This window comes from Rhodococcus sp. 14-1411-2a (assembly GCF_002259485.1).
GTDB lineage: Bacteria > Actinomycetota > Actinomycetes > Mycobacteriales > Mycobacteriaceae > Rhodococcoides.
The window spans coordinates 57,672-173,014 of sequence record NZ_NPGA01000019.1 but is presented as its reverse complement, the minus strand read 5'-3'; the positions used below and the strand labels follow the sequence as shown (position 1 = coordinate 173,014).

The following is a 115,343-nucleotide window of genomic DNA, read 5'->3' as shown; positions in this document are numbered from 1 at the left end:
CGTACGACGCGGGACGTTACGAGCGTCTCGAACAGGCCAGGGACCGCGAACAGCAGGCCATGATCGACTACCAGGGCACCGACGGCTGCCGGATGGAGTTCCTGCGGAGGCAACTCGACGACCCGGATCTGGGCGCACCCGGTAGCGAGTCCGACAGGTGCGGACGGTGCGACAACTGCACCGGTGAGCACTTGTCGGCGTCGGTGGATGCGGCTGCGGTCGACTCGGCACGGGCACGATTGGACCGGCCGGGCATCGACCTGCAGCCGAGAAAGCAGTGGCCCAGCGGCATGAAGAAGCTGGGTGTCTCGCTCTCGGGCAAGATCGCCGACCCACACGAACCCGGGCGCGTGCTGGGTCGACTCACCGACCTCGGCTGGGGCAGCCGGCTGCGTGCCCTGCTCGATGCACCCGATGCTCCGGCCACCGACGCATTGGAGAAGGCGTGCATCACCGTGCTCGCCAACTGGGACTGGAAGCAGCGCCCGACTGCCGTTCTGGCTCTCGACTCCCCCACCCATCCGGTGCTGGTGCGATCGATCGCCGAGCGATTGGCCGCCGTCGGAAAATTGGACGATCTCGGTGTCATGCAGGTCAGGGCTGGTCATCCGCCGGTCTCGGCGGCCAATTCGGCGTTCAGGGTCGCCGGGCTGGTGGACTCGTGGGACGTTCCGGACGTATCGTCCGTGACAGGGCCGATTCTGTTGATCGACCTGCTGACCGACACCGGGTGGACGTTCACCTGCGCCACGTCGGCTCTGCGAACTGCGGGTGCCGAAGCGGTGCTTCCGTTCGCTTTGGCGACACCGAAGTAGCGGTCCGTCGGAAGCGGGTGGTTTGAATTCCGTCGTTGCGGGTACAGCCAGCCGGGCGCCGATGAAGTGACCAGCATCACATTGACGGGTTAACCTGGGGAAGCATGTCCGATTCCGGGGTCGATTTCCCGGCGCACTCGATATGCCTCGGCGACCTTGTTACGTTTGTATTTCCCATGAAGCCCGCATTGCTGAGAGGTACCCCGCTCACTGCGCCGGACGCAGTGAAGTTTCGTAAGCCACAGATCTCCGACGGAGTCCGGCTCTGGGAGATCGCAAGAGATTCGCGAGTTCTGGATCTCAATTCCAGCTACTCGTACGTGTTGTGGTGCCGTGATTTCGCGGCCACCACCGTCGTATCCGACATCGACGGCCGCGCAGTCGGTTTCGTCACCGGATACATCCGCCAGGACGCCCCGCGCACACTGTTCGTGTGGCAGGTCGCCGTGGATGCGGATCAGCGTGGCAAGGGACTTGCCGGTCGCATGCTGATGGAGCTGCTCGACCGCCTCGAGCCACAGGGCATCACGCATCTGGAAACGACGATCAGCCCGGACAACGAAGCGTCGATCGCAACCTTCACGAGCCTCGCACGCAAGCGAGGCACCGATATCGTCAGGTCGGATTTGTTCGCGCCCAACGATTTCCCTGATAGCCACGAAGCCGAGGAGCTCTACACAGTAGGCCCCGACGCGTCGCGGATTTACGAAAGGAACAAGCAGAACATGACCGAAAAGAACACCGTGACAACAGAGAAGCCCGATGTATTCGAGACCGTCGAGTCCGGCGTGCGTAGCTACAGCCGCCAGTGGCCCGCCGTGTTCACCACCGCGAAGAACTCGGTCATCACCGACGAGAACGGCAACGACTACCTCGACTTCTTCGGTGGCGCAGGCGCTCTCAACTACGGCCACAACAACGACTTGATCAAGAGCGCTTTGGTCGACTACATCACCAGCGATGGCATCACGCACGGACTCGACATGTCCACCGTCGCCAAGCGGGAGTTCCTCGAGTCGTTCAAGAAGAACATCCTCGATCCCCGCGGCCTGGACTACAAGGTTCAGTTCCCCGGGCCGACGGGCACCAACACCGTCGAGGCCGCACTCAAGCTCGCTCGCAAGGTCACCGGCCGCGAGGCGATCATCAACTTCACCAACGCATTCCACGGCATGACCCTCGGCGCGCTGTCGGTCACCGGCAACTCGATGAAGCGAGCGGGAGCCGGAATTCCGTTGGTGCACACCACTCCGATGCCGTACGACAACTACTTCGGCGGCGTCACCGAGGACTTCCAGTGGTTCGAGCGCGTGCTCGACGATTCCGGCAGCGGATTCAACCGCCCGGCCGCAGTGATCGTGGAGACCATCCAGGGTGAGGGCGGCATCAACGTCGCGCGCCCCGAGTGGCTGCGCGCCCTGGCCGAGCTGTGCTCGCGCCGTGAGATCCTGCTGATCGTCGACGACGTGCAGATGGGCTGCGGACGCACCGGCCAGTTCTTCTCGTTCGAGGAAGCAGGCATCACCCCGGACATCGTCACGCTGTCCAAGTCCATCGGTGGCTACGGCATGCCGCTGGCGCTGACTCTCTTCAAGCCCGAGCTGGACGTGTGGTCGCCGGGCGAGCACAACGGCACCTTCCGCGGCTTCAATCCCTCGTTCGTCACGGCGAAGGCCGCCATCGACCACTACTGGTCCGATGACAAGTTCGAGAAGGAAACCCTGGTCAAGGGCGAGCACATCCAGGACCGGTTCATGAAGCTGTGCGCCAAGTTCGACGGCATCTCCACCCGCGGCCGCGGCATGGTTCAGGCCCTGGTGTTCGACGACGCAGAACTCGCAGGCAAGGTGTCTCAGCTGTGCTACGACGAGCGTCTGCTCGTCGAGACCGCCGGCCCCAAGGACGAGGTCGTCAAGCTGCTTCCCCCGCTGACCACGACGATCGACGAGCTCGATCGCGGCCTGGACATCATCGAAAGTGCCGTCGCGAAGGTCCTCTCCTAGAGACCCGTTCGCACGCACCGAAATCGAAGGAGGACATCGACATGATCGTTCGCACCACGCAGGAAATCACCGGTACCGACCGCGACATCTCGAGCGAAGACGGCAACTGGCGCAGCAAGAGAATCATCCTCGGCGGCGACAAGGTCGGATTCTCGTTCCACGAGACGACGATCCAGGCCGGTACGGTGAACAACTTCCACTACGCCAACCACGTCGAGGCCGTCTGGCTCATCGAGGGCGAGGGAACGCTCACGGACCGCGAGACCGGCGAGACCTACGAGCTCGGTGCGGGATCGATGTACCTGCTCAACGGACACGAGCGCCATACTGTCGAGCCGCGTACCCAGATGCGCATGCTCTGCGTGTTCAATCCTCCCGTCGTCGGCAACGAGACGCACGACGAGAACGGTGTGTACCCCCTCGTCGAGGTACCCGCGTAACACCGGCACGTCCTCACGGCCCGCACCGACGCTATCCAGGTCGGTGCGGGCCGTTGGCGTATCCACGGTGCCCATCCGGCGAGGGATCGCTATCCTGGACGAAGTGAATGCAACCCCTGTGTCCGCGGCACCGTACGAGCAGCTGACTTCCCTGCTCGACGGGAAGACCGTCACCGTCGTCAGCGGCGCGGGCATGTCCACCGACTCCGGGATTCCCGATTACCGCGGTCCGCAGTCACCGCCTCGAAACCCGATGACGTTCCAGCAGTTCATCGGTGACGCCGAATTCCGCCGGCACTACTGGGCCCGCAACCATGTCGGGTGGCGACACATGGACGCCGCCGTGCCCAACGACGGCCACCGAGCGCTCGCCCGACTCGAACGGGCAGGCGTCGTCACCGGGATCATCACCCAGAACGTCGACATGTTGCACACCAAGGCGGGCAGCCGACGCGTCATCGACCTGCACGGCGTCTACGCCCGAGTTCGCTGCCTGAACTGCGAGCGGTTGATCTCGCGCTTCGAGTTGGCCCGCCGACTCGATCGTGCCAATCCCGGTTTCCTCGAGTCCGTTGCGCCAGCGGACGGCGTCGAGATCGCCCCCGATGCCGACGCCATCATTTCCTCGACCGCACACTTCCGCATGGTCGACTGCGAATCATGTTCGGGCATACTCAAACCCGACATCGTCTACTTCGGTGAGAGCGTACCGAAACCGCGCGTGGCCGAGGCATACGATCTCGTCGACCGAAGCGACGCGCTGCTGGTGCTCGGATCCTCGCTGACCGTGATGTCGGGCCTGCGGTTCGTCAGACACGCGTCCAAGACGTCGAAGCCCATCGTCATCGTCAACCGCGGCACCACTCGGGGCGACGAATTCGCTTCTCTCACACTGCACGCCGGGTGTTCCGAGGTAGCGACCGCGTTGGCCGACGACGTCGATCAGGCAGGAACCAGATCGTCGGCATGAACCACCGGGCGCTGAAGCTCTGCGGCCAACTCCCCTGTCGACCTCCCGAGCATCCCGGCGAGTTCCCCCGAGTCGTACGCGACGACCCCGCGAGCCACCAGTACACCCGCGTGGTCGACCAACGAGACCACGTCTCCGCCGTGGAAAGCTCCCGTCACCGACGTGATACCAGCGGACAACAACGATCGTCGCCGCTCCACCACGGCACGCACGGCCCCGGCGTCGAGGTGCAGTTCTCCCGCAGCATCGGCAGCGTGACGGACCCAGAACTTGCGCGCCGACAATCGCGTCGGCCGGGCAGCGAAAGCGGTACCCACCGCGGACGTCGTCAGCGCATGGGCAGCATCGGATGCCGCGGCCAGTAGCACCGGAACGCCGGCGTCGGCCGCGAGACGCGCAGCGGACAGCTTGGAGGCCATTCCGCCGGTGCCGAGCGCTCCCCCCGAACCGGCGACGACACCGTCGAGATCCTCGGGGCTGGTCACTTCCGGGATCAGTGTCGCTCTGCCCTTGCGGGGATCACCGTCGTACAACCCGTCCACGTCCGAGAGCAGGAACAGTGCGTCCGCACCGACGAGGTGGGCGACCAGAGCAGCCAGGCGATCGTTGTCACCGAACCGGATCTCTGCGGTGGCGACCGTGTCGTTCTCGTTGACGATGGCCACGGCACCGAGTGAGCGCAACCGATCCAGGGTGCGCTGAGCGTTGCGGTGGTTGGTTCGCCGCGCGATGTCCTCGGCGGTCAGCAGAACCTGTCCGACCGTGCGCCCGTACCGGTGGAACGACGAGCTCCACGCATGAACCAGAGCGAGTTGACCGACGCTCGCAGCAGCCTGCTTGGTGGCCAGGTCCCGTGGACGCTTGGTCAGGCCCAACGGTGCCATCCCTGCGCCGATCGCACCGGAGGACACGACCACCACATCGGTACCGCTGCGCATCCGAGACTCGATGGCGTCGGCGAGCAGATCGAGTCGAGTCAGATCCAGACCGGTGTCGAGGCTGGTGAGCGCCGAGGAACCGATCTTGACCACGATGCGCTTGGCATCGGCGATCGTGCGACGGGTATCGGTGAGAGCCTCTGCGAGCGAATCGGATTCACGCACCGCCGCCACGTCTACTCCTGTTCGGTATCGAGCCCGCGACGTACCTGGCGGGCATGCTTGCGTTCGGATGCGCCGATGCGCTCGACCTGATCGAGACGGGCATCGGTGCCACGGCCTGTCATCGTGATCTCGACACCGGCCGGAGTCTGCGGCTCCCAGTCGAACGACACGTCGCCGATGGTGACCGAAGCACCGGGCTGAGCGCCGGCCTTGATGAGTGCGTCCTCGACTCCGAGCCGCGCGAGGCGGTCGGCGAGGTAGCCGACGGCCTCGTCGTTGGTGAACTGCGTCTGACGCACCCAACGCTCGGGTCGGGTACCGCGAACGATGAAGCCGTCCGGGATGTCCGGATCCTTGACGACCTTGAAGCTGTCGTCGTTCCGAGCGACCGGGCGCAGCACCTGACGCCGCGGCTCGGGAGCCGGATGCGCGGTGCGGTACTCCTCGACGAGCTTGGCCAATGCGAACGTCAGCGGCTTGAGACCGGCACGCGTCACCGCGGAAATGGTGTACACGGGCCAGCCACGGGACTCGAACTCGGCGGTGACCATCTCGGCCAGCTCGGCACCCTCTGGAATGTCGGCCTTGTTCAACACCACGATGCGGGGCCGATCGGCCAGATCGCCGAGGCTGGCGTCCCCGGACAGCGCCGGCTTGTATGCGGCCAACTCGGCTTCGAGGGCGTCGACGTCGGAGATCGGGTCGCGGCCGGGATCCAGTGTGGCGCAGTCGACGACGTGCGCGAGAACGGCACACCGTTCGAGGTGACGCAGGAAGTCGAGACCGAGACCTCGGCCCTGACTCGCGCCGGGGATCAGCCCGGGAACGTCTGCGACGGTGAAGGTGGTGTCTCCGCTGGAGACCACGCCGAGGTTGGGCACCAATGTGGTGAAGGGGTAATCGGCGATCTTCGGCTTCGCTGCGGACAGCACCGAGACCAGCGACGACTTACCGGCCGACGGAAAACCGACGAGGCCCACGTCTGCGACGGACTTGAGTTCGAGGACGAGCTCGCGTTCGATGCCCTCTTCGCCGAGCAGCGCGAATCCGGGTGCGCGCCGAGCCTTCGAGGCCAGAGCTGCGTTGCCCAGGCCGCCGCGGCCGCCGGGTGCGGCGTCGAAACGTGTTCCCTCGCCGATCATGTCGGCGAGCACATTGCCCTTCTTGTCGAGCACGACGGTGCCGTCGGGAACCTTGAGAATCAGGTCCTCGCCGTTGGCACCCTCACGGTTGCCACCCATGCCCTGAGTTCCGTTGCCTGCCTTGGCATGGCTGGAGAAGTGGAAGTCGAGCAGAGTGTGGACGTTGCTGTCGACGACGAACACGACTCCGCCGCCCTGCCCTCCGTTACCGCCGTCCGGGCCGCCGAGAGGCTTGAACTTCTCGCGGTGAACCGAAGAGCAGCCGTTGCCACCTTTGCCGGCGCTGACGTGCAGCACCACGCGGTCGATGAATCGTGACATAGCTGTCTTCGATCCTTTCGTGAAAGAGAAAGCGGGAGAAAAAAGCGATAGGGGCGGACCGGTCTCATGACCCTGGTCCGCCCCTATCGGGAGCTGTGAACGTACGCCGTGGATGGTCGACACGAGCAGTTGCCCGGTCGCGTCGGCCATCGTGAGCGCCAGCGCTGCAGAAGGACTAGGCCTCTACAGCAACCGGAACGATGTTCACGGTCTTGCGACCGCGCTTGGCACCGAACTCGACTGCGCCGGGGGCGAGTGCGAACAGGGTGTCGTCGCCGCCACGGCCGACGTTGACGCCGGGGTGGAAGTGCGTGCCACGCTGACGAACCAGGATCTCGCCTGCGCCTACGGTCTGGCCGCCGAAACGCTTGACGCCGAGGCGCTGAGCATTCGAGTCGCGACCGTTACGGGAGCTTGATGCGCCCTTCTTGTGTGCCATGTTGCATACCCTCCTCGGGGTGAATCAGCTTGGGAGAACTCAGGTCCTGCCGGGGACCTGGTTACTTGATGCCGGTGACCTTGAGGACAGTGAGCTTCTGCCTGTGTCCCTGACGCTTGTGGTATCCGGTCTTGTTCTTGAACTTGTGGATGCGGATCTTCGGGCCCTTGGTGTGCTCGACGATCTCACCGGCGACCGAGATCTTCGCCAGCTTGTCTGCATCTGTGGTCAGGTCGGATCCGTCTACGACGAGGACCGGAGCAAGCGAGACAGCAGTGCCGGGCGCTCCCTCGATCTTCTCGACCTTGACGAGGTCACCAACAGCGACCTTGTACTGCTTTCCGCCGGTCTTGACGATCGCGTACGTTGCCATCGGAGGGCTACCCCTTGCTTCTTCGAACTTGCTCGCGTTGCACATGGCAACACGACTGGTCTGGTAAAACGTGTTTGCTTGCTCCCTATCGGCCGGCCACGGCGATGTTCACCTAGGCCCGCTCGAGAACCGTTGCTTCCTGCAAGGCCACTACGGCACAGCAGAACGGTGTCACCGGGAGCGACCTATCAAGGTTACGGCAGAGAGACGGCCAGGGTCAAACTGCCCCGCGATGCTAGGCATCGATGTCCACCGGAGGCCCTGCAGGCCGCGCTGCTGCGCGCCGTCTGCGAGGACGTGCCGCCGGCACCTCCACCGGCTCCACGGACTGTTCGGCCGCCGCCGTGAGCGGAGCCGCCACCTCGTCGGGTGCCGTCCCTGCCTGGTCGGAGGTCGTGGCGTCCGCGGAGTCGTCCGCGGCAGGAACGACGATCACCATGCCCGCGTCGGGCGCTGTGCCGGTCGGCGCGGCTGCTTTGCGCGCCACCCGCCGTCCGCGTCGAGCCCTCGGTGCCACCGGCTCGGCTGAAGGCCGGTCGGCCTCTGTCTCGGTGGCCGCATCGGCTGCCGTGACGTTCGTCTCCGCGTCGGCCGCCGCAGCAGCCGCAACCTCCACATCGTCGGCGGAGACCACGGTCACCTCGGCGTCGCCGCCGGGAGCTTCCGGGGCAGGTGTCTCGACATCGGCGGGGCTGACGTCGGCCACCACGTCGTCGTGGTGCGCCGCCATGGCCAGCGCCACCGGATGCGCCCGCTTGATCGACGGATCGACCACGGGGTGGTCCTGACCGTCTGCCGCACCGGCCCGATCGTTCGAGGAGGCCCGCTCGTTGCCGTCGGACCGATCGTTGCCGTCGGCCTTGTTGTCCTTGCCACGACGACGCCTGCTGCTCGTTCCCGAGTTGCCCGATTCCGAACGCGACGAGTTCGACCGACCGCCGTCGTTGTCCGGCTTGGCGTCGATGGGGAACGGGTGCACGACGATGCCACGACCCTGGCAGTGCTCACACGTGGTGGAGAACGCCTCGACGAGCCCCGTGCCGAGCTTCTTGCGGGTCATCTGCACCAGACCGAGCGAGGTCACCTCGGAGACCTGGTGGCGAGTCCGGTCGCGTCCGAGGGACTCGGTGAGTCGTCGGAGTACGAGATCGCGGTTGGACTCGAGCACCATGTCGATGAAGTCGACGACGATCATGCCGCCGATGTCTCGCAGCCGCATCTGGCGCACGACTTCCTCGGCGGCCTCGATGTTGTTGCGAGTGACCGTCTCTTCTAGATTGCCACCCGAGCCGGTGAACTTGCCGGTGTTGACGTCGACGACGGTCATCGCCTCGGTGCGATCGATCACCAGGGTGCCGCCGGACGGCAGCCAGACCTTGCGATCGAGGGCCTTGGCCAGCTGCTCGTCGATGCGGTGCGCGGCGAAGACGTCGACGGAACTGCCGTCGGCCTCGTATCGGTGCAGCCGCTCCATCATGTCCGGGGCCACGGTCTCGACGTAGTTCGACGTCGTCGTCCACGCCTTGTCGCCCTCGATGACGAGCTTGGAGAAGTCCTCGTTGAACAGGTCACGGATGACCTTGACGAGCATGTCGGGCTCTTCGTACAGCGTCTGTGGTTGCACGCCCTTGCCGGTTTCGGCGTTGGCCGAGCGTTCTTCGATGCTGGCCCACTGCGCCTGCAGGCGAGTCACGTCGCGTGCGAGCTCTTCTTCGCTGACGCCCTCCGCTGCGGTACGGATGATGACGCCGGCCTCGGGAGGCACGATGTCGCGGAGGATCTCCTTCAGACGCTTGCGCTCGGTGTCGGGCAGCTTGCGGCTGATGCCGGTGGAACTTCCACCGGGCACGTAGACGAGGAAACGACCCGCGAGCGACAGCTGCGTGGTCAGGCGAGCACCCTTGTGCCCCACCGGGTCCTTGCTGACCTGGACCAGAACCTGATCGCCTGGCTTGAGAGCCTGCTCGATCTTCCGTGAGTTTCCGCCCAAGCCCGCAGCGTCCCAGTTGACCTCGCCCGCGTACAGCACGCCGTTGCGGCCACGCCCGATGTCGATGAAGGCTGCTTCCATGCTGGGCAGCACGTTCTGTACGCGGCCCAGGTAGACGTTGCCGACCATGGACGCGGTGGCACTGCTGGTGACGAAGTGCTCGACGAGCACACCGTCTTCGAGCACGGCAACCTGAGTGGTCAGCGGGTGATCCGGAGTCGCTTTCTCACGCACGACCATGACGCGGTCGACGGATTCGCGGCGAGCCAGGAACTCGGACTCGGTGAGGATCGGCGGCCGACGACGACCGGCATCGCGCCCGTCGCGGCGGCGCTGACGCTTGGCCTCGAGACGCGTCGAGCCCGTGATTCCCTGGACCTCGTCCCGGGGTGCCCGACTCTTGTTGCGCGGCTCGCGCTCGTGCACGACGGTGTTGGGCGGATCGTCCTCGGACGAGGTGCCCTCGGCAGCGGCCTCTGCTCCGGTCTTGCGCCGGCGACGGCGTCGACGACGACGGCTGGAGCCGTCTCCGTCCGAACCGCCGTTGTCGGAGTCGTCGTAATTGTCCTGGGCACCCGAATCGGACTCGTCGTCGCCGTCCTCGGCCGAGGAGTCCGCGGTGCGCGTTTCGTCGGAGGAATCGGTCGAATCGGAGTTCTGCCGGTCCGAGGTGCGGCTGCGAGTGCGCGATCGACGCGAGCGTCGTCCCGAGTTCGACTGCTGCTCGTCACTCGACGAGGACTCGTCCGAGTCGGAATCGGTCGGTTCTGCGTCGGCCGAATCAGTGGTCTCCGAGTCGCCGTCGGAATCGTCGTCGGAATTGTCGTCGTTCGACTCGTCCGAAGACTGCTCGCCGCGACCACGGCCGCGTCCACGGCGGCCACGGCGGCGGCGTCGAGGCTGAGATTGATCGTCGTCCCCGTCACCGTCGGTCGATCCCTCGGCGGCGGTCGACTCGTCGGTCTCAGAAGAGGACCGGTCGGTCGAGACTGCAGACGTCTCGAGTGCAGCAGTCTCGGGTGCAGCGGTCTCCGGCGTCACCGCGGACTCACTGCCATCGGTGTCCGTGCTGCTGCCGGTGCTGGCGACCTCGTCCTTGGGCGCTGCCTTGCGGCTGCGGCGACGGCGCACCGGGGGCTCCGCCGGTGACTCCGCCGATTCCGTCGCTGGGGCGTCCACGGCTGCGGGCTGCAGAAACAGCGGGGTGGTGAACGTCGTCGCGGTGGGCTGGTCGGTCGTTGCCGCGGACCGATCGGTCTCCGGCTCCGGAGCGGGCGCGCTGGTGAAAAGCTGCGGCTCGGACCACGGGGCCTCGACGGCGGGTGCCTCGACAGGTTCCTCCACAACCGGCTCCGGCTGCGCGGCAGTCGACGACTCGACTGTCTGCCCGGTGGGCGCTGTGGGCGCGTTGACCGAGTCACGAACGGACTCCGCGACGTCACGGCTCAGGCTCGACTGTGCACTGCGCGCTTCGATGCCGAGCTCACCGAGGGTGACGAGCAACTGCTTGCTGGTGACGCCCAGAATCTTTGCCAGAGCGTGCACGCGCAGCCTGGTCGGCAGCTCGATCGTGTCGGGTTGCGCCGACGACGCCGCGTCGGTTTCCACAGACGACACCGCGCCGGGAGGCTCCGTACGACCTGCGTTTGCGTTCTGTACATCTTCGGGCGGGCTTTGATCGGCCACGTAGTCTCCTCGGGCCCCCGGGCGCGTCCATCCGACTTCGGGTGTGACGCGGCCACGCGAGGGCAATCCTTGTGTACTCACGTCGGGTTGGACGTCAGCTGTTCGGTCTCGCTCCGCACCCGAGCCGATGACCACTTCGTAGTTCTCGGTGGTCGACGACAGCGTGTGCGGTGCCTGGCTGGATGGTGGTGTACCGGCGATCCGAGCGCCTGATCATCAAGCAAGAACGCGAACGAGCCTGTCTCTCGTTCGAGCATCTGCGATGACGGGCCGCGGATAGACGACAGTCATCCGATCGAATACACCACACCGGTCTAGCGAACTTCGGTGAAGCCTGGGCTTCGGGTGGAGCGTGAAACCTGTACGTACTGGTGCAGTGAAGTCGATCTGTCGTCGAGTATCCCACACGCTGTGATGCGTACTCGCCACGCCGCACCGTTCGGGTTCCGAGCGGATGCGGCGTGGCCGGAAGGAGGCGGTGCTTTTCGTGTCGAAGGCGGAACGGTCAGGCGAGGCCGGGGAACCAGAGTGCGATCTCGCGCTCGGCCGATTCCACGGAATCCGATCCGTGCACCAGATTCTGCTGACCGTCGAGGGCGAGGTCACCACGGATGGTGCCGGGAACCGCCTTGGCCACGGGGTCGGTGCCGCCTGCGATCTGACGGAATGCAGCGATGGCGCGCGGGCCTTCGAGAACTGCGGCCACCACCGGTCCGGACGTGATGAACTCGAGCAGCTCGGGGAAGAACGGCTTGCTCTCGTGCTCCGCGTAGTGAGCCGAGGCCAGTTCGCGGGAGACGGTCTTGAGCTCGAGTGCGACGATGCTCAGACCCTTCTTCTCCACGCGGCCGAGGATCTCTCCTACGTAACGCCGGGCAACTCCGTCGGGCTTGATCAGTACAAGGGTGCGGTCGGTCACGTCGAGAACAGTAATGGAACACAGCGATGCGGCGCGCGCCGCATCGCCGAAACCGACAGGTTTCCCCTGTCAGTCGCGCTGCCCCGGCAGCATCCCCCGTCGGATTCGCTCGGTGATGTCACGGCGCAGGTACAGCAGATACAGCCACACGGCGATGAAGATCAGGCCGACGATGCCGATGGACAGATGGAACACCGTTCCGAACAGAACGAACACTTGCAGAATCAGATTGAACTTCATCGCCCAGGGCTCACCCTGCTTGCCGGCGCCTGCGATCATCGCGACCGCGAGGAGAACGATGTACGTGGTCGAAAACCACGTTGCACCGCCGCCCACGACGGCGACCACAGGCAGCGAGAGCAGAACGACGATGGCTTCGAGTACCAACGTTCCTGCACAGACACCGCGGAACCCCTTCCACGGATCGTTCGTGGGTGGTCTGAACTCTGTCTCGCTCACGCGGGGTCCTTTCCGAACAGAGTGCGAGCTGCACCGACGGTCACCACGGATCCGGTCACCACGACTCCGGCACCGGACACGGCCTCACCCGGCTCGGCGACTTCCTCGGCCAACCCGATCGCCGTTTCCAGCGCATCGGGCAGGGTCGACGCCACCACGACGCGTTCGTCGCCGAATTTGGCCACCGCGATGTCGGCCAACGCGTCCACGTCCATCGCCCGCGCGGACCCGTTGTGGGTGACGACGATGTCGTCGAACACCGGCTCCAGCGCGTCGAGGATTGCTCCGACATCCTTGTCCGCCATGACGCTGACGACGCCGACGAGTTTGCGGAAATCGAATTCGTCGGTGAGGGCAGCGGCGAGCGCTGCTGCCCCATGTGGGTTGTGCGCGGCGTCGAGAAACACTGTCGGGGCGTTGCGCACCCGCTCGAGCCGACCCGGATTGACGATCGTGGCGAACGCACCGCGCACGGTGTCCTGATCGAGTTGACGATCCGGACCCGCACCGAAGAAAGCCTCGACCGCCGCGAGTGCGAGCGAGGCATTGTGCGCCTGATGCTCGCCGTGCAAGGGAAGAAAGACGTCGGTGTACACCCCGCCGAGCCCCTGCAGTTCCAGTTGCTGGCCTCCCACGGCGATCTGCCTGCCGAGGACGGTGAATTCCGACCCGGCTCGGGCCACCGCCGCGTCCGCCTGCACCGCCGCCCGCAGCAGGACCTCGGACACCTCGGGCTGCTGCTTCGCCAGAATCGCGACGGTATCGCGCGGCACCAGCGATTCCGGTGCCTTCTTGATGATCCCCGCCTTCTCTCCCGCGATCGTCGCGAGATCGTCGCCGAGGAACTCGACGTGATCGAGGCCGATCGGGGTGATGACGGCAACGTCGCCGTCGACGACGTTGGTGGCGTCCCAACGCCCGCCGAGTCCGACCTCGATGACGGCAACCTCGACCGGGGCCTCGGCGAACGCCGCGAACGCCATGGCCGTGACCACCTCGAACTTGCTCATGCGGGGTCCGCCCGCTGCCTCGGACTGCGCGTCGATCATGTCCACGAACGGAGCGATCTCGTTGTAGGTGTCGACGTAGAGCCGCGGCGAGATGGGCCTGCCGTCGATGCTGATCCGCTCGGTCGCCATCTGCAGGTGCGGACTGGTGGTGCGGCCTGTGCGCCGGTGGAACGCGGTGAGGAGCGCATCGATCATGCGGGTCACCGAGGTCTTGCCGTTCGTGCCCGCGACGTGAATCGACGGATACGCCCTCTGCGGCGAGCCGAGCAGGTCCATCAGCGCCGAGATCCGAGCCGTCGACGGCTCGATCTTCGTTTCGGGCCAACGCTTGTCGAGCTCGGCCTCCACGAGTGCGAGCTCGGCCAGATCGACCGGGCTCGGCGGAGGCAGGGGCAGGGCCTCGTCGGATTCGGTCACTTAGGTTCCCATCGATTCGAGCCGCGCCGTGATGCGTGCGATCTCTTCGCCGGCGATCGTCTGGCGTGTTCTGATCTTGTCCACCACCGCATCCGGTGCCTTCGCGAGAAACGCTTCGTTGCCGAGCTTGCCGGTGGTCTGCGCGAGTTCCTTCTCCGCAGCCGCGAGATCCTTCACCAGTCGGGCCCGCTCGGCGACCAGGTCGACGGTGCCCGAGGTGTCGAGTTCGACGACCACGGTGGCCTTGCTCAGACGCACCTCGACCGACGCCGTCGCCGCGAAGTCCTCGGCGGGCTCGGTCAGTCGAGCCAGTGCGGTGACCGCCGAAATCTGCCCGTCCAGATCCGATTCGGAGACTCCGACGATGCGGGCCGCCACCTTCTGGGACGGCTTGAGTCCCTGATCGCTGCGGAACCGACGGATTTCGGTGATGAGTCGCTGCATGTCTTCGATGCGCTGTGCCGCAACAGAATCCAGCGAATCGGTGGAGGCGGTGGGCCACGCGGCGATGACCAGCGACTCGCCGCCGGTGAGCACCTTCCACAGCGTTTCGGTGACGAACGGAATCACCGGATGCAGCAGTCGCAGCAGGGCGTCGAGAACGTTGCCGAGAACCCCGCGCGTGGTGACGGCGATGGCGTCGTCGGCGAACTGCACCTTGGCGATCTCGAGGTACCAGTCGCAGACCTCGTCCCAGGCGAAGTGATAGAGCGCCTCGCAGGCCTTGCTGAACTCGTAACGGTCGAACGCCGAATCCACCTCTGCCCGAACCTGTTCAAGCCTGTCGAGGATCCATCGGTCGGCGTCGGTCAGCTCGGACCGCGACGGGAGATCGGCCGGTGCCGCGCCGTTCATCAACGCGAACTTCGTTGCGTTGAACAGCTTGTTGGCGAAGTTGCGCGAGGACTGCGCGTGATCCTCGCCGACGGACATGTCGGCACCGGGGTTCGCGCCGCGGGCGAGCGTGAAGCGCAGCGCGTCGGCACCGAAACGATCGACCCAGTCGAGAGGATCGATGCCGTTACCGCGCGACTTCGACATCTTCTTGCCGAACTGGTCTCGAATCAGGCCGTGCAGAAACACATCTCGGAACGGAACCTGCGGCCCCTGCTTTCCCGCGGTGATCGCGTCGTCCGCTCCGACGTAGGTGCCGAACATCATCATGCGGGCGACCCAGAAGAACAGGATGTCGTATCCGGTGACGAGAACGCCGGTGGGATAGAACTTCTCGAGATCGGCGGTGGCGTCGGGCCACCCCATCGTCGAGAAGGGCCACAGCCCGGACGAGAACCAGGTGTCGAGGACGTCGGGATCCTGCTCCCAGCCCTCGGGCGGCGTCTCCCCCGGTCCGAGGCAGACGGTCTCGCCGTCGGGTCCGTACCAGATCGGAATCCGATGACCCCACCACAGCTGACGCGAGATGCACCAGTCGTGCATGTTGTCGACCCAGGCGAACCAGCGCGGTTCCTGACTCTTGGGATGAATGACGGTGTCGCCGTTACGCACTGCGTCACCGGCCGCCTTCGCCAAGGTGTCGACCTTGACCCACCACTGCAGCGACAGACGTGGCTCGATCGGCTCACCGCTACGCTCGGAGTGGCCGACGCTGTGCAGGTAGGGGCGCTTCTCGGCGACGACGCGGCCCTGCTCGGCGAGTGCTTCACGAACCTTCACGCGCGCCTCGAAGCGATCCATACCGTCGAATTGCGTTCCGGTATCGGCGATCCGGCCTGCCTTGTCCATGATCGAGGGCATCGGCAACGAGTGCCGCACGCCCATCTCGAAGTCGTTGGGGTCGTGTGCCGGGGTGATCTTCACTGCGCCGGTGCCGAATTCGGGGTCCACGTAGTCGTCGGCGATGATCGGGATCTGTCGTCCGGTGAACGGGTGCTCGAGGGTGGTGCCGACGAGAGCCTTGTACCGTTCGTCGTCGGGGTGGACCGCGACTGCGGTGTCGCCGAGCATCGTTTCGACTCGGGTGGTCGCGACGATGACATGTGGCTCGGAATCGTCGAGCGAGCCGTATCGCAGCGACACCAGTTCGCCGTCGACGTCCTCGAACTTGACCTCGATGTCGGAAATGGCGGTCTGCAGCACCGGCGACCAGTTGACCAGTCGCTCGGCGCGGTAGATCAAACCGTCGTCGAACATCCGCTTGAACATGGTCTGGACGGCCTCGGACAGGCCGTCGTCCATGGTGAACCGCTCTCGGCTCCAGTCGACACCGTCGCCGATGCGTCGCATCTGCCCACCGATGGTTCCGCCGGATTCACGCTTCCAGTCCCAGACCTTGTCGATGAACGCCTCGCGGCCGAACTCTTCCTTGGTCTTTCCGTCGGCGGCGAGCTGCTTCTCCACGACGGTCTGCGTGGCGATGCCCGCATGGTCCATGCCCGGCAACCACAGCACCTCGTACCCGAGCATCCGCTTGCGACGACTGAGCGCGTCCATCAGCGTGTGGTCGAGGGCGTGGCCCATGTGCAGGCTGCCGGTGACGTTGGGCGGGGGCAACACTATGGAATAGGGCGGCTTGCCGCTGGTCGCGTCGGCTTCGAAGTACCCGGCGTCGACCCAGGACCGGTACAGCTCCGCCTCGACCGCACTGGGATCCCAGCTCTTGGGCAGGTCGATCGAATCGGCGGGGTTCTCTGAGTGCTCTGGCGCTGAACTGGTCACCGGTCGATTCTAGTGGCCGAGGATTCGGGGCATCGACACCCTCTCGCCCAGCACGTGCTGGGCCAGGAACGCCAGCACCACCTCGTACCAGACCTTGGCGTGTTGAGGACTCAGAATCCAATGGTTCTCGGCCGGGAAGTAGAGAAAACGGTGCGAGGTGTTGCCCTCGTCGTCGGCGGGCAGGCCGGATTCGCTGAGCAGTTCGTACCACAGCCGTAGGCCCTCGCCGATGGGCACGCGATAGTCCTTGTCGCCGTGGATCACCAGCATCGGCGTCGCGATGTCCGCGACGAACAGGTGCGGGGAGTTCTCGACCGCCATCTCCGGAGACATTTCCCGCGCCCAGTACCACGGTGCATCGGTCGTCGGGCCGAATTGATCGAGCGCCCACAGGCTCGCATGGGTGACGATGGCGTCGAACCGATCGGTGTGTCCGGCGATCCAGTTGGCCATGTAACCGCCGAAAGATCCGCCCATCGCCGCGGTGCGGGTCTCGTCGATCTCGGGTAGCGCGACCGCGACGTCGGTCAAGGCCATCAGATCGGTGAACGGAGCCTTGCCCCACGCTCCCCAGCCTCGCTGTACGAACTCTTGGCCGTACCCGGTGGACAGCGCCGGATCCGGCAGCAGCACGGCGTACCCGCGGGCGACCATCAGCCATGGATTCCACCGCCACGACCAGGTGTTCCACGAGCCGAGCGGGCCACCGTGCACCCACAGCAGCAGCGGTGCGGGTGTCGCGTCCGAGGCACCCTCGGGCAGCGCCAGCCAGCCGCGCACCCGGGCACCGTCGTCGACGACGGTGTCGATCTCGGTGAGAGTTCCGGGCACCGGGCAGCGGTCGACGGAGGTGTCGAGGTCGTCGACGGTGCCGTCGGACAGGTCGATCGAGACCGGATGCGGGGCGGCGAGATAGGACGCGGCTAGGGCCAGCACCCTGGTTCCGTCCGAGGACACGTGGACGTGGGTGTACGCGTCGTTCGTGTTCGTCAGCCGACGCGGCTCCGCGCCCTCACGCACGACGAAGATCGGGGACCGGCCGTCGTCGTCCGCGGTGACCAATACTCCCGACCCGTCCGGCAGCCACACCGGGTCGATCGGCCACCGATCCCAGCCGGGAGCGAGATCGACGACCGAAGCCGACTCGAAATCGTAGCGCTGCAGCGTCATTCGAGGCGCGTCCTCGGGAGTGGAGAGCGATTCACGCACGAACACCACGGACGTGCCGTCCGGCGAGATCGCAGGCGCGCCCAGGTCGGCATCGACGTCGTCGACGATCGTCGTGCGCTCCCCCGTCGCGGTGTCGATACGCACCAGCACCGTCCGCACGGTCGCCAGAGCGCCGGGGACGGACCAGGTGGACACGACGAACGAACCGTCGGCACCGACATCGAAGGCCGCTTCGTGCAACGCGCCGGCCGCATCCGGCGTCAGATCGCGCAGTCCGGTCGAACCGTCCGACGATCCCGCGAACAGGTGCGGCGTCGCAGGCCCCAGATCGTGATCCCAGAAACGCACCGGGACTCCGGTGTGCAGAATTGCATCCACCTTGTTCGCCTTGCGCTCGGTGCGCAGGGCGTCGTCGTCCTCATCGGTGCTCGACGATCCGAACACCGGCGAGAGCCCGACGAGCCCGAATCCGGAACGCGCAGTTCGGACCTCGCTCAGACCGGCGGCCCTGGTCTCGAGAACGCGCGCCTCACCGCCCGAGGCAGGCAGAATCCACAGCCGAGCCGGATCGTCCTTGCTCGATGTGCGAGAGAACAACAGATCGCCCGCCGAGGTGAACACCGGAGCACCCTCACCCCACTCGCCGTGGGTGATGCGCCGGGCGGGCGAACCGCCGTCGACATCGATCTCCCACAACGACGTTCGGTACTCGGTCCGCGAATCGTCCAGTGCGGCAACCACGACCACCGCCCGTGAGAAATCTTGCGATGCAGCCAGGCCCGTGACCCTGCGGGCTCCGATGTACTCGTCGACGTCGTCGTACATACTCATCCCGCGAGCCTAGCTTTGCCGGTCGAGTTCAGTCCTCGCCGAGGTCCTCGCGCAGCTGAGCGAGCGTGCGAGCCAGGATTCGCGAGACGTGCATCTGCGAAATCCCCACCTTCTCCGCGATCTGAGTCTGGGTCATCGAACCGAAGAATCGGAGCACGACGATTCGACGCTCACGCTCGGGCAACTTCTCGAGTGCAGGCCGCACCGCGAGGTAGCTCTCCATCTTCTCGAGTTCGGGATCGTCGGCACCGAGGGTGTCCATCAGCGGCAACCGATCCTCGCTGACCACCGAGTCGACCGAAACGGTCTGATACGCGCTGCGCGCAAGCAAAGCCTGCGAAGCTTCCTTGACGTCGATCCCCAGTTCGGCCGCGATCTCGCTCGCGGTCGGAGCTCGGCCGAGCTTCTGCGAGAGCGATCCCACCGCCTGGGAGATCATCGAGTTCAGTTCCTTCATGCGCCGCGGCACTCGAACCGACCATCCGGCGTCGCGGAAGTAGCGGCGAGCTTCGCCCATGATCGTGGGCACGGCGAACGACACGAAGTCCGAACCGCGTTCGATGTCGAATCGGTCGACCGCGTTCACCAGACCGAGACGTGAGACCTGCAGCAGGTCCTCGTGTGCTTCGCCGCGGCCGCCGAAGCGGCGTGCGATGTGTTCTGCGAGAGGCAGGCAGCGGGTGATGATGCGATCGCGCAGCACTCGGCGCTGCGGTGAATTCTCGTCGAGCGCCTGCATCTGCTGGATCAGCGCGACAACGTCGCTGTAATCGTCGGACTCTCGCCGTGTGCTTCGTTCGTGCGGCACAGGCACTAGACCTTGCTCCTCCGCTTGACCACGTCGATCGCGACCGTGTGACCGGCATCGCCCTCGACGGGGTCGTCGGAGCGCAGCTCGATGGCGTCGGTCAGCGTCTGCAGCACGTGCCAGCCGAAGCTGTCCTTCTTCGGCACGGATGTGGGTGCCAACGTGGAGGTGACGACGATCCGGATTCCGGAGTCGCTCACCGCAAACGTGCACGAGAGCTCTGCATCGGTGACCGAGCCCTTGATCAACTGCGAACACACCTCGTCCACGACCAACTTCACGTCGGCGATGTCGTCGAGCGTGAAGTCGCTGAGCACTGCGAGGGTTTCGGCGACCGCGCGGACCACCGGAAGCTGGTCGGCCTCGGCGCGCACCCTCAGCTCGACCGGTGCACCGGAACCTCGCTCCAGTTCTTCGATCTTGCTGACCCCAGCCATCCGCACTTCCTATCGTCGCCGAGCAGTCGTTTTACCGTTCGCCGACCCAGACTACCCAGCTCGGCATGTTTCAATCCTGGCAGTCGAGCAACCGGGCCCGCACATCGTTCGAATCGCAGCGGTGGCCGGTGAACGAAGCCCCGGCCGGCATGACGCGGGCGCGGCGAACTGGCACGATCATCGGTGTGGACTACTCGCAGGCACTTCGCTCTCTCGCCCGACGCCTCGGCACATCGACCTCGTACCGAGGCTGGGACGACACCGAACACGAAGTGAGTGACGACACCCTGCGTCAGGTGCTCGCCGCGCGCGGCTACGCAACCGAATCGACCGAGGACGTCGACCGAGCTCTGGCCGACATCGAGAACGCGCCGTGGCGGCGCCTGCTTCCGCCGGTGGTGGTGGCCACGCAGGGCACCGATGCCGTGGTGTGGGTCCATGTGCCACACGGCAATCCGGTCGAGGTCTCGATGGTCTCCGAGGACGGCGAGACCATCGAGGTGACCCAGGCCGACGTCTGGGTCGATCCCCGTGAGGTCGACGGCCGCCTCATCGGTCGTGCCACGTTCGTCGTTCCGAGCAGTGCACCGCTCGGTTGGCACAGCCTGACCGCGACGACGATCAGCGAGGACAACACGGTCCGGACGTCGGACACGGTTGTGGTGGTCACTCCGAAGTCGTTGTCACCCAACGCAGAACTGGCAGATCGGCAGCGGACGGGCTTGCTCACCCAGCTGTATTCGGTGCGATCGAGACGATCTTGGGGAATCGGCGATCTCGGTGATCTCGAGGACATGGCCGACATCGTCGGCCGCGAGCACGGCTTCGACTATCTCCTCGTCAATCCGCTGCACGCCGACCGACCCACCACACCGGTCGAGGCGTCGCCCTATCTGCCGACCACCCGTCGGTTCTTCAACTCGCTCTACATCCGAGTGGAGAACATTCGTGAAACCGCGCTGCTGTCACCGGAACAGTTCGGCAAGGTCCGGAAAGCGGCGAAGCGGTTCGACAAGGCCAACAAGCGAACCGGAAAGCTGAACAGAGACTCGACCTTCACGGCGAAACTGCGTGCCCTGGAACGTGTTCACAAGGTGGAACGGAGCCCGGCGCGCGAATCCGCATTCCGAGCGTTCGTCGAACGCGAGGGTTCCGGACTGCGCGATTTCGCGGTGTGGAGCGCCCTGGCGGAGAAGTTCGGACCCGAGAATTCGGCCTGGACCGACAAGGCAGCACACCCGCGGACCGACTTCGTGCTCGAACAGCGCACCAAGCTCGCCGAGCGCATCGACTTCCACATGTGGCTGCAGTGGATCTGCGACGAGCAGTTGGCCGCCGCGCAACGCTCGGCACTCGATGCTGGGATGGACATCGGCATCATGCACGACCTCGCCGTGGGCGTGGCGCGCGGCGGAGCCGATGCCTGGGCGCTCGGTGACGTATTGGCGTCGGGAGTCACGGTGGGCGCGCCGCCGGACAACTTCAACCAGCAGGGCCAGAACTGGAACCAACCCCCGTGGGATCCCGACCGACTACGCGAACTGGCGTACGTCCCCTACCGCGACATGCTGCGCACGATCCTTCGTCATGCCGGCGGTATCCGCGTCGACCACATCCTGGGTCTGTTCCGCCTGTGGTGGATTCCGCAGGAGGCCGAGAATGCCGGCGGCGGAACGTATGTCGAGTACGACCACGAGGCGCTGATCGGCATCCTGGCCCTCGAGGCCGAGCGGGCAGGCGCGGTGGTGGTCGGCGAGGATCTCGGTGTCTTCGAGCCGATGGTGCAGGAGTACCTCACCGAGCGCGGCATCTTCGGCACCTCGATCCTGTGGTTCGAAGCGGACGAATCCGGGCCCATTGCACCCGAGGACTACCGCACCCTGTGCCTGACGTCGGTGACCACACACGATCTGCCCCCGACGGCCGGATACCTCGAGGGGGAACACATCGACCTGCGGTCCCGTCTCGGCCTGCTCGAACGAGACATCGAGGCCGAGAAGGACATCGACGCAGCCAAGCGCGAGGCCGTTCTCGACCTGGCGCGCGAGCGCGGATTGCTCGGCGCCGACGCCGACAACCACGAGACGGTGGAAGCTCTGCATCGCCTCGTCCAGCGCAGCCCGTCCCTGCTGATCGGTGTCGCTCTCGTCGACGCCGTCGGCGAACACCGAATTCAGAACCAGCCCGGTACCGACGAAACCCAGTACGAGAACTGGAAGATCCCGTTGGCCGACGCGAAAGGCAAGCGTGTGCTCGTCGACGACCTCATCGATCACCCGCGCCTGGTCTCGTTGGTGAGCGCAATGGCCGACCGAGTCGACGGCCCGACGACACCGGGGTCCACAATCGAAGAATGAGTCACCCACGTCACCGCGAATCCGGCCGATACTGATGGGCCGCATCACCACCCGCAGGCCCGTTGTCCGACTCCGAGGTGAGCACCGCGTCGAACGTCCGGACACCCTCGTGGTGGAGGAGCCGCTCGAGTTGCGGGTGAACGGCGCAGCGCTGGCCGTCACCATGCGCACTCCCGGCCACGACGTCGAGCTCGCTCACGGGTTCCTGCTGACCGAGGGTGTGATCGCCTCGGGTGCCGACATCGCAGCGGCTCGCTACTGCGACGGGGTCGACGACGACGGTGCGAACACCTACAACGTCCTCGATGTCACCCTGGCCGCGGGTGTCGCTCCGCCGGAGACCGGCGTCGAACGCAACTTCTACACGACGTCCTCGTGTGGGGTGTGCGGAAAGGGATCGTTGGACGCAATTCGCCTGCGCACCAAGCATTCCCCCGTGGCCGATTCCGTCGTCGTGAACTCGGACACTCTCACCGGGCTACCCGACACGTTGAGGGCTGCGCAGAAGGTCTTCGATACGACCGGCGGCCTGCACGCCGCCGCCATGTTCACTGCGGACGGCGAGATGCTCGTCCTGCGTGAGGATGTCGGTCGCCACAATGCCGTCGACAAGGTCGTCGGCTGGGCGGTGACCAACGATCGAATTCCCCTGCAGGGCACGGTGCTGATGGTCAGCGGCCGCGCCTCGTTCGAGTTGGCACAGAAGGCGGTGATGTCCGGAATACCGATTCTCGCGGCGGTCTCGGCCCCGTCCTCGCTGGCGGTCGACCTCGCGACCGAATCCGGTCTGACGGTCGTCGGCTTCCTCCGCGGCCGGTCGATGAACATCTACTCCCACGCCGACCGCGTTCTCGTCTCAGACGGTAGTGCCTGAGTCGTTCCGCAGGCTCCACTCCTGACCGGCGTCGACCAGTAGTTCGGCCGCGGTCGCGTTCCTGACCTCGTCCACGGACACGCCCGGTGCGGTCTCGACGAGACGGAGACCGTTCTCGGTGACGTCGAGAACGGCCATGTCCGAGATGATCCTGTGTACGCAGCCCTTACCGGTCAGCGGCAGGGTGCACTGCTCCAGAATCTTCGGCTCGCCCTTGCGGGAGACGTGCTCCATCATCACGATGACGCGTCTCGCTCCGTGCACCAGATCCATCGCGCCACCCATGCCCTTGACCATGTGCCCGGGAATCATCCAGTTCGCCAGATCACCGGTGGCGCTGACCTGCATCGCCCCCAGTACGGCGACGTCGACCTGGCCGCCGCGGATCATTCCGAACGACTGCGCGGAATCGAAGTAGGACGCACCGGGAAGGACCGTGATGGTCTCCTTGCCCGCGTTGATGATCTCCGCGTCGAGTTCGTCCTCGGTGGGATACGGTCCGACGCCGAGCACCCCGTTCTCCGAATGCAGGATCACCGAGACGTCGTTGGGGATGTAGTTGGGCACGAGGGTCGGCATGCCGATGCCGAGATTGACGTACTGACCGTCGCTGAGCTCCTGTGCCACCCGTGCCGCCATCTGTTCGCGGGTCATCTTCTCGCTCATGCTCGTACCGTCCTCTGCTCGATGCCGACCTCGACCGGTCCGACGTGGACCACCCGCTGTACGTGGATACCCGAGGTGTGCACCTCGTCGGGTCCGATCTCACCCGGCTCGACGAGATGCTCGACCTGCGCGATGGTGATGCGTCCCGACTCCGCGGCGGGCGGATTGAAGTTTCGCGCACTGGCGTGGAACACCAGGTTCCCGTGACGGTCCCCCTTCCACGCGTGCACGAGCGCATAATCTGCGACGATTCCGCGCTCCATCACGTAGGTGACGCCGTCGAACTCGCGTGTCTCCTTCGGCGGACTGGCCAGTGCGATTCCGCCGCTACCGTCGTAGCGCAGTGGCAATCCCCCGTCGGCGACCTGGGTGCCGACGCCTGCGGGGGTGAAGAACGCGGGGATCCCGGCACCGCCTGCGCGCAGCCGCTCGGCAAGCGTGCCCTGCGGAGTGAGCTCGACTTCGAGTTCTCCGGACAGGTACTGCCGTGCGAATTCCTTGTTCGAGCCCACGTAGGAGCTGATGGTTCTCCGAATGCGGTGCTGCATCAACAGAACGCCGAGACCGAAGCCATCGGTTCCGCAGTTGTTGCTGATGGTCTCCAGATCTGTCGCACCCTGCGCGAGCACGGCGTCGATCAGTATTTCCGGCACTCCGACCAATCCGAATCCCCCGACGGCGATCGAGGACCCATCAGGGATGTCCGCTACGGCTTCGGTGGCGCTGGCCACGACTTTGTCCAACATGAGATGCACGCTACAGCATTCTGTGCGGAATATGAACAGTTTGCCACAATGCGAACACTTCGCTATTCTGGCTGTTGCGTAGATCACCCACGATCGTGAGGAACCGTCGATGCTTCATCTCCCGCCCGAGTACCGGGACCAATCGGGTGTCCATGCCCCACGCGACTTCCCCGAGTACCGGACCACCGCCCTTCGGCATCCGGCACAGCCACTGACCCTGCTCCCCCAGCGACTCACCGAGATCACCGGACCGGTACTGGGCGAGGGACGAGTCACCGCCGCCGACGCAGACCTCACCCTGGCGAACGACGGTGAGGCGCAGGGGCAGCGGATCATCGTGCACGGCCGGGTGCTCGACAGCGACGGCAAGGCGATTCCGAACACCCTCGTCGAGGTGTGGCAGGCCAACGCAGGCGGTCGATACCGGCACACCGGTGACCGGTGGCCAGCACCACTGGATCCGCACTTCAACGGCACCGGTCGCGTTCTCACCGATGCCCAGGGCAGGTATCGCTTCACCACGATCAAGCCGGGCGCGTATCCGTGGGGCAATCACCACAACGCATGGCGGCCCGCTCACATTCACTTCTCCCTGTTCGGCCAGGCGTTCACCCAGCGCCTCGTGACACAGATGTACTTCCCGGACGACCCCATGTTCTTCCAGGATCCGATCTTCAACGCCGCCCCCGAGGACTCGCGGGCCCGAATGATCGGCGCGTTCGATTACGAGGCGACACAGGACAACTGGGCCCTCGGATTTCGATTCGACATCGTGCTCCGCGGCCGAAACGCCACCCCCTTCGAGGAAGACGACCACGATGACTGATCCCGAGTTCGCCCCGCGCTACCCCGTGGTCGCCGGAGCCGATTTCACCACCGCCTCCTTCGGGCAGACACCGTCGCAGACCGTGGGCCCGTACGTGCACATCGGATTGTTGTGGCCCGACGGCGAAAACGTGGTGCCGCCGGGCACCGAAGGCGAGATCACCGTGTCGTTCACACTGATCGACGGAGCCCGAAACCCCATGTCCGACGCCATGATCGAGACCTGGCAGGCCGACGGCGACGGCCGGTTCGATCACCCCGACGATCCGCGTGGCGCGGTGCCGTCTCGCATCGCAGGCTTTCGCGGCTTCGGGCGAGCGTTCGCCGACGAGACCGGAACGATGACGATCACGACGATCAAGCCGGGACCGCTTCCCGCCGAGAACGGTGCTGTGGAGGCACCGCACATCGACGTCGGGATCTTCGCCCGCGGGATGCTCGAGCGGGTCGTGACGCGGGTGTACTTTCCCGACGAGACCGAGGCCAACGAGCTCGATCCGGTGTTGTCCGCCGTGCCGGAGCACAAGCGTGCCAGACTCGTCGCAGCACCGGTGCACGGTGGGTACCACCTCGACATCGTGCTGCAGAACACCGATCCGGACGGCGACGAGACTCCGTTCTTCGCGCTGTGACACACCGATGGCGAGAGGGGACGATGGAATCCGAGCGAGGGGCACTGTTCGATCCGACGTTCGGTAGCGACGCGCTCGCACCGCTCGTGGGCGACCGGGCTTGGGTGACAGCGATGTTCGCCGTCGAGGCGGCGCTCTCGAGGGCCGCAGCAACGGTCGGTCTCGTGGAGGCCGGTCACGCCGAGATCGTCACCACCACCGCGACCGAACTCGGGGCGAACCTGGACATCGCGCGGCTCGGAGCAGATGCCGCGGCCGGGGGTAATCCGGTGATCCCGCTGGTGAAGATTCTTCGGAACGTGGTGGCCGAGGCCGCGGTTCCTGCCACGGCAGTGCATCCCGGTGCCACCAGCCAGGACATCATGGACACCGCGCTGATGCTCCTCTCCCGCGACGCGCTCGGTGTGATCGAGGCCTCGCTCGACGCTGCGAGTGCGGCCGCGAGAAGTCTGGCCCTGACCCATCGCACCACCCCGATGGCGGCCCGCACTCTCGGCCAGCAGGCCTTGCCCACCACCTTCGGCCTGGTGGCTGCGAACTGGTTCTCGGGGCTGCGTCGCGCGCGGACCGGAGTCGCAGCCGTTCGACGCGCATGCACCGTCCAGTACGGCGGCGCTGCAGGCACTCTCGCCGCCGTGCATCCACACGGACCGGCCGTCGCCGCCGCGCTCGCCGTCGAACTGGGGTTGGCTCGACAGACCGCGCCCTGGCACACCGACCGCACCGCGATTGCCGATATTGCGTGCTCGTTGGGTGTCGCAGCAGGAACGATCGGCAAGATCGCCGGGGACATCGTGTCGATGTCCGCCACCGAGCTGGGCGAGGTCTCGGAGGACGCGCCCGGCGGATCGTCGGCGATGCCGCACAAGCGCAATCCCGTTGCCGCCGTCACGGCTCGCGCTGCGGCCCGGCGCGTCCCGGGTGCGGTGGCCACCGTGCTCTCCAACATGGACCACGAACACCAGCGCGCCGCTGGAGCGTGGCATGCCGAGTGGGAGACGATCACCGATCTGCTCCGCCTCACCGGTGGTGCCGCCCACCGAATCACGCAGAGCCTGAGCGGGTTGCACGTTCATCCCGAGGAAATGGCCCGCAATCTCGACGCGACGGGCGGAGCGCTGCTCGCCGAACGTGTCACCGCGGCATTGGCAGCGCACACCGAGCAGGCCCGCGAAATCGTCACTGCGCGATGCGCGACGGGAGCGCCGCTGGACAGCGACCCTGCCATCACGGCATTCCTGCCACCGTCGACGGTGCGCGAACTACTCGACCCGGCCGCGTATCTCGGCCACGCACCCGAGCTGGTCGACGCGATCCTCGCCGAGCACGACCTCGACACCGAACACACCACAGATTCGAAGGATTCACGATGACTGTCGCACTTGCTCACGAACGCATCGAAGGACCGAGCGCCGACGCGGAGACCGTCGTGCTGATCGGTTCGCTCGGCTCCGACCGATCGATGTGGAACCCGCAGATCGGAACTCTGTCCGCCGCCGTTCACGTTCTCGCCGTCGACCTTCGCGGGCACGGACGATCACCGGTGCCACCCGGTCCCTATTCGGTGGCCGAACTCGCCGAGGACGTGGTGGCGCTGCTGGATTCACTCGAGGTGAACCGTGTGCACCTCGTCGGTCTGTCCCTCGGCGGTGCGGTCTCGCAGTGGATCGCCATCCATCGTCCGGAGCGAGTGCGGACTCTGACACTGCTGTGCACCTCGGCTAAGTTCGGTGAGCAGGCGCAATGGCTCGACCGTGCCGCGGCGGTCCGGGCGGCGGGCACGGCGTCGCTGGCCGATGCCGTACTCGAGCGCTGGTTCACCCCCGAACTGGCCGCGCGCGACGCCGATCTCGTCGAGCGTCATCGCCGGATGATCGCCGACACGTCCGACGAGGGCTACGCAGCATGCTGTGAGGCGTTGTCCGAGTGGGATTCTCGTTCGGATCTGAACCGGATCACCGCTCCGACCCTGGTGATCGCGGGCCGGCAGGATCCCTCGACCACCCCCGAGGACCTGAAGATCATCGCCGACGGCGTCGCCGGATCGACGTTCCGAGTTCTCGACCCGGCCGCTCATCTGGCCAACGTGGAGCAAGCCGGGCCCGTCACCGCGGCCGTTGCCGCACACATCGGGTCGGACGCGTATGCCGTCGGACGCGCAGCGGCCCACGATGCCGGTATGACGGTGCGGCGCAGCGTCCTCGGCGATGCGCATGTCGACCGCAGCATCGCCGGCCGCACCGAGTTCACCGCACCGTTCCAGGATTTCATCACCCGTACCGCATGGGGTGACATCTGGAACCGACCGGGACTCGATCACCACACCCGCAGACTGCTGACCCTGGCGATCCTGACGGCCGTGGGCAATCAGCACGAACTCGACATGCACATCCGCGCAGCGCTGCGCGCCGGACTGGAACCGGACGAACTGGCCGAAGTCTTCTTGCACACTGCCGTGTATGCGGGAGTTCCGAACAGCAACAGCGCATTCGCTCTGGCGAACGCAGCCATCGCCGAGTCCTCCGCCGAGACCGAATCGGGTACCTCGTGAACCCCGCGGAATCACCGCCGCCGTCCTCGGACTACGTCCAGTCGCTCGGCCGTGGCCTCGCGGTGATCCGAGCCTTCGACGCCGAGCATCCGCGTCGAACACTCTCCGATGTCGCCCGAGCAACCGACCTCACCCGCGCCACTGCCCGACGGTTCCTGCTCACACTCGTCGAACTCGGCTACGTCCGTACCGACGGCTCCATGTTCTGGCTCACCCCGCGGGTGCTCGAACTGGGCTACAGCTACCTGTCGAGCCTGTCCCTCCCGGAAGTGTCGGGGCCGCATCTGGAAGCTCTCGCCGAACGGGTCCGAGAATCGTCCTCGGTCTCGATTCTCGACGGCGACGACGTCGTGTACGTCGCCCGAGTTCCGGTCAGCCGCATCATGACCGTCGGCATCAACATCGGCACCCGATTCCCTGCATTCGCGACATCGATGGGACGAGTGCTGCTCGCCGGTCTACCGGCCGACGAACTCGCCGCCTACCTCGATAGAGTCCGGCTGACTCCGCTCACCGGGAAGACGATCACCACTGCCGACGCACTCGGACGCGAACTCGAACGCGTACGGACCGACGGCTTCTGTCTGGTGGATCAGGAACTCGAAGAGGGCCTGCGATCGATCGCGGCTCCCATCCACGACAGCAACGGGACGGTCGTCGCTGCGGCGAACGTCTCCACCCAGGCTGCGCGTCATACCGCCGACGCAGTCCGCACCGAACTACTCCCGGCCTTGCTCGACGCCACCCGCGCCATCGAGACCGACCTGCTCCGGGTGAGTACCGGACCCAACGACAGACGAGGAACCACCCATGCCTGACGCCGTCATCTGCGAACCCCTTCGGACCCCGGTCGGCCGCTTCGGCGGTCAGTTCCGCGATATCTCCGCCCAGGCCCTGGCCGCCACCGTCATCGCCGAACTCGTTGCCCGAACCGGCATCTCCGGTGCCGACATCGACGACGTCATCCTGGGCCAGGCATCCCCCAACGGCGACGCACCGGCGATCGGACGCATCGCCGCGCTCGATGCAGATCTGGGTATCGACGTCCCCGGGATGCAGGTCGACCGACGCTGCGGCTCCGGTCTGCAAGCAGTACTGCAGGCGTGCATGCAGGTGCAGTCCGGCGGTAACGATCTGGTTCTGGCGGGCGGCGTCGAGAGTATGAGTCAGACGGAGTTCTACGCCACCGGCATGCGCTGGGGCGTCAAGGCCGAGGCCGTGGCCCTGTCCGACCGACTCGCCCGAGCGCGAGTGACCGCGGGCGGCAAGAACTTTCCGGTTCCCGGCGGCATGATCGAAACCGCGGAGAATCTGCGCGCGGAGTTCTCGATCGCCCGCGCCGATCAGGACGCACTCGCAGTGCAGTCTCACCAGCGCGCAGTCGCTGCGCAGAACAGCGGCGTGTTCGCCGAGGAGATCGTGGGAGTGTCGGTCCCCCAACGTAAATCGGATCCGATACTCGTCACCACCGACGAGCATCCCCGTGCCGACACCACCCTCGAGTCGTTGGCGAAGTTGAAGGCGATTCGTGCGTCGATCGACCCCGAGTCGACGGTCACGGCCGGAAATGCCAGCGGACAGAACGACGGTGCCGCCATCGCGATCGTCACCACCCCGGAAAAGGCTGCAGCACTGGGTCTTCGGCCGCTGGCCAGACTGGCCGGCTGGGGTGTCGCCGGCGTCGCTCCGCGCACCATGGGTATCGGACCGGTACCGGCCAGCGAGAAGGCGCTCGGACGCCTCGGACTGAGCCTGGACGACATGGGCATCATCGAACTCAACGAAGCGTTCGCCGCTCAGGCTCTCGCCGTCACTCGGTCGTGGGGCATCGAGTCCGACGATCCTCGGCTGAACCCACACGGTTCCGGCATCTCGCTCGGCCATCCCGTCGGTGCCACCGGAGCCCGCATCCTGGCGACGCTGTTGCGCGAGATGGACCGACGGGAAGTCCGCTACGGACTCGAGACCATGTGCATCGGCGGCGGACAGGGACTTGCGGCGGTGTTCGAGCGAATCGGCTGATCACCGATCAGTACTGCAGTTGCGCCGCCAGTCGCACAGCCGAATTGGTCTCCCCGTAGCCCTCGTAGCCACCCACTCGCTGGACCACCTCGAAGAACAGGTCGTCACCCACGGTTTCGGTGAAGAAGTGGAAGAACTCACCGCCGGTCCCGTCCGCGTCGTACAGGATCCCGAGGCGCTGCATCGCGTCCAACGTCTCGGAGCCGAGTCCGAATCGCGCGTCGAGATCGCGATAGTAGTTGGGCGAGATCCGCAGCGGGGTGAGGCCGCGTTCGGTCATCGCACTCGCAGCGGCGTAGATGTCCTCGCACCCGAACGCCACATGTCCGACGCCTCCGCGCCGGGCCGCGGGCAGAGGGTCCGAGTCCGACGGGCGGCCGGGAACCATGTTGAGCGAGAGTCGAATAGTGCCGTTGGCCGTGGCGAGGGTGAGTGCTCGGCTACGAACCAGGCCGATCGCGTCGACGACGTCCTGGCCCTCGTGCGGCACCATGCCGAATACCGAGCGCAGCAGCAACATCACGCCGTCCCAGCTCTCGGCAGGCACGGCGAGGGCGATGTGATCCACGTGCGAGACGCACGCCCGGTTCTCCTGCACCACCTTGGGTGCCAGGTCGAATGCCGATTGCCAGGCACCCGCGCTGTGGCGGGTTCGGAGGTCCAGCGACGTCGCACCGGTCACGGCCAGACGTACCACTGCGTCGGTGGCGTCGGCCACGCCGGGCATGGAGACGGTGGACGCGGTGACTCCCAGCGCACGAGCTCGAGTCAGCCACAGATCCGGCCGCTCGCTGCGAATCCCGATCTGGGCCAACGCCGGTAGGTGAGCCGGAACGCCGGGCGCGGTCCACAGCGTGTCCACCGTGGTGTCGACGGCGACCGCCAGCGGCCCCTGGGTGAACAGGCTGAGTCCGTGTTCGCTGTGTGCTGCGGTCAGATCGAAGCCCAGGTGTCGCAGTGTCGTACCCAGTTGCGCTGCCTTCGCAGGCCCTGCTGCGATTCGCAGGGAGACGACGTTCTCGATCGGACCGGGCGGTGGCGGCGCGAAGAGATCGTTACCGGCAGAGGGTGTTTCGACGTCGCGCACCTGCTCCTGGAGGTACAGCAGCGATCGATGCGCGTCGGATGCCGTGCGGCCGGTGTCGGAGTGACGGAAGACGTCGTTGAAGATTTCGAGCGACCACGGGCCGGAGTACCCGGAGGCAGCGACATCGGCACCGAACCGCGCCAGATCGAAGCTGCCCTGCCCGGGAAAGCACCGGTGATGCCTGCTCCACTGCAGTACGTCCATCACCAGGTGCGGCGCGTCGGCCAGCTGGAGGAAGAAGATCTTCTCGCCGGGGATCTCTCGAATGCCTGCGGAATCGTCTCCGCGGGACAGGATGTGGAAGCTGTCGAGGCACGTTCCCAGAGCGGGATGATCGACCTGCCGGACGATGTCCCAGGCATGGCGGTAGGTGCTCACGTGGGCACCCCACGCCAACGCCTCGTACGCCAGTCGCATTCCGCGCCGATGCGCACGCTCGGCGAGGGTTGCCATCTGTTCGACCAGCAAGGCGTCGTCACGGACGGCACCGGCCAGCGGCGAGGAGCAGACCAACAGCAGATCGCACCCCAACTGTTCCATGACGTCGAATTTGTGCTCGGCGCGAACGAGGTTGCGGGCGAACTGTTCCGGATCGGCCGAGTCGGCGTCGCGAAAGGGCTGATACAGATCGAGGGTCAGACCGAGGTCGGCTGCCTTCTTAGCGATGTCCGCGGGAAGATCCGGAGAGCTGATCAAGTCCGGCTCGAACACCTCGAAGCCGTCGAACCCCGCATCGGCGATGGCACGCATCTTCTCGTCCAGCGAACCACTGAGCGATACCGTTGCCACCGATGTGGCGATGTGCGTCATGCGAGAACACCTGCGGCGGCGCGATCCTCCAGCGCGATCAACGCACTCATGTGGGCGATCATTCGATCGGCGTCGGCGATGCGTCCGGTGAATATCTCGAATGCGTCGGCGGCCTGGAACACTGCCATTCCGGTTCCGCTGAGCGTTCGGCACCCGACTCGGGATGCGGCAGCGAGCAACTCGGTCTCGGCCGGTCGATACACGACCTCGGCAACCCACATCCGCGGATGCAGGAGTGCCTCGGGCACAGCAGATCCGGGGTGTTCGACCATTCCGATCGGGGTGGCGTGCACCAGGCCGGTTGCGGTGTCGAGGACGGCGGCGAGCCGGTCGAGTCCTGCCGAGACAATGTCGACGTCCGGGAACATCACCGACAGGGAATCTCGGAGTTGTCGAGCCCGAAGCGGATCGGCATCGACGAGAGTGAGCCTGCCTGCGCCGCGTCGGGCCATCGCGTAGGCAACGGCCGCCCCTGCTCCCCCGGCACCGAGTTGCACCACGTCACCGATGTCGGCACCGGGTAATCCGCGACCGAAGTTGCGGTCGAATCCGGACCAGTCGGTGTTGTGGCCGACGGCACGGCCGTCGGCGAACAAGACGGTATTGACGGCTCCGAGTCGGGCGGCGTCCTCGGAGAGCCCGTCGAGAGTGGAGATGACGCGCTGCTTGCACGGGTGCGTGATGTTGAGTCCTCGAAATCCGAGGTCCGCGGCGGTCGAGACGAGACGGGGCAGATCTTCGACGGTCAGTCCACGGCTGTCCAGATCGATGATTCGGTACTGGTAGGTCAGCCCGTGCTCGGCACCCTCCCGTTCGTGCATCGCGGGAGTGAGCGACTTGCCGATGCCCGTCCCGATCAGTCCGCAGAGCAGGGATTCCGGCATGTCGATCTCCTCGGGCCTAATGTACGAATTGGTGAATTAGCTCGACGGTACTACGCCTCCGCCTCACGCCCAACCCTTTTGCCGCAATCGGTGCCGATAGAGTTGATCCATGGCTCCGCGCGCAACCGACACGTCCGACGACAGCAGTGGACCCACCGTCAAGCGTCGACGCAACAGCGACCTGACCCGGCACAACATCCTCGAGGTGGCCACCGAGGAGTTCGCGGACAAGGGCTTCGCCGGGGCGCGCATCGACGAGATCGCCGAGCGCACGCATACGACGAAGCGGATGCTGTACTACTACTTCACCGACAAGGAAGGCCTGTACAAGGCCGTACTCGAACGGTCGTACCTGCGCATTCGCGAGCGTGAACGAGACGTCGACGTCGAGGGCCTGGGACCGGTCGAAGCCATTCGGGCCATCGCCTCTCTGACGTTCGACCATCACGAGGAGAATCCCGACTTCATCCGTCTGGTCTCCACCGAGAACATCCTCCGCGGCGAACACATCTCCAGATCCGAGGCCTTGAGCAACCTCGGCAATCCCGCTGCGGAACTGCTGTCGAGCATCCTCGAGCGTGGACAGGCCGACGGGGTCTTCCGCACGGACGTCGATGCCCTCGACGTGCACATGACGATCAGCAGCTTCTGTGTGTTCCGTCTGTCGAACCGGTACACCTTCGAGGCCCTCTTCGGTCGCGACCTCACCGATCCCCGGCATCGAGAGCGCCTGCGCGCAATGCTCGGCGACATGATCATCGCGTTCCTGACCTCGCCTTCTCGCTGATTTTCGCGCTTGCGCGGTAGGTCTCGTCACTTCGGGGGTTGACACGTGGCATGGATCACGTTCAGTATTCAGGGGCACCCGGTGTTAACCATTTAGTACATTAGCGGTCCGATCGCCGAGAATGCGTCGTCGACCAGCGCCCGAGCTCCCCCGCCTCACGAAGAGAGACACGAGAACGATGGATTCGCACACCCCTGGCTCCCACCCGACGCCGCTTCGCCCCGGGGCGAACCCGCGCAAAGCGGCGACCGCCGCATGGGTCGGCAGCGCCCTCGAGTACTACGACTTCTTCATCTACGGCACTGCTGCCGCACTCGTCTTCGGCCGCGTGTTCTTCCCGGGGTCCAACCCGGCGACCGGAACCCTGCTGGCCCTGGCCACCTTTGGCGTCGGATACCTCGCACGGCCGCTCGGCGCGCTGGTCCTCGGCCACATCGGTGATCGCTACGGACGCAAGAAGGTCATGGTCGCCACCGTCCTGCTGATGGGTATCGCGACCCTCGGCGTCGGTGTCCTGCCCTCGTACGAATCCATCGGCATCGCCGCGCCCATCATCCTGGTGCTGCTTCGCCTGTGCCAGGGATTCTCGGCCGGCGGTGAGCAAGCCGGGGCCAACTCGATGACGCTCGAACACGCCCCGGACGACAGGCGCGCATTCTTCACCAGCTTCACCCTCAGCGGCACCCAGGGCGGACAGATTCTCGCCACCGCAGTGTTCCTGCCCGTCGCCATGCTCCCCGAGGAAGCACTGCTCAGCTGGGGCTGGCGAATCCCGTTCTTCCTCAGCGCTTTCGTCGTCGTAGCCGCCTTCGTCATCCGCCGATCGCTCGACGAGACCCCGGTCTTCGAGGAAGAAGTTGCGTCCACCGAACCGCAGCGCCTGCCCGTCGCCGAATTGCTCAGCAACCATCGCTCGGCCGTTCTTCGCGTGATGCTCGCCGCTGTCATCGCCTCCGTCAGCACCATCTTCACCGTCTACGCGCTGTCCTACGCCGTCAACACCGTCGGCCTCGAGCGCACCCCGATGCTGTGGGTGGGCGTTCTTGCCAACGTCGTCGCCCTCTTCGCATTGCCATTCTTCGGTGCCCTGTCGGATCGCATCGGCCGCAAGCCGGTGTTTCTGTTCGGCTCCATCGGCTGCGCGATCCTGATGTTCGGCTACCTGTGGTCGATCTCGAGCGGCAACTACGTCCTCATCTTCGTCTTCGGCATCGTGATGTTCGGCTTCGTGCACAGCGCCACCGGCGGCGTCTGGCCCTCGTTCTACGGTGAGATGTTCCCAGCCCGGGTTCGCCTGACCGGAACCGCACTGGGAACCCAGATCGGCTTCGCCATCGCAGGATTCGCGCCGACCATCGCAGGAGCGATCGCCGGAGCCGAGGTCGGCGCGTGGCTACCCGTCGCGATCGTCACCGCGGTCTTCTGCACCATCAACGTCGTCATCGTCGCCACGTCGAAGGAGACCTTCCGTACCCCCACCGACGAGCTCGGTCTTCGGACTCGCACCACCGACAGCGCACGCGCCGCGTCGGTCTGATCGAGATCGTGATCGACGCACTTCGACCTGCAGCGGCGGGCACCTGGACGGTGCTCGCCCTGCAGTATGCCACTCGAACGGCATTGCGCAGCACTCTCTTTCACCAACGCGACGAGCGCAGCACCGAAAGCCAGACGGTGGCCTACTACGTGTGGCTCGCTGTCTCGAAGACCCGCACGGTGTTGATCGACGCCGGAATGTCCCGGTCCACAGCCGAATCGAAGGACGGGCTCGACTATCACGGGTCACCCATCGAACTGCTCGGCGAACTGGGGCTGACACCGGATCACATCGACACCTGCATCCTGACCCACCTGCACTACGACCACACCGGGGTCGTCGCGGATCTCCCGTCTGCGCGATACGTGGTGCAGCGCAGAGAACTCGAATACTGGACCGGGCCGTGGGCCGCCCGCATCACCCGAGGACGGTGGCTGCACTCGCAGGCCGACACCGAACACATCCGAACCGCCGATCGCGGCACCCGGCTCGACCTCGTCGACGGCGATATCGACCTGTTCCCAGGGCTGTCGGTACACGCCGTCGGCGGACACACCGCAGGCATGCAGGTGGTCAGAGTGCACACCGACCGCGGCCCGGTGGTGTTGGCCTCGGACGCCAGTCATTTCTACGAGAACATCGAGGACGACAGCCCGTTCGCGATCCTGCACGCGCTGCCGGACATGTACGGAGCCTTCGATCGAATCCGTGAGCTCGCCGCCGACCCCGGCATTTTCGTACCCGGCCACGACCCGCTGGTATCGAGCCGATTTCCCGCCGTGACCGCCGCCCCCGGTGCGCACGCCGTGATCATCGGCTGACCACGACGAGAACGAAAAATCCCCGACCTCGCGGATGAGGTCGGGGATTCGTCGTTGTCCAGCAAATCGATCGGCCGTATCAGGCGGACTTGTCGCGGCGCTCCGGACGCTCGGGCTTGCGCGGCACGATGGTCGGCAGCACGTTGTCGTTCACCGTCTCGGCAGTCACGACGACCTTCTCGACGTCGTCGCGGCTCGGGATGTCGTACATCACCGGCAGCAGAACTTCCTCCATGATGGCGCGCAGTCCACGGGCACCGGTTCCACGGAGAATCGCCTGGTCGGCAATTGCTTCGAGGGCCTCGGTGGTGAACTCGAGCTCGACGCCGTCCATGTCGAACAGGCGTCGGTACTGCTTGACCAGCGCGTTCTTCGGCTCCGACAGAATCGTCACGAGCGATTCCTTGTCCAGATTCGTCACCGACGCGATCATCGGCAGTCGACCGATGAACTCGGGGATCAGACCGAACTTGATCAGATCCTCGGGCATGACCTCGGCGAAGTGATCCTGCGTGTCGATCTCGGCCTTGGAGCGAACCTCGGCTCCGAAGCCGAGCCCGCGCTTGCCGACCCGATCGGACACGATCTTCTCCAGTCCGGCGAACGCACCGGCCACGATGAAGAGCACGTTGGTGGTGTCGATCTGGATGAACTCCTGATGCGGATGCTTGCGACCGCCCTGCGGCGGCACGCTGGCCTGTGTTCCTTCCAGGATCTTGAGCAGCGCCTGCTGCACGCCTTCGCCGGACACGTCGCGCGTGATCGACGGGTTCTCGCTCTTGCGAGCGATCTTGTCGACCTCGTCGATGTAGATGATGCCGGTCTCGGCGCGCTTGACGTCGTAGTCCGCGGCCTGGATCAATTTGAGCAGGATGTTCTCGACATCCTCGCCCACGTATCCGGCCTCGGTGAGGGCGGTGGCGTCGGCGATGGCGAACGGCACGTTGAGCATCTTCGCCAGGGTCTGCGCGAGGTACGTCTTTCCGCACCCCGTCGGTCCGAGCATCAGGATGTTCGACTTCGCCAGTTCGACCGATTCACCGCGCACGTCGCGCGCCTTGTCACCGGCCTGGATGCGCTTGTAGTGGTTGTAGACCGCAACGGCCAACGTGCGCTTGGCAGCGTCCTGACCGATCACGTAGTTCTCGAGAAAGTCCTTGATCTCGGAGGGCTTGGGGAGGTCGTCGAGCTTGACTTCGCTCGACTCGGCCAACTCCTCTTCGATGATCTCGTTGCACAGGTCGATGCACTCGTCGCAGATGTACACCCCTGGTCCAGCGATGAGCTTCTTGACCTGCTTCTGGCTCTTGCCGCAGAAGGAGCACTTCAGCAGATCGCCACCGTCACCGATGCGTGCCATTCGGAGGTTCCTACTTCCTTGTCCGCGTACGACCCACGCCGACCGGGTGTGGCCGAAACCTTCGTGGGCTACTTCTCGGTCTGTCGTCATGCCGACTTCGGTCGACCGAGTTCTTGGATGCGACGGTACCCGTGTTCGCCGAACATGGGCGGGTTGTTTCCGGTGATTCGCCACCCGATTTCACCGATTGCGCCATTCGGGTCGCCGATCGCGACCGCCGGGTGGAGTTCTGCACTCACACCCGGCGTCGGATTCTTCTGCCGGACCTACACGGTCCGACCGGTGGTAGTCGCTCTGCTACTTCTGGGCAGAGAGCTTGCGGTACTCGAACACGGTGTCGATGATCCCGTAGTCCTTGGCCTGTTCCGCGGTGAGGATCTTGTCGCGATCGGTGTCCTTGCGGATGACGTCGGGATCCTTGCCGGTGTGGCGGCCGAGGGTGGTCTCCATGAGTCGACGCATGCGCTCGATCTCGGCGGCCTGGATCTCCAGGTCGGACACCTGGCCCTGAATTCCACCGCTCGACGGCTGATGAATCAGCACGCGTGCGTTGGGCAGTGCTGCACGCTTACCGGGAGTGCCGGCGGCGAGCAGGACGGCCGCGGCAGACGCAGCCTGGCCGAGGCAGACGGTCGCGACATCGGCACGGACGTACTGCATCGTGTCGTAGATCGCCATCAGCGAAGTGAACGATCCACCGGGCGAGTTGATGTACATCGTGATGTCTCGATCGGGATCGAGGCCCTCGAGCACCAGCAGCTGCGCCATGACGTCGTTGGCGGACGCGTCGTCGACCTGGACGCCGAGGAAGATGATGCGCTCCTCGAACAGCTTGTTGTACGGGTTCGATTCCTTCACGCCGTAGCTGGAGTGCTCGACGAAGGAGGGCAGGATGTATCGGGAGGACGGCAGCTGATTGGGGTCGAACAGGTTTGTCATCGTTTCTCCAAGATGTAAGTGATCGAGGGTCGCCGGGAGCGGCCGAATTACTCGCCGATTCCGCCGGCCTGCCGCGCACGGCTGACGACGTGATCCACGAACCCGTATTCCTTGGCGGCCTGCGCCGTGAACCAGCGGTCACGATCGGAGTCTTCGGTGATCTGCTCGACGGTCTGACCCGTGTGCAGGGCGATCAGCTCTGCCATCTCGCGCTTGGTGTGCGCGAACTGCTCGGCCATGATGGCGATGTCGGAGGCGCTGCCGCCGATACCGGCCGAGGGCTGGTGCATCATGATGCGCGCGTGCGGCAGGGCGTAGCGCTTGCCCTTGGCACCGGCCGAGAGCAGGAACTGACCCATCGAGGCCGCCAGACCCATTCCGTAGGTCGCGATGTCGCACTCGGCGAATTCCATCGTGTCGAAAATGGCCATACCCGCGGTGACCGAGCCACCGGGCGAGTTGATGTACAGCGCGATGTCGCGAGTGGGGTCCTCGGCCGAAAGCAGCAGGATCTGAGCGCACAACTTGTTGGCGATGTCGTCGTCGACCTGGGTACCGAGGAAAATGATGCGGTTTTGAAGCAGACGCTCGTACACGGAGTCGCTGAGATTCAGCCCTGCTGCAGCCGAAGTCATGACGGGACTCTGCTGGTGCGAAGCCGCCGGATTCTGAACAGTCACGGTACCTGCCTTTTCCATAACAAATCGTTGGTTCCTGACACAGACACTAACGAAAGACGGCGGCTCCGGAGTCCCGGAACCGCCGTCGTTCGCTGTGAGCGTTACTTCTCTTGTTCGCCCTCGGAAGAATCTGCTGCTTCGACCTCGTCGGGAGCATCGGCGGGGCTGCCGAACAGCTCTGCGGTGTCGACGGTCGCGCCGGTGGTGTCGGTCACGTTGACGCGCTCGACGACCGAAGCCAGTGCCTTACCGCGCTTGACATCGGCGAACACGGCACCGAGCTGGTTGGCCTGCTGCACCTGCTGAATGAACTGCTCGGGCGGCATGCCGTAGCGCTGCGCCTGGAAGATGATCCGCTCGGTGAGCTCTTCCTGCCCGACCTGCGTGTTCTCGGCCTCGGCGATCGCATCGAGAAGGAGCTGGGTACGCACCGACTTCTCGGCACCTTCCTTGACGTCCTTGTCGAATTCCTCGCGGCTCGAACCCTGCGACTCGAGCAGCTCGGCCAGTGCTTCCTCGTTGTGGTCGAGGCCGTGAATGGCCTCGTGCACCTGGGAATCGACCTCGGCCTTGACGACGGCCTCGGGAGCCGGAATCTCGAGCGTGTCGAGCAGGGTCTCGAGCACCTTGTCGCGGATCTGACCGGCCTGCTCGACCTTCGCGACTCGCTCGACGCGCGTCTTCAGGTCGGCGAGCAGTTCGTCGAACGTGTCGAACTCGCTGGCCAGCTGGGCGAACTCGTCGTCGGCCTCGGGCAGCTCGCGCTCCTTGACGGAGACGACCTTGACCGTGACGACGGCTTCCTTACCTGCGTACTCACCGGCGACCAGGGTCGAGGTGAACTCCTTCGACTCGTCCGCGGAGACGCCGATGATCGCGTCGTCGAGTCCGTCGATGAGCTGGCCGGAGCCGACCTCGTGGGACAGTCCGCTCGCGGTTGCCTCTTCGACGTTCTCGCCGTCGACGGTGGCCGAGAGATCGATCGAGACGAAGTCGCCCGACTGGACGGGACGATCGACACCGGTCAGGGTGCCGAAACGCTGGCGCAGCGACTGCAGCTGCTCGTCGACGGCCTCGTCCTTGATCTCGAGCGGATCGACGACGACGCTGATGGTCGAGTAGTCGGGCAGATCGATCTCGGGACGAACGTCGACCTCGGCGGTGAACGTGAGCTCGGTGCCGTCCTCGATCTTGGTGATCTCGATCTCGGGCTGGCCGATGACCTTGACCTTCTCGTTGGTCACGGCCTCGGAGTAACGGGCGGGAAGAGCGTCGTTGACGACCTGCTCGAGAACTGCCCCGCGGCCGACGCGCGCTTCGAGCAACTTGGCCGGAGCCTTGCCGGGACGGAAGCCGGGGAGGCGGATCTGCTGAGCCAAAGCCTTGTACGCGCGGTCGAAATCAGGCTTGAGCTCCTCGAAGGGCACCTCAACGTTGATACGGACTCGCGTCGGGCTCAGCTGCTCGACGGTGCTCTTCACGGAACATGCTCCTTTGAGTAATTCTTGCTTGCTGGTGGTGCTTACGGTGCTGGCTTGCGGTCTTACCTCGCTCGCCGCGAACACGGCGAACCGTGCCTGCGGCCCTCATTTGTCGGGGTGACAGGAATTGAACCTGCGACCCTCCGCTCCCAAAGCGGATGCGCTACCAAGCTGCGCCACACCCCGTCGTACCCACACCATTGAACAGCAACCGATAGTAGCCCCCCATGGGCGCCCCACCGATGACGTTCGGCGGAACCGGTCGCGGCGGGCCGGTTTGGAATCCTGCGTCGGGGTTGGGTACAGTCTTGAAACGCAGGCGACGGAACTGGCGATCCCACGACTGTTGTTTGCACGCCGATGTAGCTCAATGGTAGAGCCCCTGTCTTCCAAACAGGCTACGCGAGTTCGATTCTCGTCATCGGCTCCACCGAAAAAGCCCCGCACTGTCAGTGCGGGGCTTTTTCGTGTCCGCGTACTCTGGACGGTGTCCGAATTGTCCGTAGAACCGGGCATGCACCGTCGGCGGAAGGCCCGCAGTGGAAATAATCCTGATCGTCATCGTCGTCGCCGCAGTGGCCCTGTTGGTCCTGCGAAGCAAGAAGAACTCGGCTGCGGCGGCCGAAACCGCGCTGGCCGACGCCAAGGCCGATGCCCGCCAGTCGATCGAACGCCTGGGCGGTCAGGTCTACAACCTGATCGGCACCGACACACCGTCCAAGCAGGCCCTGGCCGATGCGTCCGAACGCAACATCGCTGCCGGTTCGCAGATCGACCAGGCCACCACCCCCGAACAAGCCAGACTGGCCAAGCAGACCGCGCTCGAGGGCCTCTATTACATCCGCGCCGCTCGTCTGGCCATGGGCATGGATCCCGGCCCGGAGGTGCAGGGCATCGACGGCCAGCAACAGGCCGGACGCGTCACCGAAGAACGCAAGGTCGACTTCGAGGGCCGTGAGATCGCGGCATCACCGGATCCGTCCGATCGCACCCCCAACTACTACCCGGGTGGCCGTGTCGCGGGTCGTCCGGTGCCCGCGGGCTGGTACTCCGAGCCGTGGTGGCGTCCCGCCCTGGTCGCCGGTGCGTGGGGAATGGGATCGATGTTCCTGTTCTCCGCCATGTTCTCCGGCATGGCCGGAGTTCCGGACGAGACCGCGGCCGGCGGCGACACGGGAGCCGACGGTGCGGACGGGGGCAACGGAGACGACTACAACGGTGACGATGGCGGCGCCGGAAGCGATGGCGGCGACGGCGGTGGCTTCTTCGGCAGCGACGGCGGAGGCCTGTTCGGCGGAGACGGTGGAGGCGGTTTCGACCTCTAGCTGCCCCGCCCTAGGTCGCCTGACAGACCGGGCACCAGAACAGGTTTCGCGCCTGCATCACCGAGTGCAGGATGTCTGCTCCGCACACCCGGCAGGGATATCCCTGCCTGCGGTAGACGTACGAGCGCGGTCGTCGCGCACCGTAGGTGTCGCCGTGATCGTCCTCGGGCCGGATGGTGATGATGCGACCGCGTCGAACACCGATCTTCATCAGTTCCACGAGGTCGAGCCAGATCGCGTCCCACTCCGCTCGATCGAGGTCCTTGCCCGGTCGCATCGGATTGATCTCGTGCCGGAACAGAATTTCGGCGCGGTAGACGTTTCCGACGCCGGCGAGCACCTTCTGATCCATCAGCAAAGTTCCGATTGCCGTGCGCGACTTGGAGATTCGTGCCCAAGCCCCGTCAGGGTCGGCGTCCTTGCGCAGGGGGTCCGGGCCCAGTCGCGCCACCAGGGCGTCGACCTGTTCCTCGGTGTAGATCTCGCAGGCCGTGGGTCCGCGCAGGTCGGTTCCGTACTTCTCCCCCACCATGCGCAACCGCACGGCACCCACCGGATCGCTCAGCGGCACAGACTGTTCGGTGAACTTCCCGTAGAGGCCGAGGTGGATGTGCACGATCAGATCCGACTCGTATCGGTGCAGCAGATGCTTGCCCCAGGCCTCGGCCTTCTCCAGTACGAGACCGTCGATCAGCGCGGCACCGGAGGTGAAGCGCCCCTGCGGACTGCTCGCCTCGACCGGTGCCCCGCCGAACCGACGTTGATGCAACCGAGCCAGTCGGTGCAGAGTGTGCCCCTCGGGCACCTACTCGGGCTTTCCCGGCACGACGGGTGCCTCGCCGCTGCGTTCGTACTCGGACAGGATGTCGACGCGGCGCTGGTGGCGCTCCTCGCCCGAGAACGGAGTGCCGAGGAAGGCGTCGACGATGGCGAGGGCCTCGGGAAGGGTGTGCATGCGGCCACCGATGCCGATGAGCTGAGCGTCGTTGTGCTCGCGGGCCAACTTGGCGGTCTCGACGCTCCACGCCAGCGCGCAGCGAGCGCCCGGCACCTTGTTGGCTGCGATCTGCTCGCCGTTGCCGGAACCGCCGAGCACCAGGCCGCGGCTACCCGGGTCGGCGACGACGCGGCGTGCTGCGTCGATGCAGAATGCCGGGTAGTCGTCGACGGGGTCGTAGTCGAAGGCACCGCAGTCGACGGGCTCGTGGCCGGTCGCCGTCAGGTGTTCGATGATCTGATTCTTGAACTCGAGGCCGGCGTGGTCGGCACCCAGGTATACGCGCATGCCTAGAGTCTGACAGGTGAACTCCGAAGCCGAGAAATTCGCCGGTGTGGACGGTGCGAAAGGCGCGTGGGTGGTCGCGGTTCTGGCCGAGACGACGTTGACGTGGACCGCGTGCGCGTCGGTGACGGAGGTGCTCGAGGTGACACGGGACTGCGCACGGGTGGGCGTCGACATGCCGCTGTCGCTGCCCGAGCACGGCTATCGCGTTAGCGAACTGGAGGCGAAGAAGTTTCTCGGGACGGCGCGCAGCTCCATCTTCCACACGCCGGTCGCAGGCGTACTCGACGCCGAGTCGTATCCCGAAGCGTGTGCCGTTTCTCGGCAGCTCACCGGCAAAGCGATCAGCAAGCAGACGTGGCACATCCTGCCGTCGGTGAAGGCGTGGCGGGATGCGGACGTCGATCGGGACAGGTACATCGAGGTACATCCCGAATGCTCGTTCCGGGCCATGTCCCCGGCGACGGTCTTCTCGTCGAAAAAGACCGGCCGCGGTGTCGGACAACGACTGGCCACGATCATGCGATGGAGCGAACACGTCGATCTGGCGGATCTACCGCCAGGACCCGCCGTCGACGACTTTCTCGACGCGGCCGCAGCGGCGTGGTCGGCGCGACGCTTCCACCTGGGCGAGCACCTGACGTTCGGTACCGAGGACGGCTCGGATCGAATCGTGGCCTAGCACCCCCTCGTGCGTGAAAGCTCTACTCCTGCTACGAGTTTCCACGCACGAGGGGAAGTGCGATCAGTCGAACTGCGGGTCCTCGTTGCGGCTGCGCTTGAGCTCGAAGAAGTGCGGGTACGACGCGAAGATCACCGATGCGTCCCACAGTTTGCCTGCCTCTTCGCCACGTGGGATTCGGGAGAGCACAGGGCCGAAGAAGGCCACGCCGTTGACGTGGATGGTCGGGGTGCCGACATCGGGTCCGACCTTGTCCATGCCTGCGTGATGGCTGGTCCGCAGGTCCTCGTCGTGGTCGGTGCTCTCGGCTGCCTTCGCCAGGTCACCGGGCAGGTCCAGTTCGGCCAACGACTCCGCGATGACGACGTCGAAATCCTTGTTGCCCTCGTTGTGAATTCGCGTTCCCATGGCCGCGTACAGCGGGTCGAGGATCTCGTCACCCTTCAGCTTGGCTGCGGCGATGGCAACGCGGACCGGCCCCCAGGCCTTCTTCATCATCGCGGCGTACTCCTCGGGCAGATCGCGGCCCTCGTTGAGCACTGCCAGGCTCATGACGTGGAAGTTCACATCGATGTCTCGCACCTGCTGCACTTCGAGAATCCACCGCGAGGTGATCCAACACCACGGGCACAGTGGGTCGAACCAAAAATCCGCAGTGTCTTTCTGTCCTGAACCGGCCACTGTCCTACTCCTTGGAAGTCGAGGTCATCGTGTCTTCATTGCGTAACAACCGCACACCGCGCAGACATTCCGCACGGCCCGTCGGCCAGCGCGGGGTACGCGTGACGTGATGGGATGGACGGCACTACCCATAACTACACGAAGAGGTGTCGACTGAAGTGGTTGCTCCCAACCTGACGCGTGACCAAGCCTCCGAGCGTTCGGCGATCATCGGGGAAACGAAGTACGCGATCGTTCTCGATCTCACCGACGGCGAGGGCAATCCGGGCGAGAAGACGTTCCGCTCGCTCACCACCATCACGTTCACGGCCACCGCCGGGGCGTCGACTTTCGTGGACATCATCGCGAGCACGATCCGCTCCGCGACGCTCAACGGCACCGGTCTCGATACCGCGAACTACGACGAGTCGACGGGCCTCGCGCTCGAGAATCTGGCCGAGCACAACGAGCTCGTCATCGACGCCGATTGCCTCTATTCGCACACCGGAGAGGGCCTGCACCGCTTCGTCGACCCGTCCGACGATTCGGTCTACCTGTACTCGCAGTTCGAGACCGCCGATGCCAAGCGCATGTTCGCCTGCTTCGATCAGCCCGATCTCAAGGCCACCTTCGATGTGAAGGTCACCGCGCCGGAGAGCTGGGCCGTCATCTCCAACGCCGCGCACGCCGCCGAGCCTGCAGCGGGCGAGCACGTGTTCGACACGACCCCGTCGATGAGCACCTACCTCGTCGCGCTGATCGCTGGGCCGTACGCGGAGTGGACCGACTCGTACACCGACGACCACGGCACCATTCCCCTCGGAATCTATTGCCGCGCATCACTTGCCGAGCACATGGACGCGGAACGCCTGTTCACCGAGACCAAGCAGGGCTTCGGTTTCTACCACGAGAACTTCGGCACTCCCTATGCCTTCGGAAAGTACGACCAGCTGTTCGTGCCCGAGTTCAATGCCGGCGCGATGGAGAATGCCGGTGCCGTCACGTACCTCGAGGACTACGTCTTCCGGTCCAAGGTGACACGCGCCTCGTACGAGCGTCGCGCCGAGACCGTACTGCACGAGATGGCACACATGTGGTTCGGCGACCTGGTGACCATGACGTGGTGGGACGATCTGTGGCTCAACGAGTCCTTCGCGACGTTCGCTTCGGTGCTGTGCCAATCCGAGGCAACCGAGTACACCAACGCGTGGACCACCTTCGCCAACGTCGAGAAGGCCTGGGCGTACCGCCAGGACCAGCTGCCGTCGACGCATCCCATCGCCGCCGACATTCCCGATCTCGCGGCCGTGGAGGTCAACTTCGACGGCATCACCTACGCCAAGGGCGCGAGTGTGCTCAAGCAACTGGTGGCGTACGTCGGTAAGGAGGACTTCCTCGCCGGCTTGCGTGCGTACTTCGTCGATCACGCCTTCGGCAACGCCACGTTCTCGGATCTTCTTGCAGCACTGGAGAAGTCGTCGGGACGCGATCTGTCCGATTGGGGCGCCCAGTGGCTGCGCACCACCGGCCTGAACACCCTGAGTCCGGACTTCGACGTCGACGCCGACGGCAAGTTCACCCGCTTCTCGGTGCTGCAGACCGGTGCGGCCCCGGGTGCAGGCGAGCATCGCGTACACCGCATCGCGGTCGGCATCTACGACGACGTCGACGGCAAGCTGGTGCGCACCGACCGCGTCGAACTCGACCTCGATGCTGCCGAGTCGACGACTGTCGACGCGCTGGTGGGTGTCTCGCGTGGCAAGCTCGTTCTGGTCAACGACGACGACCTGACGTACTGCGCGGTGCGTCTCGACCCGGATTCACTCGATGTCCTGCTTTCCCGAATCGGCGACATCGCCGAACCACTCCCCCGCACCCTTGCGTGGTCGGCGGCCTGGGAAATGACTCGGTCCGCCGAGATGAAGGCGCGAGACTTCGTTGCCCTCGTCCAGCGCGGAATCGACGGTGAAACGGAAGTGGGTGTGGTGCAACGTCTTCTGCTTCAAGCGCAGACCGCCATCACCAGCTACGCCGATCCTGCGTGGGCAGCCGAACACGGTACCCCCGAGTTCGCCGATGCTCTGCTCGAGCTGGCGCGTGGCGCCGAAGCAGGCTCGGATCACCAGCTGGCCTTCGTCAACGCCCTCACCGGCATCGAACTCGGCGATCGCCACATCGAGGTGCTGCGCGCATTGCTCGACGGTGACGTCGACGGTCAGTCCCTGTCCGGTCTGGGAGTCGACACCGATCTGCGGTGGCGCATCGTCACGGCCCTGGCCGGTGCCGGGGCCATCGACGCGGATGGACTGGAATCGCCGGTCATCGACGCCGAGGCGGGCAAGGACAACACCGCTGCCGGGGCTCGATCGGCTGCGGCGGCACGTGCTGCACGCCCGAGCGCGGAGGTCAAGGAACAGGCGTGGACCACGGTGGTCGACGACGACGCGGTGCCGAACATCACCGCTCGCTCGATCATCGGCGGCTTCGCCGGCCCCGGTCAGGGCGAGCTGCTCGAACCGTATGTCGCTCGCTACTTCGACGCCATCGAAGGTGTGTGGTCTCGTCGATCCAGCGAGGTCGCGCAGACCGTGGTGATCGGGCTCTATCCGTCCTGGTCGATCAGTGAGCAGTCACTGGCGGCCGCGGACGAGTTCCTGGACGGTGATCTGCCGCCCGCCCTTCGGCGATTGGTGATCGAGGGACGGGCCGGCGTCGTCCGGGCTCTCGCTGCGCGGGAGTTCGACGCGAGCTGATCTGGACGGCACAGACGACGAGGGCCGGTTGCCCACCGCGAGGTGGACAACCGGCCCTCGTCGTGGAAGCGCGGTCTGGAGGTGGAGAGTTACGGGCTGAGGATGGACGCGGTCATCACCCGGACGGCAGTGACCAGACCGTCGATGAGATTGCCGTCGCGGAACGGACCGAGCGCGGCGGTGACACCCAACTGTGCAACCCGGTCGGTCGCACGGTTGGACACTCGCCTGCCGGTGCGGATCTCGAGAGCATGCCGATTGGGGTCGACGGCGACCAGGACCGAACGGATGGCATCGGGTGTGCCGGGGAACACCGAATCCGCACCCGCAGCGGGATCTACGCCGAGATCACCGATGTAGACGTTGAACCGGATCTTGGTCTGTCGAATCGCCTGCGTGAGTGCATCGTCGAGTGCAACCAGGTCCTGCGTCGCGAACGGCAGGTGCTCGGGGTTGGTCGTCCCGAACTCGTGAGCAGCCGAGATGCGGCCGCTCGCGGTGAGGGCTGCACCGACGGGCAGGTCTTCTTCTCTGACGTCACTGCGGACGAGTTCACCACTTGCCACTTGCGGAACCTCCGATCGAGTCGGCTGTGTCGGCACCGTGCGAACCGTGACCTCCGAAAGGAGTCACCTCGTCCGTAGCAGTCCACAGCAATGGCTCGCGCGTCCACTCGTCCGTCAGTCGGTAGGGCGGAACGTCCATACCGGGCTGCTTGTCGGTCAAGTAGGACAACGCGCCGAGGAGTCCGATCACCGCAACCGGAATCACCCCGAATATCAGCGTGGTCTCAAAAATGCTCACAGGGTGTGACGTTAGTCGACAATTGCGCGTCGGACCACGTCGGGGCCGGTGTTGTGACCGAAAAGTGCAGGCGTACCCGCGTCAGGCAGCGCCCTCACCGAGGTACGCGAGCCAACTGGGATCCAGCTCCTTCGTCGTCGCCAACAGTCGCCAGTGCGGACCCTTCGGCGGCACCAACTGGGCGCGCAACGTCCAGCCGATCTCACTGAGCAGTTTGTCCGCCTTGCGATGGTTGCACGAGGCGCAGCAGGCGACACAGTTCTCCCACGAGTGGCCACCTCCGCGGCTGCGCGGAACCACGTGGTCGACGGTCTCGGCCTTGCTTCCGCAGTATGCGCACCGGAACCGATCGCGGTGCATCAGCGCCTGTCGGGTCATGGGTACCCGGGCTCGATACGGAACACGGACGAACGTCCGCAGTCTGATCACCGACGGCACCTGCACCGAGCGGTCGGCCGACCGGATGAACGGCCCCTCCGGATCGTCGTGCACCACGTCGGCCTTCCCACAAACGAGAAGAACCACCGCCCGGCGCATCGGAAGCGCGGTCAGTGGTTCGAAGGTGGCGTTGAGGAGCAGCACACGGCGCTTGACCCACGCCGGTACGGCGTCGTCGCCTGTAGCACTGTGGGCCGTCGGCACCACACGCAGCGGAGAAGCCCCCGAGGCCGTCTCACGCTGGTCGTGCGTGGTGCGGCCCTCAGTGGGCGGGAGTTGTCGATGGCGGTGTTGCGAGTTCTTCATGCGTTGCTCCAGAAACAGTCGGCGCCCGCGCATGGCTTGCGTGGAACACGAGTCACAGTGGAACACGAATGCACCCTCCTCGCACAGCCTTTTTCCCGGCATTTTCTGTTGCCGATCGGTGAACATCTCGCATCCTCGCGTTCACGAACGACGAACGACGGCTCCATGCGCTGCGTGACTGGCAAGATTTCTGCGTCTCCGTAGACTTTTCGGGTGTCTGTATCAACCTTCCTGTCCGCATCGTCCCTCTCCGAACCGTCGCTGTTGCGAGATCTCGACACCCGAGCGTTCGAGCTGACGGAGACCGGACGCGACTGGTTGGTCGATCGTCCGCTGCAGGCTCTCGGCTATCTGGCCCTCGCCATCGTGCTGCGCCTCGTCCTGCACAAACTGATCGACCGATTCACCCGCAACAACGTCGGGAAGTCTCCGACGCTGCTGCGTCCGCTGCGCGAGCGTTCGTCGAGCACCGTCAAGGGCGCGATTCTCAACGAGCGGCGCAAACAGCGTGCCAACACGATCGGCTCGGTGCTCAAGTCCGCCGTCTCGGTCATGATTCTCACGTGGTTCGTGCTGTCGGTGCTCGACGTCGTGGGGGTCAACGTCGCTCCGTTCATCGCCTCGGCCGGGATCGTCGGCGTCGCCCTCGGCTTCGGTGCGCAGAACCTGGTCCGAGACTTTCTCTCGGGTATCTTCATGCTCCTCGAGGACCAGTACGGAGTGGGCGACGTCGTCGACCTCGGTGAAGCGACCGGCACGGTCGAGAGCGTCGGGCTACGCGTCACGACGATCAGGGACGTCAACGGCACCGTGTGGTACTGCCGCAACGGCGAGGTGCTGCGCGTGGGCAACATGAGTCAGGGCTTCGCGGTCGCCGTATTGGATCTGCCCGTGTCCCACACGGCCAACATCGACGAGGCCCGCGCAGTCGCCGAACGCACCACGCTGGCGGTGGTGGAATCGAAGGACTTCGCCGATGACATCCTCGAACCGCCCGAGATGCTCGGTGTCAACGCGGTCAGCGCCGACACCGTCACCATCCGCATCACGATCAAGACCCGCCCCGGACGCCAGTGGGCCGTACAGCGCAGACTGCACCAGGAGATCCTCCAGGCGTTCGACGATGCCGACATCAAGGCACCGTACGCACTGGGTCGCCCGGGTGGGGTCGTGGCCGAGCGAGGCAGCTGAGGGACAATGGACGTGACCGACGCCGACCAGGAACGAACAGAGAGAGTGTGATGACCGAACCGCAGCAGACGTTCTACGACGCGGTAGGCGGTGCCGAGACGTTCCGGTCACTCACGGCGAAGTTCTACGAGGAAGTCGCCAAGGACGAGATAGTGCGGCCGTTGTACCCCGAGGAGGATCTGGCACCGGCCGAACGGCGGATGCGGATGTTTCTCGAGCAGTACTGGGGCGGTCCGCGAACCTACTCCGACGAGCGTGGCCATCCTCGACTTCGTATGCGCCACAACCCGTTTCGGATCGGACCGATGGAGCGAGACGCGTGGCTGCGCTGCATGCACATCGCGATCGCGTCGATCGCCCCCGAGGTCATGGACTCCGCGCACCGAGCCCAGTTGATCGACTACATGGAGATGGCCGCCAATTCGATGATGAACTCGGCGATCTGACGGCCCCGACAGCGCAGCGGGCTACAGCGATCCGACGCGCTGCGGGCTCTTGCCGCCGACGGCGACCTTGAGCTTGCCCACCCGCGCGCGAACGGAGCCGGCCACCTTGAGCGCGAAGCTCATGGGAGCGGGTAGGTGCTGGCGCAGGATGGCGTGCTTGCGTACGTAGTTCTCCACGTGCCACTCCGACCAGGTGCCCGCACGGAACAGTGCGGCATCGCCGGGAAGCAGGGTGCGCGGTGCGTGGTCGTCACTCGAGACGGTCACCGAACCGTCCATGATGTGCACGATCTCGTCGACGGCGAAGTACCACCGGAAGCGTCCTGCCGTGCAGTCCCACACGTTGGTGGTGGTGGTTCCGTCGATGCTCTTCGACCACTCGGCGAGGCGAGCCTGCGGGTTTCCTTCGAGAATCCAGGCCGGCTCGATGGGGCTGTCGTTCAGCGCGATGTCGCCGAGTCGTACGGCTTCGATGGTCGAAGTGATCATGGTTTCCGTCGCGTCCTCACCGTCGGGCGCGGCTTCCGCCGCTACTTGTTCCAGGAGCAGAACATACAACACTTTCCCAACGAACCGGCAGGAGTCGGTCATGTGAATGAGCACAAAGCTTTACTGTTCGTTGACCTACGAGGCTGCCTCCTGTCGTGCCCGAACGCCCCTGAATCGTTCTGCGGCCGATCGTTTGGCACTATTGCCCCTTGTGACCGATCCGATCGAAAGCTCCGAGCTGTTGTGGTGGCAGGACGCCGTCTTCTACCAGATCTATCCCCGCTCGTTCGCGGACTCCAACGGTGACGGCATCGGTGACCTCGACGGAATTCGTGACAAGCTCGGCTACCTGGAGCTGCTGGGAATAGACGCAGTCTGGATCGGACCCATCACCCGGTCGCCCATGGCCGATCACGGGTACGACGTGTCGGATCCGCGTGACATCGACCCCCTGTTCGGCAACCTGGAGATCTTCGACGCGTTGGTCGACGAAGCTCATGCGCGCGACATCAAGGTCACGATGGACCTGGTGCCCAATCACACCAGCAGCGAGCACCCGTGGTTCCGATCGGCCCTGACGGCGGCGCGCGGTAGTGCCGAGCGTGCTCGCTACATCTTTCGAGACGGACGTGGTGACGACGGTGCGCAGCCGCCGAACAACTGGCCGAGCATCTTCGGTGGCCCGGCCTGGACTCGGATCACCGAGCCCGACGGATCCCCCGGTCAGTGGTACCTACACATCTTCGCGCCCGAGCAACCGGATCTGAACTGGAACAACCCGGAGGTGTTCGACGACTTCGCGCGCACCTTGAGATTCTGGCTTTCCCGCGGCGTCGACGGCTTCCGGCTCGATGTGGCGCACGGTATGGCCAAACCCGTCGACCTGGCCGACATGAGTCTCGAACTCAACGCGTTGATGAAGAACGACGACGACGATCCCCGGTTCAACAATCCTCGGGTCCACGACCTGCATCGACGCATCAGAGCCGTCATGGACGAATTCCCCGAAGCGGTGACCGTCGGTGAGATCTGGGTGCAGGACAACGTGCGCTTCTCCGAGTACATCAGGCCCGACGAGTTGCACCTGGGTTTCAACTTCCGGCTGGCCAGTGTCGATTTCGACGCCGCAACCATCCGCGACGCCATCTCCAATTCCCTTGCCGCAGTAGAACTGGTCGACGGAACTCCGACGTGGACGCTGTCGAATCACGACGTCGAGCGTGAGGTCACCCGATACGGCGGTGGGGACCTCGGTCGGGCGCGCTCGCGCGCCATGATCCTCGTCGAATTGGCGCTTCCCGGAACGATTTTCGTGTACAACGGTGCCGAACTGGGGCTGCCGAACGTACAACTGCCCGACAGTGCGTTGCAGGATCCGGTGTGGGAGCGATCCGGGCACGCAGAGCGCGGCCGCGACGGCTGCCGAGTGCCGATGCCGTGGGAGGGGCACACACCACCGTTCGGGTTCTCCTCCACCGATCGAACATGGTTGCCGATGCCGGCCGAATGGGACGGGTACACCGCCGAGGCGCAACTCGAAGACGTCGATTCGATGCTGAGCCTCTATCGGACGGCGTTCGAGCTGCGGGCTCTACGTCCGGAATTCACCGGTAGCGGAGTCGATTGGTACGGATCTCCTTCCGGCTGCCTGGCATTTCGTCGACGCGGTGGCCTGATCTGCGCCTTGAACGCGTCGGAGGAGTCGATCCCGCTGCCTCCCGGCGAGTTGCTGCTGGCCAGTGCGCCGTTGGTGGACGGCAGGCTTCCGGCGAACGCCGCTGCGTGGCTCGTCTAACGCTCGACGGTGAGCGACAACTGTTGTCCCGCGCGACGAGCGAAGACGGAGCCGTAGCGGGCATCGAGACGTAGCCAGACCTTCGACACCCGCACCCGAACCACCTCGTCGGGCGCGATCCGATCCGGGTCGACGTCGACGGTCAACGGGTCGCTGCCACTGTGTGGCACGAAACCCATTGCGGTCAAGGCGAATACCGTTCGCATCGAGATCGAGACGTCGTCGTTCTCGCCCGCGACGTGCAGAACCTCCTGTTCGAGCAACGAACTCGGCGGACCGTGACTGCTGCCGTACTCCTTGGCCAGTGCGACGCCGCGTTGCGCGAGCCCCACGAGCACCCGGGCCGGCACATCGTCGAGATGGCCGAAGCCGCCGTCCGGTGGCAGGGCTCCGCGCCAGGCGGAATCCATCGAAAATCCCGGGTCGATCACACCGTCGGTCGCCTGCTGCACCGCCGCGACCAACACGTCGGCACCGGCACTCGTGTCGTCGGGCACCACGGTCCCGGTGATGACCCGAGCCGCGAGAGCATCGAAACCCGTTGCCGCCCAGCAGGACACACCGCCGCCCGCTCGGGTCCGCATACGGATCACCGCAGCTTCGTCCAGACGCAGCGCCCTGGTGCAGAACGTCGCCAGGTTCTCCCGCTCGACCGCATCGGGAACGGTCAGTACGCGCTCATACACGCTGCCAGCTCACGAGAAACTCACGCTCTTCGGGAGTGAGCCGGCGCAGCCGCTGCGCATCGATGTCGAACGCCGCAATCTGTGTCGAGGCCACCACGGCCGCGGGAGTGTCCAACGACGCTCCCCGGGCTCGCACCTCGTATCCGACGACGAAGTCCACCGCCCGCACCGCGTCGATCCACATGAACACATCGAGGGGCCCGTCCTCGTGCCGGAGCTGGCCTCGATACTTCACGTGCAGATCCGCGATCACCGCGCCGTGGCGCAGGTTCGCCGTCGGCCTCCCGTCCACCAACAGCCAGGGAATGCGTGCCTCTTCGAGGAGAGTGACCATCCGGGCATGGTTGATGTGTTGATACACATCCATATCCGACCACCGCACGTCCACGGTGGCATGAAAGCCCACTCGCTCGGTTTCAGGTCGCTTGTCGGACAGATGGGCGTCGGGCACACTCACGTGGTCGTTTCCTCTTCTCGGTCGAGTATCGGCGGTCTCGCCCGTGGCGATGTGGTGCTGAAGGTCAGGGCACCATGTTGCGGACCTGTCGGGCAGCGACCGACAGGGTGGCCAGGTCGAGGGTTCCCGACTCGGCGATTTCGGTCAACGCCGCACGAGACCTCGCCAGACGAGACGAGTTGGTCGACTCCCATTCGGCGATCTTCTCCGCAACCGACTCGTCCGGCTCGCCGCCCGCCAATACGGCCTGCGTGATTCCCCGCAACGAGGAATACAGATCGTCGCGAAGAGCCAAGCGCGCCAACGAATGCCAGCGGTCTCCGCGGGCCAGCTTGGACACCGCGGTGAGCAACCAGTCGATACCGATGTGCGCATCGAGGGCGAAGTAGAGCTCGGCGACCTCGGCTCCGTCACGGTCGACGATGTCGGCGATATCGATGATGTCGAGTAGGCAGTACACATCGAGCAAGCCGTAGATCCGGCGCGCCAGCTCGGCCGGCGCGCCGCGTTCGATCGCCGCAGCCGATCGGGAGTCCAGGTCGCTGGCTTGATGCCCGGAGATCCACCTGGACACCGACGGTTGCAGTGCCCGCACCTGACCGGCGTACCGACTGATCTCGGCGCCGACGGCCAGCGGCTGCGGACGGTTGGCCAGCAGCCAGCGCGAGACACGGTCGAGCATGCGACGCGACTCGAGCAACAGTTCGGCCGAGACCGCAGTCGGCACGTCCGCGGCCCTGATCGAGTTCCACACCTCGTCGAGTCCGAATATCTCGGTGGCGGCGGCGAAGGCACGGATGGCGTCGGTGCCTGCCGCACCCGAATCCTCGGTCAATCGGTAGGGGAACGTGATGCCACCGCAGTCGATGGCCTCGTTGGCCAGCGTCGTGGCCACCAGCTGCCGCCGGAGAGGATGCGTGGTGATCGCGGCGGCGTACGGCTCTCGCAGCGGCGCGGGGAAATACTTGGGCAGCCGCGGAGCGAAGACGTCACTGTCGGGCAGTTCGCTGTCGAGCAGTTCGGCTTCCAACGCCAGCTTCACGTGAGCCATCAGAGTCGCGAGTTCCGGCGAGGTCAGCCCGCGGCCGTCCTGTTTGCGACGCCGTAGATCCGCCTCGGTGGGTAGCGCCTCCAGCTCGCGATCGAGACCTCGGCGCACTTCCAGATCCTCGATCACCCGACTGTGCACGGTGACCAGGCTCGGTGCGTCGAACCTTGAGGTGCCGAGCAGCTCGTTCTGCATGATGTTGTCCCACAACACCAGCCGGCCCACCTCGTCGGTCATGGACGCGAGCAGCTCGTCCCGATCCTCGCGCGCGAGGTTGCCATTGGTGATGGCCGTCTCCAACAGGATCTTGATGTTGACCTCGTGATCGGAGCAGTCCACACCCGCGGAGTTGTCGACGGCATCGGTGTTGATCTTGCCTCCTGCAGCGGCGTATTCGATGCGGCCCAGTGCGGTGGCTCCGAGGTTGCCGCCCTCCCCCACCACGGCGGCGCGCACGTCGATTCCGTCGACCCGCACCGTGTCGTTGGCCTTGTCACCGACCTCGGCATTGGTTTCGGTGGACGCCTTGATGTACGTACCGATTCCGCCGTTCCACAGCAGATCGGCCGGGGCCCGAAGGATCGCGTTCACCAGCTCCGGGGGTGACAGCGCGACCACGGAATCCCCCAACCCGAGGGCAGCGCGCGCGGCCGCACTGATCGGGACAGACTTGCGCGTCCGCTCCCACACGCCGCCGCCCGCACTGATGAGCGAGGTGTCGTAGTCCGCCCACGACGACCGCGGCAGTGCGAACAACCGCTCCCGTTCGGCGAACGAGGACTCACGCTCGGGGTCGGGATCGAGAAAGATGTGCCGGTGATCGAACGCGGCGAGCAGGCGAATGTGCCGGCTGAGCAACATGCCGTTGCCGAACACGTCCCCGCTCATGTCGCCGACGCCGACGACTGTGAAATCGTGGCTCTGCGTGTCGATTCCGAGCTCACGGAAGTGGCGTTTGACGCTCTCCCACGCACCCTTGGCGGTGATACCCATGGCTTTGTGGTCGTAGCCCGCCGAACCGCCGGACGCGAAGGCGTCGCCGAGCCAGAAACCGTACTTCGCGGCAACGTCGTTGGCCATGTCCGAGAAGGTCGCGGTGCCCTTGTCCGCGGCAACGACGAGATAGGTGTCGTCTCCGTCGCGGCGCACGACTCCGGTGGGAACCGTCACCGTTCCGGTAGCGCGGTCGAGATTGTCGGTGATGTCGAGCAGCCCGGCGATGAACAGGCGGTAGCAGGCCTTGCCTTCCTCGGCGTGGGCCTGGCGATCTCGATCGGCGTCACCGGTCACGGCAGGGGGCCGCTTGACGACGAATCCGCCCTTGGCTCCGACCGGCACGATGACGGCGTTCTTGACCATCTGGGCTTTGGCGAGTCCGAGAATTTCGGTCCGGAAGTCCTCACGTCGATCCGACCAGCGCAGTCCGCCGCGGGCAACGGCTCCGAATCGCAGGTGCACACCTTCGACGCGGGGCGAGTACACGAAGATCTCGAACTTGGGCTTCGGCTTGGGCAATTCGGCGATCGATTGCGGATCGAACTTGAGCGAGAGGTACTCGCGATGGTCGCCGTCGACCCCCACCACGAAGTAGTTGGTGCGCAGGGTGGCGCGGATCAGCTCGAACATGCTGCGCAGGATGCGGTCGGCGTCGAGACTGACGACCTCGTCGATCAGTTCACCCAGCTGGGTGCCGATCGACTGCGCGTTCTCTTCCGAACTGGCCTCGGGATCGAACTGCGCCTCGAACAACCCGACGAGCAACCGCGCGGTGCGCGGGTGTGTCAGCAGCACACCCTCGATGTTGAACTGGCTGTAGGGAAAACCGGCCTGGCGTAAGTACTTCGCGTACGCGCGCAACACCACTGCCTGCCGCCAGTGCAGGCCGGCGCGCATGACCAGCTCGTTGAACCGGTCGGCCTCCGCCTCGCCGCTCCACACTGCCGCGAACGCATCGGTGAATCGGTGCTGCACTCGGCTCTCGCGATCGGCGGTGCCCGCCTCGGACAACTCCGCGTCGATGTCACCGTCGATTGCCGAACGCAGCATCTCGCGTGAGGCCGAGAGCCCGAAATCGTAGATCCAGCAGGACATTCCGTCCGGCCGCACCACCGGGTACGGTCGTTCGTCGTCGACCTCGACGCCGAGACTCTGCAGGATGGGCAGCACCTGCGACAGCGAGACACCCGCGCCGCCGATGTACAGCGAGAACCGCCAGCTACCCACGGCCGACTGCTCGTTGCGGTAGAGCTGCATGTCGATCGACTCGTCGCCGAGCCCTTCGAGGCGAGCGATGTCGGTCACGGCCCGAGCCGGACTGAAGTCCTGCTTGTAGGCCTCGGGGAACGCCTCTGTGTAGCGCTGGATCCGCAGCGGGTCCACGGTGCGGTCCAGCGAGACCGCGTCGCCGAGGGAGTCCTCCCAGGTTCTGGTGGTCTCGGTGAGAGCCGCCTCGATCCGGGTGATGTCCTCGGCGGCCAGCTCCGTCGATGCCGTTCCCGGCGTGCGGCGGACGGTCACGTGCAGCAGCGCCAGGTCCGATTCCGTCACGCGCGCCGTGTAGTCGAGAGAAGTGCCGCCGAGCTCACGGAGCAGCCGATCCTGAATGGCCAGCCGAACACGGGTGGTGTAGCGATCTCGCGGCAGGTACACCAGGGCGGAGACGAAGGACCCGCCGGCATCGGGCCGCACGAACAGCTTGACCTTGCGCCGACGGCCCAGTGCGAGAACAGCACTCGCGGTCTCGAACAGCCAGGCCGCCGAGGTGGCGAACAGTTCCGAGCGCGGCATCGACTGCAGCACTTCGAGCATCGCCTGACCCGAGAACGACCCGAGATCATGGCCGGCCCTGGCGATCACCGAGCGCACCCGACGCTCGATCACCGGAATGTCGAGCACGTTCTCGTGCAGCGCCGTCACGGTGAAGACGCCGACGAAACGGTGTTCGGCGGAGTTCTCGGCGTCGAGAACACTCACGAAGTAGGGGTAGACGGCGCGGTGCACCGTCGCCGGACTCGCTCCCTGTGTCAGGGCGACCAGGTCGCGCTGACCGAGCGGCTCCGAACCGTGCACGTCGTGGGCCGCGTCGCGCAACACCCCGAGGCTGCTCGACTCCTCCCCGGTGGCCGTCCGTGCACCGTCGACGCCGCCGAGCCGGTACCGGCGGTACCCGAGGAGCGTGTAGTGACCGTCGCCGAGCCAGCGCAGCAACGCGGCTGCGTCGCGATGTTCGACGGCGATGTCGGACTCCGCATCACCGGCCCGCTGGGCCGCACCGTCGAGGAGATCGGCGACCTCGGCCTGCACCCGACGCATGCGATCGGTGTCGCCGACGACCTGACGCACGTCGGCCAACACCCGGCTCGCCTCCGACTCCACGCGGTCGAGGGCCTCCGCGGGCGTGGACGGATGCAGCTGGACGTGAATCCAGGATTCGTGTCGACCGTCGGCGCTCGGACCCGTCAGCTCGCCGTCCGCGTCGCGGGCGACCGACAGAATGGGATGGACCACGTCGGTGTACTCGATGCCGAGTCGGGACAGCAGCGAGATGACCGACTCGACGAGAAGCGGCATGTCGTCGGTGACGATCTGCAGATAGCTGCCCGCGGCCTGATGGGCGGCCGAACTCGACTCGCTGGGTCGGTACACCGCTACGTTCGCGGTATCGGGCAGCCGCTGAGCGGCCAACCGGACGTGCCGGTGAAAGGACGTGGTGTCGGGAGTGTGCGCGGACGCTCCGACGGCCGTCGTGTCCACGTGCTCGAAGTACTCGGCTTGCAGTGTCGCCAGCTCGGCCAGGAGTCGGTCGTCGAGGCCGTCGGTCCAGTCGTTGTCGGGCAGGTCCAGCGAGCGTGGCATGGTGTTCGAGTACTCCCTCGTGAGGATTTTCCCGACGCCCGCCGATCGCCGGTCGTCGATGACTCCTCGACCTTAGTGTCGAACACCCTGTTACCGCAGTGACCTCGCTGAGCCGGCGCGTGGCGAACTACTCCGAGCCGAGATACTCCGCGAGAAGCTTCCTCTCGTCCTCCGACAAAGGACGAGAGGAAGACGTCGCGAGATCGAAGGCAACCATCAGTGCTTCGGCATCCGCGCAGATTTTTCCGTCCCGGTCGGTCACCACGTGCCGGACGCCGTACGAGGTGGTCCCGATGCGGGTGATCCACAGCTCGATCGTCAGCGGACCCGAATCGTCGAGAATCGGATGCAGAAAATCGGTGGTGAGTTTCCGCACCACCGCTGCGCCGCGCATACCCGGACCCCCGAAGACCGCGTTCAGGAACTGAACGCGGCCCTCCTGGAGGTATTCGACGAACCGGGTGTTGTTGACGTGGCCGAGACGGTCGGAATCACCCCACCGCACCTGAAGTGTGCAGGTGAAGGTTTTCGCCGGCATGTCAGTCTCTGGTCAGCTTCCGGTGCGTGACGCGATGCGGGCGGGCCGCGTCGGGTCCGAGGCGTTCGACCTTGTTGGCCTCGTAGCCCTCGAAGTTGCCCTCGTACCAGTACCACGCGGCCTCGTTGTCGCCGAAGCCACCTTCCCACGCCAGGATGTGCGTGCAGGTGCGGTCCAGGAACCACCGGTCGTGGGAGATGACCACGGCGCAGCCCGGGAATTCCTCGAGAGCGTTCTCGAGAGATCCGAGCGTTTCGACATCGAGGTCGTTGGTCGGTTCGTCGAGCAGGATCAGGTTGCCGCCCTGCTTGAGCGTCATCGCCAGATTCAGACGGTTCCGCTCACCACCGGAGAGCACTCCGGCAGGCTTCTGCTGATCGTGGCCCTTGAACCCGAACGAGCTGATGTACGCACGCGACGGGAACTCGGAGCTGCCGACGGTGATGAAGTCCAGACCGTCGGAGACCGTCTCCCACACCGTCTTCTTCGAGTCGATGCCCGAGCGGTTCTGGTCGACGTAGCTCAGCTTGACGGTCTGACCGATCTTGACCTCGCCGCCGTCCGGCTCCTCGAGCCCGACGATGGTCTTGAACAGCGTCGTCTTACCGACGCCGTTGGGGCCGATGACGCCGACGATGCCGTTGCGGGGCAACGTGAACGAGAGATCCTTGATCAGCACGCGGCCGTCGAAGCCCTTGTCCAGGCTCTTGACCTCCACCACGACGTCGCCGAGGCGCGGCGGGTTGGGGATCTGGATCTCGTCGAAGTCGAGCTTCCTGGTCTTCTCGGCCTCGGCCACCATCTCGTCGTAGCGAGCCAGACGAGACTTGCTCTTGGCCTGACGTGCCTTGGCACCGGAACGAACCCAGGCGAGCTCGTCCTTGAGGCGCTTCTGCAGCTTCTGGTCCTTCTTGCCCGAGACCTCGAGACGTTCGGCCTTCTTCTCCAGGTACGTGGAGTAGTTGCCCTCGTACGGGTACAGGTGTCCGCGGTCGACCTCGGCGATCCACTGCGCGACGTGGTCGAGGAAGTACCGGTCGTGAGTGACGGCGAGAATCGCGCCTGCGTATGCGGCCAGGTGCTGCTCGAGCCACAGCACACTCTCGGCGTCGAGGTGGTTGGTGGGCTCGTCGAGCAACAGCAGGTCGGGCTTGCTCAGCAGCAGCTTGCACAGCGCCACGCGGCGCTTCTCACCACCGGAGAGGTTGGTGACGGGCGACTCGGGCGGCGGGCAGCGCAGCGCGTCCATGGCCTGTTCGAGCTGGGAGTCGATCTCCCAGGCATCGGCGTGGTCGAGCTTTTCCTGCAGCTCGCCCATCTCTTCCATCAGCTCGTCGGAGTAGTCGGTTGCCATCAACTCGGCGATCTCGTTGTACCGCTTGAGCTGGACCATCGTCTCGCCGAGACCGTCCTCGACGTTCTCGCGAACGGTCTTGGTGTCGTCGAGGACCGGTTCCTGCATGAGGATGCCGACCGAGGCACCGGGAGCGAGGAACGCCTCACCGTTTCCGGGCTGATCGATTCCCGCCATGATCTTGAGGATGCTGGACTTACCGGCGCCGTTGGGGCCGACGACGCCGATCTTCGCTCCCGGATAGAAGCTCATCGTCACGTCGTCGAGGATGACTTTGTCGCCGTGCGCCTTGCGCACCTTCTTCATGGTGTAAATGAATTCAGCCATGACGCCCAGCTTATCGGTGCGAGTGGGTCTCCGGCACCACCGCCCGAGCGCGTAGCCGCCGCCCGCACTCGATCGAGGTTCCGATGCAGCGCGGACGGCGGATGCCGGGAGACCGTCAAGCCGGAACGGACTCGCGCACGTCGTCCTCGATGCGATCGTGGTCCCGATCCTCGTCCACAGGTTCGGTAGCTCCAGGATCGCCGTCCGGCGCAGCCTCGGGTGCCACCGCTTTCGTCCGATGGATCGAGACGTTGCAGCGCGCGAGATCCGGTCCGACGGCGCTGGCCCGCATCTCCAGATCGGCGCGTTCGACCCCGTCGCGGTTGGTGTACTCGTTGGTCCTCAGCTGCCCGTAGGCGATGATCGGGTCGCCCTTCATCAGCGATGCTCCGACGCCGCGCACGAGACGACGCCAGCACGTGACCGTCAGGTAGAGGGTTCCGCCGTCGGTCCACTCGCCGGTGTTGCGATCCTGACGTCGGGCGTTGCTGGCCATCCGGAAGCTGAGGACCTCGTCGCCGGTGGGTGTGGAGCGCTTGACGGGATTGGTGATGACCGTTCCGACAACTGCGCACTGTGCTTCGTACATGGTGTGTTCCCCCTCGATCGATGTCGCGTGGTTGCGATCGAGATCGACACTGCTACGCGGAAGACGTCCGTGGTGAACGAGTTCACGAAATGTGGACAACCGGCCGGCCTGTGGATGAAGCACCCGAATCGGGGCCCGCGCGACCCGAGAATGTCGGGACCGTGTGCTAGTCGGGAACTTCGGCGTACATGTGGCCGTCGAGCTCGGGGATCACTCGCCCCGCAGTGAGCGAAGCAACCAGCGCCGCAGTCGAATCGGCGTCCGGAACCGCGACGGTCAGTACCGCGGACGCGCCGTAGGAGGTGCCGACGACGACAACCCCGTGCCCGCGCAGTTCCGATTCCACGCGACCGACCTCGGCGTGGTCGAGTTCGAGAGTCATGATCTCGCGTCGTTCCCGGGTCAGGAACATCGCTCCGGACAACGCCTCGGTCACCGCTCCGCCGTAGGCACGGGCAAGTCCGCCGGTGCCCAGCTTGGTTCCGCCGAAATATCTGCTGACGACCGCGACGACGTTGGTCAGGTGATGCCCGCGCAGCACGTCGAGCATCGGTGTACCTGCCGTCCCGCTCGGTTCACCGTCGTCGTTGGACCGCTCGATGCGCGGATCCGGCGGCGACACATCGACGATGAACGCCGAACAGTGATGTCCGGCAGCAGGATCGGCCTTGCGGGCCGCGTCGATCACAGCTCGCGCCTCGGCTTCCGTGGCCGCGCGATCGACGACCGCGAGAAACCTCGACTTCTTGATCTCGATCTCGCACTCGACGCGACCGGCGATGGTACGCAGTGGGGTCACCCGGTCTCACTCATGCGGCAACACTGTCAACCACATCGTCTGCGGCTTGGACCAATCGGGCGTACATGCCGTCGTTCTCCAACAGGGATTCGTGGCTTCCGACCTCGCGAACGACGCCGTGATCGAGTACTGCGATGCTGTCCGCGGAGCGCACCGTGGACAGTCGATGCGCGATGAGGATGGTCGTTCGCCCGTTCATCAGGCCGTCGAGCGCGGTTTGCACTGCGCGTTCGGTGTGATTGTCGAGGGCGCTGGTCGCTTCGTCGAGCACCAGGATCGGTGGATTGCGCAACACCGTTCGGGCAATGGCGATGCGTTGCTTCTCACCGCCCGAGAAGCGGTACCCGCGTTCGCCGACCATGGTGTCGTACCCGTCGTCGAGGCCGTCGATGAAGTCGTGGATCTGTGCCGTTCGGGCCGCCGCGAAAATCTCCTCGTCGGTGGCGTCGGGTTTGGCGAATCGCAAGTTCTCTCGAATGGTGGCGTGGAACAGGTACGTCTCCTGAGAGACGACGCCGACCAGGTCGGCGATGGTCTCCGAAGCCATCTCCCGCAGGTCGATGCCGTCGATCGTCACCGATCCGGCCGTCGGATCATGCAGCCGCGCAACGAGATAGCCCAGAGTCGTCTTGCCGGACCCGGTTGCGCCGACGAGAGCGAGTGTGCTGCCTGCCGGGACTTCGAGGTCGATGCCGCTCAATGTCGGAACTGTTGCCGAGGTGTAGGTGAAGTCCACGGCGCGGAAGGCGACGTCTCCGCGGACGGACTCGCGCGGCAGCGCCACCGGATGGGCGGGCTCGGCCACCTCGATCGGCAGATCGAGGTACTCGAACACTCGCCCGAACAGTGCGAGCGAGGCCTGCACCTCGACGCCGGTGTTGAGCAATTGCATGGTGGGCCGGAACAATTGGGTCTGCAGAGCGGTGAACGCGACCAGAGTTCCGATCGTCAGTGCGCTCCCCTGCCCGATGGTGATGCCGGCGAACCAATACACCAGGGCAGGCATGACGGCGAAGCTGATCTGAATGGTGGCCATGCGCCACTTTCCCGCCATCATCGCTGCAAGTTCGACCCCGGCCACTTCGTGGGATCGGTCGGCGAACTTCTCGGTCAACACCTGCGCAGAGCCGGTGGTCTTGCCCAGCAGAATGCCGCTGACCGAGAGTGATTCCTCGATCTGCACCGATAGGTCGCTGAGCAACTTCTGTCGCTTGGTGGAGATCTTGCGCCGCTCGTCGCCGATGCGGCGAGCGACACGGACGAAGACCGGCAGGATGATCAACGAGAACGTGGCGAGCTTCCAGTCGAGCAGGAACAGGGCGACCACCGTCGCGGCAACGGTCGTCGCGTTCTGCGCGATGGACGTTGCGGTATTGGTGACCACCGATTGCATGCCGCCGATGTCGTTGGCGATGCGTGATTGCACCTCGCCGGTGCGGGTGCGTGCGAAGAATCCGAGGGATTGGCGTTGCAGGTGCGAGTAGACCTGGACGCGTAGATCGTGCATGAGTCGCTGACCGACGCCGTTGGACATCCAGGTCTGCACGACGCCGAGAGTGTTGGTGGCGACTGCAACTGCGATCATGCCGAGTGCGATCAGGCTGACGAGCGTGACATCGCGGTCGGGTATCGCATGATCGAGGAGTTCGCGGAGAAGCAAGGGGGACGCGAGCGCGATGATCGCGCTGACGACGATGATCGCACTGACGACGGCGATCTTGCGGCGGTAGGGCGTGAACAGAGCCAGGACTCGGCGCACGGGTGCTGGATCGGACGCGAGGAGAGAACGTTCGGGTCGGCTTTCCAAGTAGACCTCCGTGGTAGCTGAAGTAATATGCAGAGGCTACCTCACTATGAGGTAGTGAGCAACCGTCGCTATGATCCCGTACATGGAAACCGGACACTCGCCCAACCTGAGCGAGCAGTTCATGGCCGTCGCGCGGCAGATCCGGCGCAGCCACATGACTGCGTTGGAACCGTTCGGCCTCAATCCCTCACAGAGTCGGGCCCTGCACGTGTTGGCGCGCGAGCCCGAGTCCGTGCGACTACGCGATCTCGCCGAGCACCTGCGCATCGTCGCGCGATCGGCCACCGACATCGTCGACTCCCTCGAGGCGGCGCACCTGGTGATCCGGCAACAGGATCCGAGCGATCGGCGAGCCGTCCTGGTCGAGCTGACCGACACCGGCCGCGCGCTGTTGGACAGAATCGACGACGCGCGCCGTCAGGTGTCGTCGGAAATGTTCGACGGCCTCGAGCCCGCGGAACGCGACGAGCTGAACCGACTGTTGAGCAAGATCGCCGAGACCGGCTGAACCGACCGAGTACTACTGCTCGCCGGTCCGTTCGCGTCGTGCGAGCTCGGCGAACATCGCGTTGTGCGCGGCCAGGTCGGCATCGTGATCGCGCTCGGCGGCGCGGTCACTGCGCCTGGCATCTCGATCGTCGCTGCGGGTCCATTGGATCAGCAGCGCCAGCATGACGAGCACCAGCGGAACCTCGCCTGTGGCCCAGGCGATACCGCCGCCGAGCTTCTGATCTCCGAGCAGGTCGGAGTTCCAGTCCAGCCCGAGCGTCCGGTAAAACCAGCCACCCATCACGGTGTTCATGCTCATCAGAGCCACTCCGAAGAAGGCATGGAACGGTAGCGATCCGAACACGACGGCGAGTTTGGTGACCGGAGCGATCTTGCGCGGAGACGGATCGACTCCGATGACGGTCCAGTAGAACAGGTAACCGCTGAGCACGAAGTGCAGGTTCATCAGCAGGTGCGCGCCGTGACTGTCCAGTACCGCCCCGAAGATTCCGCCGAGGTAGAGCACGTAGAAGCCGCCCACGAAGATCAGCGCCGCGACGAGCGGATGGGTGACGAACTGCGAAAGTCGACTGTGCAGGCCCATCAGCAACCACTCGCGCATCCCGGGGACGCCGTCCTTGCCGGCCGCAGGCAGTACCCGCAACGCCAGCGTCAGCGCGCCACCGAGCGCGAGGAGGACGGGGGCCAGCATCGAGAGCATCATGTGTCCGGTCATGTGCACGCTGAACACGGCCGTGGAATATCGACCGATTCCCGAGGACGTGCTGATCAGCAGCGTGAGGCAGCCCAGCACCCAGGCGACCGTACGGCCGACGGGCCACGCGTCTCCGCGCAGCCGCAGCCGACGGACCCCGATCAGATACACCACGGCCATGACGATTGCCGCGGTGCCGAAGATCAGATCGAAGCGCCAGTCCAGCGCCATGCGCGCGAACGTCGGCGGGCCACTGAGGTTGTACCCGAGTGCCGCTTCTGTGGTCGTGAGATTGGGGTCGATCTCGGCCGGCGGAGGTGTGCGGCCGAGCCCGACGGCCAGCCCGATGGTCGCAGCGAGGACCAGCACCTCGGCACCGGCGAACCGGAGCAGCGGCCCGCGGGCCGTGGGATCGGCGATCAGTGCCGGTAGGGCACGGCGGCGCTGCATCCAGCCGAAGCCGCCCAGCACGATCAGGGCGACGATCTTGCCCACGATCAGCAGGCCGTAGGTGGTGGTGAACAGGTCGGCGAGCGAAACCCGGACCAGGGCGTTGATGACGCCGCTGATGCCCATGACCACGAAGCAGACTCCGGCGATCGTGGAGAATCGGCGAGCCGCGACATCGGCGTGTGCACCACGCCTGCGAACGTGCGCCAGCAGCGCGAACAGTCCGCCCGCCCACAGTGACGCGGCCCCGAGATGCAGGATCAAACTGTTGGTGGCGATGTCGTGCGAGCCGCCTGCCGAGGAGTGTCCGCTCAGCGCGATCGGCAGCAGCGTCGCGAGGGAGAACCCGAGCAGTGCGGGCGTCCAGGCCCACCGCAACACCGTGCGCGACGCGATGGCGAGCACAACGGCCATGATGGCGGTCCAGCGCCAGGCACTGGCGATCTCCACCTGGTCGAGCGCAATCCACAGGTTGGCCGGTTTGATGGCCTCGGCGAACGGCTGCCCCGAGGTGTCGGACAACGTCAAAGGCACCAGAAGCAGGGCGCAGACGGCCCAGATGATCGACGCCACCGAACCGGTCCGGACCGCGCGGTACCCGTCGACGTCGAGAATCCCGTTCTTCTGCGGCGGTACGAGGAACGCGGCCAGCAGAAAGGATCCGATGGCGATGACGGCGGCGATCTCGCCGATGGCCCTCAGCGCAGGCAAACCGTACGTGGTGGCCGGGCCCGGATCCGGGATTCCGAGCAATACCAGCGCATCGGAGGCGGAGAGCATCACGGTGAGTGCGGCGACCACACCGGCGATGACGCCTGCGGTGGCGAACACCGTCGTGGTGGTCGACCGTGGATCGTCGTTCGTCGAACCGTCGTTCGCCCGGACATCGTCCGCCGGGAGTTCAGCGGTCGAGGGTTCGGGCTTCTCGAGATCCGGTGTTGCCATACCACCAGAGTAAGAGGTGATCGGGAGTACTCGAAACGCGAGTCCTACACAGCGTCGTACTTGTCCGCACTCACGGCCTCGCTCGCGTCGTGATGGATGCGGCCGTGTCGGGCGCGCAGGGGTTCACCGGTACCGCCCCAGCGGTGGGCGATGATCTCCGCTGCGATCGACACGGCCGTCTCCTGCGGGGTGCGCGCACCGAGATCGAGACCGATCGGGCTGGCCAGACGAGTGAGTTCCGTCTCCGTCAAACCCGAAGCCCGCAACCGAGCCATGCGGTCGTCATGGGTTCGGCGCGATCCCATCGCGCCGACGAACGCCAGCGATGGAATGCGCAACGCCACCTCGAGCAGTGGCACGTCGAATTTGGGGTCGTGGGTCAACACACAGACGACGGTGCGTTCGTCCACCTCCCCCGCCGCGAACTGCGCGGACAGATAGTCGTGCGGCCACGCGACCACGACCTGCTCGGCTGCGGGAAACCGCTGCGGAGTCGCGAAGACTGCCCGTGCGTCGCAGACCGTGACTCGGTACCCGAGGAATGCGCCCTGTTGCGCCACCGCGGCAGCGAAATCGATGGCTCCGAACACCAGCATCCGAGGCGGCGGAGCGTGGCTCGAGACGAACACCTCCATCCCCTCGCCCCGTCGCTGGCCGTCGGGGCCGTAGGTCAGGACAGCCGAACGGCCAGCGGCGAGAAGCCCTTTCGCATCGTCGGCCACGGCAGCGTCGGCACGCTCACTGCCGAGCGAGCCTCGGGTGCCCGATTCTCCGACGACGATCCTGCGGCCGAGCCGTTCCGGATCGCCGTGCGCGACAACTGTCGCCATCGCCGCGGGCACATTGGCGCGAACGTCCGCGACGAGGGCCTCGAATTCGGGAAACGTCTGTCGGGTGAGCACTTCGACGAACACGTCGAGCGTTCCGCCGCAGGTGAGCCCGACGGCGAACGCATCGTCGTCCGATACTCCGTATCGGGTGAGCACCGGAGTCCCGGTGCGCATGACGTCCTGCGCGAGTTCGTAGACCGCGCCTTCGACGCAGCCGCCCGAGACCGAACCGGCCACCGCACCGTCGGAACCGACGACCATGGCCGCTCCGACCGGACGCGGCGCGGAATCGAAGGTGCGAACCACCGTCGCGACCGCTGCCACCTCGCCGGACTGCCAGGTGCGCAGCGCGTCGTCGAGGATGTCGTGCACAGCACCTCCTTCGACCTGGGGTCGGAACGCTTCCGAAACCACCGCTTTCCCGCTGCGACCATCGCCCAACCCATGCCGGCGCGATCGGCGTATACGGAAAGGTACACTCGTCAACCGTGCTCGAGCGGGTCCGCCCGCACGTGCCAGCCTCCGTAGCTCAGGGGATAGAGCAAGGGCCTTCTAATCCCTTGGTCGCAGGTTCGAATCCTGCCGGGGGCACCCTCTGACCAGCAGAAACGTAAGTCCGTTCGGCTCACTGTGGTTGACTTCGCATAACGAAGGGTCACACGTGCATCAGCTCACTCTCGGAGTCCTCTCACGTTCGCGCAAGCCCGATGAGCGGCGACTACCGATTCACCCACTGCATTTCGATCGAATAGATGCCGATATTCGCGCCCGCATATTCCTGGAATCCGGCTACGGCGAACCGTTCGGAATTTCGGACGAGCACCTGGCCACCCAGGTGGCGGGCATTCGCACACGCGAGCAACTCGTCGCCGAGTGCGATGTGATCCTGTTGCCCAAGCCCCAGGCCGAGGATCTCGCATCCTTTCGCCCAGGGCAGACACTGTGGGGCTGGCCGCACTGCGTACAGGACGAAGAACTCACCCAGATCGCCGTCGACCGCAAGCTGACGCTGATCGCCTTCGAGGCGATGAATCACTGGACCCACGAGGGCTCGTTCAATCTGCATGTGTTCCACAAGAACAACGAGTTGGCCGGCTACTGCTCGGTGCTGCACGCACTGCAGTTGATCGGGTCGACCGGTGATTACGGTCGCCGGTTGCGGGCTGCGGTCATCGGTTTCGGTGCCACCGCTCGCGGTGCGGTCACTGCACTCAATGCCCATGGCATTCACGATGTGGACGTTCTCACCCAGCGCGGCGTCACTGCGGTGAGTTCGCCGATCCACTCGGCCAACATCGTCAACTTCGATCTCGACGACGCCGATCCACGCCAGAGTCGGGCCCTCACTCCCGACGGCCGCGTACCACTGTCGAGCTTCCTCGCCGACCACGACGTCATCGTCAATTGCGTTCTGCAGGATACCAATTCACCACTGACGTTCCTGACGAACCAGGACCTGCCGACTCTCGCGCCGGGCACCCTCGTGGTGGACGTCTCGTGCGACGAGGGCATGGGATTCGAGTGGGCCAAGCCCACGTCGTTCGCCGATCCCATGTTCACCGTGGGCGACAACGTGCGGTACTACGCCGTCGACCACAGCCCCTCCTACCTGTGGAACTCTGCCACCTGGGAAATCAGTGAATCGCTGCTGCCGTACCTTCGGATCGTGCTCGACGGACCCTCGGCGTGGAGTGCCGATTCCACCATCGAGCGTTCGATCGAGATCAGGAGCGGAATCATCGTGAACCCGAATATCCTTGCCTTCCAACATCGCAGTGCGGAGTACCCGCACACCGCAGCGTGAACGAAGCGAACGGCATGAGCATCACGTGGATCGAGGACGGTAGCGAGCGGACGTGCCGCTGGCAGTCGGAGAACGGCGCTCCCGCACCCCGCACGGTACGCATCGTCGACGATTCGACGACGGCAGACGTTGCGTACAAGCTGGCCACGATCGGCGAAGCTCTGTTGTGGCGCGGCGATTACAACAATGCTCGGCAGCTGCTGTCGGCGATGACCCGGCGGGTACCACCGGCCAAACAGTCCTCCGACGCGTCACCTGCGGAGCAGTTTCATCTGCATCGTCAACATCGAGCCAGACGTGCCCGCGTGCTGGGAATGCTTCTGGTGGAACTCGATTCGAGCTGTCGACTCGACCTGGGCCGGGCTCCGGACGTCCGTGCAGCGGTATCGGAGGCACTCGGCCCCGACGCCACGCCGTGCGTGCTGTCGCTGCGCGAGCTGCTTGGCATGGTCGGCGCACACGAATGGCGACGCAAGGGTGTCTTCGTGCCGGCGCTGGATGCCTCGATCCACCCACACTACGGCGTCTTCTCCCCCGTCCGCGGCGAGTACATCCAACTCGTCGCCGGCGCACCGCTGCCGGACACGGACCGAGCGTTCGACATCGGCACCGGCTCGGGCGTTCTGGCTGCAGTGCTCGCCCGCCGCGGCGTGACCTCGGTGGTCGCGACCGACAAGGATCCGCGGTCGATCGCGTGCGCACGAGCCAACATCGATGCTCTCGGATTTGCCGATCGGGTCGAGGTGGTGCAGGCCGACATCTTCCCGTCCGGGCGTGCGGGACTGATCGTGTGCAATCCGCCGTGGATTCCCACGAAACCCACGTCGGGCATCGAACATGCGGTGTACGACCCCGGGTCGCGAATGCTCAAGTCCTTCCTCAGCCGACTCCGCGGGCACCTGACGCCGAACGGTGAGGCCTGGCTGATCGTGTCCGACCTCGCCGAGCTGCTCGGATTGGTCACGCGCGCAGAACTTCTCACCGCCATCGACGCGGCAGGCCTGGCTGTCGTCGGCCGAACCGACACCACCCCGACGCATTCGCGCGTCACCGACAGCTCCGATGTGTTGCACGCGGCACGCTCACGCGAAACCACGTCACTGTGGCGGCTCCGCGCACGCTGACAGTGGACACACGACAGAGCCGCCCGAGCAATGCTCGGGCGGCGCTGGTGGATCCGGTTCTTCTCTACCGTTCGCGGGTCTCGAACTCGCCGTTGATCACGGTGCCCAGCGGCGCGTCACGCTCCGCCTTCTTCGCCGCCTCACGCATTTCGATTCCGTCGGTGATCAGATCACCGATTTCACGAGTGACGTCGCGGACGGCTCCGGCGATGATCACCACGATCCGGCCGACGTGAGTCGCGGCCGATTCGGTGAACTCCTGCACGGTGTCCTTGTTGCGCTCGAACTTTCCTACCAACAGGACCGCCCCCTTCGAAGTCGTCACGCTGCGCTGGTCTTCTTACGCTCGACGATAACACCGGCCGGAGCCGCCGATCCCGTGAGCGAGTTGGGCAGGGCGAGCTTGAAGATCTTGCCCCACACGGTGCCGATCTGGTGGAAGAAGCCACCGGTGTTGTACGGCAGGTCGTACTTCTCGCACAGGGCCTTGACCTCCGGCGCGATCTGCGGGTAGCGGTGCGCGGGCAGATCGGGGAACAGGTGGTGCTCGATCTGGTGCGAGAGGTTGCCCGACATGATGTGGAACAGCGGAGTTCCCTCGATGTTGGCCGATCCCAGCATCTGCCGCACGTACCATTCGCCGCGGCTCTCCTCGGCGGTCTCTTCCTTGCTGAAGGTCTGGACTCCGGTCGGGAAGTGGCCGCAGAAGATGATCGAGTAGGTCCACACGTTGCGGATGAGGTTGGCGGCGACGTTGCCGACCACGGTGGACGCGAAGAACGGCCCGGTCAGCGCGGGGAAGATCACGTAGTCCTTGAGCGCCTGCTTGCCCGCCTTGCGCCACATGCCCTGCAGCAGCGGCTTGACGTCGTGCCACTTGCGCTTGCCCGCGACGATGTTCTCCGTCTCGAGGTCGTGCAGCATGACGCCCCACTCGAAGAACGTCATCAGCAGGAATGCGTACACCGGGTTGCCGAGGTAGTACGGATTCCACTTCTGGTCCTGGTCCATCCGCAGGATGCCGTAACCGATGTCGCGGTCCATGCCGACGATGTTGGTGAACGTGTGGTGCATGTAGTTGTGCGAATGCTTCCACTGGTCTGCCGGACAGACGGTGTCCCACTCGAACACCTCGGAGTTGAGGCCGGGCTCACGCATCCAGTCGTACTGGCCGTGCATGACGTTGTGGCCGATCTCCATGTTGTCGAGAATCTTCGCCACTCCGAGGGCACCGACACCTGCGAGCCATGCAGGCGGAAGGAAGGGCAGGTACATCAACGCGCGTCCGGCGACCTCGAGGCCGCGCTGCGCCTTGATGATCTTGTAGATGTATTCGCGGTCCTCGTCACCGAGCTTGGCGACGGTGCGGGCGCGCAGGTCGTCGAGTTCGCGGCCGAGCTCCTCCACCTGTTCGTAGGTCAGCACGGTCGGCTGGTCCGGCAGGGTCTCGTCACGGCGGAAGGGCAGGACGGTGGTGGGCAGGATCGAGAGAATCGTTCCGAGCATCTGATGATCTCCAATTCGATCGGGTCGAGATGGGTCTTGGGGTTGTCGCTGTTCGAGGTGGATCTAGATGTCGATGTCGACGTCGCCCACGGCGACGGACACGCACAGCTGGATCTTCTTGTCCGATTCGGTGTCGGTCTCACCGGTCTTGATGTTCTTGGTGCAGCCGGATTTCTTCACCGAGGTGCAGGTGAAGCAGATACCCATCCGGCAGCCGTTGGCCGGTGAGAGTCCCGCCGCCTCGGCCTGTTCGAGCAGCGTCTCGCCGTCGTTCTCCGAGGACACGTCGCTGCCGGAGAACGTGGTGGTGCCGGTGACGTCGTCGCTGACGGTGGCGAACGAGGGCGTGAACTCCTCGAGGTGCAGCCGCTCGCTGAGACCTGCGTCGTCGAAGTACGACGTCACGCTCTTCATCAGTCCGGGAGGTCCACACAGGAAGGTGTCGGCCTCGGCGAACCACGGGGCCACCGCATCGAGATGTTCCTGGCCGAAGAACCCGTGCAGGTCGCCGCCGGTCTTCTGCTCGGTGTACGCGAAGACGATGTTCACGTTCTCGTGCTGGGCGGCGATCTTCTCGAGGTCCTTCTTGTACGCGACGTCGTTTTCGGTGAACGCGTAGTGCAGGAAGGTCAGGTCGCTGCTGTACCCCTCGTCCAGCAGCGACCTGAGCATGGACAGCACCGGCGTGATACCGCTGCCACCGCTGATCAGCAACGTCTTTGCCGGGCGTGGTTGGGGAAGCTCGAACGTGCCGTCCGCCTGCGACAGGCTGACCACCAGGCCGACGTACGCGTTCTTGTGCAGGTACTGCGACACCAGACCCTCGGGATGCGCCTTGATCGTCAGTTCGATCCGGCCGTCCTTGCGGTACTGCGAGCACGCGGGCGAGTAGCAGCGGGTGTGGCGTACTCCGTCGATGACGACTCCGACCTGAACGAATTGGCCGGCCTTGAAACCCTTCCACTGACGCGTGGGACGGATGGTGAGCGTCAACGAGTCTTCGGTGGACCGGTGTATCTCGGTCACTTCGCCGCGAAGGTCACGAACGGTCGTCATCGGGTCGACGAGTTCGAGGTAACGATCGAGCGCGTGGGGCGTGGCCATGGCCTCGAACAGGGAAAGAAGCGAGAACTTGCGCGAACCCGAGGCCCGCGACGGACGTTCTTGAAGCGTCATTCCATCCTCCCTTACCGGATCGAAACCTACGACCCATTCAGTGAACGATTGTGCACTAACATGAGTGTGGCAGAGCGACACCGGTACCTGTCAACGTTTATGTGACCGCCGTTACAGAGCGAATCGACAGTTCTGTGGGTGCCGGGGAGGAACCGGAAGGGAGATCACAGAATGCGCGCCCATAAACTGGACGTTGTGACAGAACCGGGGACCCGCGCCGAGCGCAAGGAGCGCACGCGGCAAGCACTGATCGAGGGCACCCTGGACCTGCTCCGCGAGCGTTCTTTCGCCAGCGTCAGCCTCCGTGAGGTCGCTCGATCCGCCGGCATCGTCCCCACCGCGTTCTATCGACACTTCGCCTCCATGGAGGACCTCGGCGTCGCTCTCGTCGAGGACAGCATGCGGATGCTGCGACAGATGCTGCGCGACGCCCGACGCAACCCCAGCACCAAGACGGCGACCGAGTCCTTCGGCATCCTGGTTCGCCAGGTTCGCTCCCACGAGGATCAATTCCGCTTTCTCAGTCGCGAACGGTACGGCGGCGTGACCGGAGTGCGCCGCGCCTTCGCCACCGAACTACGACTGTTCGTCAGCGAGCTGACCATCGACCTGTCCCGCATGCCCGGTCTGGAGCGGTGGGACGTCGCCGATCTGGAGATGACCGCAGACCTGCTCGTCTCGACGATGCTCACTGCGGTGGTCGGCCTGTTGGAAATCGACAGACCGGGTAGTCAGAACGAGAAGGATCTCATCGAGCGGACCGAGAAGCAGATCCGCATGATCATGCTCGGGATGAGCCGATGGGAACCACGACGGGCTTGACCGTTCGAGAACGAGACGGCCGCGAAGGGATGTTCATGACCGAGTTAAGTGTCGGCGAGTACGTGTTCGAGGTCGAGATGTCGGGACCACCGGACGGTGTTCCGGTGGTTGCGCTGCACGGCTTTCCGCAGACCAACGCGTCGTGGACCGCGGTGACGCCCGGCCTGGTCGGCGCAGGTTGTCGCATGATCGCCCCGAACCAGCGGGGCTACTCCCCCGGTGCCCGTCCGGTCGGCGTCGAGCACTACCGCATCGAACATCTCACCGGCGACATTCTCGGATTGCTCGACACGCTCGAGCTGCCGTCGGCGCATCTGGTCGGACACGACTGGGGTGCGGTGGTCGCGTGGCATCTCGCAGCCGAACATCCGGACCGCGTCCGCACTCTCACAGCGGCGTCGGTCCCGCATTCGGCCGCGTTCAACTGGGCCATCCGCGAGGATCCGGATCAGCAGGAGCGGTCCACGTACTTCGGGCTGCTCCGAAAACCGGAGAAGGCCGAGCGAGTTCTGGTCGAGAACGACGCCCAGCGGCTGCGCGCGATGTTCGGTGCGGACAGCCTCGACGACGAATACGTTCGGCATCTCACCGTCCCTGGGGCGCTGACGGCCGCATCGAGCTGGTACGCCGCGATGACCAGGGAGTTCGCAAACCTTCCTCCGGTAACCGTGCCCACCACCTACGTCTGGAGCAACGGCGACACCGCCATCGGTCGAGCGGGAGCGGAGCGCTGCGGCGAATTCGTCGATGCGCCGTACAGATTCGTCGAATTGGACGGAATCTCGCACTGGATCCCGGAAGAAGCGCCCGAAAAACTGACGGCCGAGATCCTGGCCCGTATCGACTCCGCCTAGACCCGTTCGGGAGCCCGCACCTTCAGCAGCGCCAGCAGTCCGGCAGCGAGGACGATGATCAGCCCGGCGATACCCGCGCGGTCGGCGTCGAACATCCACACGAACAGACCGAACAGGGACGGTGCGAGGAACGAGGCGGCGCGTCCCGTCGTAGCGAACAGTCCGAAGAACTGACCTTCGCGTCCCGGTGGAGCCAGCCGGGCCAGGAAGGTGCGGGCGGACGACTGCGCCGGCCCGACGAACAGACACAGGATGAGCCCGAAGATCCAGAACATCGTCGGTCCCGAGACGAACAGCAGAATCGTCCCGGCGGCGATCATGCAGGTGAGCGAGAAGACGATCACTTTCTTCGGGCCGATTCTGTCGTCGAACCGTCCGGCCACGATCGCTCCGAGCCCGGCTATGACATTGGCAGCGACACCGAACAGCAGGACGTCGCCCGCTCCGATGCCGTAGACGCTGACGGCCAGTACGGCTCCGAAGGTGAAGACCCCCGCCAATCCGTCCCGGAACAGTGCACTGGCTATCAGGTAGTAGACCGCGCGACGGTCCACGCTCCACAGCTCCCGGACATCGCGAACCAGCACACGGTACGAGGCCGCGAACCCGGCTTCAGCGGCCTTGGGATCGGCGACGGCGCGGGGTACCTCGGGAACGGCGAACAGCACCGGGATGGCCGAGACGGCGAACCACACGGCAGCGAGCAGAGCGACGAGTCGAATGTTCAGTCCGCCGTCGGTGCTCAGCCCCAGAACTCCGCGGGTGTCGCCGTCGCCGGCAATGAAGCCGACGTAGCACAGGAGCAGCAGTACGATTCCGCCGAAATAGCCCATCGACCAACCGAACCCGGAGACTCGGCCGATGTTCGCCGGAGTGGAGACCTGCCGCAGCATCGAGTTGTACGGGATGCTGGCCAGCTCGAACATGATGGATCCGAGACCGAGCAGCAACAGGCCGAGCCACAGATAGTGGTAGTCGTCTCGGACGAAGAACAGGCCCGCCATGGCGACGACCGTCAGCGCGGTCAGCACTCCCAGCAGCCACTTACGTTTGCCGCGCGCGTCGAAGTACTGCCCGCAGACCGGCGCGAGGAGTGCGATGACGACGCTGGACACGGCAATCGACCAGCTGAACCAGGTGGTGGCCGAGATGGAACCGGGCAGATCGTCGCCGACGGCGTCGGTGAGATACACCGAGAACACGAACGTGAGAATGACGGCGTTGAACGCGGCCGAGCCCCAGTCCCAGAACCCCCAGGCGGTGACCTGCTTACGCGTTGTGGCGACTCCGACGACAGCGGCCTCCGGCTGGGTTCCCATGGTTGCCAACACTAGACCGCGGCATCCGAATTCATCGGTGCACCTAGTTGCATAGTCACCGTGTTGCATACATACTCTCGGGTGTGGCTTTGGAACACGCGATTCTGGTTTCCCTCACCGAGCTCAGCGGCTCGGGGTACGAGCTCGCCCGCCGCTTCGACAAGTCGATCGGATTCTTCTGGAGCGCAACGCATCAGCAGATCTACCGGACGCTGACGCGGATGGACGCGGCTGGATGGATCACCGGAGAAGCAGTCGCGCAGGACGGCCGGCCGGACAAGAAGGTCTACTCCGTCAGCGCTGCGGGTCGCGCGGAGCTCGATCGCTGGATCGCCGCTCCGACCGATCCTTCGCAGCTACGCGAGGAACTCGCCGTCAAGATCCGCGGGGCCGCCAACGGTGACATCGATGCTCTCAAGATCGAAGTCGCCCGCCATCGCGATGTTCATGCCACCCGCCTCGACGTCTACCGACTGATCGAGAAGCAGGACTTTCCGGCCCCCGCTGCCCTCACCGGCACCGCGTTGCATCAATACCTGGTGCTGCGCGGCGGAATTCGCGTCGAAGAAGGATTCACCGAGTGGTGCACCGAGGTATTGGAGAAGCTGTGAAGACCGAGCAGACTGCTGGCCCGTATCCGATTCTGTTGTCTCCGTTGGATGTCGGCGCAACCACGCTGAAGAACCGCGTGATCATGGGATCGATTCACACCGGCCTCGAAGATCGCGCCCGCGACACCGGCCGCCTGGCGGCCTATTTCGCCGAGCGTGCCCGCGGCGGAGTCGCGCTGATCATCACCGGGGGCTATGCGCCCAATCGCACCGGTTGGCTGTTGCCGTTCGGAGCCAAGCTGACCAATCGCATCGAAGCCCGTCGGCATCGCCGGATCACTGCTGCCGTCCATGACGAAGGCGGCAAGATCGCCTTGCAGATCCTGCATGCCGGGCGCTATTCCTACCAGCCGCTGAGCGTGTCGGCGTCGTCGATCAAGGCTCCCATCAATCCTTTTCGGCCGCGGCGACTGACATCGAGGGGCGTCCGCTGGCAGATCCGTAACTACGTACGCTGCGCCCGGCTCGCACAGAGCGCCGGCTACGACGGCGTCGAGATCATGGGCGGAGAGGGTTACTTCATCAACCAGTTCCTCTCCGAGCGCACCAACAAGCGACGCGACGAGTGGGGCGGTTCGGCGAAGAACCGTCGGCGGATGGCCGTGGAGATCGTGCGGCAGACGCGGGCAGCCGTCGGCCCCGACTTCATCGTCGTGTTCCGGCTGTCGATGGCGGATCTGGTCGAACAAGGCCAGAGCTGGAACGACATCGTCGCGCTGGCCGAGGACGTCGAAGCTGCGGGTGCAAACATCATCAACACCGACATCGGCTGGCACGAGTCGCGGGTGCCGACCATCGTCACCTCGGTTCCGCGCGCCGCATTCGCGGACATCACCGGCAAGCTCGAAAAACACGTGTCCATCCCGGTCGCCGCGTCCAATCGCATCAACATGCCCGAGATCGCCGAGAACATTCTGGCTCGCGGCGATGCGCAGCTGATCGCGATGGCCAGGCCGATGCTGGCCGATCCGTTCTGGGTCGAGAAAGCCGCCACCGACTCCGCCGACCGGATCAACACGTGCATCGCCTGCAACCAGGCCTGCCTGGACCACGCCTTCGTCCACAAGAAGGTCTCGTGCCTGGTCAACCCGCGTGCCGGACGCGAGATCGACCTGCAACTGCTGCCGACGAAGAAGACCAAGAAGGTGGCGGTCGTCGGAGCCGGGCCCGCAGGCCTGGCCGCCGCGCTCAATCTCGCGCAACGCGGACACGCCGTCAGCCTCTTCGAGGCCAGAGACGAGATCGGCGGACAGTTCGGAATCGCACGACTCATCCCAGGCAAGGAGGAGTTCGCCGAAACGATCCGGTACTTCTCCAGTGCACTTCGCAGCGCAGACGTCGCCGTTCACCTCGACACCCGAGTCACCGCGGCCGAACTCGTCGCAGGCGAGTTCGACGAGGTGGTGCTCGCCACCGGCGTCACCCCCCGGATTCCCCGCATCCCCGGCATCGAGCACCCCTCGGTGCTGTCGTACGCAGAACTGGTGCGCGACGGCAAGCCCGTCGGCGATCGGGTCGCGGTCATCGGTGCAGGCGGTATCGGCATCGACATCTCCGAGTTCCTCACCACCGACGCCTCCCCCACCTTGGATCTGAAGGAATGGAAGCAGGAGTGGGGCGTCACCGAGCCCGAGGCCGCGCCGGGGGCGTTGACTACTCCGGTACCCGCACCGTCTCCGCGTGAGGTGTATCTGCTGCAACGCAAGCCGGGACGCATCGGCGCCGGGCTGGCGAAGACGACCGGCTGGGTTCATCGAGCTGCATTGAAAGCCAAAGGCGTGCAACAGCTTTCCGGTGTCAACTACGAGAAGATCGACGACGCGGGCCTGCACATCTCCTTCGGTGACAAGCACGAGCGTCCGCGCGTTCTCGAGGTGGACACCATCGTTGTCTGCGCCGGTCAGGAATCGGTTCGCGACTTGGTCGACGAGCTGAAGGCCGCGGGCACCACGACGCACATCATCGGCGGTGCGGACGTCGCTGCGGAGCTCGACGCCAAGCGGGCCATCGAGCAAGGCACCCGGCTCGCGGCCACGATCTGATCTGTCCGCTAGCCTGTCTCACCGTGAGCCTGCCCAAGCCCAGCCCAGATGCCCGCGCCGTCGTCACCGGAGCCTCTTCCGGAATCGGTGAAGCCCTGGCCACCGAACTCGCCGCCCGTGGTCATTCACTGATCGTGGTGGCTCGACGCGGCGAGTTGCTCGAGGCGTTGGCCGCAAAGCTCACGGCCGAGTACGGCGTCACCGTCGAGGTGCGTCAGTCGGATCTGTCGAACCGTGAGCAGCGACAGGAACTGGTGACCGAGCTGTCCGAGCGCGAGATCTCGATCCTGTGCAACAACGCAGGGATCGCAACGTTCGGGCCGTTGTCCGGTCTCGATCCCGCGTACGAGCGCGACCAGGTCGAGCTCAATGCCGTTGCGGTGCACGACCTCACACTGGCGGTCATGCCCGGCATGATCGGTCGTGGAGCGGGCGGCATCCTGATCACCGGTTCGGCGGCAGGCAACATGGCCATCCCCAACAACGCGACGTACGCCGCGACCAAGGCCTTCGTGAACACGTTCTCGGAATCGCTGCGCGGTGAGCTCGCGGGTACCGGAGTCAACGTCACCCTCCTCGCTCCCGGCCCGGTCCGCACCGAGACACCGGACCCGGCCGAGGCTTCGATCGTCGACAAGATGGTTCCCGATTTCCTGTGGATCGACAGCGCCTACACCGCGAAGGTGTCTCTCGAGGGCCTCGAGAGGAACAAAATGCGCGTCGTACCGGGTCTGCTGAGCAAGGGCATGTCGGCGGCCGGCCAGTACAGCCCGCGCAGCATCTCCGCACCGATCATCGGCAGCTTCTACAAGAAGCTCGGCAACTGATACCCGAATTTCGGTCGTTCCGCGGGCTCCACTCCCGACTGAGCAAGCTCAGCGTCGGCGGCGACGTCCGGTTCCGAAGATGCTGCGCGAGATCTCCCGCCCGGCGGCCGAGGCGGCCGATCGAAGGAAGCTCTTGACGGCAGGGTTGCCCATGATCCGCTCTGCGGCCGACGGCCCATCCGGCTCGCTCGGCGGTAGATCCGGCAGATCCGCAGGCAGGGGCGGGATGTCGAACTTCTCGGCCGGGGCCGGTACGTTCGCCACCCGCGCGTTCATCCGCTCGTAGGCCGACTCGCGATCGATCGTTTCTCGGTATTTCGAGGACAGGGTGCTCGACGATGCGGCCGCCGCGATGGCGTCGTTGCCGATGGTGTCCATCAGGGAGCGGGGCGGCCGAATCTTGGTCCACGCCACGGGAGTCGGTGCACCCTTTTCCGAGAGCACAGTCACGATCGCTTCGCCGGTACCCAACGAGGTCAGCGCCTTTTCCAGGTCGTAGGCGTCGGTCTTGGGGTACGTGCGGACCGTCTTGTTCAAGGCCTTCTGATCGTCGGGCGTGAAGGCGCGCAGGGCGTGCTGAATCCGCGCCCCCAATTGCGAGAGAACATCGTTGGGGACGTCGGTGGGCAGCTGCGTGCAGAAGAAGACACCGACACCCTTGGAGCGGATGAGCTTGACGGTCTGCTCCACCTGCTGCAGAAACGCCTTCGAGGCGTCGGCGAACAGCAGGTGTGCCTCGTCGAAGATGAAGACCAGCTTGGGCTTGTCCACGTCACCCACCTCGGGCAGCGTCTGGAACAGATCGGCCAGCACCCACATCAGGAACGTGGAGAACATCACCGGCCGCGAAGCCTGCGCCCCGAGCTCGAACAAGGTGATCACGTTTCTGCCGTCCGGCCCGACGCGCAGCAGGTCCTCGGTCTCGAGCTCGGGCTCGCCGAAGAAGGTGTCGCCGCCGTCCGCTTCGAGGTTGACCAACGCGCGGAGAATCACGCCTGCGGTGGCCGAGGAGACGCCGCCGATGCCCTTCAGGTCGGCTTTGCCCTCGTCGCTGGTCAGGTGCATGATCACCGACCGCAGGTCTTTGAGATCGAGCAGGGCGAGCCCCTGCGAATCGGCCCAGTGGAAGATCAAGCCGAGAGTGGATTCCTGAGTGTTGTTCAGCCCCAACACCTTGCTGAGCAGAATCGGGCCGAATGCAGTGATGGTGGCGCGCACCGGGACGCCGATTCCGTCGGTACCCAGGGAGAGGAACTCCACCGGATGGCCGGAGGGAGCCCAGTCCGGAATACCGGTGTCCGCTGCTCGGCTGCGGATCTTTTCGTTGTCTGCTCCCGGCTGCGACAGGCCGGACAAGTCACCTTTGACGTCGGCCATGACCACGGGAACGCCTGCGGCGCAGAGCTGTTCGGCAATGCCCTGCAGCGTCTTCGTCTTTCCGGTTCCGGTGGCCCCGGCCACGAGGCCATGTCTGTTCAATGTGGCCAACGGAATTCGGATACGAGCGGACGGATCGGCGACGCCGTCGAGCACCACGGTTCCCAATTCCAACGCGGCCCCCTCCGACGCGTATCCGGCGGCGATCTCGGCGGCCTTGCCCGTCGATGCCTGCGGCTGCCCCTGTTCCGCGGCCAACGCTTCGGCTTCGGCGGCGTCCGCTGCGGCCAGAGCTTCGGCGGCGACCCGTGCCGCTTCGACGGCGGCGGCCTTGGCAGCCTTCGCCTTCTCTGCCGGGCTGAGCGTGGGTGCCGGCTGCGTCGGGTCGACTGTCATGTCCGCGTCCTCCATGAACGTGTGCTGATGCTGAACTGGCTCGATCGCCACCGCAAACCCTAGTGGCACAGCGGCTCGCACTAGTGTGGTGCGAGTGCAGGACAAACTTGTGTGGATCGATTGTGAAATGACCGGCTTGGACCTGAGCAAGGACAAGCTGATCGAAATTGCGGCGCTGGTGACCGACAGCGAGCTCAACATCCTCGGGGAGGGTGTCGACATCGTCATCCATGCCGACGACGACGCGTTGGCGAACATGCCTGCCGTCGTCACCGACATGCATGCCAAATCGGGCTTGACCGACGAGGTGCGCGCGTCGACGGTGACGCTGGAGGAAGCCGAGCAGCGCGTCCTGGCGTACATCAAGGAGCATGTCCCGGTAGCCGGAACGGTTCCCCTCGCGGGAAACTCCATCGGCACCGATCGCGGGTTCATCTCTCGCGACATGACCGCGCTCGACACCTACCTCCACTACCGCATGATCGACGTCAGCTCGATCAAGGAACTCGCCCGCCGCTGGTACCCGCGTATCTACTACGGACAGCCGCCCAAGGGCCTTGCGCACCGCGCTCTCGCGGACATCAAGGAGTCGATCAAGGAGCTGCAGTACTACCGCCGGACTGCCTTCGTAGCGCAGCCGGGGCCCTCCACCAGCGATATTGCAGCTGTCGTTCACGATCTCGACACGCAGTCAGGGGCGGATTAGCAACCCGGGATTCAACCCGCTAGTATTGTCGACGCTGCTGATGGAGAGCCCGAAAAGGTTCTGCGGATGCGTGCAATGGTGGGCGTAGTTCAGCTGGTAGAGCACCAGGTTGTGATCCTGGATGTCGCGGGTTCGAGTCCCGTCGCTCACCCCATACGAACAAGGCCGGTCTCCTCGTGAGGCCGGCCTTTTTCGTGTCTCCATTCCCCGAGCGACGAGCCCTCCGGTCCCGCCGCAACCACGCTGACCTCGAATTACGTTGTTGTAATTCAACTTTCAGGTTTCTTGTGGGGTTAATGTGACGTACGGTTACCAATGGCACTTTTGGGGAAGAAAAGTACCAATGTGATTCATGTGGTTTTTGCTACGTGAGTTCAGCGTGCCCCGAAGCGTCACCGAACATGTTCTTACGTCCTGCGCGCACCCATCCGAGGTGCGCGGAGGACGCAGACGAGGAGGCTTTTCGTGGGTCGCAGAATGCACAGAGTCATAGCGGGTTCGATCTTGTCGGCAGCACTGTGCATCGGCACAACCGGCTTGCTCAGCCCAGCGGTGGCCACCGCTCAACCCACCATCGAACTCCCCCAGATCCCGATACCGCAGCCCGACGCGCAGCAGCGGGCCGCGATTCTCGCGGCTGTCCTGGACGCCACCGGCGTCCTGATCAACCAGGTCGCAGCCATCGTTCTCGACAGCGACGTGCTCTCCGCACCGGACTCACCGGACGCTCCGAGCACGGTGGAAGTACCCGAGATCGAACTCCCGACCGCTCCGCCGACCGTCGGGCTCGGTGGAGCAGTGCTGCCCATCGATGCAGGCGACTACCGCATAACCTCCGGCTACGGCGGGCGCAACAACCCGACCGGCAACGGCGCGCAGTTCCACCAGGGTGTCGACTTCGCTGCGGACAGCGGAACTCCGATCCACGCGGTCACCGGCGGAACCGTCGTTCAGGCCGGAGATGCAGGCGACGGATACGGCAAGCTCGTGCGGGTCAAGAGTGGCAACACCGAGACCTACTACGGCCACCAGTCCAGCATCGCGGTCTCGGTCGGCGACGAAGTGGCACCGGGCGATGTACTCGGCGCAGTCGGCAGCACCGGAAACTCGACCGGACCGCATCTGCACTTCGAGGTGCGCAACAACGGTTCGAGCGTCGAACCGGTGGCCTACCTGAAGACGCTGGGTATCGATCCCTCGCTGTACCAGACCCGCGACCGAAGCTGATCGGCCGAACTCCGCTTCGATCAGACCGTAGTGGCGTTCCCGGCCTTCCACTCGTCCCACGGGACGTTCCAGTCACCGAGGCCGTCGGTACCCGACAGCGTCCCACCGACGGTGTTCTTCACGACGACGATGTCGCCGCGCTTGGTGTTGTCGTAGACCCACTTCGCGTTGGTGGGGCTCAGGTTCAGGCACCCGTGCGAGGCGTTGGAGTAACCCTGCTGTCCCACCGACCACGGTGCGGAGTGGAAGAAGATGCCGCTGTAGGACATCCGCGTCGCCCAGTCGACCGGGGTGCGGTATCCGCTGGACGAATTCACCGGCACACCGTAGGTCGAGGAATCCATCACGAGATGCTCGAAGCGGTCGCCGATGATGTAGACGCCGTTGTCGGTGGGCGTGCTGTCCTTGCCCATCGATGTCGGCATGGTGATGACGTCCTGACCGTTGACGTTGAACGTCACCTGCTTGGTGTTGTCGTCGGCGGTGGCGATGACCGCATCACCGATCGTGAACGAGGTCGTGGCGTTCTCCTGACCGAAGATGTCGTCACCGAGATCGCGTCCGTACACGTTCACCGCCACGTCGACCTTGGTGCCCGGTGCCCAGTAGTTCTGCGGACGCCAGCGAACTTCCTTGTTGTTGACCCAGTAGAACGCGCCCTCGACGGCAGGCGTCGTGGTGACGGTGATGGCGTTCTGTGCGGCCACTTTGTCGGTGATCGGTTCGTCGAACTGAACCGCGACCGGCTGACCGATTCCGACGATGTCGCCGGGGTTCGGCAGAACGTAGGGCTTGGTGAAGTTGCCGGGCTGGCTGGTGGTGAAGCTCGATACCGTGCTCGACGCTCCCCCGAGTCCGTACGCGTCGGCCTGGACGCGGTATTCACGGTCGTAGCCGAGCGGTTCGGTGTTGGTCCACGAAAATCCGTCGGGCGAGATCGCGCCCGAGACCGGCTCGCCCTCCGGGTTGAGCATCGTCACCGAGGACAACTTGCCGTCGGCGACCGAGACGGTCACCGGGTCCGCCGGCGAGAATCCGACGGCTCCGTCGAGGACGCTCGAGGTCAGCTTCGGCTTCATCAGCTCGGTCATCGGGTTGGAATCGATCGGCACCGACGGTTCGGAGACGTCCGATGCAGAACTACATCCCGACAGGACTGCCACCGAAGCAACCACTCCCACCGCGGCGAGTACGAATCCGCGATACACCCTCATGAATCACACCACTTCCCACTTCGAGCCCGACCCGGACGATTGTGCCAGCGGAAAATCGGACACTCCACTCGACAGCCCGTTCGATGAGTAACGTTCGAGTACCAATCGCAGACCAGGAAGTTCGTGTTACCTCCCATCCGCCTCTCACCAGCTCCAGGGCGGACATCACCGCTCCTGGCGGGGCACGGTGAGGACAACGTCATATCCGGCTAACTGACGTGTAATGACGGCGCACCCTGGGCCGGGCACTGTGGAATCCATGGTCACCACGGTGAAGACACTCTGCGCGTACTGCGGCGTGGGATGCGGCATGGTGCTCGAGATCGGCGGCCGAACCGCGTCCTCCGATGCGACCCCGACCAGGCCAGTCGTGACCAAATCCGTCGGCGACAAGTCCCACCCGGCCAACTTCGGCCGACTGTGCACCAAAGGGACCACCACCGCGGACATGCTCGCGGGGCCCGGGCGGCTCGAGAAGGCCCAGATTCGCCATCGCCGCGGCGAGCAACCGGAGAGCACGGACACCGCGGTGGCGATCCACGACACCGCTCGGCGGCTGCGCACCATCATCGACGAACACGGGCCCGATGCACTCGCGTTGTACGTGTCGGGGCAGATGTCGATCGAGGCCCAGTACCTGTCCAACAAACTGGCCAAGGGGTTCATCGGCACCAACCAGATCGAATCCAATTCCCGACTCTGCATGGCGAGCGCAGGAACCGGATACAAGCAATCACTGGGAGCCGACGGCCCGCCCGGGTCGTACCAGGACTTCGACCACGCCGACGTGTTCTTCGTCATCGGCTCCAACATGGCAGACTGTCACCCCATTCTGTTCCTGCGGATGATGGACCGCGTCAAGGCAGGGGCGAAGCTGATCGTCGTCGATCCCCGTCGCACCGCCACAGCGGACAAGGCCCACCTGCATCTGCAACTCGAGCCGGGGTCGGACCTGGCGCTGCTCAACGGTCTGCTGGCGCTCATTGCGGAGAACGGCGACCTCGACACCGAGTTCATCGCGGAGTTCACCGACGGCTGGGACGCGATGCCGGAGTTCCTCGGCGACTACACCCCGGAGAAGGTCTGCGCCGCAACCGGTCTCGACGAGAAGGACCTACGAGCCGCGGCCGCGATGATCGGCGGTGCAGAGAACTGGATGAGCTGCTGGACGATGGGTCTGAACCAGTCGACGCACGGAACGTGGAACACCAATGCGCTGTGCAACCTCCATCTGGCGACCGGTGCCATCTGCAAGACCGGCAGCGGCCCGTTCTCCCTGACCGGGCAACCGAACGCCATGGGTGGTCGGGAAATGGGATACATGGGCCCCGGGCTGCCGGGACAACGAGCGGTGGTCAACGACGCCGACCGCGCATTCGTCGAGGATCGATGGGGCGTTCCGCGCGGAACGCTGCGCACCGACGTCGGCGGCGGAACCATCGAGATGTTCTCCAAGCTCGCTGCCGGGGAGATCAAGGCCTGCTGGATCATCTGCACCAATCCGGTTGCCTCGGTGGCCAACAGAACGACGGTGATCGACGGTCTCGAGCGCGCCGAGTTGGTCATCACTCAGGATGCGTTCGCCGATACCGAAACCAACGACTACGCCGACGTGATGCTGCCCGCCGCGTTGTGGACGGAAGCGCACGGAGTGATGGTCAATTCCGAACGCAATCTCACGCTGTTCCAACCGGTGCTCGAGGCACCGGGCGGTGCACTACCGGACTGGAAGATCATCGCCGACATGGCGTGCGCGCTCGGATATGCAGATGCCTTCACCTATGCGAGCGCCGAGGAGGTGTTCGAGGAGATCAAGCAGTTCTGGAATCCGAACACCGGCTACGACATTCGCGGAGTCACCTACGAACGGTTGCGCGAGAGTCCCATCCAGTGGCCGTGCCCGCCCGACGCGACCACCACCCGGCATCCGATCCGATACCTCAACGACGGAGTCAGCCAACGGCAACGAGTGTCCGACGACGGTTCGATCCCCGCACTGTCCTTCCCCACTCCGAGCGGTCGGGCCCAGTTCTTCGCCAGGCCTGCGATGGCACCCGCGGAGATGCCCGACGACGACTACCCGTTCGTGCTCAACACCGGACGCCTGCCACACCAGTGGCACACCATGACCAAGACCGGCAAGGTCGCCAAGCTGAACAAACTCGATTCCGGCCCGTTCGTCGAGGTACACCCACTCGACGCCGACCGGCTCGGCGTGATCGACGGCGACAGTGTCGAGGTCGCGTCCCGCCGAGGCCGAGCCGTCCTTCCTGCCGTCGTCACCGATCGAGTGCTCCCGGGCAGCTGCTTCGCGCCCTTCCACTGGAACGAAAAATTCGGTGAGTACCTCGCCATCAATGCCGTCACCAACGACGCCATCGATCCGTATTCTCAGCAGCCCGAGTTCAAGGCGTGCGCGGTCACTCTCACCAGAGTTGCTGCAGCCCAATCACCCTCACCCGTGGGCGACGAACCTTCCCACGATCCCGTCGAGGCGCTCGCCACGATCGTCGGTCTCCCTGCGCGTCCTTCTCAGCCGCTGACGACCGTCGAACAGCGTTATATCGCAGGGCTTCTCGAAGGTCTGGGCAGTGAGGCCGGCCGAAGCGCCGCCGGAACGCCCACTCTGCCGTCGCGCACTCCCCTGTCCCCCGAGACCCACGCATGGCTCGACGGCGTTCTCGCGGGCCTGTTCTCGCGTGGACCCGCCACCGGCGGTGCTGGTGCCGATGTACCGGCCGAGACCGCCGATCCGGGGCGACGGCCGGTGCTGTTGCTCTGGGCCTCGCAAACCGGCACCGCCGAGGAGTACGCCCAGGCCTGCCTGTCCCACCTGCGGGGAGCAGGCGTGTCGATCGCAGAGCACTCGATGGAGACGTTCACCGTCGATTCTCTGCCCGCCGAGGCCGATGTGCTGATCGTCAGCAGTACCACCGGTGACGGCGAAGCACCCGACAACGGAACGACGTTCTGGGACAGTCTCGTCGCCGAGCCCGCCACGGAGCTTCCGGGAATCCGTTATGCGGTACTCGCTTTCGGCGACTCCAGCTACGCAGACTTCTGCGGCCACGGACGCAGGATCGACGAGCGCCTCACCGAGTTGGGTGCCCGGCGACTTCTCGAGCGGGTCGACTGCGAGCCCGACTACGAGAACGAGGCGGCGGCGTGGCTCGATGCGGTGGTCGAGAGGCTTCGACGCGATGACGACACCACCACCGAAGCAGCGGTGGAGTCCCCTGCACGCACCGTTCCGCAGACCCGAGCGGAGCCGGAACAGTACAGCAAGAAGTCACCGCTGGTGACGACTCTCGTACGTAATCGAGTACTGACCGCACGCGGATCCGTCAAGGACGTCCGCCAATTCGGATTCCATGTACCCGACGGGACTCTCGAGTACGAGGTCGGTGACGCACTCGGAGTGTGGCCGCGCAACAGCGATGCCTACGTCGACGAGTGGCTCGAGGCCACCGGACTGGACCGGGACACCGCTGTCGATCTCGCTGGACACGGTTCGATGTCGCTGCGCACAGCGCTGAGCCGCCACCTCGAAATTGCTCGTGCAACACCGGATCTCCTGAAGTTCGTCCACCGACGGACTGCGGACGACGATCTCGAGTCGATGCTGCACCCCGACAACAAGCATGCGCTGTCCGACTGGATGTGGGGTCGTCAGTCGATCGACGTGCTTGCTGCCCATCCGGTTCGAGCTTCGGTGGACGACTGGTTGGCAGTTCTCAAACCGTTGCAGCCACGGCTGTACTCGATTTCGTCGAGTCCGAAGGAGAACCCCAACGAAGTACAGGTGACCGTCTCGGCGGTGCGGTACAACGTGCACGGAGTTCCCCGGCGCGGCGTGTGCTCGACCTACCTGGCCGACCATGCGTCGAATCACGACGTGGGAATCTTCGTGCAGAAGTCGTCGCATTTCAAGCCGCCGGAGGACCCGACAACCCCGATGATCATGGTCGGCCCGGGTACCGGTGTCGCCCCCTTCCGCGCCTTCCTGCACGAGCGTCGCGCGCTCGGGCACACCGGCCACAACTGGCTGTTCTTCGGTGAACAGCACGCCGACACGGACTTCTACTATCGCGACGAACTGACGGCGATGCTCGGCGACGGTTCGCTGAACCGCCTGGACGTCGCATTCTCACGCGATCAGAAGGACAAGGTCTACGTCCAGGATCGGATGCGTGAACACGGGGCCGAGTTGTGGAACTGGATTCACCGCGGTGCCCACTTCTACGTGTGCGGCGACGCGTCCCGAATGGCCAAGGACGTCGACGCCGCGCTGAAGGGCGTGGTGGCGCAGCACGGCAAACTCGCGCCGAGCAGTGCCGAGGCCTACGTCAAAGCTCTTGCCGCAGAGAAGCGATACGTCCGCGACGTCTACTGAGTCGGTGGAACCGAGACGAAACGTGCCATCGGTCGATCAACGGCCGGAATGCTCCGCGGCGTAGGCGTCGACGCGTCCGTAGGCGATCTTGGGCGACCAGTCTCTGTGCACCAAGCCGAAGTTCTGTTCGGTGTCGGCGGTGTCGGAACCGGCGTCCCGGAGGCTGTAGACATAGGCCGGCCCCAGCCAGTCGTTACCGAGAACCGCGTCGAGGACAATCCCGATGCTGTCCGCCTGCGCCTGCTCGCTGACACTGTTGGGATTGGTGCCGGTGGGGGCTCCGAACTCGGTGATCCAGATCTGTTTGCCGCTGTCACCGCCGGCGATCATCGTGTCGCGCATGGACCACATCTTCATGGCGGTTTATTGTTTTCGGCGGAATCCATCACGCCCGGCACAAGGGGCCTACCGACCGGCTTCTGTTTATCGCGCAGATACTTGCACCGACTGACAGACCGCCCCACCGCGCGTATTCGGTTAGGAAATCGAACGAAGCCGACCCCCGGCCCCGACGGCTGTGTTTCAATCGGGGCCCGATGGGAACGATGGGGGCTGATATGACTCGCGCCGTGACGAGATCCAACGAGCATTATCAATGGTGTATCGGCGTGATGACCAGCCTCGCGTTGACCACCTCCGTCAAACGCATCGTCTCTGCTGCAGCCCTGGCCATGGCTGTGGTCGTGACCCTCGAGCTCGCATTCGGCTACGGAGCCACGACGGCGATCCCGTCGATCGTGCAGTGGACGTGCATGATCGCCGCGTACATCATGGGCGCGTTCTGGTGGTTCGGTCCATGGCCGACGCTCGGGCAAGCGTTCGCTTTCGTCGTCATCGCCAACTTCGCAATTTTCGGTGCCACAATCACGGCAGATTTCGCACCCGAGGTCACGCTCGGCAAATGCGCGTTCCTCATCCCGATCGGCATGCTGGTCGGCTTCTTCTTCGACAAGTGGCGGCTGGCCACCCACATCGCTCTCTGCCTGCTCGGCACCACGGTCGTCGCGGTCTACATCGTCGTCGAGCGCGGTGTGGATACGTTCGTGGCAGTGGTTCTGTGGGCTCCGATCGTCATCTCCTTCACCGGCTTCGCCCTGCTGCTGCAGGCAACCACCCAATCCATGCGTCTGGAGTTCGAGTAACCGACATGCGAACCTTCTCCCTCCCCCACACCGGGACCGAAGTCTCGAGCATCGTGCTGGGGTTCATGCGCATCACCGATCTGGATGACGACCGAATCAGGAGATTGGTGGCCACCGCGCTCGATGTGGGCGTGACGGTGTTCGACCACGCCGACATCTACGGCGGGTCACCGCACACGTGCGAGAAACGATTCGGCGATGCGGTGACGTTGACCCCGTCGCAGCGCGAGCGCATCAGCATTCAGAGCAAGGTGGGTATTCGCGAGGGCTGGTTCGACTTCTCCAGGGATCACATCGTCACCACGGTCGAGGCGTCACTCGAAGCCCTCGGCGTCGATCACCTGGACACCCTTCTGTTGCATCGCCCGGACACCCTCGTCGAGCCGGAGGAGGTCGCAGCAGCGTTCGACCACCTGCACGCGTCGGGCAAGGTCCTCGGCTTCGGCGTCTCCAATCACACGCCCGGCCAGATCGAGTTGCTGAAAACTGCAGTGAATCAACCGATTCTGTTCGATCAAATACAGCTGAGCATCGTGCACTCGCCGTTGATCGCGGCGGGCCTGACCGCCAACATGAGCACCGAGGACCAGTCGATCGACCGCGACAACGGTCTACTGGACTACGCGAGAACGCGCGGCATCACCCTGCAGGCGTGGTCTCCGTTCCAGAGCGGGACGCCGTCCGGCGTGTTCGTGGGCGACCGCGAGAACTACCCGGATCTGAACGTGGCATTGGACGAGATCGCCGACGTCTACGGGTCGACGCCGTCGGCGGTGGCAACGGCCTGGATCACCAGGCACCCGGCCGATATCCAGGTCGTGCTCGGAACCACGAATCCCGATCGAGTCGTCGAAGCCGCCGCCGGTTCGGACCTACGCCTGACCAGGCAGGAGTGGTACCGCCTGTTCCGGACGGCAGGCCACACATTGCCCTGAACGAGGCTCAGCGGCGTCACATCTGCCGTTACCTTTTCGTTACCGACTAGCTATCGGTCCGTGATGATCAGGCCTCGGTTCGGTGACGTTGCGCTGTCAGGATTACCGCACGGCATGCACCGGAACCTGTAGCCCTCGGGTTCCACCCCGTGCACGTCGGTCGTTAGGCCATCCGAACTGAGAGGTTCGCACCGTGACTGTCACCGACCACTTCGATTCTCGCCTCGCACCCGTCGAACGCGGCAATGCTAGTCACTCCATCCGCACCGAGTTCTACTCCCCTCGCCTGACTGTCGTCCGCGCGACGGGCGATGTCGATCTGCGGGCTCGTACCGATCTGGCACAGGCGCTCGACGACGCTCTGCGCGGCGAAACGGTTGTGCTGCTGGACTTGTCTGCGGTCACCTTCATGTACTCGGGGTCTGCGTGCGTGGTCCTCGACGCTGTCGCCCGCAGCGCTGGCCGCCTCGAGGTCTTTGCTCCGACGCGGCCCGCGCGCATCGTTCTCGACGCACTGGGCGCGGCGACGATCGGGGCGGATCCGCGCGCTGCCTGACCGGTGGAGGTTTGCGGTCCGGCCGATTCGGCAAACCCGAGGAGGACAGCGACTCCGGACGGCACATGTGCCGCGAGTCGTCTCCACGGAATCGAAGCGGCTCGTTCGACTTGCCGCGTGGAGCATTTCACGCACACCGAGGCAAGGATCGACAATGTCCGACCAGTTCAGCAAATCCGACCCGACCAGCGCGTTTCCGATGCCCGATCGGGCCGAACAGAGTCGTCTCGAGCATCCCGGTCTGACCCGCGACATGGTCACCGCTCCCGATCACGGCGAGGATTCCTACCGTGGATCGGATCGCCTGCACGGCCGTAAAGCATTGATCACCGGCGGCGACTCGGGTATTGGCCGTGCCGTTGCACTGGCATTCGCGCGCGAGGGTGCCGATGTCGTCATTGCACACCTCGAATCCGAAGGTCCGGACGCGCAGACCACTGTCGACCTGATCGAGGGATCAGGCAGCGCAGGTAGAGCCATCGCCTGTGATCTCACCGACGAGTTGCAGTGCGTGCAATTGGTCGACACCGCGTCCGAGGTTCTCGGCGGGCTCGACATCGTCGTCAACAATGCCGCGTTTCAGATGGCGCAGATGGGCGGGATCGCAGACATCACCACCGAGCAGTTCGATCGCGTACTCAAGACCAACTTGTACGCCCTGTTCTGGATCTCGAAACGCGCCGCCGAAATCATGGACGCGGGTTCCACCATCATCAACACCACCTCGATCCAGGCATCGAATCCCTCTCCCGAGTTGATGGACTACGCCACCACCAAGGCTGGAATCGTGGCGTTCACCAAGGGTCTCGCCGGTGATCTCGCCGAACGCGGAATTCGCGTCAATGCCGTTGCACCCGGGCCTATTTGGACGCCGCTGATCCCGGCCACGATGCCGTCGGAGAAGTACGAGAAGTTCGGCGAGACCGTCCCGCTGGGACGACCGGGTCAACCCGCAGAGCTGGCACCGGCATATGTCTTCCTGGCATCGAACGAGTCGAGCTACATCACCGGCGAGACCATCGCGGTCACCGGCGGCACGCCGTTCAACTGATCTTGTCGCCCTCTGCGGTGTCGCGCCACGCAAGCAGCACACCGTTTCCCTCCGGTCGTCGCCACGGTAGGAACAATGCGACGGCAAGCGCACATGCCACAGCGGCACCGACGGTCACGAACGACGCGAGCTGAAAGCCCTCCAGCGAGGCCGCTTTCATCGCGTGGATCAGCTCGGCCTTCTGCGTCGCGAAGATCGGGTTGGTGGGCGCTTTCACGATTTCGATGACGCTGACGACCGTTTCGCGAGCGAACGCCTTCTGGTAAGGCTCCATGATCGCGTCGGGTATCGCGTCGATCTTCGGACTCACCTGTGAGGTGTAGATCGACGCGACGATCGATCCGAGCACGGCAACTCCGAGCGTTCCACCGACCTCTCGGGTGGTGTCGTTCACCGCGGAGCCCGCACCTGCTTCGTCGAGCGTCACCGAGGACATGATCGACTCGGTGGCAGGGCCCTGCACGATCGCCAAGCCGAGGCCCATCAGCACCATCGAGACGAGAACCGGCCCCAGATAGGGCGTTTGGACCTCCACCTGACCGGCGACGAACATCCCGATGCTCATCACCATCAGCCCGAAAACGATCACCGCCGTGGTTCCGATGCGTTGCGCAATGATGGTCGCCAGCGGCGCGCCGATGGCGATGGATACTGCGAAGGGCAGTGAGTGAACGCCGAACTGCAGTGGGGTCAGCTCCACCACACCCTGGAAGTACTGGGTGATCATGAACAGGAAGCCGAACATGCCGAAGTACGCCACGGCAATGGCCAAGGCGGGCAGTGAGAATCGTCGATTCCGGAACAGGTTCAAGTCCAGTACCGGAGACGGCGTCCGCAGCTCCCACCAGACGAACGCGACGATGGCTGCCGATCCTGCCAGGTAGGCTCCGATGCTCGTTGCAGACAACCAACCATTGTGTGGCGCTTCGATGATCGCCCAGACCAGCACGGTGATGCCGGCCAACGACAGCGCGATACCCAGGGGGTCGTACTTGCCGACGTGCTCTGCTCTGGATTCCGGTACGCAGGCCAGCGCGGCCACCAGAACGAGCAGTGCCACAGGAACATTGATCCAGAACACCGAGTGCCACGAGAAGTGCTCGAGCAGAAACCCACCGGCAGTCGGGCCGATTGCGATGGCGAACCCGGCCATCGCCGTCCAGGCCGCGATGGCCAGTGCGCGCTCCTTGGCATCGGTGAAGATGTTGATGATCAGGGCAAGGGTCGCCGGAAACACTGCGGCCGCACAGACTCCCATGGCCGCGCGCGCCGCGATCACCTGTCCCAGATCGGCGGCGACAGCGCCGCCGATCGACATCACAGCGATGCCCGCCAGTCCGAAAATCATGACCTTCTTGCGGCCGTAGCGATCGCCGAGATGACCGAACGCCAACAGCAGTCCGGCGAACGTCAGTGTGTATGCGTCGACCACCCACTGCAGGCCGCTCAAGTCGGCACGTAGCTGCAGTCCCATCGAAGGCAGCGCGACGTTGACGACGGTGTTGTCCAAAACGACGAGCAGCTCGGCTGCGCAGATCACGATCAGCGCGAGGTATCGCCGACGGAACTGCGGCAAGTTCACCGGTTGACTGGAGGTGGTGGGTGACGACATCGGAATCCCTTCGACTATGACGGTCGGCATAGTTCCTGAAGGGAAGTTAGCTGTAACTGATAGTTATAGCAACATCGCCCGGCTCTTTCTGGTCGACGTCAGCGGCCCGCCGAAGCCTCCAGAACCGCCTCGAGCAGGGCCGACAACTCCCCCTCGGTCCGATCCAGAGCCGTGGTCGAGCGCTGCGCCTTGGCCATGATCAGCGCACCTTCGATGGCGGCGATCGCGAATGTTGCCAACGTGTACGACCGCTCGCGAGTCAATCCGCGCTGCCACAGGGATGCCGCTATGACGTCCTCCCAGGACGAGAAGGACTCACCTGCCGCGGCCACCGCCTGCGGCGCATGCAGCCCCTCGAGCGCGGCCGGCGCGACAGGGCAGCCCGCCACGAAATCCGTGGCCAGCAGTTCGCTGCGGAATCCCTCGAGAATGGCCCGTACGGTCGCCGACGGACCGGCCGACGCCAGGCCGGCCGAGATCATCGCGCTCATCTCGGCTCCCGCAGTACGCGTCGCCTCTTCCACCAGCTGAGGCTTGCCGCGGGGAAAGTGGTGATAGATCGAGCCGCGGGGAGCGCCCGCGTGATCGATGACGTCGGCCAGCGAGGTGGCGTCGACGCCGCGTCGACGAAACAGCTGGGCAGCGCTGCGCAGCATGTCGTCCCGAGCACTGCTTCGATTCGTCATCCGAACCCCTCCCGTGGACGCCACAATGATTGACGTGACGTTTCGTTACACCTACAGTCGCTCTGTAGCTATGTTGTCCATCATAGCTGGAACCGCAGTCCCGGAACCGGAGCAACGCATGTCCCCTGACACCGACGTGATCGACCTGAGCAGCCCGCTCACCCTTGCCTGCGGGCAGATCCTGCCGAATCGCGTGATGAAGGCAGCGCTCAGCGAAGGACTGTCCACCGCCGAGCACGGCCCGGACTCCCGCCTCGAAACGCTGTACCGCCAGTGGGGCGCGGGCGGCTACGGCCTGGTGGTGACCGGCAACGTGATGGTCGATCGGTCCCATCTCGGCGAACCGGGCAATGTCGTCATCGAGGACGACCGAGACCGTGATGCGCTGGCCCGCTGGGCGAAAGCGACGTCCGACGGCGGTGCCCCCATCTGGATGCAGCTCAATCACCCCGGTCGGCAGGCCAACCCGATCGTCACTCGCACCAAGCCCGTTGCACCCTCCGCCATCGCCCCCAACATCCCGGGCATTCCGGCACCGCGGGCGTTGAGCGAGAACGAGATTCACGACATCATCGGCCGATTCGCCACCGCGGCGGCCGTGGCCGAGACGGCCGGTTTCGACGGCGTCCAGATCCACGGCGCGCACGGCTACCTGGTGTCGCAGTTCCTCTCCCCTCTGTCGAACAGGCGCGACGACGCCTGGGGCGGCGACCTCGACGGACGCATGCGGTTCGTGATCGAAGTCGTCCGCGCAATCAGAGCGGCGGTGTCGCCGAGTTTCGCGGTGGGAATCAAGCTGAACTCGGCGGACTTCCAACGCGGCGGCTTCAGCGAGGAAGAATCGCGCATCACCGTCGAGCATCTCGTTCGGGAATCGATAGATCTGATCGAAATCAGCGGTGGCAGTTACGAATCACCCGCAATGATGGGCACCGCGAGCACGCGCGATCGGGAGGCGTACTTCCTGGAGTACGCGCGGACGGTGCGCGACGCGGCCGGAACAGTGCCATTGGCGGTCACCGGCGGCTTCCGTACCCGCTCGGTCATGAGCGCGGCAGTGCAATCGGGTGAGTGCGACATGGTTGGTCTCGGCCGTCCGACTGCCCTCGCCCCGGCCGTCGCGACATCACTGGTCGACGGCACAGTGGATCGGGTCGAATCGCCGCGCGTGGCTCTGCGCGTCCCGTCGAAGTCCAGCGCGTTCAAGCAGATCAACGGCGCTCTCGATCTGCAGTGGCACACCGACCAATTGCAGCTCATCGGCGCTGGGCAACAGCCGAATTCGAGCCGTCCGGCATGGAAGACTGCGGCCACGATGCTGCAGCGCAACGGCTGGGACGCGTTCCGTAATCGTCGAGGCTCCGCTCGGGTGGACACCTCTGCTGCCGTGACGAAGTTCCGCCGCGAGCGCTTGATCGGGAAGTATGTCGCCAATCCCATCGTGAACGGATTGACGTCGCTGGGAGTGACGACCTCCCTGGTGACCGACCTCGAGACCGTAGGACGCAAGACCGGGCTCGCCCGTCGCGTGCCGGTGTCGGCGACATTCGACGATTCCGGTGCGTGGCTGGTGTCGCAGCACGGCACCAGGTCCGGTTGGGGCGCAAACATCACCGACGAGCCCAGAATCCGAATTCGCGTGGGCAACCGATGGCGCACCGGCACAGCCACATTCGTTCCCGATGACGATGTCGTCGTCAGAGCGCGGTCGTTCTCCGGCAATCCCGTCCTCGGACGCATCATCGGAGCCGGCTTCCGAGCTTTCCAGACCGATCCGATCTCGGTCCGCATCGAGTTCGACGACTGACCGGTTCTTCACTTCCGACTTAGGTTTGCTTTACTTAACTAGTGAAGACTCTCCCCCTCGCGCCCGTTACCGTTGCCGCATTTGTTGCCGTATCGCTGATCACGTCGTGCAGTTCCGCTGCCGAACCGGCGGACGACGCGGCAGGCCGACCGGTCACCACACAGTTCGGGACGATCGTGGTGCCGGAACGGATCGACTCGGTGGTCGTGATCGACGGCCGACGCGATCTCGACATCGCGCTGGCCTTCGACCTCCCCATAGTCGGGATGCCGGTGGAAACCGAGGCTCCGCCGGAGATGGCCGGGCCGCTGACCGAACCGACTCGGATGCTGCTCGCCGACGGCGTGCCGGAGCTGTATCCCCGCAACACGGTCGACCTCGAGGCGGTCGCGCGAGTCGCGCCGGATCTGATCATCGGGCGCGACGAAGTGGTCGAGAAGATATACGGCCGGCTCAGCGACATCGCACCGGTGCTGCCGGTGGGGTCCACCGGCAGCGGTGTCAGCTGGCAACAGGACGTGACCACGGTAGGTGATGCACTGAACCTGCAGGACCGAGCGGCAACGATCGTGGCCGAGTACGACTCTCGCGTCGACGAGCTCATCGTGCGGCATGCCGACGCGATCGCGAACACCGCGGTTCTGCCGATCAGTACGTCCGAGGAAGGTGGAATTTCGGTGGGCAGGCAACGAGTGCCGTCCATCGTGCTCGAAGACGTGGGAGCCCGGTTCGCCTCCGCTTGGAACGACGCCGATCCCGAAATCGAGTACGGCCCCGAGAACGTCACTGCCGCATCCGACGCGGTGGCCATGATTGCCGCCATCACGTCCGAGCAGGATCTGCAGGCGATGAACGCCAACCTGCTCTGGACCGGATTGCCGGCGGTGCGCACCGACCGCATCGTCCGGACCGACAAGTTCACCAACGACGGCGGCCCGCTGACCGCGCTGTGGACCCTCGACCTGGTGGAGAAGCTCTACGCCACGAGCTGACCGAGATGCATAATCGGTCGATGGCACCGACCCCAACAGGCACGTTGCGCAGCACCGACACCGGCGTCGCTCTCGAGCTGACCAGAACCATCTCGGCTCCGCGTGAGGACGTGTGGGCACGCCTCACCGAATCGTCCCGGACGGCACAGTGGTTCGGTCCGTGGGAGCGGATCTCGCACAACATCATTCGCGTCACAATGGCATTCGAGGAGGGTGCGCCGGCGTCGAACATGATCATCGACGCGTGTGAGCCGCCGGGCCTCCTGGCGGTGCGGATGACCGGCGAAGTCGAATGGCCACTCGAGGTCCGTCTGACCGAGACAGGCCCTGCGACCGTTCTCGTGCTTGTGCACAGCTGCACGAGCACGGACGGTCTGGGCGACATCGGACCGGGGTGGGAGTACTACCTGGACATGTTCATCGCCGCCGGAAACGCCGACCCGCACCCGAGTTTCGACGACTACTACCCATCACAGCAGGAGTACTACTCATCTCTTCGCCCGCGGTGAATCAGTGCTTGCGTAGCGCGTCGATCAGCTCTTCCTTGTTCAGCTTGGAATAGCCTTCGAGACCTAATTCCTTGGCTCGCTCGGTCAATTCGTCGACCGTCCAGTCCTCGTAGGATCCGGATTCTCCACCCTTCCTACCGATCTGATCTCGCCCCTTCTTCGCGGCGGCGTTCGAGATCCGGGCGGCCTTCTCCTTCGAGTTGCCCTCCTCGCGGAGCTTGTCGTACAGGCCCTGGTCCTTCAGCTGTGGTTGGTCTTCGGTGTCGCTCTTCTTCGCCGGCATGGGAACTTCCTTTCATTGGGTCGTGTCGAAGCGCTACCCGGTCTACACGGCGACAAACCTCGCTCGACGTCGCGGATCGGGTGTGTGTTTCGAGTTCCATCGGGTAAGCGATCGGGATGCATTCGGATCGACCGCAATCGGCAAGCCGAGACACCACCGGCAACGACGACACCACCGACGCAAACGACGCGCCGCTCTCGGTGGGGGTGGTCAGCGACGATGGCTTCGCGGCGACGGTGGCGTCTGACATCGTCGCCAAGTTGCCCGATCACGCGAGGATCGACGGGCAGCGGCGAGAGATCCGCGTGTCCCGAGCATCGGTGCCACTCCCGCCCACCGCGACCGGTGCGGCCCCGCTGGGACAGTGGCTCGCGTCGGTGAAGGCCGACGCCGACTACGACATCGTGTTGTGTGTGTCGGAGGTTCCTCGCCGTCTCGGGTCGCGTCCGGTGATCGCCGAGACCCGTGACGGTACGACCGGCGCGCTGTACGTGCCCTCCTTCGGAACGCTGGCAGTTCGACGACGTGCCGTCTCGGCTGCACTGGCCGTGTTGCACGAGTTGATCGAAGCCGACGATTCGTCTCGACCACCGCGGAGGTACTTCGAGTCTCGCTGGGTTTCCAGTGACTCCGAGGAGGGCGACGAGGTGCTGCTGACGTCGAGCATCTTCGGTCGAATCAGGTTGGTGTCGGGAATGATTCGATGCAATCGTCCGTGGCGATTGGTTCCGACGTTGTCGAGCGCACTCGCTGCCGCGAGCGCCGCGTCCGCCTTCGGCGTGTTCTATGCCAGCATCTGGCAGATGGCAGCGTCGATGAGCCTCGGCCGACTGGCCATGATCGGGCTCACCGCAGTGATCGCCATGACCGTCTGGGTCATCTTTCCCAACGGCCTGTGGGAGAGGCGATCGTTCCGAAGTTCCACGATCGACCGCTGGATGTACAACGCAGCCACCGTCGGAACCGTTCTGACCGGCGCTCTCTGTATGTACGCGCTGTTGTTCGCCGTGGTGCTGGGCTCGGCGGCGGTCGTGATCTCACCGGAATTCCTGGCAATGCAGATCGGTCGTACCGCGACTCTGGGCGACTACTTTTCTCTCGCGTGGCTCGCTGCGTCGCTGGGCACGGTGGCCGGTGCAGTCGGGTCGTCGGTGGCAGATCGCGAGGACATTCTCGGTGCCACCTACGGTCATCGCGAGTTGATTCGTCGTCGGTCGGCCACCTCCTCGTCCTGAAAATCGCCACGTGGTTCGCGTTGTGAGCTAGAACAAGAAAAACTGGGTACGTTCGGGATATGCCATACCTGGATCGTGTTGACGGTGTATTCGTGCTCAACCTCGGCAATCGAGGTGTGGACGACAGCGAAAATCGCATGAGCCCCGACTGGGTTGCCGAGATCAATGCACTGCTCGACGAGGTGGAGTCCTCCTCCGGCCCGGCCGCCCTGGTCACGACGGCAACCGGCAAGTTCTTCTCCACCGGCGTGGATCTGTCGTGGGGTGCCGACAACCTCGATCAGATCAATCGGTTCATCGGCACCGTGCAGGAGATGCTGGTGCGCTTCCTGACGTTCCCGATGCAGACCGTCGCCGCTATGCAGGGTCACACCTACGGCGGTGCCGCGTTCTTCGTGATGGCACACGACCACCGCATCATGCGTTCCGATCGAGGCTTCCTGTGCTTCCCCGGCGTCAACATCGGTGCGACCTACAGCCCCGGAACCGTCGACATGGTGCGGGCGAGGTTGGCTCCGCACGCCTTTCACGAGGCGCTGACCACCGGACGCCGCTACGGCGGTGGCGACGCCATGGCGCTCGGTCTGGTCGACGCCGTCTCGACGCAGGAGCGTGTGCGCGACGACGCCATCGCCCGCGCAGCCGCGTTGGCCAGCACCCGCGGTGAGGTACTGGGCGAGATCAAACGCACCATGTACGCCGGTGAGGTCCGTTCCCTGCTGACGCCTGTCGCAGGCGTCGACGAAATGGAATGGGTCTCGAACTAGGCGGCGATGTCAGTGCACCACCAGAACCGGGCATTCGGAGTGATGCACCAAGTTCTGGCTCACTGATCCCAATATCGCTGCGGTGAAACGATTTCGGCCGCGGCTTCCCACTACCAACACCTGGGACGTAGCGGAGATCGACCGAAGTTCGTGTGCCGCCGAGGCACCGACGGACACGGCCCGAACCGGCACCGTCGGATACTTGTCCCGGTAGGTGTCGACGTTGGCCTGCAACCACTTTCGTTCTGCCTCGCGAAGGTGCTGCCAGTCGACCGAGGGACCGTAGTCGAGTTGATCGGTTTCGTGCACCGCGCCCACGTGGATTGCGAGCAGCTCCGCACCCAGGATGCTCGCCATCTCGAACGCTGCCGACAGTGCGCGCTTCGACGGCTCGGATCCATCGACCCCCACCGCGACAGGGGCCGGTTCGGCCCCGGAGTCGTCGCGACGCTCGTGCCATACCAGCACCGGACAGGTCGCGGCGTTGACGATTGCCGTCGTCGAGTACCCGAAGACGATGTCGCGCAACGGCCCCGACTCGCACGCGCCCACGACGAGCATCGCCGCGTCCGCGGAGAGTGCCTTCGCCATACGTGCAGCCGACAGCTCGGACACCTCCGATTCCACCGTCACCTGGGGATCGACTCCGTGCACGACGTCGACGGCGCGGGCGAGTACGCCTTCACCCTCCTGCCGCAGCCGAGTCGGGAAGTCGGTGGTGTTCAGCTCGGCGGCGACGGCCGCACTCCACTCGTCCTTCGGTGCACCGTGGACGAGGTGCACCGATGTCGATGCCGCCCGAGCGAAATGCGCCGCCCATTCGGCCACCCCCTTGTCCGTGGGCGAGCCGTCGACAACGACCGCGAGCGGTCCGTCGAATGTTGTTGCCGCGATCGTGTGGTCCATCGTTCCTCCGTTGGCCGAAGACGGTTTCTACGTCGTCTCCCACGATCGCTGCCCTGGCGACGCGCCACTAGGGCATTTGGCCACCGGTGTGCCGGGTATTTCGGGTCGAGGCCGCTAGGCCCCGGCAACCAGGGGCGCCACTTCGGTGCCGAGTAGCTCGATGCCGCGCAGCAGGTCGCTGTGTGCCAGCCGCGGATTGGTCATCTGCAACGACAGTCGATCCACTCCGCCCAGTTGTTCGCTCACTCGCTGAATCTTGTCGGCCACCGTCTTCGGATCTCCCATGAAGAACGCACCGTTGGGTCCGGCGGTGGCGTCGAATTGCTGCCGACTGGGCCGCGCGAATCCGCGCTCCCGAGAGATCTTGGTGAACATCTCGTTCCAGCCGGGGTAGATGGTGTCTGCTGCGGCCGTCGTGGTCTCGGCAACGAAGCCGAACACGTGCAGTCCCACCTTCAGCTGCTCCGGCGGATGGCCCGCCTGCGCTCCGGCGCGACGGTAGAGGTCGACGAGCGGGGCGAATTGTCGTGGTTCTCCGCCGATGATGGCGATCATCAGCGGGAGCCCCAGAAGCCCTGCGCGAGCGAAGGACTCGGGCGTCCCACCGACCCCGACCCAGATCGGCAACGGTTCCTGCAGCGGACGTGGGTAGATGCCCTGACGGTTCAGCGCCGGGCGGTGCCGACCGGACCAGGTCACCTCGACGTTGTCCCGGATCTGCAGCAAGAGGTCGAGCTTCTCGGCGAACAGCGAGTCGTAATCTGCCAGGTCGAGGCCGAACAGCGGGAACGATTCGGTGAAGGATCCGCGTCCCACGACGAGATCGATCCGGCCCTTGGAGATCAGATCGAGGGTGGCGAACTCCTGGAAGACCCGGACCGGATCGTCGGCGCTCAGCACTTTGACTGCGCTGCCGAGCCGGATGTTTTCGGTCCGCGCGGCTGCTGCAGCGAGAATGATCGACGGAGCCGAGTCGTAGTACTCGCTGCGGTGGTGCTCGCCGATACCGAACGAGTAGAGCCCGACCTGATCTGCGAGGGCGATCTCTTCCAGCAGGTGACCCATTCGCTCCTCGGGAGCGATCACCCGACCGTCGGTCGGGTCGGTCACGGAAGAGACGAAACTGTCTACGCCCAGATGCATGGTGGGGCCTTTCGGTTCGGGGTGGTCGACTCCAACAGCATCGGTGAAGATTCAATTATTCCGATGGGTGTCGAGCTGGCAGCTACTCGCCCCATCGTTTCAGCTCGTCCGTCGCGTAGTACATCTGCTGTGATGCGCCGAAACGAACGAGCAACTGCTGCTTGTCCTCGTAGAACCAGACCACGGTTCCGTACATACCTGCCATGGGCCCACTCAGCGGTGTGACTCCGTCGCCCACCTCGAATCCGTACATACGTGCACCGTACCGATCGAGGGTGCCGAAATCGGACGCCCAGCGTTCGGCTTACCGGCGTCCGCGTTTGCGTGCGCGACGCTCGTCGAGCTTCCGCTTGCCGTAGCCCCACGTGACGCGGCCCAGACCCTCGAAGAGTCGGCTGGAGAGACTTCTGCGGCCACTCATACGGCGGCCCCGTTTCCGATGACGGTCATTCTCGGTCCCTTTCTCTGAGGCAGAAGAACCCTGCGACTGGCCGGTGAAACGATCCGGCACGATCGATAAGTCGAATCGGCACGGAGCAAACACACATCAGTGTGACGTGATCTACATCACGTACGACGCCTCGATCGTCGAGCTACGCCTGTGTGACGAGTCGATCCATCCACCCGATCAGCTCGGGGTAGGCAGCGACGTTCGCGGCCGTGTGGTCGACTGTGGGCACCCAACCGGTTCCGAAGTCGAACTCCCGGACGGTGATGTCGGTGGCGCCTGCGGCGCGCCAACGCTGCACCAGGATTCGGCTCTGCTCGATCTCGACGGAGGCGTCGTGAACGCCGTGCACGATGATCACGGGTGCGACGGGCGCGGTGAACCCGATGGTGTTCTCCTGCGTCATCGGACCCAGCACGGGCCCGGTCATGAGCGTTCCCAGGGAAGAGCCGTCAGCAGTGAGATCCTCGGATCGCAACGGTCCGTAGGTGAGAGCGTCGACCGTGCAGAAATCCTGCGCCGCATCGAGGGCTGCCCGTCCGCGATCGTTGAAGAGAGCCCGGATCTGTTCGGCCCGGTCGGGGTGAGCGCCGATCAGGCCCCCGATCGTGTACAGCATCGTCGCGGCGGACTCGGAGCCGTCCTGGCCCTCGACGCGCAACACAGGATCGGTCGGTGCGGCACCGACGAATGCACCGACCACAGAGACGTCGGGCGCGTAGGCGGACGCGAGCTCTGCAGCAGCGGCCGACGCGACGCCGCCCGCCGAGTATCCGTAGAGCACGACAGGCGCGTCGGTCTCCCCTGCCGCAGCCCGTGCCGAGTCCAGCACGGCGCGGGCACTGGCGACCCGACCCAGAAACTGGTATTCGCCGGGGGTTCCCAGCCCCTGATAGTCCGTCGTGACCACCTGGTACCCCCGCGCCAGTAGTGGCAGCAGTGCCGGCATCGTGGTTGTCAGTCCCAGCTCCGAGGAGCCCGAGCAACGATCGGCAACCCCGTAACTGCCTGGCGCATAAGCGATCACGGGCCGGGGCCCGGGACCGGACCACGCACGCGTCGGCGTGACCAGCAGCCCCGACACAGCCACCGCACGATCGCGAGGATCGGCCGACCGGTACAGAATGCGCTCGGTGTGCGATCCCAGAACGTCGAGCTGTGGCACGGATTCTCGGCGCAGGATGGACCCGGGTGCGTATGCCCCCAGGCCTACGACGGGCTCACTGTAGAAATCGGCACCACCGGGAGCCGCCGAGGCGGGTGCGGCCGAGAGAGCGAGGCACCCGACAAGAACGGACAGGGCGAGGGTGACGAAAGGCAGTCTCATGTCGCGAGCCAGTATGCGGTCCGAAGTGCGGGTCCGCATTCTGTATTCGCGGATTTGCGACACCCATGTCTTGGTCGATGATGTACCACAAAAATGCCCCTGCCAGCGTTTTCACTGGCAAGGGCATTCGTTGTGCGCCATCAGGGATTCGAACCCCGGACCCGCTGTAAAAGAGATAACAATTCAAGTGGATACACTCGCGTCCATCACAGGCCAGCTGAGCTGGGTGTTTGGGAAGTCGAGTGACCACCGGCGTCCGGGTGAATCCATCCGCGTTCGCCCCAAAGTGATGAGTAAACGATGATCTCCTCCGACCTGATCCCCGTCCATATGAGCCCTGCACAGTCCCTCATCGTCTAAACGGACCGCCATGGACATTCGACTCCACCACGATTCAAAGTGATGAGCTCGCTCGAACTGCTTGTACCCCCAGCGTGAGGATGAAGATACGCTACGGACACGCCGCGCCGAATAGAACTTGCTCGTATAGTGCCCATTGCCGCGGCTGCGATCCGTACGTTTCGGTGCCGATGCCCACCACCGCCGTTGACGAAACATCACGGCTGAAAAGTTTGGCCAGATCGTCGTCGACGATGTTCGCGAACATCATCCGGAGCGGGTCTAATCTGCTCGGCCCGCGCAAGATGGCATGCGTGGCGTAGTTCAGGCAGCTCGATCGCAACGCACACCAGACCACGCTTCGATGGCTAGCCAATACCCCGGCTTCGACGTCTGGAACGTCGCGCCCGGCACGGTGGCTTCAACTGCGAGCCCAGAATTCGGAGTGCCGGGAATCGTCTGGATCCTCTGGCAGTTTCATCACCCACGGAGCGCGATCCTTTCCCACCGCCAGAAGCCGCCGAATCGAGCCGAGTAGTCCCTGCATCGCCGGGGTTTCCCTGAGTGCGGTTGAATAGCATTGTGCTCGATGCCACCCCCGATGCCCTGATGAAGGCCGTAGTGGACCGGTATCTCAAGTCCGGCGACTTCAACGGACTCCAACTGCACACAAGCAGCGAGCCCGACTTGATTGAGGTTGCGAAGAGGTTGGTAGCGGACCAAAAGCTTGAGGTGATGGTGTCAGAGGTCGACTATCCGAACCCGCATATCCGGCCGTGGCCCTCACGACGAACGATCGAGTCGCAGATCGAGTCGCTCGACGGGTTGGCGGATGCTGCTGACAGCGTGGTCGCGTACCCGACTCCTTCCGCTCTGCAGGGCGTGCGCGTGCCAGCGCGCCTGAAAGGGCATCCGTTCGGTGCTGCGATGGCGAAGGGTCGCGGCACGCTCGAACTCGCCTACTTCAGCTTCGACGTACTTGAGCCCTACCGGAATGACCCACGCTATCTATTCCGCTACTGGGACTTCGGCGTAGACATGAGCATCGGCGATGAGGCCTACCTCGACGACACCGAACTTGACCGTGACAAGGTCTCGCTCAGCCATCTTGGGTTTGCCTACGACCTTTCCGACTACGACCGCACTGATGTAAACACACGGATCCTGCGCCGCGTCGCTGCCTTCTACGGCGATCTCGCCAAGCTCACCCCCGAGCACCAGCAACGCTGGAAGTCGTATCAGGTGGACGACAACGGACTCGAGCCACACCCCGCATGGTGGATGACGCAGATGGGCCACTGGGCCGATGGCATCGGGCCGTTCGAGCATCTCTTTGTCGAGCTGGAGAACCTCAACACGCTCTGGACCGGAGCCTTTGGTGCAGCCCTCTTCAAGCACACCGATCGACCGCAGGACTTCGGGTGGCTTCTGCGTCCGTCGCAGCGTGAATGGGACGAGTTCATCGTGCAGCTCGACAAGGTGGTATCCGACAACATTCGCCATGATGGGCTAGATGCTGCGGGTGCCCCGCGCAAGGACAAGGATGATCAAAACCTCGGCACTCTTAGTCGCCTCGCTGCTCTCTTGGGGAACAACGGCATCGACGCAGCTGTGGTGAAAGACTTGATGCAGCCGTTGCGAGAGATTCGTCAGGCCCGACAAAAGCCGGCTCACGTCCTGCGCACGAACGTCACTGATAAGACCTTCGTGCATCGTCAGGTCGCGCTGCTTGAGAGCCTTAACGATGCGCTGAAAGAGCTGGCGCGGTGGATGTCCACGCATCCAAAGAATCGAGAGTGGAAGGCCAAGTTTGAGCCCGACACTTACTACCGGATGTAAAACTAATCGGAGGTGACGTCCGCATTCGCTGCGAGCCGCTCACGCAGAATATCGACTATGTTCTCCCGGTAGCGCTGCTTCACGCGGTGCCTCGTGCCGGCCTTCATTTCCTCGAGTAGCTTGTGCACCGACTCGGCGTGACGGAAGCTGCCACCGACTGCGAAGTACGCGCGCAGCCACAGGTCTGGGTCGACGGGGTATCCCTCGGCCGCGAATGCGCGGACGAGCTGCACGATGACATCCTTGCCGTGGCCTGAACTGAGGCCGTTGTAGTCCTCGTTCTTGATCATCTTGGCTGCTGCGAGCAAGAGTGGATCGTTGGCGGGCGCGGACTCATGGGTGTGCAGATTCAGGGCCCTGAGCCCGTCCAGCCAGGTGTGAATCATGTCGTGACGGGACCAGATCAGGACGAAGAGCTTGCTAACTGAGTTGGCTTCGACTGCGCGCCGAAGCGTCTCGAGTCCGCGCTGTCCGAACGGATGGAGTACTACCACTGCGTGTTCGGTGACTTTGTTCTCGAGACCAAGATCCGTGAGCTCGCTGATGTCGAAGACGACCCGCTCGGACTTGACTGGGGCGATGTACTCCGCTGCCTCGATGTCTGCGGCGCGGTCGGCTCGGTCGAACCCGTCCGCGTCCGTCACGGCGAAGAAGTACGGTGCCGAGCCGACCCAGTCCCTGACGGCCGAGCTCTGCGCCACCATCGCCGTCCCGTCTTGACCCCAGTCTTCCCGCGTCATGTAGGCAAGTTTTGTCACCTGCCCATCATGGCAGTGGCCTCCGACGCAATTGTCAACGCGTCACATGGTGCCACTCGCGACAAGGCGTCCCTCGTGTCGCAGTTGCTCACGGCGCGGACAGCTTGCTGCTGTGCGTCCATCCGACTGAAACAGCCCGTCCTAGGACCTCTGCTCGCGCGATGCAGCGCTGATGTCGCTCCCGGGTGGTACTAGTTCTCTATGACTAAGGGCGCACCAGATGGCACCGAGGAAGACTTTTCCGACACTAGTCCGGTCTCAATTTCGGACGTACTGTCGCGCCAACCTTCCCCCGACAGCATTGCTCCCCCAACATCGACTCCGGCCGTGCTCCCTTTCGAGTCACTCGATCCTCTGGTTTTCGAGCGCCTGGTCGCCGAGGCGGCGCTTTGCGTCTTCAACCTTGACGACGTGCAGGCTTATGGACGAACTGGGCAGTACCAAGCGGGCCTCGACATCGTAGGGTGGAAATCTGGGGTGCAGATCGTTTATCAAGTGCGCCGAATCGAATCGCTTACGCCTACTGCGCTCGAAAACGCAGTGCGCGACTATGCGAACCCTAGCCGGAAGGAGAAAGGTAAGACGGTATCGCTGAACCGTCCGTTTCCAGAAGCTCACGAGTTCGTCCTTGTCACTGGATGCAGCAACCGCGACACGGCGGTAACAGACAAATTAGCTGAACTCAAGAATGAGTTCAGCGGCGATTTCACACCCCGCCTAATCGATGCTCACGCCCTATCTAGCCACCTTCGACATTACGGCGCGATAGTAGGCGGCTACTTCGGCGAGCACTGGGCACGCGAGTTCTGCGGCTACAACCGTCCGATCCGACCAGGCATCGGCAACAGCGGTGGACTGATAGACGACCCACTCACCGCAATAGGCCGCAGGAAAGACTTCGACAACGCTCAATCTATCTCAGACACCGCGCCACTCGAGGCCGCTCGAACATACGACGACATTTCAGCGGAACTACACGCACGTGCACTCCCCTTCGCAGACATTGTGCGCGATGAGGCCACACGGCTAATCGGCAATGCCGGTGAATCGCAGATTGCTTTCGATCGACTGGCTAGCGACGCAATCACAGCAATCGAAGGTTGCCAGTTTTTCGGTGAGAAACGCCGACGACTGCAAGATCTGGCAACCGAATGCTCCCGTGACGACAACGACTCGGTTCTCAAGCTTCTCGTACACGCCGACCAGTGGTATGAAAATGGCTTCGAAGTCGACGACGTTGCCCCGATCGTGGACGGCCTGGTCACCACAGGCAACGAACATGTCGGAAGACTCGCTTTACTCCTCGCCGAGCAGATTGTCACCGACGAGGACGATCGCGACGACAAGGCCGCCGTACTCACATTTCTGAAGTCGGTACCCAACCCGTCTACAACGCACGAGAGGGTCCGGCTCCTTTGCGCCATCGCTGACCTGGAGATATTGGACGGCGCTGCGTCATCCTCAGCATACGACGAGGTTCGCGACCAGTCATACACGGACGACGGAATCCGGGCGCTCATCGAGCGCCGCTACGGACGCGCCGCTGCCGCTGAAGACCGAACAACTACAGCGATTAACGCCTACCGACGAGCGGTCACGCATGGATGGCACGCAGACATGGGCGGAGACGTCAGGGATGCGCTACGCAGCATCGCATCGGTTGCACCGCCAGGACTTTTCCCAAACTTCAACCCCTTACCGCAGCGGGTCATGAGCAGCGCGAAATCTATAAGCAACCGTAGCCGCCTCATCAAAGGGAAGGACACCGCCGAAGCCGTGGCACTGCAGCACTTGGTGGACACCAAAGTGGCCGACGCCATCAGATGGACCCACCACTGGCTCCGTCTCGAACGAACCTCAGGAAACGAATGCGACGAGAGGCGAGCGAGAAAATTCCTCGCGCAGGCTATGGAGGCTGGGCTCCGACCCGAATTCGCTATACGCCAACGGGTAGTCGCTGGAGACCGAAAATCCGCCCTCTCGTCATCTAACCTTCTGTCTCAATTCATTGATGTGTCGGCCTACCTCAGCTCCCCGTCGGCGCTGCAGCGAGCGTGCGCCGCTGATGTCCTCGGCCAAACTGCCGACTTCATCCCCGATGCAGACATTGACCGAATCGCTGCCGCCCTCCAAATGGTCTTCGCTGGCTCAGCGGACCCCACCAATGCCATAGACGCCGACGACGCCGTCGCATCATTAGGCGCGATTGCCTCGCTCGGATCAAGGCTGCCGGAGGCGGTTGTGGTTCAGGTTTTGCCAGTGGCCCTAAAACTGATCCCGAGAGATGAGAACCACTACAGATTCATCGACGAGCAGCTAATCGACTTCTTGATTGCCGTCGTCACAAGTGATCCGCACCATCGCAAGACCGCGGTAGATGGTCTAGCAGAGATGGTCCGCATCGATGTCGGAAGGACTACGAGCCGGGTCGAGCGTTCCTTGGCCGACATCGCTCTAATGCGAGAAGCACTTCAGCAGTTGGTTGACCAACATCAAAACCGGGGGGCTGCCGAGGTCTTGGCGACCTGGGGTGTCTCCACCGATGTTTCGGTCGAACATACACAATCATTGGCCGAGTCACTTATGTCAGAACAGCTCAATGTACCCCGAACCTCACACGTTGAAGGATACGCATGCACTCTCATAAGCACCGCGTTGAGCTCGGCACTCGACAACGGCGACGACCCGCGAGCCAAAGCTTTCGTACGGCAATGGAAAGAGCACCTGCTTGAGAGGATCAAGGATGTGCACCTCTCGGCGTCCGAACGCGCGGACGCTGCTGCCGGCCTCCGTCAACTCGTGGAACACACCGACTCCGACAAACGAGACGAGATCGTATCCGACACACTGCGACTGGTCGATGAACCTACACTCAACCGTTTTGATATCGAGGCCCGGACAACCATCAAGGATCCCGCCGCGCGTTTCAAGCTTTCGAGTGGCGGGCCTCATTTCGAGGCTGAATTGTTGTGGACGGCGGCAATAGCTGCGCAGAACCGCACGCAACGCGATGCGGTAACGGAGCGCCTCCGGCGCCAGCTCAGGCAAGTATCGAGTAACGCAGGAGAAGCTGAGGCGCTCGCTCGCGCGTGCGTCGCTGTCCAGGCATATTCTCTGGTCGTCGAACTATCAGTGAGCCCCAATGTGAGTTTCCGTAAAGCCGCGTGTGTTCTGTGGTCCGAAGACTCAGAGCCCGACCCCACACTGGGCGACTTCCTCTCGAACGACCCACACGTCGGTGTACGTGCCACCCTCGCCCGTGCCCTAGCCGAGAAGCCCCTACACGGGCCCCGCTTCGAGGCCATCCATCACCGTTTGCGCACGGATCCAAGTGCCATGGTCCGAGGCCAATCCACGGATTCCTAGCAAACGAGACCAACTGGTCGATCGATCGCATGAAGCCGTTCTGGCAACTTCCTTCAGGTCTGCTGAGCCCAGAGACTCTCAGAGAGATCGAAAGCTCACAGCCGAAGATCACGGACGTAAGCGTATGCCGGTTTGGCGTCGACGATCCTCGCGATCAGGCTATTGCCCCACGGCACGCAACTAACTGACGCCATCGCACAACGCGATCACTTAGGTCGCCACTCTAGACCGCGGTGATCCTACAATCTGTTGTCATCTGCCAACCCCAGGACGTTACCCGCGAGCCAGTCCCCGCAATCGACTGGATCGCCGCGCACATTGGGCCGTATTCGTACTGGACGTCGCTTGCACTACAGCCGATCCGCGGCGGGTTGCCGAACATCTGGTCGATGACGCCACGATTACATGCGCAGAAAAGTTTCACCTTCCTGCGCACCTACGTTCGAGACCACATGCCTGAATTCACGCGGATGCTGAGCGCCGTTGACAAGACAGTTGGAACGGGTGCCCGCATGGCCCTATAACCTGTCGATAATGAGTATTTGGGAAGCGATCATGGTCGCTGTCGTGGGCGGCCTCGTCGTCATTGCGGTCGCTAAATTCGCCACGGTCTCCGGCCCTCAAGTGAGGCGCAGATATTTGCGCTCACGCCAGCGACGCATCACTAAACGCGCTGACCGCGAGGCAGCCCGCAAACAGGCTGAACAGCAGCGGGCCCGGACTGAGAGAATTGCGGCCGCCGATATCGAAGGCAGTCTCGTTGCCGTGAACCACACGGGCCGGCGGCCAGTCCGAGTGACGTTCAACGACGGCACCGTGTCGTACTACTTCTGTGGTGACTGGCAGGCGTACCAAGCGGCCATGCAGAGCGGACGTTGTGACCCGAGGCGCACCTTCCCCAGCAATCCGCCGCCGCTCGTGTAGTCGATGGACATTCGACAACACACCCCGTGAGCGCTCGACGAACCAGGTTGTGGTGCAGGCGCGCCCCTGCCGTGGCCGCTGGTGTCCGCTCCGGTGAAACCGATTCGTGTCGAGCGAAGGGTGGCGTGCCGGTGTCCGTCGTCTGCATGTGCCTTCTGCAACACCAGTGCGGGGATGACGGCTCACCTGTTGGCGGAGTTGTACGTCTACCGCGCGTTCATGATGCCGTACTCGCGAGACGGCCCAGATCGGTCGCCACCGATGAGGTCGGATTTATCGTAGATGTATTTGACCATCACCGAAATTGACGGTCGAGCTCGGTAGCTGCGAACACGCTGTCCTTGCAATGTCGTTCGCTCGCTTCCGGCATGGGTTGGGAACCGCCTTCTACTACAACGACCCGACGCCACGTGGTGCTGAAGTATCGAAACTTCCGCGCGTCGATAACGCTGAACGACATGAATGGACGCAGAAGACTGACTTCACGATCATCACCCGAGTAGTTCCTCCAGCACATCTTCTGGCACTGGACTCAAGGGCACAAAGCCATCCGCGATCAACCGACGGCATCCATCGACCTCAATGGACACAGGCACCGGGCCCGAGTTAGGTCCGGAATTCTGCAGTATCGAAGTGAGCACCGTTCCCGCAGACTCCGCACACGGACCGGACGGAGAAAGCCGGACGACTACCTCCGACAAAATGGTGTCGCTGTATGCAGTCACACCACCGAACAACGGTAACGATCCGGTCGTATCGAAGCGGCAATAGCTCGATGGTCCGGAGAACAACTCCAACCTCAGATCACGTTGTCCCGCAATCGGTGCGGAAAACGTGGGCGAACAGCCCTGCCACATCTCGACTCCATAATCGCTGATCTGCACACGATGCTCGACCGTCGAAACATCCGGGAGTTGTCGAGCCGTGTACACGGCACCCTGGTTCGGCAGTCCGCAGTCGTTGAGCGGGTAAGACGGTTCCATCGCGCGCCCAGTGGCATCGACCAACCACATGTCCTCGACAGGGGCCAAGCTGTACTCATCGCCACACCCACCGGGAAACAGAGTCTCGCGATCGGACAACGCGTTAACCTGCTCGACCAGTCCACTCAGGTCTCCTCGAAAGTGTCTCTCGTGGAACGTGACCCATCGGTCTGCACTGATGTCTCCGTCGGCGAAGTGATCGCATACGACCGCTTCGACAGGCACGAAATCAGCGGGGACGATCCCCGGGATCGGCCGCTGCGCAGGACGAGTCGGCGGTGGCGACACGACGTAGCTTGCTACCTCAATCGGCACGGCGCACTCGAACGCCGCAGCGGATCCGATCTCTGCGACACGGCGCTCGGCGGGTTGCGTCCACACCCAATACCCCACCGCGAGTGCAATCAGCACACCGACACTCAGAAGCAACCACGGGTTCCTCACAGGATCAGCGTAACCGGGGACGTCGATCGCACATGACCGAAGCGACATCTCTTCGAGCAGGTGCCGCGCATAATCGACGCGCTAGGCCGTGAGCCAGCCCAGTGGGGTTGCACCCAGCTCCGCCCGGAACACACGGTGCAGAGAAGCCACACTGACCGACCCGACCTCCGCCATATCCGCCACGCTCATGGATTCGGTTATGCGCTCTTCGGCCACGGTCGCCGCCGGTGGCCTTCGCCAGATCACTCCGTGGCGGTACAACCCGAATTCGCCTGCACGCCAATAACAAGACCACCGGAAACTGCGGGGCGGGGTCGTACAACAGCTACGAATTCGTTCAGGTCCCGGATCCTCGACCCGCCCACGCTAGCCACCGGAGTCGCTCGAACGAGGTTCGCTCTAGCGATCGAGCGACGTCTCCATCGACAGGGCCCAGCGACCGTGCTCGGGGAGCACCATCCATACTGTGCTGACGGTCGACCAGTCACCGACGCCCGGCCACGCACCACTCTTGCTGTGCCCGTAATTGTCACGCGAATCAGCAGCGGGAACCTCCGACAGTCGCGGATGAGCCGTCAACAAACCCAGCAGTGATAGATGCACGGCGTCCACACTCGATGCGATCGAATCCCAGTCCGGATACACAGTCCCCGACGCCGAGTCGATCCGTGCATGAGAACGCAGCAGGGTGACCCAGTCGGCAGCGCTGTCGATTCGAGCGACCCGAACCTGCGCGGGGTCGAAATGAAGCTCGTACAGGTTCTCCGCATCGTCCGTTTCACGGCTGTGAGTCCACGTGTCCACGCCGCCGTCCAGCGGGGTCGCGGTCCACAATGCCCCGGCCGGCAGGACCTCCGACGGTGCTCGTCGATTGGTCACACGAGGTTGCCGGAGCACATCGACACACCCGTGGTGACGTTGCGGACTCGTGAACATCTGACGATGCGATGCGGCGAGCTCGGCAGCCGTCGCTTCGGCCATCGCGACAATGTCGGGGTCGTGGGGATCGATGGACGATGCATCGTCGAGCCCGCCGCCATAGAGATAGCCACTGACATCCCCCTGCGCCGCCCACACCAGCTCTGCCATCGACCGTGATCGCAGAAACGCCACCGCGGAAAGTCCCGCTCCCGCGCGTCGGTGATCGTCGATCAGTCCCGAGACGAATGTCCGCCCGGGAACGGTCTCGAGCAAGTACATCGCATCCTGATTCCTCATTCGTGCAGCCTCACACACGCATCGCACCAACAGCAGGACCACTCATCGAGGTGAGTCGACAATCCCGCCTTCGATCCCCGCGACAGGAGGGCATCTCGCAAGTGCGCACGCCGGGGCGGCAGCCATCCTCGCCGACGGCCTACAACGACACAGCGCATGTTGTTGTCGGCTGATTGCGTGGTCGCGAACGTGTCGGCAACGAAGGAGTCGCGGATAACCGACGCCATAGTTCCGCGAAATCCTCAGTTCCGCGAAATCCTCGCCCAGCGCCCTGCGGCCTGGCACTGTGTCCAGCATGACCGAGCACTCCGAAACGGCCCTCAGTTCGGAGCATGTCGAGCTGACGATGGACCACGGCCAGTTCTATCTCCGTGGCGGTCTCGACGACGGCGAGAACGAATATCCGCTGCTCGAACAGGCTCTGGCCAACCAGCCCACCGCCGGAGACGGAAAAACACTGGTGATACTGAGCCCTCACCAGAACAACTTCGAGATGTCGATCGACGTCGAGTTGTTCACCGCTCGGCCGCCGAGTGATGACGACCAG

General features: G+C 64.6%; 98 protein-coding genes, 4 tRNA genes and 1 pseudogene (2 of these 103 cut by a window edge). 49 read left to right on the top strand and 54 right to left on the bottom strand.

Going from position 1 to position 115,343, the window contains the following annotated elements:
- The 5 genes and pseudogenes from CH291_RS19465 to CH291_RS19450 all read left to right on the top strand — a co-directional run.
- On the top strand, window positions 1-815 hold the final stretch of the coding sequence (locus CH291_RS19465; RefSeq protein ID WP_094640216.1) for a RecQ family ATP-dependent DNA helicase. The gene continues 1,303 nt to the left of window position 1, outside the view; the window shows 815 of its 2,118 coding nt (coding positions 1,304-2,118); its start codon lies beyond the left edge, outside the window; it ends in the stop codon at window positions 813-815.
- A 104-nt stretch (window positions 816-919) separates the two neighbouring features.
- Window positions 920-1,492: pseudogene (gene ectA, locus CH291_RS27280) on the top strand (diaminobutyrate acetyltransferase); the annotation flags it as partial.
- Between the two features lie 48 nt (window positions 1,493-1,540).
- On the top strand, window positions 1,541-2,818 hold the full coding sequence (gene ectB / locus CH291_RS19460; protein WP_256980928.1) for a diaminobutyrate--2-oxoglutarate transaminase: 1,278 nt from the start codon (window positions 1,541-1,543) through the stop codon (window positions 2,816-2,818).
- Window positions 2,819-2,859: 41 nt separating this feature from the next.
- Entirely contained in the window at window positions 2,860-3,258 is a 399-nt protein-coding gene (locus tag CH291_RS19455; protein ID WP_032379201.1) for an ectoine synthase, read from the top strand.
- A gap of 118 nt (window positions 3,259-3,376) precedes the next feature.
- Window positions 3,377-4,228 carry a Sir2 family NAD-dependent protein deacetylase gene (locus tag CH291_RS19450; protein ID WP_094640217.1) on the top strand — a complete coding sequence of 284 codons (852 nt, stop codon included), beginning with the start codon at window positions 3,377-3,379 and terminating at the stop codon, window positions 4,226-4,228.
- On the opposite strand, the gene proB is transcribed toward CH291_RS19450, so the two are convergent.
- From proB to CH291_RS19390, 12 genes are all read right to left on the bottom strand, one after another.
- Window positions 4,201-5,340, bottom strand: coding sequence for a glutamate 5-kinase (gene proB, locus CH291_RS19445; protein ID WP_179276613.1), 1,140 nt, complete (start codon window positions 5,338-5,340; stop codon window positions 4,201-4,203). The two genes, CH291_RS19450 and proB, sit on opposite strands and share 28 nt — an antisense overlap.
- Before the next feature lie 2 nt (window positions 5,341-5,342).
- A complete protein-coding gene (gene obgE, locus CH291_RS19440) occupies window positions 5,343-6,794 on the bottom strand; it encodes a GTPase ObgE (RefSeq protein WP_037193128.1) in 1,452 nt (483 codons plus the stop codon).
- A gap of 175 nt (window positions 6,795-6,969) precedes the next feature.
- Window positions 6,970-7,233 (bottom strand): 50S ribosomal protein L27, encoded by a 264-nt coding sequence (gene rpmA, locus CH291_RS19435; RefSeq protein ID WP_032379202.1) that lies wholly within the window; start codon window positions 7,231-7,233, stop codon window positions 6,970-6,972.
- Between the two features lie 61 nt (window positions 7,234-7,294).
- Window positions 7,295-7,606 carry a 50S ribosomal protein L21 gene (rplU, locus tag CH291_RS19430; RefSeq protein WP_032394581.1) on the bottom strand — a complete coding sequence of 104 codons (312 nt, stop codon included), beginning with the start codon at window positions 7,604-7,606 and terminating at the stop codon, window positions 7,295-7,297.
- A gap of 235 nt (window positions 7,607-7,841) precedes the next feature.
- Window positions 7,842-11,282 carry a translation initiation factor IF-2 N-terminal domain-containing protein gene (locus CH291_RS19425; RefSeq protein ID WP_094688540.1) on the bottom strand — a complete coding sequence of 1,147 codons (3,441 nt, stop codon included), beginning with the start codon at window positions 11,280-11,282 and terminating at the stop codon, window positions 7,842-7,844.
- 505 nt (window positions 11,283-11,787) lie between these two features.
- Entirely contained in the window at window positions 11,788-12,201 is a 414-nt protein-coding gene (ndk, locus tag CH291_RS19420) for a nucleoside-diphosphate kinase (RefSeq protein ID WP_032394582.1), read from the bottom strand.
- A 69-nt stretch (window positions 12,202-12,270) separates the two neighbouring features.
- Window positions 12,271-12,660 carry a DUF4233 domain-containing protein gene (locus tag CH291_RS19415; protein ID WP_094670662.1) on the bottom strand — a complete coding sequence of 130 codons (390 nt, stop codon included), beginning with the start codon at window positions 12,658-12,660 and terminating at the stop codon, window positions 12,271-12,273.
- The gene (gene folC / locus CH291_RS19410; protein WP_094688399.1) at window positions 12,657-14,087 is read right to left on the bottom strand and encodes a bifunctional tetrahydrofolate synthase/dihydrofolate synthase; all 1,431 of its coding nucleotides are present in this window, start codon (window positions 14,085-14,087) and stop codon (window positions 12,657-12,659) included. The genes CH291_RS19415 and folC overlap by 4 nt, the downstream gene beginning before the upstream one ends.
- Window positions 14,088-16,763 (bottom strand): valine--tRNA ligase, encoded by a 2,676-nt coding sequence (locus CH291_RS19405; RefSeq protein ID WP_094688398.1) that lies wholly within the window; start codon window positions 16,761-16,763, stop codon window positions 14,088-14,090.
- A gap of 9 nt (window positions 16,764-16,772) precedes the next feature.
- Window positions 16,773-18,764: a S9 family peptidase gene (locus tag CH291_RS19400; RefSeq protein WP_094670667.1), complete on the bottom strand. Its 1,992-nt coding sequence runs from the start codon at window positions 18,762-18,764 to the stop codon at window positions 16,773-16,775.
- Window positions 18,765-18,792: 28 nt separating this feature from the next.
- Window positions 18,793-19,578, bottom strand: coding sequence for a SigB/SigF/SigG family RNA polymerase sigma factor (locus CH291_RS19395; protein WP_037193137.1), 786 nt, complete (start codon window positions 19,576-19,578; stop codon window positions 18,793-18,795).
- The gene (locus CH291_RS19390) at window positions 19,578-20,009 is read right to left on the bottom strand and encodes an ATP-binding protein (protein ID WP_068052491.1); all 432 of its coding nucleotides are present in this window, start codon (window positions 20,007-20,009) and stop codon (window positions 19,578-19,580) included. Before CH291_RS19390 ends, CH291_RS19395 begins: the two co-directional genes overlap by 1 nt.
- 149 nt (window positions 20,010-20,158) lie before the next feature.
- Here CH291_RS19390 and malQ point away from each other — a divergent pair, with 149 nt between their 5' ends.
- Both malQ and fdhD read left to right on the top strand, forming a co-directional pair.
- Entirely contained in the window at window positions 20,159-22,366 is a 2,208-nt protein-coding gene (gene malQ / locus CH291_RS19385; RefSeq protein WP_179276622.1) for a 4-alpha-glucanotransferase, read from the top strand.
- Window positions 22,367-22,400: 34 nt separating this feature from the next.
- Window positions 22,401-23,240, top strand: coding sequence for a formate dehydrogenase accessory sulfurtransferase FdhD (gene fdhD, locus CH291_RS19380; RefSeq protein WP_094688397.1), 840 nt, complete (start codon window positions 22,401-22,403; stop codon window positions 23,238-23,240).
- On the opposite strand, the gene CH291_RS19375 is transcribed toward fdhD, so the two are convergent.
- Entirely contained in the window at window positions 23,223-23,906 is a 684-nt protein-coding gene (locus CH291_RS19375; protein ID WP_068052496.1) for a CoA transferase subunit B, read from the bottom strand. The two genes, fdhD and CH291_RS19375, sit on opposite strands and share 18 nt — an antisense overlap.
- Window positions 23,903-24,652, bottom strand: coding sequence for a CoA transferase subunit A (locus CH291_RS19370; RefSeq protein WP_179272194.1), 750 nt, complete (start codon window positions 24,650-24,652; stop codon window positions 23,903-23,905). The genes CH291_RS19375 and CH291_RS19370 overlap by 4 nt, the downstream gene beginning before the upstream one ends.
- Window positions 24,653-24,761: 109 nt before the next feature.
- On the opposite strand from CH291_RS19370, the gene pcaH reads away from it, so the two are divergent.
- From pcaH to CH291_RS19340, 6 genes are read left to right on the top strand one after another with little or no spacing between them, the layout of a single operon-like run.
- Window positions 24,762-25,478 (top strand): protocatechuate 3,4-dioxygenase subunit beta, encoded by a 717-nt coding sequence (gene pcaH, locus CH291_RS19365; protein WP_068052499.1) that lies wholly within the window; start codon window positions 24,762-24,764, stop codon window positions 25,476-25,478.
- A complete protein-coding gene (gene pcaG / locus CH291_RS19360; RefSeq protein ID WP_068052501.1) occupies window positions 25,471-26,109 on the top strand; it encodes a protocatechuate 3,4-dioxygenase subunit alpha in 639 nt (212 codons plus the stop codon). The genes pcaH and pcaG overlap by 8 nt, the downstream gene beginning before the upstream one ends.
- 23 nt (window positions 26,110-26,132) lie before the next feature.
- The gene (gene pcaB / locus CH291_RS19355) at window positions 26,133-27,482 is read left to right on the top strand and encodes a 3-carboxy-cis,cis-muconate cycloisomerase (protein ID WP_094670671.1); all 1,350 of its coding nucleotides are present in this window, start codon (window positions 26,133-26,135) and stop codon (window positions 27,480-27,482) included.
- Window positions 27,479-28,660: a bifunctional 3-oxoadipate enol-lactonase/4-carboxymuconolactone decarboxylase PcaDC gene (pcaDC, locus tag CH291_RS19350; RefSeq protein WP_094688396.1), complete on the top strand. Its 1,182-nt coding sequence runs from the start codon at window positions 27,479-27,481 to the stop codon at window positions 28,658-28,660. The genes pcaB and pcaDC overlap by 4 nt, the downstream gene beginning before the upstream one ends.
- Window positions 28,657-29,478 carry an IclR family transcriptional regulator gene (locus tag CH291_RS19345; protein WP_094688395.1) on the top strand — a complete coding sequence of 274 codons (822 nt, stop codon included), beginning with the start codon at window positions 28,657-28,659 and terminating at the stop codon, window positions 29,476-29,478. Before pcaDC ends, CH291_RS19345 begins: the two co-directional genes overlap by 4 nt.
- A complete protein-coding gene (locus CH291_RS19340) occupies window positions 29,471-30,682 on the top strand; it encodes an acetyl-CoA C-acetyltransferase (protein ID WP_068052519.1) in 1,212 nt (403 codons plus the stop codon). The genes CH291_RS19345 and CH291_RS19340 overlap by 8 nt, the downstream gene beginning before the upstream one ends.
- Before the next feature lie 7 nt (window positions 30,683-30,689).
- Here CH291_RS19340 and CH291_RS19335 read toward each other — a convergent pair whose 3' ends face one another.
- Window positions 30,690-32,579: a sugar phosphate isomerase/epimerase and 4-hydroxyphenylpyruvate domain-containing protein gene (locus tag CH291_RS19335; RefSeq protein WP_094688394.1), complete on the bottom strand. Its 1,890-nt coding sequence runs from the start codon at window positions 32,577-32,579 to the stop codon at window positions 30,690-30,692.
- On the bottom strand, window positions 32,576-33,463 hold the full coding sequence (locus CH291_RS19330; protein WP_068052524.1) for a shikimate dehydrogenase: 888 nt from the start codon (window positions 33,461-33,463) through the stop codon (window positions 32,576-32,578). The genes CH291_RS19335 and CH291_RS19330 overlap by 4 nt, the downstream gene beginning before the upstream one ends.
- A 109-nt stretch (window positions 33,464-33,572) precedes the next feature.
- Between CH291_RS19330 and CH291_RS19325 the strand changes: the two genes are divergently transcribed.
- The 3 genes from CH291_RS19325 (at window position 33,573) to CH291_RS19315 (ending at window position 36,608) form a co-directional block, all read left to right on the top strand.
- Window positions 33,573-34,250 carry a TetR/AcrR family transcriptional regulator gene (locus tag CH291_RS19325; protein ID WP_068052526.1) on the top strand — a complete coding sequence of 226 codons (678 nt, stop codon included), beginning with the start codon at window positions 33,573-33,575 and terminating at the stop codon, window positions 34,248-34,250.
- A gap of 178 nt (window positions 34,251-34,428) precedes the next feature.
- Window positions 34,429-35,787: an MFS transporter gene (locus CH291_RS19320; protein WP_068052529.1), complete on the top strand. Its 1,359-nt coding sequence runs from the start codon at window positions 34,429-34,431 to the stop codon at window positions 35,785-35,787.
- Window positions 35,788-35,795: 8 nt separating this feature from the next.
- Window positions 35,796-36,608: an N-acyl homoserine lactonase family protein gene (locus CH291_RS19315; RefSeq protein ID WP_256980912.1), complete on the top strand. Its 813-nt coding sequence runs from the start codon at window positions 35,796-35,798 to the stop codon at window positions 36,606-36,608.
- Between the two features lie 79 nt (window positions 36,609-36,687).
- On the opposite strand, the gene clpX is transcribed toward CH291_RS19315, so the two are convergent.
- The 5 genes from clpX to CH291_RS19290 form a co-directional block, all read right to left on the bottom strand.
- Window positions 36,688-37,968 (bottom strand): ATP-dependent Clp protease ATP-binding subunit ClpX, encoded by a 1,281-nt coding sequence (clpX, locus tag CH291_RS19310; RefSeq protein WP_032394600.1) that lies wholly within the window; start codon window positions 37,966-37,968, stop codon window positions 36,688-36,690.
- Between the two features lie 297 nt (window positions 37,969-38,265).
- Entirely contained in the window at window positions 38,266-38,907 is a 642-nt protein-coding gene (locus CH291_RS19305) for an ATP-dependent Clp protease proteolytic subunit (protein ID WP_008715342.1), read from the bottom strand.
- Between the two features lie 47 nt (window positions 38,908-38,954).
- On the bottom strand, window positions 38,955-39,605 hold the full coding sequence (locus tag CH291_RS19300) for an ATP-dependent Clp protease proteolytic subunit (RefSeq protein WP_082898933.1): 651 nt from the start codon (window positions 39,603-39,605) through the stop codon (window positions 38,955-38,957).
- An 83-nt stretch (window positions 39,606-39,688) separates the two neighbouring features.
- Window positions 39,689-41,068 carry a trigger factor gene (tig, locus tag CH291_RS19295; RefSeq protein ID WP_094640229.1) on the bottom strand — a complete coding sequence of 460 codons (1,380 nt, stop codon included), beginning with the start codon at window positions 41,066-41,068 and terminating at the stop codon, window positions 39,689-39,691.
- 112 nt (window positions 41,069-41,180) lie between these two features.
- Window positions 41,181-41,254 (bottom strand) — tRNA-Pro (locus CH291_RS19290).
- A gap of 170 nt (window positions 41,255-41,424) precedes the next feature.
- Here CH291_RS19290 and CH291_RS19285 point away from each other — a divergent pair.
- Both CH291_RS19285 and CH291_RS19280 read left to right on the top strand, forming a co-directional pair.
- A tRNA-Gly gene (locus CH291_RS19285) sits at window positions 41,425-41,498 on the top strand.
- Between the two features lie 109 nt (window positions 41,499-41,607).
- Window positions 41,608-42,393, top strand: coding sequence for a hypothetical protein (locus CH291_RS19280; protein ID WP_094688393.1), 786 nt, complete (start codon window positions 41,608-41,610; stop codon window positions 42,391-42,393).
- Window positions 42,394-42,403: 10 nt separating this feature from the next.
- Here the strand turns inward: CH291_RS19280 and CH291_RS19275 are convergent, their stop codons facing one another.
- Window positions 42,404-43,198 carry an Fpg/Nei family DNA glycosylase gene (locus CH291_RS19275; protein WP_094669414.1) on the bottom strand — a complete coding sequence of 265 codons (795 nt, stop codon included), beginning with the start codon at window positions 43,196-43,198 and terminating at the stop codon, window positions 42,404-42,406.
- Window positions 43,199-43,678, bottom strand: coding sequence for a ribose-5-phosphate isomerase (locus CH291_RS19270; protein WP_068052539.1), 480 nt, complete (start codon window positions 43,676-43,678; stop codon window positions 43,199-43,201).
- A 16-nt stretch (window positions 43,679-43,694) separates the two neighbouring features.
- Here CH291_RS19270 and CH291_RS19265 point away from each other — a divergent pair, with 16 nt between their 5' ends.
- The gene (locus CH291_RS19265) at window positions 43,695-44,357 is read left to right on the top strand and encodes a DUF429 domain-containing protein (protein WP_094669415.1); all 663 of its coding nucleotides are present in this window, start codon (window positions 43,695-43,697) and stop codon (window positions 44,355-44,357) included.
- A 63-nt stretch (window positions 44,358-44,420) separates the two neighbouring features.
- On the opposite strand, the gene CH291_RS19260 is transcribed toward CH291_RS19265, so the two are convergent.
- The gene (locus CH291_RS19260; protein WP_068052542.1) at window positions 44,421-45,038 is read right to left on the bottom strand and encodes a mycothiol-dependent nitroreductase Rv2466c family protein; all 618 of its coding nucleotides are present in this window, start codon (window positions 45,036-45,038) and stop codon (window positions 44,421-44,423) included.
- Window positions 45,039-45,196: 158 nt separating this feature from the next.
- On the opposite strand from CH291_RS19260, the gene pepN reads away from it, so the two are divergent.
- Entirely contained in the window at window positions 45,197-47,770 is a 2,574-nt protein-coding gene (gene pepN, locus CH291_RS19255; RefSeq protein WP_094669416.1) for an aminopeptidase N, read from the top strand.
- Between the two features lie 89 nt (window positions 47,771-47,859).
- Here the strand turns inward: pepN and CH291_RS19250 are convergent, their stop codons facing one another.
- The 3 genes from CH291_RS19250 to CH291_RS19240 form a co-directional block, all read right to left on the bottom strand.
- Window positions 47,860-48,336 carry a DUF5130 family protein gene (locus CH291_RS19250; RefSeq protein ID WP_094640234.1) on the bottom strand — a complete coding sequence of 159 codons (477 nt, stop codon included), beginning with the start codon at window positions 48,334-48,336 and terminating at the stop codon, window positions 47,860-47,862.
- Window positions 48,323-48,574: an aa3-type cytochrome oxidase subunit CtaJ gene (ctaJ, locus tag CH291_RS19245; RefSeq protein ID WP_068052560.1), complete on the bottom strand. Its 252-nt coding sequence runs from the start codon at window positions 48,572-48,574 to the stop codon at window positions 48,323-48,325. The genes CH291_RS19250 and ctaJ overlap by 14 nt, the downstream gene beginning before the upstream one ends.
- Window positions 48,575-48,655: 81 nt before the next feature.
- Complete coding sequence (locus CH291_RS19240; RefSeq protein WP_176460278.1) at window positions 48,656-49,318, bottom strand: HNH endonuclease; 663 nt, start codon at window positions 49,316-49,318, stop codon at window positions 48,656-48,658.
- A gap of 231 nt (window positions 49,319-49,549) precedes the next feature.
- On the opposite strand from CH291_RS19240, the gene CH291_RS19235 reads away from it, so the two are divergent.
- Both CH291_RS19235 and CH291_RS19230 read left to right on the top strand, forming a co-directional pair.
- On the top strand, window positions 49,550-50,509 hold the full coding sequence (locus tag CH291_RS19235) for a mechanosensitive ion channel family protein (RefSeq protein ID WP_068052588.1): 960 nt from the start codon (window positions 49,550-49,552) through the stop codon (window positions 50,507-50,509).
- A gap of 50 nt (window positions 50,510-50,559) precedes the next feature.
- Window positions 50,560-50,955: a globin gene (locus CH291_RS19230; protein WP_094640235.1), complete on the top strand. Its 396-nt coding sequence runs from the start codon at window positions 50,560-50,562 to the stop codon at window positions 50,953-50,955.
- A 21-nt stretch (window positions 50,956-50,976) separates the two neighbouring features.
- On the opposite strand, the gene CH291_RS19225 is transcribed toward CH291_RS19230, so the two are convergent.
- Window positions 50,977-51,444, bottom strand: coding sequence for a cupin domain-containing protein (locus CH291_RS19225; protein ID WP_094688537.1), 468 nt, complete (start codon window positions 51,442-51,444; stop codon window positions 50,977-50,979).
- A 211-nt stretch (window positions 51,445-51,655) separates the two neighbouring features.
- Between CH291_RS19225 and CH291_RS19220 the strand changes: the two genes are divergently transcribed.
- Complete coding sequence (locus tag CH291_RS19220) at window positions 51,656-53,239, top strand: glycoside hydrolase family 13 protein (RefSeq protein ID WP_094640236.1); 1,584 nt, start codon at window positions 51,656-51,658, stop codon at window positions 53,237-53,239.
- Here the strand turns inward: CH291_RS19220 and CH291_RS19215 are convergent.
- From CH291_RS19215 to CH291_RS19180, 8 genes are all read right to left on the bottom strand, one after another.
- Window positions 53,236-53,925: a hypothetical protein gene (locus CH291_RS19215; RefSeq protein WP_094688392.1), complete on the bottom strand. Its 690-nt coding sequence runs from the start codon at window positions 53,923-53,925 to the stop codon at window positions 53,236-53,238. The two genes, CH291_RS19220 and CH291_RS19215, sit on opposite strands and share 4 nt — an antisense overlap.
- A complete protein-coding gene (locus tag CH291_RS19210) occupies window positions 53,918-54,382 on the bottom strand; it encodes an acyl-CoA thioesterase (protein WP_068052572.1) in 465 nt (154 codons plus the stop codon). Before CH291_RS19210 ends, CH291_RS19215 begins: the two co-directional genes overlap by 8 nt.
- Window positions 54,383-54,446: 64 nt before the next feature.
- A complete protein-coding gene (locus CH291_RS19205) occupies window positions 54,447-59,285 on the bottom strand; it encodes an NAD-glutamate dehydrogenase (protein ID WP_094688391.1) in 4,839 nt (1,612 codons plus the stop codon).
- 127 nt (window positions 59,286-59,412) lie between these two features.
- Window positions 59,413-59,823, bottom strand: coding sequence for an acyl-CoA thioesterase (locus CH291_RS19200; RefSeq protein ID WP_094688390.1), 411 nt, complete (start codon window positions 59,821-59,823; stop codon window positions 59,413-59,415).
- Between the two features lies 1 nt (window position 59,824).
- Window positions 59,825-61,504 (bottom strand): energy-dependent translational throttle protein EttA, encoded by a 1,680-nt coding sequence (gene ettA / locus CH291_RS19195; RefSeq protein ID WP_032402531.1) that lies wholly within the window; start codon window positions 61,502-61,504, stop codon window positions 59,825-59,827.
- 115 nt (window positions 61,505-61,619) lie between these two features.
- On the bottom strand, window positions 61,620-62,093 hold the full coding sequence (locus CH291_RS19190; RefSeq protein WP_068050067.1) for a single-stranded DNA-binding protein: 474 nt from the start codon (window positions 62,091-62,093) through the stop codon (window positions 61,620-61,622).
- Window positions 62,094-62,259: 166 nt separating this feature from the next.
- A complete protein-coding gene (locus tag CH291_RS19185) occupies window positions 62,260-62,892 on the bottom strand; it encodes an IMPACT family protein (protein WP_179276612.1) in 633 nt (210 codons plus the stop codon).
- 10 nt (window positions 62,893-62,902) lie between these two features.
- Complete coding sequence (locus CH291_RS19180; RefSeq protein WP_094688389.1) at window positions 62,903-64,651, bottom strand: ABC transporter ATP-binding protein; 1,749 nt, start codon at window positions 64,649-64,651, stop codon at window positions 62,903-62,905.
- A 130-nt stretch (window positions 64,652-64,781) separates the two neighbouring features.
- Here CH291_RS19180 and CH291_RS19175 point away from each other — a divergent pair, with 130 nt between their 5' ends.
- Window positions 64,782-65,207: a MarR family winged helix-turn-helix transcriptional regulator gene (locus CH291_RS19175; protein WP_231893809.1), complete on the top strand. Its 426-nt coding sequence runs from the start codon at window positions 64,782-64,784 to the stop codon at window positions 65,205-65,207.
- A gap of 12 nt (window positions 65,208-65,219) precedes the next feature.
- On the opposite strand, the gene CH291_RS19170 is transcribed toward CH291_RS19175, so the two are convergent.
- Both CH291_RS19170 and CH291_RS19165 read right to left on the bottom strand, forming a co-directional pair.
- Window positions 65,220-67,133 carry a cytochrome c oxidase assembly protein gene (locus tag CH291_RS19170; RefSeq protein ID WP_255183252.1) on the bottom strand — a complete coding sequence of 638 codons (1,914 nt, stop codon included), beginning with the start codon at window positions 67,131-67,133 and terminating at the stop codon, window positions 65,220-65,222.
- A gap of 209 nt (window positions 67,134-67,342) precedes the next feature.
- Window positions 67,343-68,500: an XdhC family protein gene (locus CH291_RS19165; RefSeq protein WP_094688387.1), complete on the bottom strand. Its 1,158-nt coding sequence runs from the start codon at window positions 68,498-68,500 to the stop codon at window positions 67,343-67,345.
- Between the two features lie 146 nt (window positions 68,501-68,646).
- On the opposite strand from CH291_RS19165, the gene CH291_RS19160 reads away from it, so the two are divergent.
- From CH291_RS19160 to CH291_RS19150, 3 genes are all read left to right on the top strand, one after another.
- A tRNA-Arg gene (locus tag CH291_RS19160) sits at window positions 68,647-68,719 on the top strand.
- A gap of 70 nt (window positions 68,720-68,789) precedes the next feature.
- Window positions 68,790-69,932, top strand: coding sequence for a N(5)-(carboxyethyl)ornithine synthase (locus CH291_RS19155; protein WP_094688386.1), 1,143 nt, complete (start codon window positions 68,790-68,792; stop codon window positions 69,930-69,932).
- Window positions 69,933-69,946: 14 nt separating this feature from the next.
- Complete coding sequence (locus CH291_RS19150; RefSeq protein ID WP_094640436.1) at window positions 69,947-71,056, top strand: methyltransferase; 1,110 nt, start codon at window positions 69,947-69,949, stop codon at window positions 71,054-71,056.
- A gap of 64 nt (window positions 71,057-71,120) precedes the next feature.
- Here CH291_RS19150 and CH291_RS19145 read toward each other — a convergent pair whose 3' ends face one another.
- The 3 genes from CH291_RS19145 to CH291_RS19135 form a co-directional block, all read right to left on the bottom strand.
- Entirely contained in the window at window positions 71,121-71,354 is a 234-nt protein-coding gene (locus CH291_RS19145) for a hypothetical protein (RefSeq protein ID WP_032394788.1), read from the bottom strand.
- 23 nt (window positions 71,355-71,377) lie between these two features.
- Window positions 71,378-72,562, bottom strand: coding sequence for a fatty acid desaturase family protein (locus CH291_RS19140; RefSeq protein ID WP_068050025.1), 1,185 nt, complete (start codon window positions 72,560-72,562; stop codon window positions 71,378-71,380).
- A 63-nt stretch (window positions 72,563-72,625) separates the two neighbouring features.
- Entirely contained in the window at window positions 72,626-73,738 is a 1,113-nt protein-coding gene (locus tag CH291_RS19135; RefSeq protein WP_094670061.1) for a ferredoxin reductase, read from the bottom strand.
- A gap of 171 nt (window positions 73,739-73,909) precedes the next feature.
- Between CH291_RS19135 and CH291_RS19130 the strand changes: the two genes are divergently transcribed.
- Together CH291_RS19130 and CH291_RS19125 are read left to right on the top strand one after the other, a co-directional pair.
- A complete protein-coding gene (locus CH291_RS19130) occupies window positions 73,910-74,560 on the top strand; it encodes a TetR family transcriptional regulator (protein ID WP_179272127.1) in 651 nt (216 codons plus the stop codon).
- 29 nt (window positions 74,561-74,589) lie between these two features.
- A complete protein-coding gene (locus CH291_RS19125) occupies window positions 74,590-75,414 on the top strand; it encodes an alpha/beta fold hydrolase (protein ID WP_094688385.1) in 825 nt (274 codons plus the stop codon).
- Here the strand turns inward: CH291_RS19125 and CH291_RS19120 are convergent.
- Entirely contained in the window at window positions 75,411-76,733 is a 1,323-nt protein-coding gene (locus CH291_RS19120; protein ID WP_094670060.1) for an MFS transporter, read from the bottom strand. The two genes, CH291_RS19125 and CH291_RS19120, sit on opposite strands and share 4 nt — an antisense overlap.
- 83 nt (window positions 76,734-76,816) lie before the next feature.
- On the opposite strand from CH291_RS19120, the gene CH291_RS19115 reads away from it, so the two are divergent.
- From CH291_RS19115 to cmrA, 3 genes are read left to right on the top strand one after another with little or no spacing between them, the layout of a single operon-like run.
- On the top strand, window positions 76,817-77,344 hold the full coding sequence (locus tag CH291_RS19115; protein WP_068050015.1) for a PadR family transcriptional regulator: 528 nt from the start codon (window positions 76,817-76,819) through the stop codon (window positions 77,342-77,344).
- Window positions 77,341-79,386 carry an NADPH-dependent 2,4-dienoyl-CoA reductase gene (locus CH291_RS19110; protein ID WP_094640351.1) on the top strand — a complete coding sequence of 682 codons (2,046 nt, stop codon included), beginning with the start codon at window positions 77,341-77,343 and terminating at the stop codon, window positions 79,384-79,386. The genes CH291_RS19115 and CH291_RS19110 overlap by 4 nt, the downstream gene beginning before the upstream one ends.
- A 23-nt stretch (window positions 79,387-79,409) precedes the next feature.
- Window positions 79,410-80,213: a mycolate reductase gene (gene cmrA / locus CH291_RS19105; protein WP_094688384.1), complete on the top strand. Its 804-nt coding sequence runs from the start codon at window positions 79,410-79,412 to the stop codon at window positions 80,211-80,213.
- A 48-nt stretch (window positions 80,214-80,261) separates the two neighbouring features.
- Here the strand turns inward: cmrA and CH291_RS19100 are convergent, their stop codons facing one another.
- The gene (locus tag CH291_RS19100) at window positions 80,262-81,986 is read right to left on the bottom strand and encodes a helicase HerA-like domain-containing protein (protein WP_094688535.1); all 1,725 of its coding nucleotides are present in this window, start codon (window positions 81,984-81,986) and stop codon (window positions 80,262-80,264) included.
- A gap of 94 nt (window positions 81,987-82,080) precedes the next feature.
- Between CH291_RS19100 and orn the strand changes: the two genes are divergently transcribed.
- The 3 genes from orn (at window position 82,081) to CH291_RS19085 (ending at window position 83,919) form a co-directional block, all read left to right on the top strand.
- Complete coding sequence (orn, locus tag CH291_RS19095) at window positions 82,081-82,692, top strand: oligoribonuclease (protein ID WP_082898768.1); 612 nt, start codon at window positions 82,081-82,083, stop codon at window positions 82,690-82,692.
- Window positions 82,693-82,770: 78 nt separating this feature from the next.
- Window positions 82,771-82,846 (top strand) — tRNA-His (locus tag CH291_RS19090).
- 323 nt (window positions 82,847-83,169) lie between these two features.
- Window positions 83,170-83,919, top strand: a complete 750-nt coding sequence (locus CH291_RS19085) for a M23 family metallopeptidase (protein WP_231911434.1) — start codon at window positions 83,170-83,172, stop codon at window positions 83,917-83,919.
- A 20-nt stretch (window positions 83,920-83,939) separates the two neighbouring features.
- Here the strand turns inward: CH291_RS19085 and CH291_RS19080 are convergent, their stop codons facing one another.
- Window positions 83,940-85,133, bottom strand: a complete 1,194-nt coding sequence (locus CH291_RS19080) for a L,D-transpeptidase (RefSeq protein ID WP_094688383.1) — start codon at window positions 85,131-85,133, stop codon at window positions 83,940-83,942.
- 259 nt (window positions 85,134-85,392) lie between these two features.
- Here CH291_RS19080 and CH291_RS19075 point away from each other — a divergent pair, with 259 nt between their 5' ends.
- A complete protein-coding gene (locus CH291_RS19075) occupies window positions 85,393-89,526 on the top strand; it encodes a bifunctional nitrate reductase/sulfite reductase flavoprotein subunit alpha (RefSeq protein ID WP_094688534.1) in 4,134 nt (1,377 codons plus the stop codon).
- Window positions 89,527-89,562: 36 nt separating this feature from the next.
- Here the strand turns inward: CH291_RS19075 and CH291_RS19070 are convergent, their stop codons facing one another.
- The gene (locus tag CH291_RS19070; protein WP_179276610.1) at window positions 89,563-89,883 is read right to left on the bottom strand and encodes a hypothetical protein; all 321 of its coding nucleotides are present in this window, start codon (window positions 89,881-89,883) and stop codon (window positions 89,563-89,565) included.
- Between the two features lie 254 nt (window positions 89,884-90,137).
- Between CH291_RS19070 and CH291_RS19065 the strand changes: the two genes are divergently transcribed.
- The 4 genes from CH291_RS19065 (at window position 90,138) to CH291_RS19050 (ending at window position 93,210) form a co-directional block, all read left to right on the top strand.
- Complete coding sequence (locus CH291_RS19065) at window positions 90,138-90,668, top strand: giguanylate cyclase (RefSeq protein ID WP_256980911.1); 531 nt, start codon at window positions 90,138-90,140, stop codon at window positions 90,666-90,668.
- 5 nt (window positions 90,669-90,673) lie between these two features.
- A complete protein-coding gene (locus CH291_RS19060) occupies window positions 90,674-91,603 on the top strand; it encodes an aldo/keto reductase (protein WP_068049985.1) in 930 nt (309 codons plus the stop codon).
- A 193-nt stretch (window positions 91,604-91,796) separates the two neighbouring features.
- Window positions 91,797-92,159, top strand: coding sequence for an STAS domain-containing protein (locus tag CH291_RS19055; protein WP_094688381.1), 363 nt, complete (start codon window positions 91,797-91,799; stop codon window positions 92,157-92,159).
- Between the two features lie 154 nt (window positions 92,160-92,313).
- Window positions 92,314-93,210 (top strand): glucose 1-dehydrogenase, encoded by an 897-nt coding sequence (locus tag CH291_RS19050; protein WP_094640359.1) that lies wholly within the window; start codon window positions 92,314-92,316, stop codon window positions 93,208-93,210.
- Here CH291_RS19050 and CH291_RS19045 read toward each other — a convergent pair.
- Both CH291_RS19045 and CH291_RS19040 read right to left on the bottom strand, forming a co-directional pair.
- Window positions 93,203-94,822 (bottom strand): MFS transporter, encoded by a 1,620-nt coding sequence (locus CH291_RS19045; protein ID WP_094688380.1) that lies wholly within the window; start codon window positions 94,820-94,822, stop codon window positions 93,203-93,205. The two genes, CH291_RS19050 and CH291_RS19045, sit on opposite strands and share 8 nt — an antisense overlap.
- A gap of 98 nt (window positions 94,823-94,920) precedes the next feature.
- Window positions 94,921-95,508 (bottom strand): TetR/AcrR family transcriptional regulator, encoded by a 588-nt coding sequence (locus tag CH291_RS19040; RefSeq protein ID WP_256980910.1) that lies wholly within the window; start codon window positions 95,506-95,508, stop codon window positions 94,921-94,923.
- Window positions 95,509-95,626: 118 nt separating this feature from the next.
- On the opposite strand from CH291_RS19040, the gene CH291_RS19035 reads away from it, so the two are divergent.
- Genes CH291_RS19035 through CH291_RS19025 form a run of 3 tightly spaced genes read left to right on the top strand, consistent with a single transcriptional unit; the run spans window position 95,627 to window position 98,816 of the window.
- Entirely contained in the window at window positions 95,627-97,315 is a 1,689-nt protein-coding gene (locus CH291_RS19035) for a nitroreductase family deazaflavin-dependent oxidoreductase (protein WP_094688533.1), read from the top strand.
- A gap of 41 nt (window positions 97,316-97,356) precedes the next feature.
- Window positions 97,357-98,307 carry an ABC transporter substrate-binding protein gene (locus tag CH291_RS19030; RefSeq protein WP_256980909.1) on the top strand — a complete coding sequence of 317 codons (951 nt, stop codon included), beginning with the start codon at window positions 97,357-97,359 and terminating at the stop codon, window positions 98,305-98,307.
- 20 nt (window positions 98,308-98,327) lie between these two features.
- Complete coding sequence (locus tag CH291_RS19025) at window positions 98,328-98,816, top strand: SRPBCC domain-containing protein (protein ID WP_094688378.1); 489 nt, start codon at window positions 98,328-98,330, stop codon at window positions 98,814-98,816.
- 1 nt (window position 98,817) lies between these two features.
- Here CH291_RS19025 and CH291_RS19020 read toward each other — a convergent pair whose 3' ends face one another.
- Window positions 98,818-99,099, bottom strand: a complete 282-nt coding sequence (locus tag CH291_RS19020) for a Rho termination factor N-terminal domain-containing protein (RefSeq protein WP_068049973.1) — start codon at window positions 99,097-99,099, stop codon at window positions 98,818-98,820.
- Between the two features lie 116 nt (window positions 99,100-99,215).
- Between CH291_RS19020 and CH291_RS19015 the strand changes: the two genes are divergently transcribed.
- Together CH291_RS19015 and CH291_RS19010 are read left to right on the top strand one after the other, a co-directional pair.
- Window positions 99,216-100,334 carry a hypothetical protein gene (locus CH291_RS19015; RefSeq protein WP_256980908.1) on the top strand — a complete coding sequence of 373 codons (1,119 nt, stop codon included), beginning with the start codon at window positions 99,216-99,218 and terminating at the stop codon, window positions 100,332-100,334.
- Window positions 100,335-100,471: 137 nt separating this feature from the next.
- Window positions 100,472-101,101: an enoyl-CoA hydratase/isomerase family protein gene (locus CH291_RS19010; RefSeq protein WP_256980907.1), complete on the top strand. Its 630-nt coding sequence runs from the start codon at window positions 100,472-100,474 to the stop codon at window positions 101,099-101,101.
- A gap of 9 nt (window positions 101,102-101,110) precedes the next feature.
- Here the strand turns inward: CH291_RS19010 and CH291_RS19005 are convergent, their stop codons facing one another.
- From CH291_RS19005 to CH291_RS18995, 4 genes are all read right to left on the bottom strand, one after another.
- Window positions 101,111-102,007: a universal stress protein gene (locus CH291_RS19005; RefSeq protein WP_094688376.1), complete on the bottom strand. Its 897-nt coding sequence runs from the start codon at window positions 102,005-102,007 to the stop codon at window positions 101,111-101,113.
- A gap of 114 nt (window positions 102,008-102,121) precedes the next feature.
- The gene (locus tag CH291_RS19000; RefSeq protein ID WP_068049968.1) at window positions 102,122-103,150 is read right to left on the bottom strand and encodes an LLM class flavin-dependent oxidoreductase; all 1,029 of its coding nucleotides are present in this window, start codon (window positions 103,148-103,150) and stop codon (window positions 102,122-102,124) included.
- A gap of 82 nt (window positions 103,151-103,232) precedes the next feature.
- Window positions 103,233-103,403, bottom strand: coding sequence for a hypothetical protein (locus CH291_RS26885; protein ID WP_179276604.1), 171 nt, complete (start codon window positions 103,401-103,403; stop codon window positions 103,233-103,235).
- A gap of 340 nt (window positions 103,404-103,743) precedes the next feature.
- Window positions 103,744-104,925 (bottom strand): lipase family protein, encoded by a 1,182-nt coding sequence (locus tag CH291_RS18995; protein ID WP_179276609.1) that lies wholly within the window; start codon window positions 104,923-104,925, stop codon window positions 103,744-103,746.
- 921 nt (window positions 104,926-105,846) lie between these two features.
- Here CH291_RS18995 and CH291_RS18990 point away from each other — a divergent pair.
- Window positions 105,847-107,103, top strand: a complete 1,257-nt coding sequence (locus CH291_RS18990; RefSeq protein ID WP_143545957.1) for a hypothetical protein — start codon at window positions 105,847-105,849, stop codon at window positions 107,101-107,103.
- Between the two features lie 2 nt (window positions 107,104-107,105).
- On the opposite strand, the gene CH291_RS18985 is transcribed toward CH291_RS18990, so the two are convergent.
- On the bottom strand, window positions 107,106-107,843 hold the full coding sequence (locus tag CH291_RS18985) for a hypothetical protein (RefSeq protein ID WP_218829045.1): 738 nt from the start codon (window positions 107,841-107,843) through the stop codon (window positions 107,106-107,108).
- Window positions 107,844-108,062: 219 nt separating this feature from the next.
- On the opposite strand from CH291_RS18985, the gene CH291_RS18980 reads away from it, so the two are divergent.
- Both CH291_RS18980 and CH291_RS18970 read left to right on the top strand, forming a co-directional pair.
- On the top strand, window positions 108,063-111,227 hold the full coding sequence (locus tag CH291_RS18980; protein ID WP_143545956.1) for a hypothetical protein: 3,165 nt from the start codon (window positions 108,063-108,065) through the stop codon (window positions 111,225-111,227).
- A gap of 534 nt (window positions 111,228-111,761) precedes the next feature.
- Window positions 111,762-112,151: a hypothetical protein gene (locus CH291_RS18970; protein ID WP_094688370.1), complete on the top strand. Its 390-nt coding sequence runs from the start codon at window positions 111,762-111,764 to the stop codon at window positions 112,149-112,151.
- A gap of 1,826 nt (window positions 112,152-113,977) precedes the next feature.
- Here the strand turns inward: CH291_RS18970 and CH291_RS18960 are convergent.
- A complete protein-coding gene (locus CH291_RS18960) occupies window positions 113,978-114,796 on the bottom strand; it encodes a hypothetical protein (protein ID WP_143545955.1) in 819 nt (272 codons plus the stop codon).
- A 295-nt stretch (window positions 114,797-115,091) separates the two neighbouring features.
- Here CH291_RS18960 and CH291_RS26880 point away from each other — a divergent pair, with 295 nt between their 5' ends.
- A protein-coding gene (locus CH291_RS26880; protein ID WP_179276608.1) for a hypothetical protein crosses the window boundary here: on the top strand, window positions 115,092-115,343 show its 5' end (the start). Its footprint extends 1,029 nt past the window's final position; only the first 252 of its 1,281 coding nucleotides appear in the window; it begins with the start codon at window positions 115,092-115,094; its stop codon lies off the right edge, out of view.

Excerpts from the sequence above, each read along its gene's own strand:
- CH291_RS19320 (WP_068052529.1), top strand. The coding sequence starts at position 34,429 with ATGGATTCGCACACCCCTGGCTCCCACCCGACGCCGCTTCGCCCCGGG.
- CH291_RS19010 (WP_256980907.1), top strand. The coding sequence starts at position 100,472 with ATGAGCCCCGACTGGGTTGCCGAGATCAATGCACTGCTCGACGAGGTG.
- ettA (WP_032402531.1), bottom strand. The coding sequence starts at position 61,504 with ATGGCTGAATTCATTTACACCATGAAGAAGGTGCGCAAGGCGCACGGC.
- CH291_RS19455 (WP_032379201.1), top strand. The coding sequence starts at position 2,860 with ATGATCGTTCGCACCACGCAGGAAATCACCGGTACCGACCGCGACATC.
- CH291_RS19150 (WP_094640436.1), top strand. The coding sequence starts at position 69,947 with ATGAGCATCACGTGGATCGAGGACGGTAGCGAGCGGACGTGCCGCTGG.
- CH291_RS19340 (WP_068052519.1), top strand. The coding sequence starts at position 29,471 with ATGCCTGACGCCGTCATCTGCGAACCCCTTCGGACCCCGGTCGGCCGC.
- CH291_RS19085 (WP_231911434.1), top strand. The coding sequence starts at position 83,170 with ATGCACAGAGTCATAGCGGGTTCGATCTTGTCGGCAGCACTGTGCATC.
- CH291_RS19370 (WP_179272194.1), bottom strand. The coding sequence starts at position 24,652 with ATGTTGGACAAAGTCGTGGCCAGCGCCACCGAAGCCGTAGCGGACATC.
- CH291_RS19035 (WP_094688533.1), top strand. The coding sequence starts at position 95,627 with ATGTCCCCTGACACCGACGTGATCGACCTGAGCAGCCCGCTCACCCTT.
- CH291_RS19230 (WP_094640235.1), top strand. The coding sequence starts at position 50,560 with ATGACCGAACCGCAGCAGACGTTCTACGACGCGGTAGGCGGTGCCGAG.
- CH291_RS19135 (WP_094670061.1), bottom strand. The coding sequence starts at position 73,738 with ATGACGCTTCAAGAACGTCCGTCGCGGGCCTCGGGTTCGCGCAAGTTC.
- CH291_RS19045 (WP_094688380.1), bottom strand. The coding sequence starts at position 94,822 with ATGTCGTCACCCACCACCTCCAGTCAACCGGTGAACTTGCCGCAGTTC.
- pcaH (WP_068052499.1), top strand. The coding sequence starts at position 24,762 with ATGCTTCATCTCCCGCCCGAGTACCGGGACCAATCGGGTGTCCATGCC.
- CH291_RS19270 (WP_068052539.1), bottom strand. The coding sequence starts at position 43,678 with ATGCGCGTATACCTGGGTGCCGACCACGCCGGCCTCGAGTTCAAGAAT.
- CH291_RS18985 (WP_218829045.1), bottom strand. The coding sequence starts at position 107,843 with ATGACGCGGGAAGACTGGGGTCAAGACGGGACGGCGATGGTGGCGCAG.
- CH291_RS19025 (WP_094688378.1), top strand. The coding sequence starts at position 98,328 with ATGGCACCGACCCCAACAGGCACGTTGCGCAGCACCGACACCGGCGTC.
- CH291_RS19375 (WP_068052496.1), bottom strand. The coding sequence starts at position 23,906 with ATGAGCGAGAAGATGACCCGCGAACAGATGGCGGCACGGGTGGCACAG.
- CH291_RS19075 (WP_094688534.1), top strand. The coding sequence starts at position 85,393 with ATGGTCACCACGGTGAAGACACTCTGCGCGTACTGCGGCGTGGGATGC.
- CH291_RS19330 (WP_068052524.1), bottom strand. The coding sequence starts at position 33,463 with ATGCCGGAATCCCTGCTCTGCGGACTGATCGGGACGGGCATCGGCAAG.
- CH291_RS19070 (WP_179276610.1), bottom strand. The coding sequence starts at position 89,883 with ATGAAGATGTGGTCCATGCGCGACACGATGATCGCCGGCGGTGACAGC.
- CH291_RS19130 (WP_179272127.1), top strand. The coding sequence starts at position 73,910 with ATGCGCGCCCATAAACTGGACGTTGTGACAGAACCGGGGACCCGCGCC.
- CH291_RS19190 (WP_068050067.1), bottom strand. The coding sequence starts at position 62,093 with ATGTACGAAGCACAGTGCGCAGTTGTCGGAACGGTCATCACCAATCCC.
- CH291_RS19060 (WP_068049985.1), top strand. The coding sequence starts at position 90,674 with ATGCGAACCTTCTCCCTCCCCCACACCGGGACCGAAGTCTCGAGCATC.
- CH291_RS19170 (WP_255183252.1), bottom strand. The coding sequence starts at position 67,133 with ATGCTCTCCGCCTCCGATGCGCTGGTATTGCTCGGAATCCCGGATCCG.
- CH291_RS18995 (WP_179276609.1), bottom strand. The coding sequence starts at position 104,925 with ATGAGACTGCCTTTCGTCACCCTCGCCCTGTCCGTTCTTGTCGGGTGC.
- pcaB (WP_094670671.1), top strand. The coding sequence starts at position 26,133 with ATGGAATCCGAGCGAGGGGCACTGTTCGATCCGACGTTCGGTAGCGAC.
- CH291_RS18960 (WP_143545955.1), bottom strand. The coding sequence starts at position 114,796 with ATGAGGAATCAGGATGCGATGTACTTGCTCGAGACCGTTCCCGGGCGG.
- CH291_RS19125 (WP_094688385.1), top strand. The coding sequence starts at position 74,590 with ATGTTCATGACCGAGTTAAGTGTCGGCGAGTACGTGTTCGAGGTCGAG.
- CH291_RS18970 (WP_094688370.1), top strand. The coding sequence starts at position 111,762 with ATGAGTATTTGGGAAGCGATCATGGTCGCTGTCGTGGGCGGCCTCGTC.
- CH291_RS19120 (WP_094670060.1), bottom strand. The coding sequence starts at position 76,733 with ATGGGAACCCAGCCGGAGGCCGCTGTCGTCGGAGTCGCCACAACGCGT.
- CH291_RS19200 (WP_094688390.1), bottom strand. The coding sequence starts at position 59,823 with ATGCCGGCGAAAACCTTCACCTGCACACTTCAGGTGCGGTGGGGTGAT.
- clpX (WP_032394600.1), bottom strand. The coding sequence starts at position 37,968 with ATGGCACGCATCGGTGACGGTGGCGATCTGCTGAAGTGCTCCTTCTGC.
- obgE (WP_037193128.1), bottom strand. The coding sequence starts at position 6,794 with ATGTCACGATTCATCGACCGCGTGGTGCTGCACGTCAGCGCCGGCAAA.
- rpmA (WP_032379202.1), bottom strand. The coding sequence starts at position 7,233 with ATGGCACACAAGAAGGGCGCATCAAGCTCCCGTAACGGTCGCGACTCG.
- CH291_RS19400 (WP_094670667.1), bottom strand. The coding sequence starts at position 18,764 with ATGAGTATGTACGACGACGTCGACGAGTACATCGGAGCCCGCAGGGTC.
- CH291_RS19325 (WP_068052526.1), top strand. The coding sequence starts at position 33,573 with ATGGCTCCGCGCGCAACCGACACGTCCGACGACAGCAGTGGACCCACC.
- CH291_RS19305 (WP_008715342.1), bottom strand. The coding sequence starts at position 38,907 with ATGACAAACCTGTTCGACCCCAATCAGCTGCCGTCCTCCCGATACATC.
- CH291_RS19240 (WP_176460278.1), bottom strand. The coding sequence starts at position 49,318 with ATGAAGAACTCGCAACACCGCCATCGACAACTCCCGCCCACTGAGGGC.
- CH291_RS18980 (WP_143545956.1), top strand. The coding sequence starts at position 108,063 with ATGACTAAGGGCGCACCAGATGGCACCGAGGAAGACTTTTCCGACACT.
- CH291_RS19050 (WP_094640359.1), top strand. The coding sequence starts at position 92,314 with ATGTCCGACCAGTTCAGCAAATCCGACCCGACCAGCGCGTTTCCGATG.
- CH291_RS19015 (WP_256980908.1), top strand. The coding sequence starts at position 99,216 with ATGCATTCGGATCGACCGCAATCGGCAAGCCGAGACACCACCGGCAAC.
- CH291_RS19100 (WP_094688535.1), bottom strand. The coding sequence starts at position 81,986 with ATGACAGTCGACCCGACGCAGCCGGCACCCACGCTCAGCCCGGCAGAG.
- CH291_RS19225 (WP_094688537.1), bottom strand. The coding sequence starts at position 51,444 with ATGATCACTTCGACCATCGAAGCCGTACGACTCGGCGACATCGCGCTG.
- ectB (WP_256980928.1), top strand. The coding sequence starts at position 1,541 with ATGACCGAAAAGAACACCGTGACAACAGAGAAGCCCGATGTATTCGAG.
- CH291_RS19300 (WP_082898933.1), bottom strand. The coding sequence starts at position 39,605 with ATGGAAAAGGCAGGTACCGTGACTGTTCAGAATCCGGCGGCTTCGCAC.
- CH291_RS19205 (WP_094688391.1), bottom strand. The coding sequence starts at position 59,285 with ATGCCACGCTCGCTGGACCTGCCCGACAACGACTGGACCGACGGCCTC.
- fdhD (WP_094688397.1), top strand. The coding sequence starts at position 22,401 with ATGGGCCGCATCACCACCCGCAGGCCCGTTGTCCGACTCCGAGGTGAG.
- CH291_RS19000 (WP_068049968.1), bottom strand. The coding sequence starts at position 103,150 with ATGCATCTGGGCGTAGACAGTTTCGTCTCTTCCGTGACCGACCCGACC.
- CH291_RS19005 (WP_094688376.1), bottom strand. The coding sequence starts at position 102,007 with ATGGACCACACGATCGCGGCAACAACATTCGACGGACCGCTCGCGGTC.
- pcaDC (WP_094688396.1), top strand. The coding sequence starts at position 27,479 with ATGACTGTCGCACTTGCTCACGAACGCATCGAAGGACCGAGCGCCGAC.
- pcaG (WP_068052501.1), top strand. The coding sequence starts at position 25,471 with ATGACTGATCCCGAGTTCGCCCCGCGCTACCCCGTGGTCGCCGGAGCC.
- CH291_RS19020 (WP_068049973.1), bottom strand. The coding sequence starts at position 99,099 with ATGCCGGCGAAGAAGAGCGACACCGAAGACCAACCACAGCTGAAGGAC.
- malQ (WP_179276622.1), top strand. The coding sequence starts at position 20,159 with ATGACGCGGGCGCGGCGAACTGGCACGATCATCGGTGTGGACTACTCG.
- CH291_RS19175 (WP_231893809.1), top strand. The coding sequence starts at position 64,782 with ATGGAAACCGGACACTCGCCCAACCTGAGCGAGCAGTTCATGGCCGTC.
- rplU (WP_032394581.1), bottom strand. The coding sequence starts at position 7,606 with ATGGCAACGTACGCGATCGTCAAGACCGGCGGAAAGCAGTACAAGGTC.
- CH291_RS19140 (WP_068050025.1), bottom strand. The coding sequence starts at position 72,562 with ATGCTCGGAACGATTCTCTCGATCCTGCCCACCACCGTCCTGCCCTTC.
- CH291_RS19065 (WP_256980911.1), top strand. The coding sequence starts at position 90,138 with ATGACCAGCCTCGCGTTGACCACCTCCGTCAAACGCATCGTCTCTGCT.
- CH291_RS26885 (WP_179276604.1), bottom strand. The coding sequence starts at position 103,403 with ATGTACGGATTCGAGGTGGGCGACGGAGTCACACCGCTGAGTGGGCCC.
- CH291_RS19040 (WP_256980910.1), bottom strand. The coding sequence starts at position 95,508 with ATGACGAATCGAAGCAGTGCTCGGGACGACATGCTGCGCAGCGCTGCC.
- CH291_RS19390 (WP_068052491.1), bottom strand. The coding sequence starts at position 20,009 with ATGGCTGGGGTCAGCAAGATCGAAGAACTGGAGCGAGGTTCCGGTGCA.
- CH291_RS19335 (WP_094688394.1), bottom strand. The coding sequence starts at position 32,579 with ATGACGCACATCGCCACATCGGTGGCAACGGTATCGCTCAGTGGTTCG.
- CH291_RS19080 (WP_094688383.1), bottom strand. The coding sequence starts at position 85,133 with ATGAGGGTGTATCGCGGATTCGTACTCGCCGCGGTGGGAGTGGTTGCT.